The sequence below is a fragment of the Pseudomonas sp. FDAARGOS_380 genome (genome assembly GCF_002591235.1).
Classification (GTDB): domain Bacteria; phylum Pseudomonadota; class Gammaproteobacteria; order Pseudomonadales; family Pseudomonadaceae; genus Aquipseudomonas; species Aquipseudomonas salmasensis.
The window spans coordinates 5,489,722-5,605,064 of sequence record NZ_CP023969.1 but is presented as its reverse complement, the minus strand read 5'-3'; the positions used below and the strand labels follow the sequence as shown (position 1 = coordinate 5,605,064).

General features: G+C 61.2%; 82 protein-coding genes (2 of these 82 only partly in view). 35 read left to right on the top strand and 47 right to left on the bottom strand.

Features of this window, described 5'->3' with window-relative positions; genetic code table 11:
- The 4 genes from CRN80_RS26010 to CRN80_RS25985 form a co-directional block, all read right to left on the bottom strand.
- Positions 1-172, bottom strand: the start of a protein-coding gene (locus CRN80_RS26010) for an alpha/beta fold hydrolase (RefSeq protein WP_098951889.1). Its footprint begins 647 nt before the window's first position; the window shows 172 of its 819 coding nt (coding positions 1-172); the start codon lies at positions 170-172; its stop codon lies off the left edge, out of view.
- 93 nt (positions 173-265) lie between these two features.
- The gene (locus tag CRN80_RS26005; protein WP_098951887.1) at positions 266-1,657 is read right to left on the bottom strand and encodes an alginate export family protein; all 1,392 of its coding nucleotides are present in this window, start codon (positions 1,655-1,657) and stop codon (positions 266-268) included.
- Positions 1,654-2,550, bottom strand: coding sequence for a VOC family protein (locus CRN80_RS26000; protein WP_098951886.1), 897 nt, complete (start codon positions 2,548-2,550; stop codon positions 1,654-1,656). Before CRN80_RS26000 ends, CRN80_RS26005 begins: the two co-directional genes overlap by 4 nt.
- Before the next feature lie 754 nt (positions 2,551-3,304).
- Entirely contained in the window at positions 3,305-3,877 is a 573-nt protein-coding gene (locus CRN80_RS25985; RefSeq protein WP_003190613.1) for a LuxR C-terminal-related transcriptional regulator, read from the bottom strand.
- Between the two features lie 130 nt (positions 3,878-4,007).
- Here CRN80_RS25985 and CRN80_RS25980 point away from each other — a divergent pair, with 130 nt between their 5' ends.
- From CRN80_RS25980 to CRN80_RS25955, 6 genes are all read left to right on the top strand, one after another.
- The gene (locus CRN80_RS25980) at positions 4,008-5,186 is read left to right on the top strand and encodes an acetyl-CoA acetyltransferase (protein WP_032892263.1); all 1,179 of its coding nucleotides are present in this window, start codon (positions 4,008-4,010) and stop codon (positions 5,184-5,186) included.
- A gap of 3 nt (positions 5,187-5,189) precedes the next feature.
- On the top strand, positions 5,190-6,719 hold the full coding sequence (locus CRN80_RS25975) for a class I adenylate-forming enzyme family protein (RefSeq protein WP_098951884.1): 1,530 nt from the start codon (positions 5,190-5,192) through the stop codon (positions 6,717-6,719).
- Positions 6,720-6,752: 33 nt separating this feature from the next.
- Positions 6,753-8,072, top strand: coding sequence for an MFS transporter (locus tag CRN80_RS25970; RefSeq protein ID WP_098951882.1), 1,320 nt, complete (start codon positions 6,753-6,755; stop codon positions 8,070-8,072).
- A gap of 151 nt (positions 8,073-8,223) precedes the next feature.
- Complete coding sequence (locus CRN80_RS25965) at positions 8,224-8,778, top strand: histidine phosphatase family protein (RefSeq protein WP_098951880.1); 555 nt, start codon at positions 8,224-8,226, stop codon at positions 8,776-8,778.
- A 45-nt stretch (positions 8,779-8,823) separates the two neighbouring features.
- Positions 8,824-9,579, top strand: coding sequence for a precorrin-6A synthase (deacetylating) (cobF, locus tag CRN80_RS25960; protein ID WP_098951879.1), 756 nt, complete (start codon positions 8,824-8,826; stop codon positions 9,577-9,579).
- 10 nt (positions 9,580-9,589) lie between these two features.
- On the top strand, positions 9,590-10,306 hold the full coding sequence (locus tag CRN80_RS25955) for an alpha/beta hydrolase (RefSeq protein ID WP_098951877.1): 717 nt from the start codon (positions 9,590-9,592) through the stop codon (positions 10,304-10,306).
- Between the two features lie 554 nt (positions 10,307-10,860).
- Here the strand turns inward: CRN80_RS25955 and CRN80_RS25945 are convergent.
- Positions 10,861-11,415, bottom strand: a complete 555-nt coding sequence (locus CRN80_RS25945) for a hypothetical protein (RefSeq protein WP_098951875.1) — start codon at positions 11,413-11,415, stop codon at positions 10,861-10,863.
- A 72-nt stretch (positions 11,416-11,487) separates the two neighbouring features.
- Positions 11,488-13,299: a monovalent cation:proton antiporter-2 (CPA2) family protein gene (locus CRN80_RS25940; protein WP_032897482.1), complete on the bottom strand. Its 1,812-nt coding sequence runs from the start codon at positions 13,297-13,299 to the stop codon at positions 11,488-11,490.
- 412 nt (positions 13,300-13,711) lie between these two features.
- Here CRN80_RS25940 and CRN80_RS25935 point away from each other — a divergent pair, with 412 nt between their 5' ends.
- Positions 13,712-25,099 carry an autotransporter-associated beta strand repeat-containing protein gene (locus CRN80_RS25935; RefSeq protein WP_098951873.1) on the top strand — a complete coding sequence of 3,796 codons (11,388 nt, stop codon included), beginning with the start codon at positions 13,712-13,714 and terminating at the stop codon, positions 25,097-25,099.
- Positions 25,100-25,213: 114 nt separating this feature from the next.
- Here CRN80_RS25935 and CRN80_RS25930 read toward each other — a convergent pair whose 3' ends face one another.
- Together CRN80_RS25930 and CRN80_RS25925 are read right to left on the bottom strand one after the other, a co-directional pair.
- A complete protein-coding gene (locus CRN80_RS25930) occupies positions 25,214-25,885 on the bottom strand; it encodes a helix-turn-helix transcriptional regulator (protein ID WP_169918634.1) in 672 nt (223 codons plus the stop codon).
- Between the two features lie 229 nt (positions 25,886-26,114).
- Complete coding sequence (locus tag CRN80_RS25925) at positions 26,115-27,359, bottom strand: methionine gamma-lyase (protein WP_098951870.1); 1,245 nt, start codon at positions 27,357-27,359, stop codon at positions 26,115-26,117.
- A gap of 123 nt (positions 27,360-27,482) precedes the next feature.
- On the opposite strand from CRN80_RS25925, the gene CRN80_RS25920 reads away from it, so the two are divergent.
- A complete protein-coding gene (locus tag CRN80_RS25920; protein WP_014718112.1) occupies positions 27,483-27,953 on the top strand; it encodes an Lrp/AsnC family transcriptional regulator in 471 nt (156 codons plus the stop codon).
- 506 nt (positions 27,954-28,459) lie between these two features.
- On the opposite strand, the gene CRN80_RS25915 is transcribed toward CRN80_RS25920, so the two are convergent.
- Complete coding sequence (locus CRN80_RS25915) at positions 28,460-29,896, bottom strand: PLP-dependent aminotransferase family protein (protein WP_098951868.1); 1,437 nt, start codon at positions 29,894-29,896, stop codon at positions 28,460-28,462.
- A 158-nt stretch (positions 29,897-30,054) separates the two neighbouring features.
- Here CRN80_RS25915 and CRN80_RS25910 point away from each other — a divergent pair, with 158 nt between their 5' ends.
- From CRN80_RS25910 to CRN80_RS25890, 5 genes are all read left to right on the top strand, one after another.
- On the top strand, positions 30,055-30,237 hold the full coding sequence (locus CRN80_RS25910; protein ID WP_032892249.1) for a rubredoxin: 183 nt from the start codon (positions 30,055-30,057) through the stop codon (positions 30,235-30,237).
- 27 nt (positions 30,238-30,264) lie between these two features.
- On the top strand, positions 30,265-31,134 hold the full coding sequence (locus CRN80_RS25905; protein ID WP_032892248.1) for a sugar phosphate isomerase/epimerase: 870 nt from the start codon (positions 30,265-30,267) through the stop codon (positions 31,132-31,134).
- Positions 31,135-31,203: 69 nt separating this feature from the next.
- Positions 31,204-31,836 carry a LysE family translocator gene (locus CRN80_RS25900; protein ID WP_032892247.1) on the top strand — a complete coding sequence of 211 codons (633 nt, stop codon included), beginning with the start codon at positions 31,204-31,206 and terminating at the stop codon, positions 31,834-31,836.
- A gap of 79 nt (positions 31,837-31,915) precedes the next feature.
- Entirely contained in the window at positions 31,916-32,974 is a 1,059-nt protein-coding gene (locus tag CRN80_RS25895; RefSeq protein ID WP_044273551.1) for a diguanylate cyclase, read from the top strand.
- 48 nt (positions 32,975-33,022) lie between these two features.
- Entirely contained in the window at positions 33,023-34,252 is a 1,230-nt protein-coding gene (locus CRN80_RS25890; RefSeq protein ID WP_098951866.1) for a M20/M25/M40 family metallo-hydrolase, read from the top strand.
- A gap of 197 nt (positions 34,253-34,449) precedes the next feature.
- On the opposite strand, the gene CRN80_RS25885 is transcribed toward CRN80_RS25890, so the two are convergent.
- The 4 genes from CRN80_RS25885 to CRN80_RS25870 all read right to left on the bottom strand — a co-directional run bounded on the left by CRN80_RS25885 (position 34,450) and on the right by CRN80_RS25870 (position 43,863).
- The gene (locus tag CRN80_RS25885) at positions 34,450-34,809 is read right to left on the bottom strand and encodes a hypothetical protein (protein WP_098951864.1); all 360 of its coding nucleotides are present in this window, start codon (positions 34,807-34,809) and stop codon (positions 34,450-34,452) included.
- Complete coding sequence (locus tag CRN80_RS25880) at positions 34,806-39,554, bottom strand: RHS repeat-associated core domain-containing protein (RefSeq protein WP_098951862.1); 4,749 nt, start codon at positions 39,552-39,554, stop codon at positions 34,806-34,808. The genes CRN80_RS25885 and CRN80_RS25880 overlap by 4 nt, the downstream gene beginning before the upstream one ends.
- A 128-nt stretch (positions 39,555-39,682) precedes the next feature.
- Positions 39,683-42,757 (bottom strand): efflux RND transporter permease subunit, encoded by a 3,075-nt coding sequence (locus tag CRN80_RS25875; protein WP_098951860.1) that lies wholly within the window; start codon positions 42,755-42,757, stop codon positions 39,683-39,685.
- Between the two features lie 2 nt (positions 42,758-42,759).
- A complete protein-coding gene (locus CRN80_RS25870) occupies positions 42,760-43,863 on the bottom strand; it encodes an efflux RND transporter periplasmic adaptor subunit (protein ID WP_098951858.1) in 1,104 nt (367 codons plus the stop codon).
- 748 nt (positions 43,864-44,611) lie between these two features.
- On the opposite strand from CRN80_RS25870, the gene CRN80_RS25860 reads away from it, so the two are divergent.
- The 3 genes from CRN80_RS25860 (at position 44,612) to CRN80_RS25850 (ending at position 47,634) form a co-directional block, all read left to right on the top strand.
- Positions 44,612-45,478 carry a pirin family protein gene (locus CRN80_RS25860; protein WP_098951854.1) on the top strand — a complete coding sequence of 289 codons (867 nt, stop codon included), beginning with the start codon at positions 44,612-44,614 and terminating at the stop codon, positions 45,476-45,478.
- A gap of 179 nt (positions 45,479-45,657) precedes the next feature.
- Complete coding sequence (locus CRN80_RS25855) at positions 45,658-47,103, top strand: mechanosensitive ion channel family protein (RefSeq protein ID WP_098951852.1); 1,446 nt, start codon at positions 45,658-45,660, stop codon at positions 47,101-47,103.
- A gap of 93 nt (positions 47,104-47,196) precedes the next feature.
- A complete protein-coding gene (locus tag CRN80_RS25850; RefSeq protein ID WP_003190655.1) occupies positions 47,197-47,634 on the top strand; it encodes a carboxymuconolactone decarboxylase family protein in 438 nt (145 codons plus the stop codon).
- Positions 47,635-47,639: 5 nt separating this feature from the next.
- Here the strand turns inward: CRN80_RS25850 and CRN80_RS25845 are convergent, their stop codons facing one another.
- Entirely contained in the window at positions 47,640-48,410 is a 771-nt protein-coding gene (locus CRN80_RS25845; protein WP_098951850.1) for a helix-turn-helix domain-containing protein, read from the bottom strand.
- Positions 48,411-48,508: 98 nt separating this feature from the next.
- Between CRN80_RS25845 and CRN80_RS25840 the strand changes: the two genes are divergently transcribed.
- Entirely contained in the window at positions 48,509-49,639 is a 1,131-nt protein-coding gene (locus tag CRN80_RS25840; RefSeq protein WP_032892236.1) for an MFS transporter, read from the top strand.
- On the opposite strand, the gene CRN80_RS25835 is transcribed toward CRN80_RS25840, so the two are convergent.
- Positions 49,629-51,791: a TonB-dependent siderophore receptor gene (locus tag CRN80_RS25835; protein WP_098951848.1), complete on the bottom strand. Its 2,163-nt coding sequence runs from the start codon at positions 51,789-51,791 to the stop codon at positions 49,629-49,631. The genes CRN80_RS25840 and CRN80_RS25835 overlap by 11 nt on opposite strands.
- A gap of 602 nt (positions 51,792-52,393) precedes the next feature.
- Positions 52,394-53,290 carry a helix-turn-helix domain-containing protein gene (locus tag CRN80_RS25830; protein WP_098951846.1) on the bottom strand — a complete coding sequence of 299 codons (897 nt, stop codon included), beginning with the start codon at positions 53,288-53,290 and terminating at the stop codon, positions 52,394-52,396.
- A gap of 138 nt (positions 53,291-53,428) precedes the next feature.
- Here CRN80_RS25830 and CRN80_RS25825 point away from each other — a divergent pair, with 138 nt between their 5' ends.
- Genes CRN80_RS25825 through CRN80_RS25815 form a run of 3 tightly spaced genes read left to right on the top strand, consistent with a single transcriptional unit; the run spans position 53,429 to position 57,190 of the window.
- Positions 53,429-54,787: a glutamine synthetase family protein gene (locus tag CRN80_RS25825; RefSeq protein ID WP_098952694.1), complete on the top strand. Its 1,359-nt coding sequence runs from the start codon at positions 53,429-53,431 to the stop codon at positions 54,785-54,787.
- 25 nt (positions 54,788-54,812) lie between these two features.
- Entirely contained in the window at positions 54,813-55,901 is a 1,089-nt protein-coding gene (locus CRN80_RS25820) for a polyamine ABC transporter substrate-binding protein (protein WP_098951844.1), read from the top strand.
- A complete protein-coding gene (locus CRN80_RS25815) occupies positions 55,898-57,190 on the top strand; it encodes an FAD-binding oxidoreductase (protein WP_098951841.1) in 1,293 nt (430 codons plus the stop codon). Before CRN80_RS25820 ends, CRN80_RS25815 begins: the two co-directional genes overlap by 4 nt.
- Positions 57,191-57,320: 130 nt before the next feature.
- Here CRN80_RS25815 and CRN80_RS25810 read toward each other — a convergent pair whose 3' ends face one another.
- The gene (locus CRN80_RS25810) at positions 57,321-58,205 is read right to left on the bottom strand and encodes a LysR substrate-binding domain-containing protein (protein WP_056784376.1); all 885 of its coding nucleotides are present in this window, start codon (positions 58,203-58,205) and stop codon (positions 57,321-57,323) included.
- A 112-nt stretch (positions 58,206-58,317) separates the two neighbouring features.
- Here CRN80_RS25810 and CRN80_RS25805 point away from each other — a divergent pair, with 112 nt between their 5' ends.
- From CRN80_RS25805 to CRN80_RS25795, 3 genes are read left to right on the top strand one after another with little or no spacing between them, the layout of a single operon-like run.
- Entirely contained in the window at positions 58,318-59,328 is a 1,011-nt protein-coding gene (locus CRN80_RS25805; protein WP_098951840.1) for an aldo/keto reductase, read from the top strand.
- 11 nt (positions 59,329-59,339) lie between these two features.
- Entirely contained in the window at positions 59,340-60,137 is a 798-nt protein-coding gene (locus CRN80_RS25800) for an SDR family NAD(P)-dependent oxidoreductase (protein WP_089042545.1), read from the top strand.
- Positions 60,138-60,162: 25 nt separating this feature from the next.
- Positions 60,163-60,573 carry an SRPBCC family protein gene (locus CRN80_RS25795; protein ID WP_032892228.1) on the top strand — a complete coding sequence of 137 codons (411 nt, stop codon included), beginning with the start codon at positions 60,163-60,165 and terminating at the stop codon, positions 60,571-60,573.
- 45 nt (positions 60,574-60,618) lie between these two features.
- Here the strand turns inward: CRN80_RS25795 and CRN80_RS25790 are convergent, their stop codons facing one another.
- Positions 60,619-61,116, bottom strand: coding sequence for an AAA family ATPase (locus CRN80_RS25790; protein WP_032897475.1), 498 nt, complete (start codon positions 61,114-61,116; stop codon positions 60,619-60,621).
- Positions 61,117-61,275: 159 nt separating this feature from the next.
- On the opposite strand from CRN80_RS25790, the gene dapF reads away from it, so the two are divergent.
- The gene (dapF, locus tag CRN80_RS25785) at positions 61,276-62,079 is read left to right on the top strand and encodes a diaminopimelate epimerase (RefSeq protein WP_098951838.1); all 804 of its coding nucleotides are present in this window, start codon (positions 61,276-61,278) and stop codon (positions 62,077-62,079) included.
- On the opposite strand, the gene CRN80_RS25780 is transcribed toward dapF, so the two are convergent.
- Complete coding sequence (locus CRN80_RS25780) at positions 62,076-63,212, bottom strand: PAS domain-containing sensor histidine kinase (protein WP_098951836.1); 1,137 nt, start codon at positions 63,210-63,212, stop codon at positions 62,076-62,078. The two genes, dapF and CRN80_RS25780, sit on opposite strands and share 4 nt — an antisense overlap.
- Positions 63,202-64,017: an alpha/beta fold hydrolase gene (locus CRN80_RS25775; protein ID WP_032892225.1), complete on the bottom strand. Its 816-nt coding sequence runs from the start codon at positions 64,015-64,017 to the stop codon at positions 63,202-63,204. Before CRN80_RS25775 ends, CRN80_RS25780 begins: the two co-directional genes overlap by 11 nt.
- A gap of 131 nt (positions 64,018-64,148) precedes the next feature.
- Here CRN80_RS25775 and CRN80_RS25770 point away from each other — a divergent pair, with 131 nt between their 5' ends.
- Positions 64,149-65,342 (top strand): YgcG family protein, encoded by a 1,194-nt coding sequence (locus tag CRN80_RS25770; protein WP_098951835.1) that lies wholly within the window; start codon positions 64,149-64,151, stop codon positions 65,340-65,342.
- 122 nt (positions 65,343-65,464) lie between these two features.
- On the opposite strand, the gene CRN80_RS25765 is transcribed toward CRN80_RS25770, so the two are convergent.
- Positions 65,465-65,863 (bottom strand): hypothetical protein, encoded by a 399-nt coding sequence (locus CRN80_RS25765; protein WP_032892223.1) that lies wholly within the window; start codon positions 65,861-65,863, stop codon positions 65,465-65,467.
- Between the two features lie 329 nt (positions 65,864-66,192).
- Complete coding sequence (locus CRN80_RS25760; protein ID WP_098951833.1) at positions 66,193-66,684, bottom strand: GNAT family N-acetyltransferase; 492 nt, start codon at positions 66,682-66,684, stop codon at positions 66,193-66,195.
- A gap of 762 nt (positions 66,685-67,446) precedes the next feature.
- On the opposite strand from CRN80_RS25760, the gene CRN80_RS25750 reads away from it, so the two are divergent.
- On the top strand, positions 67,447-68,034 hold the full coding sequence (locus CRN80_RS25750; protein ID WP_056784402.1) for a LysE family translocator: 588 nt from the start codon (positions 67,447-67,449) through the stop codon (positions 68,032-68,034).
- On the opposite strand, the gene CRN80_RS25745 is transcribed toward CRN80_RS25750, so the two are convergent.
- The 8 genes from CRN80_RS25745 to gloB form a co-directional block, all read right to left on the bottom strand.
- Positions 67,976-68,869 (bottom strand): AraC family transcriptional regulator, encoded by an 894-nt coding sequence (locus CRN80_RS25745; RefSeq protein WP_032892220.1) that lies wholly within the window; start codon positions 68,867-68,869, stop codon positions 67,976-67,978. The genes CRN80_RS25750 and CRN80_RS25745 overlap by 59 nt on opposite strands.
- Before the next feature lie 35 nt (positions 68,870-68,904).
- Complete coding sequence (locus tag CRN80_RS25740; protein ID WP_098951830.1) at positions 68,905-70,506, bottom strand: ABC transporter ATP-binding protein; 1,602 nt, start codon at positions 70,504-70,506, stop codon at positions 68,905-68,907.
- Between the two features lies 1 nt (position 70,507).
- On the bottom strand, positions 70,508-71,527 hold the full coding sequence (locus CRN80_RS25735) for an ABC transporter permease (protein ID WP_003190688.1): 1,020 nt from the start codon (positions 71,525-71,527) through the stop codon (positions 70,508-70,510).
- 1 nt (position 71,528) lies between these two features.
- On the bottom strand, positions 71,529-72,602 hold the full coding sequence (locus CRN80_RS25730; RefSeq protein WP_032892218.1) for a microcin C ABC transporter permease YejB: 1,074 nt from the start codon (positions 72,600-72,602) through the stop codon (positions 71,529-71,531).
- The gene (locus CRN80_RS25725; protein ID WP_032892217.1) at positions 72,603-74,441 is read right to left on the bottom strand and encodes an extracellular solute-binding protein; all 1,839 of its coding nucleotides are present in this window, start codon (positions 74,439-74,441) and stop codon (positions 72,603-72,605) included.
- The gene (locus CRN80_RS25720) at positions 74,438-76,267 is read right to left on the bottom strand and encodes an extracellular solute-binding protein (protein ID WP_098951828.1); all 1,830 of its coding nucleotides are present in this window, start codon (positions 76,265-76,267) and stop codon (positions 74,438-74,440) included. The genes CRN80_RS25725 and CRN80_RS25720 overlap by 4 nt, the downstream gene beginning before the upstream one ends.
- 556 nt (positions 76,268-76,823) lie before the next feature.
- Positions 76,824-78,224, bottom strand: a complete 1,401-nt coding sequence (locus CRN80_RS25710; protein WP_020301567.1) for a transglycosylase SLT domain-containing protein — start codon at positions 78,222-78,224, stop codon at positions 76,824-76,826.
- A 98-nt stretch (positions 78,225-78,322) separates the two neighbouring features.
- Positions 78,323-79,090 (bottom strand): hydroxyacylglutathione hydrolase, encoded by a 768-nt coding sequence (gloB, locus tag CRN80_RS25705; RefSeq protein ID WP_098951827.1) that lies wholly within the window; start codon positions 79,088-79,090, stop codon positions 78,323-78,325.
- Between the two features lie 65 nt (positions 79,091-79,155).
- Here gloB and CRN80_RS25700 point away from each other — a divergent pair, with 65 nt between their 5' ends.
- The 5 genes from CRN80_RS25700 (at position 79,156) to CRN80_RS25675 (ending at position 84,832) form a co-directional block, all read left to right on the top strand.
- A complete protein-coding gene (locus CRN80_RS25700; protein WP_003190694.1) occupies positions 79,156-79,914 on the top strand; it encodes a class I SAM-dependent methyltransferase in 759 nt (252 codons plus the stop codon).
- 31 nt (positions 79,915-79,945) lie between these two features.
- On the top strand, positions 79,946-80,398 hold the full coding sequence (gene rnhA / locus CRN80_RS25695) for a ribonuclease HI (RefSeq protein WP_003173571.1): 453 nt from the start codon (positions 79,946-79,948) through the stop codon (positions 80,396-80,398).
- 145 nt (positions 80,399-80,543) lie between these two features.
- Positions 80,544-81,284 carry a DNA polymerase III subunit epsilon gene (gene dnaQ, locus CRN80_RS25690; RefSeq protein WP_164692278.1) on the top strand — a complete coding sequence of 247 codons (741 nt, stop codon included), beginning with the start codon at positions 80,544-80,546 and terminating at the stop codon, positions 81,282-81,284.
- A gap of 702 nt (positions 81,285-81,986) precedes the next feature.
- Entirely contained in the window at positions 81,987-84,242 is a 2,256-nt protein-coding gene (locus CRN80_RS25680; protein WP_047710655.1) for an Orn/Lys/Arg decarboxylase N-terminal domain-containing protein, read from the top strand.
- Positions 84,243-84,250: 8 nt separating this feature from the next.
- Positions 84,251-84,832, top strand: a complete 582-nt coding sequence (locus tag CRN80_RS25675; protein ID WP_081089351.1) for a GNAT family N-acetyltransferase — start codon at positions 84,251-84,253, stop codon at positions 84,830-84,832.
- 70 nt (positions 84,833-84,902) lie between these two features.
- Here CRN80_RS25675 and CRN80_RS25670 read toward each other — a convergent pair whose 3' ends face one another.
- A complete protein-coding gene (locus tag CRN80_RS25670; RefSeq protein ID WP_098951825.1) occupies positions 84,903-89,123 on the bottom strand; it encodes a TcdA/TcdB catalytic glycosyltransferase domain-containing protein in 4,221 nt (1,406 codons plus the stop codon).
- 142 nt (positions 89,124-89,265) lie between these two features.
- Entirely contained in the window at positions 89,266-90,171 is a 906-nt protein-coding gene (locus CRN80_RS25665) for a LysR substrate-binding domain-containing protein (RefSeq protein WP_098951824.1), read from the bottom strand.
- A 183-nt stretch (positions 90,172-90,354) separates the two neighbouring features.
- Between CRN80_RS25665 and CRN80_RS25660 the strand changes: the two genes are divergently transcribed.
- A complete protein-coding gene (locus CRN80_RS25660) occupies positions 90,355-90,693 on the top strand; it encodes a hypothetical protein (RefSeq protein ID WP_098951822.1) in 339 nt (112 codons plus the stop codon).
- 49 nt (positions 90,694-90,742) lie between these two features.
- On the opposite strand, the gene CRN80_RS25655 is transcribed toward CRN80_RS25660, so the two are convergent.
- On the bottom strand, positions 90,743-90,979 hold the full coding sequence (locus tag CRN80_RS25655; RefSeq protein ID WP_032892208.1) for a hypothetical protein: 237 nt from the start codon (positions 90,977-90,979) through the stop codon (positions 90,743-90,745).
- Between the two features lie 227 nt (positions 90,980-91,206).
- Here CRN80_RS25655 and CRN80_RS25650 point away from each other — a divergent pair, with 227 nt between their 5' ends.
- On the top strand, positions 91,207-91,764 hold the full coding sequence (locus CRN80_RS25650) for an NADPH-dependent FMN reductase (protein WP_078467420.1): 558 nt from the start codon (positions 91,207-91,209) through the stop codon (positions 91,762-91,764).
- Between the two features lie 122 nt (positions 91,765-91,886).
- Here CRN80_RS25650 and poxB read toward each other — a convergent pair whose 3' ends face one another.
- The 12 genes from poxB to CRN80_RS25590 all read right to left on the bottom strand — a co-directional run bounded on the left by poxB (position 91,887) and on the right by CRN80_RS25590 (position 107,577).
- On the bottom strand, positions 91,887-93,611 hold the full coding sequence (poxB, locus tag CRN80_RS25645) for a ubiquinone-dependent pyruvate dehydrogenase (RefSeq protein WP_098951820.1): 1,725 nt from the start codon (positions 93,609-93,611) through the stop codon (positions 91,887-91,889).
- A 136-nt stretch (positions 93,612-93,747) separates the two neighbouring features.
- On the bottom strand, positions 93,748-94,881 hold the full coding sequence (locus CRN80_RS25640) for a type VI immunity family protein (RefSeq protein ID WP_256588564.1): 1,134 nt from the start codon (positions 94,879-94,881) through the stop codon (positions 93,748-93,750).
- Positions 94,826-95,704, bottom strand: a complete 879-nt coding sequence (locus CRN80_RS25635; protein WP_098951816.1) for a VRR-NUC domain protein — start codon at positions 95,702-95,704, stop codon at positions 94,826-94,828. The genes CRN80_RS25640 and CRN80_RS25635 overlap by 56 nt, the downstream gene beginning before the upstream one ends.
- Before the next feature lie 10 nt (positions 95,705-95,714).
- Positions 95,715-97,271: a type VI immunity family protein gene (locus tag CRN80_RS25630; protein WP_098951814.1), complete on the bottom strand. Its 1,557-nt coding sequence runs from the start codon at positions 97,269-97,271 to the stop codon at positions 95,715-95,717.
- Positions 97,272-97,273: 2 nt separating this feature from the next.
- On the bottom strand, positions 97,274-98,152 hold the full coding sequence (locus tag CRN80_RS25625; protein ID WP_098951812.1) for a VRR-NUC domain protein: 879 nt from the start codon (positions 98,150-98,152) through the stop codon (positions 97,274-97,276).
- Positions 98,153-98,162: 10 nt separating this feature from the next.
- Positions 98,163-99,719 carry a type VI immunity family protein gene (locus CRN80_RS25620; RefSeq protein ID WP_032892198.1) on the bottom strand — a complete coding sequence of 519 codons (1,557 nt, stop codon included), beginning with the start codon at positions 99,717-99,719 and terminating at the stop codon, positions 98,163-98,165.
- Positions 99,720-99,721: 2 nt separating this feature from the next.
- A complete protein-coding gene (locus CRN80_RS25615; protein WP_098951810.1) occupies positions 99,722-100,600 on the bottom strand; it encodes a VRR-NUC domain protein in 879 nt (292 codons plus the stop codon).
- A complete protein-coding gene (locus CRN80_RS25610) occupies positions 100,600-102,966 on the bottom strand; it encodes a type VI secretion system Vgr family protein (RefSeq protein ID WP_098951809.1) in 2,367 nt (788 codons plus the stop codon). Before CRN80_RS25610 ends, CRN80_RS25615 begins: the two co-directional genes overlap by 1 nt.
- 36 nt (positions 102,967-103,002) lie before the next feature.
- Complete coding sequence (icmH, locus tag CRN80_RS25605; RefSeq protein WP_032892195.1) at positions 103,003-103,692, bottom strand: type IVB secretion system protein IcmH/DotU; 690 nt, start codon at positions 103,690-103,692, stop codon at positions 103,003-103,005.
- A 319-nt stretch (positions 103,693-104,011) separates the two neighbouring features.
- The gene (locus CRN80_RS25600) at positions 104,012-105,235 is read right to left on the bottom strand and encodes an NADH:flavin oxidoreductase/NADH oxidase family protein (RefSeq protein ID WP_098951807.1); all 1,224 of its coding nucleotides are present in this window, start codon (positions 105,233-105,235) and stop codon (positions 104,012-104,014) included.
- Between the two features lie 205 nt (positions 105,236-105,440).
- A complete protein-coding gene (locus CRN80_RS25595; RefSeq protein WP_044273390.1) occupies positions 105,441-105,935 on the bottom strand; it encodes a DUF934 domain-containing protein in 495 nt (164 codons plus the stop codon).
- Positions 105,919-107,577 (bottom strand): nitrite/sulfite reductase, encoded by a 1,659-nt coding sequence (locus CRN80_RS25590; RefSeq protein ID WP_003190712.1) that lies wholly within the window; start codon positions 107,575-107,577, stop codon positions 105,919-105,921. Before CRN80_RS25590 ends, CRN80_RS25595 begins: the two co-directional genes overlap by 17 nt.
- A 426-nt stretch (positions 107,578-108,003) precedes the next feature.
- Here CRN80_RS25590 and CRN80_RS25585 point away from each other — a divergent pair, with 426 nt between their 5' ends.
- Positions 108,004-109,071 (top strand): ABC transporter substrate-binding protein, encoded by a 1,068-nt coding sequence (locus CRN80_RS25585; protein WP_098951806.1) that lies wholly within the window; start codon positions 108,004-108,006, stop codon positions 109,069-109,071.
- On the opposite strand, the gene CRN80_RS25580 is transcribed toward CRN80_RS25585, so the two are convergent.
- The gene (locus tag CRN80_RS25580; RefSeq protein WP_032892193.1) at positions 109,068-109,286 is read right to left on the bottom strand and encodes a DUF2970 domain-containing protein; all 219 of its coding nucleotides are present in this window, start codon (positions 109,284-109,286) and stop codon (positions 109,068-109,070) included. The two genes, CRN80_RS25585 and CRN80_RS25580, sit on opposite strands and share 4 nt — an antisense overlap.
- A 68-nt stretch (positions 109,287-109,354) precedes the next feature.
- On the bottom strand, positions 109,355-114,181 hold the full coding sequence (locus tag CRN80_RS25575) for a dermonecrotic toxin domain-containing protein (protein ID WP_098951805.1): 4,827 nt from the start codon (positions 114,179-114,181) through the stop codon (positions 109,355-109,357).
- Between the two features lie 199 nt (positions 114,182-114,380).
- On the opposite strand from CRN80_RS25575, the gene CRN80_RS25570 reads away from it, so the two are divergent.
- Positions 114,381-115,343 carry the beginning of an NEL-type E3 ubiquitin ligase domain-containing protein gene (locus tag CRN80_RS25570; RefSeq protein ID WP_098951804.1) on the top strand. 6,210 nt of this gene lie beyond the right edge of the window, so the window shows 963 of its 7,173 coding nt (coding positions 1-963); it begins with the start codon at positions 114,381-114,383; its stop codon lies off the right edge, out of view.

Sequence of the window (115,343 nt, the reverse complement as noted above, 5' to 3'; positions counted from 1 at the left end):
AGCCACGACGGTCGAACGCGATGGTGCGAAAGCCACGGCTGCTCAGGTATTCCATCTGGTATTCCCACATGTCCGCATCCAGCGGCCAGCCGTGGCTGAACAGCACGGGCTTACCGCTGCCCCAGTCCTTGAAGTAGATCTGGGTACCGTCTTTGGCAATGAATGTGCTCATCTGAAACTCCTTGCAGGGCTGAAAAAGGGCGGTGAAAAAACCGCCTCACTATTGCCGTAAACCTGGGCCCAGGCTTGTATGGGTGTGCTTGTCTCACCAACTGAACTTGAGCTCCATGCCCAGGTAGTTGCTGTCGTGCCCACCGGCATCACGCAGGGTCTGGCCGACCGCGTAGTGCACCGCCTCGACCGCACCGCTGAGGTTGGGGGTAAAGGCGTAGTCAGTGCGCAGTTGCCCATAGGCGCCGGTCCAGCGCTCACCTTGGCCCGCGGTGCCAGCCACGGCCAGGTTGGGCTGGGTGTAGACGGCGTCTGCGGTGGTCTGCCGCCACAGCAGGCCGACAGCGGTTTGCACGCTGAGCTTGGCAATGGGCTTGACGGTGATCGACGGCTTGACGTGGATCAGGTTGCTGTAGCCGGTATAACCCGCCAGGGAAAAGTAATAGCCATTGGGGAACAGCGGATTGAAGGTGCCGACCCGGCCGTCACCGGCCTTGCGGTCACCGGAGGCGATATCCAGTTGCAGGCCGATACGCGGCTTCCACGCCAGCGTGTCAAAGGTGTAGCCGGTGCGGCTGCCACCGGCCCAGGCGCGAATCGTCTTGCTGCCCACCGAGCCGCGTTGCAGCATGGCTTCGACGTCCCAGTCGAACCCCTGGGCTGCGCCGCCGAGGCGGGCGTCCAGCAACTGGCGGGTTTCGTCGCCGTCGGCGTCCAGGTAATGGGCGGCGCTGCGCTCGTACACGCCGTAATAGGCCGACAGCTCATTGGTGCCGCCCACCAGCCGCTCGACCCGCAGCATGTGGAAGCGCGCATCGCTGTTGGACTTGTCGTCGAAATGCCGACCATCCTGGTACTGCACCGGTTGGCTGGCGATCCCGATAAAGCGCCATTGCGGCGTTTCCCAGTCCGCCCACAACGCATCGAAGGACTGCCGCACATTCGGGCCGTCCCGTGACGAGATGAAACGCTGCAAGTCGAAAGCGAAATCCTGGCGGCCAGCCCGTGCCTTGAAGGTGCCGGCGTTGAAGGTCTTCACGTATTCGGCAAAGGCCAGGCGCAGGTCGACGCGGTTCTGGTCGGCACCGCCAATCGTGGTCTTGTCATAGGCCCGCACATCTTCCAACTGGGTGAACAGCCGCCAGTGTTCGTTCAGGTGCAAGTCGGCGTGCACCTGAAAACGCTGGATCAGGTAGCGGTCACGCGGTACATCGCGCACGCCGAACCCGCTGGCGTCGTTCATCTCGAAGCGTTCACGCAAGGTGGCGCCCAACGACAGGTAGGTAAACGGGTTGGCCGCGGACAACGGGATGTACTTGAGGTTGTCCAGCGGTTGCGTGCGCAAGGCCGGATCCTTGAGCACGGACCAGTCTTCCTGCCAGCGGTTGGCCTTGATCGCCGGGCGTACCGGCTGGTCGTCGGCCTGCACGCTGCCAGCAAGCAACGGCCACAGCACAGCCAGGCTCCAGCCTGCGTGACGCATCATTTTGCCGCGCTGAGTTGGTGGATTTCTGCGACATAACCGCCTGGGAACTCCACCAAGGCACTGCGCCGACCTTTGCTGTCGAACGCCGGCACCAGCACTTTTGCGCCAGACCCGGTGGCCTTGCCCAGGGTGGCGGCCAGGTCGTTGACCTGATAACCGGTGGTGTCGTGGCCGAACGGGTAGGGCAGTTGGCCGTTGGTGACCAGCACCGCCATGCGCCCGAACGGCGATTCAATCTCGACGCGGCGGTAGTGGCCGCCGGCTTGGCCGACATCAACCCCTGGGGCGTGCTTGTCGTCGCTCAACACCTTGCCGTGGGAGAACCCCAGGAACGCCTTGATAAACCGCTCGGCGCTGTCGTTGGACACATACACACGGTTTTCCGGCACGGTCTCGAAGGCGGCGTAATCCGGGGTCTTGGTGTGCCAGTAGAGCTGCATGTTCACACCGCCCGGCCATTGCACCACGGCGTCACGGCCGATGGGGTCGGGGAAATCGCTGACGATCACGTCGGCGCCATTTTCCCGTGCGGCCTTGAGGGCCACGTCCATGTCCTTGACCAGATAGCCGTTGCGTTCCTGGCCGAAGGGGTGAGGCACGGGGGTGGTAAAGCCGAACAACGACACGGTGCCCGCCGGGGTCTGCAGCAGTTGCGAGGTGGTGCTGCTCGGCACTGGCAGCACGTTGACCACGACCTGGGGCGTGCTTTTGCCGCCGAAGGTGGCGAGGAAACTCTGGGCAAAACGGTCCACATCGGCCGGTGCCACATACACATGGCTGGTGTCGTACTGCGGCGCCACGGCCACGCTTGGGGTGGCGGCGAACGCGCTGTTCATCATCGAACTTGCCAGCAGCGTCAATGCCAGCGATACCTTGGTTGTTGTGTTGCCCATGCCCGTTCTCCAGCGCTTATGAGGGTTTGAAAGCGGTGAGGTTAGGGGGGCAGGGCGGTGGGGAATTGTATGGACGTGCTCGGTTGAACGTTTCAGCTACGCTGCCCAGGCAGCCTGCGCCGATCTACCTGACACCCCCGAGATCAACCTGTGGGAGCTGGCTTGCCTGCGATGACGGCCTGGCAGTCAACACAGCTGGATTGTGTACATATCCATTGCTGCGGTAACGGCCACTTAGGGTTCCGCCCTGACGGCGGCTCACTTTTGAACAGCGCAAAAGTAAGCAAAACGCTCTTGCCCCACCACTTGGCACCTCGCTTAGGCTCGGTGTGCCCTCACTCCGGCTTGAATCCGTGGGCCGCCGTCATGGGCCATCCTTGGCCCAGGACGGCTAACCCGGCGTCCTGCCGGGTTACCCACGAATTCAAGCCTGCGTTCGGCCAGCGTGGTTTAACGGGGCGCCTAAGATCAAAAGCAGATCAAGAGCGGCTCGCTTCGCATCGTGGTTACCGTGGAGTGTGCAACGTGCAAGTTGTGCATCTACTGCACTAACGTTTTCGCAGGAAAGCCATAATGCCAGTCAGTTAAGCTTTTTTGTAGGGGCGAGCTTGCTCGCGAAAAACTTACAGGCGCCGCGTTCATTCAGCAAACACGCGTTATTGTTGACGTTTTTCGCGAGCAAGCTCGCTCCTACAGAAATTGGGGATGCCCGCACATTTGGATCGCGGGGCATCAGCTAAACAGCCGTTATCTGTTACGCCACCATAATGATCTTCGACACCAATTCCACCACCGTCTTGGCCTGCAGTTTCTTCATCAGCCGCGCCCGGTGCACTTCCACGGTGCGGTGGGAGATTGCCAGGCGCAGGGCGATTTCCTTGGATTTGAAGCCGTTGACGATGTGCATGGCGATTTCCCGCTCACGGGGCGTGAGGTCGCCGGTGCCCTGGTGCATGCGGTCCAGGCGTTCGAAGTGCCAGATCATCAGTTTGAACGGGTCTTTGGGGGTGAGGGTGTAGCCGTGGGACTTGGCCCAGAACACTTCGCCGTTGTGGTGCTGCATGAAGCGTTCATCGGAATAAAAGCCGTTGTCGCTGTCGAGCAGCCAGTCATGGCTGCGCTTGCCGATGGCGTGGTAGTCGGCCTGGGACGGGTAGATCAGCAGGGTCAGCTGGTTGACCAGCGCGTCGCGGGTATAGCCGAACAGCTTCAGGAAAGCGTCGTTGCAGTCGAGTATCACGCGGTCGCTGGTGACGATTTGCGGGGCAGGGGACAGCTTGAACGCCAGGCGTTCGAGGTCGGGGAATTGCTGGGCTAGCGCGGTCATGGGGCATCCTGCCTCGTTGTTCAATGCCCTGGGGCGCTACTTACCCGTGTAAGTAGTTACACGAATTGGCGCACGATCAGGGGTGGGTCATTGTAAGTAAAGTCCGAATCAAGAACAGAAGAAATTGATTATGCCTGCTGATTGCGTCTCCATTGTTGCCGCTGGTCACTCCCGTTTTGGTCGCCTGGAAGGCACGACGCTCGAAGACCTGATCGTCCAGGTTACCCAGGAAGCCTTGAGCGACGCTGAGATTGACGCGTCGCAAATCGATGCGTTGTTCCTCGGCCATTTCAACTCGGGGCTGGTGCCCGACGGGTTTGCCGCCTCATTGCTATTGCAAGCCGACCCCGGGCTGCGCTTCAAACCCGCCACCCGCTGTGAAAACGCCTGTGCGTCCGGCTCAGCGGCGATTCAGGCGGGGGTCAATGCGATTCTCTCCGGCAGCGCCGAGCTGGTATTGGTGGTGGGCGCCGAGAAGATGACCCACACCAGCACCGCCGCAGTCACCCAAGCCTTGGCCGGGGCCGGCTACCAGAACGACCCAGCCGAAGCCGGCCTGAGTTTCCCGCAGTTGTTCGGCCGCGCTGCGCGCCAATACGCCGAGCGTTACCACTGCCCGCTGGGCTCGATGGCGGCCATCGCCACCAAAAACCACTCCAACGCCATGGCCAACCCGCTGGCGCAGATGCATCGGGAGATGAATTTCGAGCACTGCAACAACGTGTCCCAAAGCAATCCGTTCGTGGCCGACTCCTTGCGCCTGACCGATTGCTCGCTGATCAGCGACGGCGCCGCTGCGATCATCCTCGCTTCGCCCAAACGTGCGCGGGCGTTTCGTCGTGAGGTGCAAATCCGCGCGATGACCCAGGTCAACGACACCTTGCCCATCGCCCAGCGCGACATCCTGGCCTTTGAAGGCCCGCAACGCGCGATCCACGCAGCGCTGCGCGGGGCGAATGTGACCCTGGCTGATCTGAGTTTCGCCGAGGTGCACGACTGCTTCACCATTGCCGAGTTGCTGATCTACGAAGCCATGGGCCTGGCGCCCAAGGGCGAAGGGCATCGCGTGCTCGACAGCGGCGTGGTGCGCGCCGGCGGGCGCTTGCCGGTCAACCTTTCCGGCGGGCTCAAGGCCAAGGGGCACCCCGTCGGCGCCACGGGGGTGTCCATGCATGCCCTGGCGTTCCGGCAATTGACCGGCGAGCCGATTGGCCTGGCGGTGCCCAACCCGGAGTTCGGCCTGGTGTTCAACATGGGCGGCATGGCGGTGGCCAACTACGCCTCGGTCCTGCAGGCACGCCGGAGCTGAGCCATGAACATTGCCAACTGGTTGCACGACACCCAGCGCCGGGCCCCGCAACGCCCGGCTTTGTTCGACGGCAGCGTGCTAGTGGCCGACTACGCCACCTTCGCCGCCCACGTGCGCCAACGCGCCGCGCAGCTGGTGGAGCAGCATGGCCTGGTGCCGGGGGATGCGGTGGCGCTGCTGATGAAAAACAGCTGCGACTACCTGGAACTGCTCTACGCCATCTGGTGGATGGGCGGGGTGGCAGTGCCGATCAACGCCAAGCTGCACCCCAGCGAAGCGGCGTGGATTGCCGATAACGCCGAGGCGCGGTTGATCTTTACCGACGGCGGCCAGGTGTTTTCTTCGCGGGATCTGCCCGCGCGTTGCACGGAACTGGACGGCCACCCGCTGCCGCCCAGTCATGGTTGGCCGACCCTGGAACAGCCGGTGCCCCGTCAGGATCACGACCTCGCCTGGCTGTTCTACACCTCCGGTACCACCGGGCGCTCCAAGGGTGTGATGCTGTCCCACGGCAACCTGATCGCCATGTCGCTGTGCTACGCCACCGATGTCGACGCGGTGAGTGCCGACGATGCGGCGCTGTATGCCGCGCCCATGTCCCACGGCGCCGGCCTGTACAACTTCATCCATGTGCGCTGCGGCGCCCGCCATGTGGTGCCGGCCTCCCATGGCTTTGATGCCGCCGAGCTGTTCGGGCTGGCCGAGCAGATGGGCGATGTGTCGCTGTTTGCCGCGCCGACCATGGTCAAGCGCATGGTGGAGCAGGCGCGGCGCCAGGATTATCACGGCGCCGGCATCAAGACCATCGTTTACGGCGGCGGCCCCATGTACCTGGCCGACCTGCGCGAAGCGGTCGACACCTTCGGCCCGCGCCTGGTGCAGATCTACGGCCAGGGCGAGAGCCCAATGACCATCAGCGTCTTGCCCCGCGCCTTGATCGCCGAGCGCCAGCGTCCCGACTGGGCCACTTTGGCCGCGTCGGTGGGCCACGCGCAAGCCTGTGTGGAAATCCGCATTCTCGATGCCGAACGCCAGCCACTGCCCACCGGCCAGCGTGGCGAAATCGCGGTGCGTGGTGCCACGGTGATGCAGGGCTACTGGCGCAACCCCCAGGCCACGCGCCAGACGCTGGTGGACGGTTGGTTGCTGACTGGTGACATCGGCTACCTCGACCCGGCCGGCTACCTGACGCTCACGGACCGCTCCAAGGACGTGATCATCAGTGGCGGCAGCAACGTGTACCCCCGTGAAGTCGAGGAAGTGCTGGCCCAGCATCCCGAGGTGTTCGAAGTGTGCGTGGTGGGCGAGCCGGACGCGCAATGGGGTGAGTCGGTGGTGGCCTTCGTGGTGACCCGCAGCGGCCAGCCCCTGGACGAAGGCGAACTCACCGCGTGGTTCCTGGCGCGCATGGCCTCGTTCAAAAAGCCGAAAAAATATGTGTGGCGCAGCGACTTGCCCAAGAACAGCTACGGCAAGATTCTCAAGACCGACTTGCGGCATTGGCTGCAAACCGCGAGTATCGCCGCGCTTTAACATGGATCGATAATCAGACAAGGAGTCCCCACGATGGGCAATCCCGCACAAGACACCGTCCGCAAGCGCCGCCGTGCGTTTCTCGGTGCCACCTCCGGCCATTTGATCGAGTGGTACGACTACGGCGTGTATGGCTTTCTCGCGGTCTATATCGGCCAGGCGTTCTTCGTCTCCGATGACCCCACCACCAGCCTGTTGGCCAGCTTTGCCGCGTTTGCGCTGAGCTTCTTTATCCGCCCCTTGGGTGGGCTGTTCTTCGGCCCGCTGGCAGACAAGATCGGCCGGCGCAAAACCCTGATCATGGCGCTGGTGATGATGACCGGCTCCACGGTGATGCTGGGCCTGTTGCCGACCTACGCCAGCCTGGGCATCGCCGCACCGATCCTGTTGATTCTGGTGCGCTGCGTGCAGGGCTTCTCGGCGGGCGGTGAAATCGGCACCGTCACCAGCTTCATCTCCGAATACGCCGGCCCCGGTCGCCGCGGTTTTGCCACTTGCTGGCTGATGGTCACCGCCGTGCTCGGCCTGCTGCTCGGTGGCGCCGTGGCCAATGGCATGACCTGGGTGCTGGGCGCCGAGGTCATGCAAGAATGGGCCTGGCGCATACCGTTCCTGATCGCCGCGCCCCTGGGCTTTATCTCCATGTACATCCGCCTCAAGCTCGAAGACAGCCCCGAGTTCCTCGCCCTGCAACGCGCCGGGCAAACCTCCCGCGCGCCGCTGCGCGAGGTCTGGCAGTGGAAGCGTGCAATTGCCCTGGTGTTCTTTATCATCACCTTGCACAGCTCGATCTTCTACCTGGTGCTGACCTTCGCCTCCACCTACATGGCCAAGATCCTCAAGTTCGACAGCGGCACCACCTTGCTGTACGTGTTCGTCGCCAGCTTCTCGGCGGCTTTTGTGATGCCGTTTGGCGGGGCCTTTACCGATAAATACGGGCGCAAGCCGTTCCTGATGGTGATCGGCACATTGGCGACCCTGGCGATGTTCTGGCTGTTCAAATCCGCCCCGACCGCCACCCCGGCGACCTTCTTCGCGCCGTTGATGGCGGTGGCGATTTTGTTCGGGCTGTATGCGTCGTCGACCTATGCGCTGATGAGTGAACTGCTGCCCACGCGCATTCGTTCCACCGGGATTGCGGTGGCCTATAACGTGCCGGTGGCGGTGTTTGGCGGCAGTGCGCCGTTGATTTCCACCTGGTTGATCAAGGTGACGGGAGACATTACCTCGCCGTGGTATTTCTACGTGGCGACCGGGGTGGTGTCGTTGCTGGCGTTGGTGGTGTTGCGCAAGGAAGATTTTGTCGCCAGCGCTCACTCGACAGCCGTGCCTGCCAATACTGCGTTGGCCTGATTCACGAACACCCTGTGGAACGGAACTTGCCCCAACTCCCTGTAGGAGCGAGCTTGCTCGCGAAAAACTCAAAGGCGCCGCGTTTACTCAGGCAACACGCGTTATCGTTGACGTTCTTCGCGAGCAAGCTCGCTCCTACAAGAGAATCGCCATGCCGGCCACCCGCTTGACCCTGATCTGCCACGCCCTCACGCCCCTGCAAAAGCAAGGGCGATTTCCGGATGACGAGTCCGTCACGATGGACTGGCAGGGCGCGGCCTTGTCCCTGGCTGGCCGCTACAAACAACCGGCACGGCTAGTGTGCGGCCCTGAAGTGAGAGCCCGTCAAACCGCGGGCTTGTTCGGCGATAACGCCCAGGTCGACCCCGCCTTATGCGACCTTGATGTGGGTGCATGGAAAGGCCAGCGCATCGGCCAACTCGACAGCGAAACCTTGAACACCTGGGCCACCGACAGCACCAGCGCAGCCCACGGCGGCGAGTCGGTGGATCAGTTGTGCAGGCGGGTTGGCCAATGGCTCAAATCCCTCGAAACCCACCCCGGCCATGTCATCGCCGTGACCCACCCGTTCGTCATCCGTGCGGCGATGCTGTACGTCATGCAGTTGCCGATCTCGATGTTCTACCGGATCGACGTCGAACCCCTCTCGGCCACCGAGCTACGCTTCAACGGTGTATGGCGCCTGCGCCTGGAAACTTCCGCCTGATTCCCGGAACATGGCAAAATCGACGCCCCGTACTGAGAGCACCCCATGAAACGCATCCTGATCATCGGCATTGGCGCCGGCAACCCTGACTACATCACGATGCAGGCCGTGAAGGCGCTGAACCGTACCGACGTGTTCTTCCTGATGGACAAGGGCCAGAGCAAGGACAAGCTGATCGACCTGCGCCGGGAAATCTGCGACACCTACATCACCGAGCCTGGCTACCGTTTTGTCGAGGCCGACTGCCCGGAGCGGGTGCGCGGTGAAGTCGACTACACCACCGCCGTGCAAGACCTCAACCGCGACAAGCAGCAGACCTTCGAGCGCATGATCAACGAAGAAATGGCCGACGGCGAAGTGGGGGCGTTTTTGGCCTGGGGCGATCCGGCGCTGTACGACAGCACCATTCGCATCTTGCAGGCGATTCTTGCCAGTGGCCGTTGTGTCTTCGAATTTGAAGTGATCCCCGGCATCACCAGTGTGCAGGCCCTGGCGGCGCAGCATAAGGTGCCGCTCAACCGTATCGGCAAGTCGATCGAAATCACTACTGGGCGCCGGTTGGCGGCAGGTCAGGCGAGTGATGCCGATACCCTGGTGGTGATGCTCGACGCCGAAGACTCCTACCGCAGCGTGGCGGATCAGGACCTGGATATTTACTGGGGCGCTTACCTGGGCACGCCGGACGAGATCCTGATCAGCGGTAAAGTGGCGCAGGTGGCAGAAGAGATCGAACGGGTGCGCAAGGCGGCGCGCCTGGAAAACGGCTGGATCATGGACACCTATTTGTTGCGTAAACCCTGAGGTAAACCCGATGCTCAAACAGCTTGCCTTCGCCCTGGCCCTGGTGGCCAGCGCCGCTCATGCCGATAGCGGCTTGCACACAGACTTGCCGTTGTCCTACCTGGAACAGACCCAGGGCGATGCGCGCAACCAGCCACTGGTGATCTTCCTGCATGGTTTTGGCAGCAACGAGCAAGACCTGTTTGATATCAAAGACGCGTTGCCGTCCACCTGGACTTATCTTTCGGTGCGTGCGCCGCTGCCGGTGGAACCGCAGGGTTATCGCTGGTTTACCAAGACCGATGAGCCTGAGTACAACGGCGAGACCGACGAACTGTTCAGCAGCGCCCGGCTGATCAAGGACTTTGTGCTCAAGGCCACCGCCAAGTACCACACCCAAAGTGATCGGGTGTTCTTGGTGGGGTTCAGCCAGGGCGCGATCATGTCTTACGAGGTGGCCTTGCGTGAACCCGAGTTGGTACGCGGTATCGCTGCGCTCAGTGGCAGCGTGCTACCGGTGCTCAGGTCTGCGCTGAAACCGGATGCGGCGATGGGCAAGCTGGCGATCTTTATTGGCCATGGCACTTTGGATCAGGCGTTGCCCTTTAGCTCGGCCACGCAGGCGAACGAGGTGCTGGCGGGGTTGGGGCTCAAGCCGGAGTTTCATGAGTACCCGGGGATGAATCACACCATCAGCGCGGCGGAAATCCAGGACTTGAAAGCCTGGCTAGAGAAAAGCCTGAAGTGAAATGCGGTTAAAAATGTGGGAGCTGGCTTGCCTGCGATGGCGGCCTCCCAGCCTACGGCTATCTACCTGACACCCCGCGATCAAACTGTGGGAGCGGGCTTGCTCGCGAAGGCGGCCTGGCAGCTAACACAGTTGGATCGGGTATATATCCGTTATTTAGGTAACGGCTACTTAGGGTTCCGCTCTGACAGCGGGTCACTTTTGGAAGGACCCAAAAGTAACCAAAAGGTCCTCGCCCCACCACTTGGCACCTCGCCTAGGCTCGGTGTGCCCGTAATCCGCCAGAGATTTGGGGGGCCGCCGCCACGCGCCATCCATGGCGCGGGGCGGCTAAACCGGCATCCCTGCCGGTTTACCCCCCAAATCCCTGTCGAATTCCGGCCAGCGTGGTTTGACGGGGCGCCTGAGATCAAAAGCAGATCAAGATCAAGAGCGGCTCGCTTCGCATCGTGGTTACCGGTGGCTGCGGCGAACTGCACAGTTGTGTAGATACCTATGGCCATCGCGGGCAAGCCCGCTCCCACATGGGTTTTGTGTTGGCGGGAAGAGGGGGGTTACTTGCCGCCTGTAATCTGCTTCACCAACTGTGCATGCCCCTTCACATCATCCGCCCGCGAAATCGCCTGAATCACCAGCAGATGGTTGCCTGAACCACCCAGGAATGTGGAGTTCAAGGTCTTGCCACCACCTTGGGTAGCGCTGCTGTCCACTTGGCGCAGGCCCAAACCCTTGTAGGTGAGTTTCTTCTCGCCCAGTTTCTTGAAGTCGGGCAGGGCAGCGCTCTGGTCCTTGACGAAATCGGCCACGGCGCCGTCGAGGAACTGCGGGTCGTTATCCTGGATCTTTGCCCCATCGTTGCGCACGGTTTCGGCGACGATCACCACACTTTTCGTCGTTGAGTTGGCGTACAAGGTGCCTTGGGTGTCAGCGGTGCCGTCTTGCGCGGTGCCGGAGGGCAGGGTGTCGGCGCTGTAGGCCTTGGGCAGTTTGAAGGTGAACTTGCCACCCAAGGTGGAGATGGTCTGGGTGGTGGGCTTGACAGCAGCGAATACGCTGCCGGCGGTGAGCGCGAGGGCCAGCAGCATTGCGGTCTTGGTGAACGTGGCCATGAAGCACTCCGGGGATGAACGAAATTGCGGCGTATTCTGTCAGAAAATTCGCAATCTCGTTCATCGGCCCCGTCACACTTTGTCGGAAGATTCTTCCTCAAGCCTGTCCATTTCAAACAGGCGCGCCAGTTCCGCACGGGCTTCCTGGGCGGTTTGCATGACCTTGGCCGCGTCGTCGTATACCGCGTGTTGGGCGGCGAGTACCTGCTGGTCGTGGGTCTTGAAGCGGTTGATGCGCGCATCGGCCTGGGCCTGGCTCAAACCGAGGCCGACCAAGGTACGGCGGCTCATTTCCAGGCTGGAGTAGAAGGTTTCGCGTACCGGTGAAGCGTCCAGGTCCACCAGGCGGTGTACGTGCTGGCGGTTACGTGCACGGGCGATGATCTTCATGTGCGGGTAGAGGTTGCGCACCAACTCGGCGGTCTTGATGTTGATCTCCGGGTCGTCCATAGCGATGACGAAGAATTCCGCCTGATCGACTTTGGCCGCGTGGAGGATTTCCGGGCGTTGGGGGTCGCCGTAGAACACCGGCATGCCGCCGAAACTGCGGGTCAGCTCGATGGTTTCCACCGAGGTATCGAGGGCGATGAACGAGATGTTCTGGGCGCGCAGGATACGCGCCACGATCTGGCCCATCCGGCCCATGCCGGCGATGACCACGCGGGGCGCATCGCTTTCGATGGCGCGGTATTCCTCGGGTACTTCCACCGGCTTGACCTTGGGCTTGAACAGCTTCGGGCACACCAGCAACAGCAGCGGGGTCACGGCCATGGACAGGGTGATAGTCAGCACCAGCACGTCGTACAGCTGCGGTTCGAACAGGCCCTGGTCGCGGCCGATCTTGAACACCACGAAGGCAAATTCACCCCCCGCCGCCAGCACCACGCCCAGGCGTAAAGCGCTTTCGCGATTGAGGTCGCCCACCATCCGCCCAACGGCGTACAGCAGTGGCAGCTTCAAGCCGATCAGCAGCAGGGTCAGGCCGATCACCACCAGCGGCGTGCTGAGCAGCAAACTGAGGTTGGCGCCCATGCCCACGCTGATGAAAAACAGGCCCAGCAGCAAGCCTTTGAACGGCTCGATCTGGGATTCCAGTTCGTGGCGGTATTCCGAGTCTGCCAGCAGCAGGCCGGCGAGGAACGCGCCCAGCGCCATGGACACGCCCACCAATTCCATCAGCCAGGCGGTGCCGATCACCACCAGCAGCGCGGTGGCGGTGGACACTTCGCGCAGGCCGGTCTTGGCCACGATGCGAAACACCGGGCGCAACAGGTAGCGCCCGCCGATGATCACCACGGCGATGCTGCCCAGGATCTGCAACACGTGTTGCACGCCCTGAGCCTCGGTGGTCGGGTGATCGCTGCCGGCCAGCAACGGCACCATGGCGATCAGCGGGATGGCGGCAATGTCCTGGAACAGCAGGATGGCAAAGGCCAGGCGCCCGTGGGGTTGGTTGAGCTCCTTGCGTTCGGCCAGGCTTTGCAGGCCAAACGCCGTGGAGGACAACGCCAGGCCCAGGCCCAGCACGATGGCGCTGTTCCACGACTGGCCAAACAGCCACAGCGCGACCGCACCCATCACCACGCCGGTGAGCAGGACCTGGGCCAGGCCGACGCCGAACACTGCCTTGCGCATCACCCATAAGCGTTTGGGTGACAGCTCCAGGCCGATGATGAACAGCAACAGCACCACGCCCAGTTCAGAAAACTGCGCCACGCTTTGCGGGTTGCCGATCAGGCCAAGCACCGACGGGCCGATGATCACACCGGCGAACAGATAGCCCAGCACCGCACCCAATTGCAGGCGCTTGGCCAGGGGCACGGTCAGCACGGCGGCGAACAGGAACACCACGGCTGCTTGTAACAGGTTGCCTTCATGGGGCATCACGAACTCCAGCATTTGCATCGATCAACGGTAGGAGCGAGCGTGCTCGCGAAAAACGCAAGGGCACCGCACTGTGTCTGGTTTGTCGCGTCATCGTTGAGGATTTTCGCGAGCAAGCTCGCGCCTACGGTGGGGGAGGATAGGGCGCTATTAGAGCGCTTTTTCACATTTGGAAACTTGTATTTTTGTCGCGACAGTCAATGGGTGTTGGCTCTCATCCCATTCTTACGCCGGTCTTACGAAAGTATTAATACCATTTAATTCAATGGCTTTCGCGCAGGTCTACTAACGTTTCGAAAAACTGGATCAGTAGTCACCACGGTCAGGTGTTTCGAATTCGATGCGTGTGGATCGTTGAAACAAGGCTTACACGCAGTCACGGATGAAAGGCTTGGACCACAAGGAGTAGAACGTGGATAGAAGACTTGCGACTGCCGCTTTACCTCGTATTTCTGCGCTTTCTCTTGCGATCCGCCTGGGAGTGGCCGGGTTGGTGATGGGGCTGGCGAGCCCGGATGTGTTCGCCGCCTGTAGCCCGGCGAGTCCCACCGCTGGAGCGACGGTGACCTGTACGGGTGTGCCGTCATTGCCGCTGTTACTCAATACCTTCAGCAGTGCAGTCAACAGCCTGACGGTCAACGTCAACGCGGGGGCGCAGCTCAATGCGACGTTGGGCGGTAAAGCACTGACCCTGAGCGGCAACAACACGACGTTGAACAACGCCGGCACCATTGACCCGGCACTCCTCGGATTGGTTTCGGTGCTGAGCGGTGGTGTGGTGATCGGCAACACGGCAGCCAGCGTGTTGAATATCACCAACAGCGCCACCGGCATCATGCGCGGGACTGGCGCGTTGCTGGGGCTGAACCTGGCCTCGCTGGACGGCATGGCCCTGAACGCCACTAACGGCGCAGGCGGCACCACCACGATCGTTAACAACGGTGTCATTGGTTCTTCCTCTTTGCTCGGCCTGACGCTGTTCGCCTCCGATACCCCGGTGGTGGCGGTCCAGGGTGGCGGCCAGGTCAATATGACGAATAATGGCACCCTGACCGGGCGCGTGGCGCTCGAGAGCTCCACTACAGGGAACACGTTCCGCAACACCGGCACCATCTCTGGCGGCGTGTCGATGGGGACCGCCAGTACCAACACCTTTACGGCAGTCACGGGGTCGCAAGTGACCAACGGCGGCGGCATTGGCGTAAGCCTGGGCGGACTGATCGGAGTGAACCTCACCTTTGCGCCCACCGGCCAGGTGGACGGCGGGGCAGGCGGCAGCAACTCACTGATCCTTGAAAACACGACGGGTGTCGGTGGTGGCAGTACGGGTACCGGCACGGCCTCAAGCGCCAACTATGTCAACTTCAACAACCTGGCCATCAACAGCGGCACCTGGACCTTGCTAGGGCCGCTGGTCAGCGGTAGCACCACGCTCAATGGCGGCGTGGCGCAATTCAATAACAACGCGACATTCGGCAGCGGTGTGCTCACGTCCAACGGCGGCGCTATCGAAGCCACCACTAACAACCTGACACTGGCTAACCTGATGACCCTCGGAACCGGTGGCCTGACGGTGCAGGGGGCTGCTACCGGGCTGACCTTGAACGGCCTGATCTCGGGCAGCACTGGCTTGACCAAAGTCGGTACGGGCGAATTGATCCTCAGCGGCGCCAACACCTTCCAGGGTGGTACCACCTTGAACGCCGGCACGCTTACATTGGGCAATGCCGCAGCGCTAGGTACCGGTGCCTTGACCGTGGCGGGTGCGGGTACTTTGCAGAGCAATGCTGCGCTGACAACCAGCAATGCGATTACCTTGAACGCCAATCTGACCGTCGATGGCGTGAACCCGCTGACCCTTGGCGGGGTTGTCAGCGGTGGTTCCGGGTTGATCAAGGAGGGCGTATCGAGCCTGGCGCTTACGGGCAACAATACTTACACCGGCGCCACGGCCCTCAACGCCGGTTCGCTGGTGGTTGGCTCCAATACTGCGCTCGGCGCCAGTGTGTTGAACGCCTCGGCGGGTACCACGTTGGATGCCAGTGCAGCAGTGAGCCTGGGCAATAACCTCAACCTGAGCGGTAACCTGACCCTTGGCGGCAGCAACGCGCTGACCCTTGGCGGCGTGGTGGCGGGCCTTGGCGGGTTGATCAAGAACGGCCCGGCGGATCTGATCCTCAATCAAGCGAACACTTACCTGGGCAACACGGCACTCAACAGCGGCAAGCTGGTGATTGGCGCTACCGATGCCTTGGGTGCGGGTACGTTGAATGCAGCCGCAGGCACGACCCTGGACGCCAGCACCACTGCCACGCTGACTAACGCGATCAACCTGGCCGGTAACCTTGGAATCGGTGGCAGCGCCAACCTGACCCTGGGCGGCACAGTCAACGGTGCAGGCAGCCTGACCAAAAACGGCACGGCCGGCCTGACACTCAGCGGCAACAATAACTTCCTGGGTGGCACCACCCTGAATGCGGGCAGCCTGACCGTCGGCAGCAACACCGCGCTTGGCCTGGGCAACTTGACTGTCGGCGGCGCCGCCACCCTGGACAGCACCTCGGCGGTGGCGCTGGGCAATAACATTGCCCTCAACGCCGGGCTGACCGTCGGCGGCGCCAATGCGCTGACCCTGGGCGGTGTAGTCAGCGGCGCGGGTGCGCTGATCAAGGATGGCCTGGCCAACCTGACCCTCAACGGCACCAACACCTTCAGCGGTGGCACCAGCCTCAACGCTGGCTCGCTGACCTTGGGCGCGGCAGGCGCATTGGGCGCAGGCCCCTTGACGGTCGGCGGTGCGGCAACCCTGGATACCAGCGCGACCTTCACCCTGGACAACGGGATTGCCTTGAATGGCGACCTGACGCTCGCGGGTAACAATGACCTCAACCTCAGCGGCGTGATCAGCGGCGCCAGTGCACTGATCAAAAATGGCTTGGCTGACCTGACCTTGAGCGGCAATAACACCTTTACCGGGCCATTGAATATTGTCTCTGGCAGCGTCACCACCGGCAGCGCCGGTGCATTGGGTAGCACCTCTGGCGTTGATGTCAGCGCTGGCGCTGCGCTGAACCTGGGCGTCGATTCCAGCCTGGCCGGCCTCAGCGGTGCAGGTAGCGTGGCAGTCGGCAGCGGTTTGAATTTCACCGTGGGTGGTGTGAACACCAGCAGTACTTTTGACGGAGACCTGAGCGGTGCGGGCAGCTTGATCAAGGTGGGCACCGGCACGCTCACGCTCAACGCAATCAATGGCATCACCGGTAACACGACGATCAACGCGGGCACCCTGGATGTCGATGGTTCCCTGGGCAGCGCGTTGGTCAACGTGAATAGCGGCGGCACCCTCACTGGCAGTGGCTCGCTATTGGGTACGGCGAATATCAATAGTGGCGGGCACTTGGCGCTGGGCAGTGGCACGACCTTGTCGGCCGCTGGCCTGAACATGAGTGCCGGGGCCAGTCTGGATGTGGCCCTCGGCGCGCCGTCGTTGACGTCGCTGATGAATGTCGGTGGCAATGTGAACCTGGCCGGCGACCTTAATGTGAGCGATGCCGGTGGCTTTGGCGCTGGTGTGTATCGCTTGATCAACTACACCGGCGGCTTGACCGGTGCGTTGAACGTCAACATGGTGCCGCTGGGTTATGGCCTGGGTGATCTGCTGGTACAGACTTCAGTGGGCAGTCAGGTCAACCTGGTGGTAGCGGCGCCGAATATTCGTTTCTGGGACGGCAGCAACACCATCGCAAACGGCAGTGTTGACGGTGGCAACGGCACGTGGACCGCGGGCGGCACCAACTGGACCTCGGCCGACGGCCTTTCCAACCAGACCTGGGGCGGCGGCTTTGCGGTGTTCCAAGGCGCGGCGGGTACCGTCAGCGTAGACGGCGTGCAAACCCTCACGGGCATGCAATTCGCCACCGATGGCTACAGCCTGGTCAATGGCACCGGTGGGCAGTTGAGTACCGGCAGTGGCAACTTCGCCGTGCGCGTCGACCCACTGGCGACGGCCACCCTCGGCGTGGAGATCACCGGCGCGGGCGTTCTGAACAAACTCGATACCGGCACGCTGGTGCTCAATAGCGCCAACAGCTACACCGGCGGCACCTTGCTCAATGGCGGCACGTTGGTGGTCGGCAGCAACACCGCGCTGGGCACTGGCACGTTGACCGCTGCGGCGGGCACCACGCTGGACAGCAACGCCTCCGTAACCCTGGGCAATGATGCGGTACTCAGCGCCAGCCTGACGCTCGGCGGCAGCAACGCACTGGCGCTCAATGGCGCCATCAGCGGCATCGGTGGCCTGGTCAAGAACGGCACGGCAGACCTGACACTCGGCGGCACCAATACCTTCCTGGGCCCCGTGGCCTTGAACGCAGGCGGGCTGATCCTGGCCAGCAATACGGCGCTGGGCGCGGGCGTGTTGAACGCCGCAGGCGGTACCACCTTGGACGCCAGCACGGCGGTCACCACCACTAACGCGATCAACCTGGCGGGCAACCTGGGCATCGGCGGCACCGCTGACCTGACCCTCGGCGGCGCAATCAACGGTGCAGGCAGCCTGACCAAGGAGGGCACGGCCAATCTGATCCTCAGCGGCGCCAACGCCTACCTGGGTGGCACCACCCTGAACGCCGGTACGCTGACCTTGGGCAGCGCCACTGCCCTTGGCCTGGGCAACCTCACTGTAGGCGGCGCGGCGACCCTGGATAGCACGGCGGCGCTGACAGTGGGCAATGGCCTCGTGCTTGACGCCAACCTTGCCGTCGCCGGCAGTAACGATCTGACCCTGGGTGGCCTGGTGACCGGCACGGCGGGCCTGACTAAAGACGGCGCAGCCAACCTGACCCTCAATGGCGTCAACACCTTCCAAGGCGGCACCACCCTCAACGCCGGCACGCTGACCCTGGGCACGGCAGCGGCCCTGGGTACCGGCGCCTTGAACGTAAACGGTGCCGCTACTCTGGCCAACAGCACACCGCTGGTATTGGCCAATGCGGTCAACCTCAATGCTGGCCTGACCGTGGGCGGTCTCAGCAATAACCTGACCCTGGCCGGCATGCTGGCCGGCAGCGGTAGCCTGGTGAAAACCGGCACGGCGGATGTGAGCCTGACCGGCACGAACACCTTCAACGGCCTGTTCGATGTGCAATCGGGTAGCCTCACCACCTTGGGCAATGCTGCACTGGGTGTCGGCGCTGGGGTCAACCTGGCGAGCGGTACTTCCCTGAACCTGGGCGGCAGCGCCAGCCTGGGCGCCCTCACGGGTACCGGGATTGCAACCGTAGGCGCCGGCAGCACCTTGAGCGTCGGCAACAATAATCTGGACAGCACCTTCGACGGGATCGTGGCAGGCCTCGGCGACCTGGCCAAAGACGGCACGGGCGCCTTGACCCTCGGTGGCCTCAGCGTGGTGACCGGCGATGCCCAGGTCAACGCCGGCAGCTTGCTCGTCAATGGCTCCCTGGCCAGCGCCAATGTGGCGGTGGGCAGTGGCGCCACCCTCGGCGGTACCGGCACCTTGCTGGGCAATGTGAGCATCGCCGATGGCGGCCACCTGGCCGTCAACTCCGGCGCGACCCTGACCACCGGTTCGCTGCTGCTCAATGCCAACTCCAACCTGGATGCGGGCCTCGGCGCGCCCGCCACTGGCGGCACGGCGCTGGTTCAGGTCAACGGCAACCTGACCCTGGACGGCACCCTCAACGTCACCGATATAGGCGGCTTCGGTGCGGGCATCTACCGCCTGATCGACTACACCGGTGGCCTGACCAACAACGGCCTGCAACTGGGCAGCCTGCCGGTGAACATCCCGGCCAGCGACCTGGACCTGCAAACTGCGATCGGCAACCAGATCAACCTGCTGGTCAACGGCAGTACCAATGTGCAGTTCTGGGACGGCAGCCAAACCACGGGTAACGGCACCATCGAAGGCGGCAGCGGCACCTGGAGTGCAGGCGGCAGCCAATGGACCGGCGTCAACGGCGCATTCAATACCGCCTGGACGCCCAACAGCTTTGCCGTGTTCCAAGGCACGGCGGGCACCGTCACGGTTGACGGCGCGCAAGCCGTCACCGGTTTGCAGTTCGTCACCGATGGCTACAACCTGGCCGGCGGCGCAGCGGGCGCCTTGACCCTGTTCAATGGCGTGGGTGGCAACACCGCCGTACGTGTCGATCCCGGCGTCACTGCCACCCTGGGCGTCGCGCTCAACGGCGGCGGCACCCTGGCCAAGCTCGACACCGGCACCCTGGTGCTCAACGGCGTCAACAGCTACACCGGCGGCACCGCCCTGGATGGCGGCACCTTGGTGGTCGGCAATGACAGCGCCCTGGGCAGCGGCGTCTTGACCACCGCCAATGGCACCACCCTGGACAGCAACACCGCGGTCAGCCTGGCCAATGCACTCAACGTCAACGGCAGCCTCACCCTCGGCGGCAGCAATGCCTTGACCCTGGCCGGCACCGTGGCGGGTACGGGCAGCCTGATCAAGAATGGTATCGCCAACCTGACCCTCAGTGGCAACAACACCTATGCCGGCCCAACCGCACTCAACGCAGGCGGCCTGATCCTGGCCTCCAACAGTGCCCTGGGCAGTGGCGCCCTGAACGCGGCCGCTGGCACCACCCTCGACAGCAGCACAGCGGTCGCCCTGGCCAACACGGTCAATCTGGCCGGCAACCTGGGCATTCTGGGCACCGCCGACCTGAGCTTGAACGGCCTGGTCAGCGGTAGCGGTGGGCTGACCAAAACCGGCGCGGGCAACCTGACGCTCAACGGTGCCAATGCCTACCTGGGCGGCACGCAATTGAATGCCGGTTCCTTGACTCTGGGCAATGCGTCGGCACTGGGCAGCGGTGCCTTGGCGGTCAATGGGGCAACCACCCTGGACACCAACACGGCGTTGGCCCTGGCCAATAACACCAGCCTGAATGCAGCGCTCACGGTCGGCGGTAGCAACGACCTGAGCCTCAACGGTGTGGTGGACGGCACGGGTTCGTTGACCAAGGCCGGTGGCGCCAACCTGACCCTCAACGGCGCCAACACCTACAGCGGCGGCACGGCGCTCAATGCCGGCACGCTGACCCTCGGCAGCACCACAGCCCTGGGCTCGGGCGCGTTGACCGTCGGCGCTGCGGCGACCCTGGCCAACAGCACGCCGCTGGTGCTGGCCAATGCGGTCAATCTTAATGGCGACCTCACTGTCGCTGGCAGCAACAACCTGACCCTGGCCGGTGTACTCGCTGGCAACGCAGCGCTGATCAAAAATGGCGCGGCGGACCTGCTGCTGACCGGCAACAACAGCTTCAGCGGCCCACTCACTGTGGCGGCGGGCAGCGTGACCACGACGGGTAATGGTGCGCTGGGCACCACCTCCGGCGTCACTGTCGGCAGCGGCGCGAGCCTCAACCTGGGTGGCGATGCCAACCTCAACAGCCTGGCCGGCAACGGCACGGTGCAGGTGGCTGGCGGCGCTACGCTGGCGGTGGGTGGCAGCAACCTGGATAACAGTTTTGGCGGTGCGCTCAACGGCGCCGGCAACCTGGATAAAAACGGCAGCGGGGTGCTCAACCTGAGCGGCACCAATGCCCTCAGCGGCGCGGCCACCGTCAACGGCGGCACCTTGAATGTCACAGGCTCACTGGCCAGCGGCACGGTGGCAGTCAACAGCGGCGCGACCCTGGCCGGCAGCGGTTCATTGGCCGGCGCGGTGACTGTGGCCGACGGTGGGCACATCGGCCTGGCCACCGGCAGCACGCTGTCGGTGGGCTCGTTGGTGCTGGGGGGCAACTCGAACCTGGATGTCGGCCTCGGCACTCCGGTGCTGGGTGGCGGCACAGGCCTGCTGAATGTCGGCGGTGACCTGACCCTGGACGGCAACCTCAATGTCACCGATATCGGCGGCTTTGGCAGCGGCGTCTACAACCTCATCAACTACACCGGAGCCTTGACCGATAACGGCCTGGCCCTCGGCACACTGCCAGGCAGCGTGGTGCCGGGCGACCTGCAAGTGCAGACCGCGGTCACCAACAAGGTCAACCTGCTGGTGACCGCGCCCAACACCACCGTGCAGTTCTGGGATGGCAACAGCCTGATCGGCAACGGTGCGATTGACGGCGGCACCGGCACCTGGAACGCGGGCAATACCAACTGGACCAATGTCGACGGCACCCTCAACCAGGGCTGGGTCAACAGCTTCGCGGTGTTCCAAGGCGCGGCGGGCAACGTGACGGTGGACGGCACGCAGAACATCACCGGCATGCAGTTCGTCACCGATGGCTACACCCTGGGCGCTGGCACGGCGGGCGTGCTCAACCTGGTCAATGGCGGCACCGGCAACACCGCGGTGCGCGTCGACCCGAACGCCACCGCCACCCTGGGCGTGACCCTCAACGGCGCCGGCACCCTGGCCAAACTCGACAGCGGTACCCTGGTGCTCAACGGCAGCAATGGCTACACCGGCGGTACCGCGCTAAACGGCGGCACCCTGGTGGTGGGCAATAACAGTGCCCTGGGCACTGGCGCTCTGACGGCGGCAGGCGGCACCACCCTGGACAGCAACGCGGCGGTCAGCCTGGCCAATGCGGCCGTGCTCAACGGTGCCTTGGCGGTGGGTGGCAGCAACGCACTGACCCTCGACGGGGTTATCAGCGGCAGCGGCAGCCTGGTGAAAAACGGTGCGGCCGCGCTGACGCTCAATGGCGTCAACAGCTACAGCGGCGGCACGGGCCTGAACGCCGGCCAATTGATCCTCGGCAATAATGCTGCCCTGGGCAGTGGCGCTTTAACGGTCGGCGGCGCGGCGCAACTGGATGGCAGCACCGACCTGCAACTGGCCAACACCCTCAACCTGGGCGGCCCGCTGACCCTGGCCGGCAGCCACGACCTGGCGCTCAACGGCGTGATCAGCGGCAGCGGCAGCCTGGTGAAAAATGGCAGCGGCGCGTTGTTGCTGACCGCTGCCAACACCTACAGCGGCGGTACCACGCTCAACGGCGGCAGCACCACCGGCAACACCACCAGCCTGCAAGGCGCTATCGCCAACAACGCGGCGTTGACCTTTGAGCAAGCCAGCGACGGCACCTACACCGGCAACCTCACCGGTACCGGCGTGTTGAACAAAACCGGCACCGGCGCGTTGCTGCTCAGCGGCAACAACACCTTTACCGGTAACACCAACGTCAATGCCGGCAGCCTGCTGGTCAACGGCACCTTGAACAGCGCCGCGGTGCAAGTCGCCAGCGGCGCGACCCTCGGCGGCAGCGGCACCCTGGGCGGTGCGGTGAACATGGCCGACGGCTCGGTGCTCAAGGCTGGTGCCGCGACGCCACTGTCGGTGGGTTCGCTGGCCTTGTCGTCGGGCACCACCCTGGACTTCGCCCTCGGTGCGCCGGGTGCCTCCAGTACAGCGGTGAACGTGGCGGGCAACCTGACCCTGGACGGCACGCTCAACGTCAGCGATACGGGCGGCTTCGGCGTCGGTGTGTACCAACTGTTCCGCTACGGCGGCAGCTTGACCGATAACGGCCTCACCTTTGGCACCTTGCCGGTGGCACTGGGCAACCTGAGCCTGCAAACGGCGCTGGCCAACCAGCTCAACCTGGTGGTGCAAACCACCCCAGGGCAGATCCAGTTCTGGAACGGCGGCACCACCAACCCCGATGGCAGCATCAGCGGCGGCAGCGGTACCTGGGGCCCAGGCACCAACTGGACCGACCCCACCGGCACCCAAGGGCAGGCGTCCACCAACCAGTTCGCCGTATTTGGCGGGCAGGGCGGCACCGTGACCGTGGTCGGCAACCAAGGCTTCACTGGCCTGCAAGTGCTGGACGCCGGCTACACGCTGGTCGCCGGCGAGGGCGGCAGCTTGAGCCCCACCAATGCGGCGGATGGCAGCCTGGCGCCGGTGCGGGTCAATTCCGGCGTGACCGCTCAGATTGATGCACCGCTGGTGGGAACCGGCGGCATCAACAAGCTGGATGCCGGCACCTTGCTGCTGACCGGCGCCAATACCTACACCGGCGGCACCACCGTCAGTGGCGGTACGCTGGCGGGCACCACCACCAGCCTGCGTGGCAGGATCCTCAACAACGCGCGGTTGTTGTTTACCCAGCGCACCAATGGCCAGTTCAGCGGCACCTTGAGCGGCACCGGTGCGCTGATCAAGCAAGGCGCAGGCGCGCTGTTGCTGACCGGCAACCAGCCGTTCAGCGGCACCGTGGCAGTGGAAGAGGGCGTGTTGCAAGTGGGTAACGCGGCCAACCCAGGCGCGGTACTTGGCGGCCAGGTCACCGTGGCCAACGGTGCAGGGCTGACCGGTAACGGCAGTGTCGGTTCGCTGGTCAACAACGGCTCGGTGACACCCGACGGCGGCAAGCTGACCGTGGCCGGTAACTTCACCAACGCCAGCACCGGTGCGCTGAACCTGGTGATCACCCCATCCACCACCGGCTCTTTGGCCGTGGGCGGCACCGCCAACCTGGGCGGCACCTTGAATGTGGTCAACCTGGCACCCTATGCCGGCGCCACCACCTACACCCTGCTGACAGCCGGCGCGGTCAACGGCACCTTCGCCACCACCAACCTGGAGAACCTGGCATTCCTCACTACCGCGTTGAACTACAGCCCAACCCAAGTGGCCCTGGCGGTCAGCCGCAACGACGTCAGCTATGCCAGCGTGGCGGCCACCGGTAACCAGCGCGGCGTGGCGGCGGCGTTGGGTACAGGTACCGCAGTCGGTGGCGCAGCGGTGCAAAACGCACTGCTTAACGGTGATGCAGCGGCGGCACGCGCGGCCTTTGACAGCTTGTCCGGCGAAATCCACGCCAGCACCGCCAGCGCCATGCTTGAAGACTCGCGTTACGTACGTGACGCGGTCAACGAGCGCCTGCGCCAACCCGGTTGCTACCGCGAGGACGACCCGCGCAATGCTCTGGCACCTAGCGAGAACCACCTGAGCAGCGCCGGTTGCCACGGCGAGATGGTCGGTTGGATGCGGGTGCTCGGTACCTGGGGCCATATGGGCGGTGACAGCAACAGCGCCAAGCTGGACCGTAACCTCAGCGGCTTCCTGCTCGGTACCGATAAGCAGGTGGACGACGCCTGGCGCGTGGGCGTGGCCGCCGGCTACACCCGCAGCGACCTGGACGCCAAGCGCCGCAACTCCAGTGCCGATGTGGACAGCTACCACCTGATGGCCTACACCGCCTACCAGCAAGAAGCCTTCGCCGCACGCATGGGCGTGGCGTACAGCTGGCATGACATCGAAAGCAAACGCAACGTGGCCGTCGGCGGCGAGGGCCAACGCCTCAAGGCCGACTACAAGGCACGCAGTGCGCAGGTGTTCGGTGAAGTCGGCTACACCATTCAAACCCCTACCGTGGCCCTGGAACCGTTCGCCGGCCTGGCCTACGTCAACTACGACAGCGACACCATTAAGGAGAAAGGCGGCTCGGCAGCCCTGCGCGGCGATGCCGACCAAGACATCACCTACTCGACCTTGGGCGTGCGCATTGGCCAGACCATCACCCTGGGCAACGGCTCGAAAATCACCCCACGGGGCAGCATCGGCTGGCGCCATGCCTTCGGTGACACCAAGCCCGACGCCGACCTGAGCTTTATCAATGGCGGTGGCTCGTTCAGCACCCAGGGCGTGCCGATTGCCAAAGACAGCGCGGTGGTGGAAGCGGGCCTGGACTACCAGATCAGCCAGAACGGCAGACTGGGCCTGGGCTATTCGGGCCAACTCTCGCGCAACGACAAGGACCACGCCGTGACGGTAAGTTTCTCCCTCGGTTTCTGATCAAGGCCGAGTTTTCTTGAACCGCCCGCAAGGGCGGTTTTTTTGCTGAAAGCTGGGCTTGCCCGACTACCCGTGTAGGAGCGAGCGTGCTCCCACAGTTTGATTGGCGTCAGCTCAGAAACGGGTGCCGTCTTCGGTCGAGTACATCCACCGCAACAACGAATGCCGCCCGCTGATCCCCAACTTGATCGCCGCACGCTTGAGGTAGCTCTCGATGGTGTTGACCTTCAACGCCAGTTGCTCGGCCAGCTCCGGCGCGGTGCGCCCGGCCAGCAGGCCCACGCACACTTCCAGTTCACGGTTGGACAAGGTCAGCCCCGATTGCACCAGGCGCTCCTGAATGCGTCGGCGCAAGGTGTCGATGCCCTGGTGTTGCGGCACTGCCGACGGGCTGTCCGGGAGCGATGGCTGCAGCGCAGTGATGTGTTTTTCCACCATGGGCAGCAACAGCGTAGAGAAGTCCTGGAGCATGCTGCGTTCTTGCGCAGAAAAACTCTCGGACGGGTGCGAGCGATACACCGACAGTACGTAGCGCACATCGTCCTTGCGGCGCGTGAGGTGCAGTTGTGCGGCGAGTTGCTCGCTGCCCAGGGCCGCCACCGAATCGGTGTACACCGGGCTGATTTTGCGGCGGCCAAGGCCTTCGCGGCTGACGTGCAATTGGGTGATATGGGTGGCGTCCACTGCCAGTTGGGTAAGGATCAGGTCATGCAGCATGCGTGGGAAATGGCGGCTGCCGGTGCTGGCGATGACCTTGCCTATCTGTGGGAACAGGTGTGAGTTCATCAATTCGTCCATGAGTTTCGTGCAGGTATTGGGCCTTATAGTGACGGGGATTAAGAAGGTAACTAATGTGAATAACCTGCAGTGATAGTGCGTCCCGCCGCTGACATGCTAGTACAGGCTGGCTGAAGGAGGGGGATCCAATCTGCGAAAAAAAACATTAAGCAGGCATAGCGGCAGTCGGATCCTTCCGACCGCCGCCCGGGCACCGCAAAACGCGTGGGTTTGGGCGCTATTTCATCGCGTACGCCGCTGTCGTGGTGGGCCGCAGGTTGGCACCGTTGCACTTGGCCAGGGCTTGTTGGATATCGGCCAGCAGGTCGGCAACGTCTTCAAGCCCCACCGACAACCGCACCAGGCCCTCGCTGATACCGTGCTGCGCCCGTTGCTCGGGGGTGTAGGTGGAGTGGGTCATGCTCGCCGGGTGTTGGGCCAGCGATTCGGCATCCCCCAGGCTGACCGCGCGGGTGAACAGTTGCAGCGCGTTCATGAAGCGCTGGCCGGTCTCGATGCCACCCTTGAGTTCAAAGGCGATCATGCCGCCGGGCAGTTTCATTTGTCGGTTTGCCAGTTCGTATTGTGGGAAAGAACGTAGCCCCGGGTAGGTCACCCACTGCACGGCCGGGTGTGCCTGCAACGCCTCGGCCACCGCTTGGGCGTTGCTGCAATGGCGGTCCATGCGCAGGCCCAGGGTCTTGAGGCCGCGCATCAACAACGCGGCGTCCTGGGGCGACATCACCGCGCCGGTCAGGTCCTTGAGCCCTTGCAGGCGAATGCGCTGGGCCAGGGCCTGGTTGCTCACTGCGATGCCCGCGGTGATGTCGCCGTGGCCGCTGAGGTATTTGGTGGCCGAGTGCACCACCACATCGGCGCCCAGTTCCAGGGGGCGCTGCAGGTAGGGGGTGCAGTAAGTGTTATCGACCACCACGGTGACATTCGGCTGTTGATGGGCCAGTTCGGCCACGGCGGCGATGTCGATCAGGCGCAGGTTGGGGTTGGCCGGAGTCTCGCAGTAGAGCATGCGGGTGGCCGGGGAGAAGGCTGCTTGCAGGGCGTCCAGGTCGGTCAGGTCGACATGCCGCACCTTGATGCCGAATTCGCCCAGGCCATGGTGCAACAGGGCGAAGGTACAACCATAAAGCGTCTGGCTGACGATGATCTCGTCGCCTGGGCGCAACAGGGTCCAGAACGTCGCGGCAATCGCGCCCATGCCGGAGCTGAACGCTACGGCGGCCTCGCCGTTTTCCAGGCTGGCCATGCGTGACTCCAGCAGGGCCAGGGTCGGGTTGGAAATGCGCGTATAGAAGTGGCCGCTGGCTTCGCCGGCAAAGCAGGCGGCGCCGTATTCGACGGTGGGGAAGGCGAAGGTGGCAGACAGGTAGATGGGCGGGACGAGGGCGCCGTGGTGGTCAACGGGGTCATAGCCGTGGTGGATGGCACGGGTAGAAAAGCCGAAGCTGGTGTGTTTAGTGTGCATGTCGGGCGCTCCTTATTTCCTACAATGCTATGCTCATAACCACGCATGAACCTTGCAAAAAAGCCCGGGAAAACCTGCGTTTGTGGATCAAACATCGATGAAAATAATGATTAGAGGCACGTTATGCCCATCAAGCTGGACCGTACGGATAAAGCCCTTTTAAACGCGTTGCAAGGCAATGCCCGCCTGACCGTGGCCGAGTTGGCCGAGCGGGTGGCCCTCACCACGTCACCCTGCTGGCGCCGGGTGCGCACCCTGGAGGAGAGCGGGGTGATCAGTGGCTATCAGGCGATCCTTTCTCCCAAGGCGTTGGGTTATGGGGTGACTGCGTTTGTCAGCATCATGATGGAGAGCCACACCCAGGAAATCGCCCGGGCGTTCGAGCAGCGGCTGTTGGCGATTCCGGAGATTGTGGCGTGCCATAACGTTTCGGGGCGCTATGACTTTTTGCTGGAGGTGGTGGCCAAGGATTTGGAGTCGTTTGGTGAGTTTGCGCGGGAGGTTTTGCAGACGTTGCCCTGCGTCAAGGAGATTTATTCGAGTTTTTCGTACAAGTCGGTGCGGCCGTTGCGGGTGATTCCGTTGCCGGGTTGACGGGGGGCTTACGGCGTCTTACCTACTGACACCCCCGCGATCCAACTGTGGGAGCTGGCTTGCCTGCGATGGCGGCCTGACAGCCGGGCCATATCTACCTGACACCCTACTATCCAACTGTGGGAGCGGGCTTGCTCGCGAAGGCGGCCTGGCAGGCGACACAGTTGGATTGTGTACATATCCATTGCTGCGGTAACGGCTACTTAGGGTTCCGCCCTGACGGCGGCTCACTTTTGAAAAGCCGGAATGCCGGCCCAGTCAAAAGTAAGCAAAACGCTCTTGCCCCACCACTCGGCACCTCGCCTAGGCTCGGTGTGCCCGTAATCCGCCAGTGATTTGGGGGGCCGCCGCCACGCGCCATCCATGGCGCGGGGCGGCTAAACCGGCATCCCTGCCGGTTTACCCCCCAAATCCCTGTCGAATTCCGGCCAGCGTGGTTTAACGGGGCGCCTAAGATCAAGATCACAAGCAGATCAAGATCAAGAGCGGCTCGCTTCGCATCGTGGTTAGGTTGGGGTTGGGGGGCTTTTGCTTTTTTGGGCGACACCGTGCAGCAGCAGCGCCTCGAACACTCGCTGCACGCGTGGTTCGTCGCTGTGTGCCACATTGAAGCGCATTGAGTCGCGGTGGGCCGGGTCGTAGCCAAACAGGGCGCCGGGGGCCAGTACCATGCTGCGTTTCAGGGCTTCCTGGGCCAGGAGTTCGCCGTTTACGCCGGGCGGCAGGCGTGCCCAGATGAACATCCCGCCTTCATACGCCATGGGCAGTTCGCACCCGCAGCGTTTGAGCCATTGTTCGACGCGCCCACCGGCTTCCATCAGGCGCTGCACCATGCGTTTGCGATGCTTGGCGTAGCTGCCTTCGCTGAGCATGCGGTAGACGATCTGTTCGAACAGTTCGGAGGTGACGCCGCCGCTCATCAATTTCATGTTGGTCAGGTTGGCGGCCAGTTGCGGGGCGGCCACCACGTAGCTGACGCGGGTGTTGGCACTCAGGATCTTCGAGAAACCCGACAGGTAGGTGACCTGGTCCAGCCCGGCGACGGCGGCCAGGCGTGGGGGTGGGTTGGGGTGCAGGTCGCCGTAGAGGTCGTCCTCGACGATATGGCAGTGGTAGTGCTGGGTCAGTTGCAACAGGCGGAACGCCTGGCTGGGGCTGAAGGAGTGGCCGGTGGGGTTGTGCAACACGCTGGTGGTCAGGTACAGGCTGGGGCGGTGTTCGGCCAGCAGTTGTTCGAGGGCGGTGAAGTCAAAGCCGTCGGGGCGGCGGGCAATGGTGATGACCTTGACGCCGTGCAGCGCCAGGTTGGCGTGGAAGTTGAAGTAGCACGGTGCGTCGAGCAGCACCGTGTCGCCGGGGCGGGCGAGCAGGCGCATGAGCATGTCCAGGCCCTGCACGGTATTGGGTGTGGTGATGATTTGTTCCACCGGCACCGACAAGCCTTCGCCGTGCAGTTTCTGTTGCAGCGCCTGGCGCAACGGCAACAGCCCCGCCGGTGTGCCCAGCCCGGCGATGCGCAGTGACGGCGCACGCACTACGCTGCGCATCGCCTGGCGGATCGCTTCGCCATTGAGCCAGTCCTCCGGCAAGTGCCCGCCACCGGGGCGCAGTTCGCCACTGGCGGTGGCCAACGGGCGGCGCAATACGCTGAGCAGGTCTTGGGGCAACAGGTCCACCCAGGTCGCCGAGGCCGGGCGGGTGCTGTCCATCGCCACGAAGTAGCCGCGGCCCTGGCTCGAGGTCAGCAGGTGGCGACCGCGCAGGCGGTCCAGTGCCTCGTTGAGGGTGAACTTGCTGACGCCGAGGATCTGGGTCAGTTCGCGCACGGATGGCAGTTTGCTGCCCGGTGCCCATTCGCCCTTTTCGATGGCGTGGCTGAACGCCTCGACGATCTGCTGGACCTTGGGCGTGCCTTCTACAAAAGCGATGGCGGATACAAACATGACGCGTCCTTGTGTTTGCCGGTGCTTTTACCGGTGAAGTTAGGCCGGATTAGGCATCACTTTACCTGCCTTGCGCAATGCCACTCCCCTAGACTGCGCGGCATCTCGCCAGGAGATGGCGAAATTTCCTACACCTAAGCAATGGATTTTGCATTTCCATGAAGACTTATATGTGCGCACCCTGCGGTTTTATGTACGTAGAAGAACTGGGCATTCCGGAGGACGGAATTCCCGCAGGCACCCCTTGGGAAGAGGTGCCTGAAGACTGGGCATGCCCGGATTGCGGCGTGACCAAGGCCGATTTCATGGCCATCAACCTCCCTGAACTTCAAGAAGCCTGACACACCATCAACGAAAGGAATCGTCCCATGCACAGCAAACTGATCAACGCCACCGTCCCGTTCTGCACCGGTGTGGCCCACCAGAAATACCTGGGCGCCGAAAAGGGCCTGCAAACCGCCATCGAAGGTGACTGCACCCACTGGTACATCGATGGCAGCCTGTTCGGCGAAATGGTCGATGACTGGACCGATGCACGTATCGAAAGCCTGCAGGCGCAAATCGCGGCCACGGGCGTCAAGCCGGTTTTCCACGGCAACTTCAAGGCGCCGTTGGGCAGTGATGTCGAGGCCTTCCGTAGCGCGGCCGTGGAGTACGTGAAGAAGGAAATCGACATCGCCAGCCGCCTGGGCGCGCCGTTGATCATTCATGGTGGTTGCATCGTCGAGCCGAAAATGGTGCTGATGGCCAAGAAGGTTGCCCTGGAGCATTACCTCAAGTCGGTGCAGGAACTGGCGTTGTACGCCGAGGCCAAGGGCACGGATATCTACCTGGAAAACCTGTCCAACTACGTCAACTATCGGCCATTCCATTACATCTTCACCCACGAAGCGGAATACGCCTTTGTGTTCGAGCGCCTGCAAGCCCACAGCAATGTGTACTTCTTCCTCGATGCCGGCCACGCCAACATCGAGAACGGCCTGCCGGCAGAAGTGGTGCGCAAGTACCACCACCTGATCAAGGGCATTTCCTTCAGCAACAACAACGGCGTGCAAGACCAGCACTTCGGCATCCATGACGGCAACTGCGATTACGCCGATGTGCTGCAGGCCATTGTCGAGACCAACTGGAAGGGCCTGGTTGCGTTTGAAACCCGCAACCAGACCGCCAAGGCCGCCCTGGCTGACCTGGCGGTGATGTACCGCGACTCCCTGACCACCGAAATCGCCGTCGCCTGATCGGCCTGGGGCGAGCGCCGGCTGCGTTCGCCCCGTTGCTGCTGTTTCTCTTTATTCAAGGTGCTGGCCATGACAAGTGCGTTAACCCTGTCTTCATTTCTCTACTTCCTGTTGTTCTGCGCCACCATGACCTTCAGCCCGGGCCCCATGACCCTGCTGTTGCTCAGCCTGGGCTTGAAGGATGGCCTGCGCAGTTCGATCCCGGCGCAGGTCGGCGCCAGTGTGTCGTACCTGATTTCGATCCTGATCTTTGCCGTGGGCTTTTCGGAACTGATCAAGGGCAACCTCGCCATTACCCAGACCATCCAGTTTGTCGGGGTGGCCTACATTCTTTACCTGGCCTACAAGCAGTGGACCAGCAGTGGCGTGTCGATCAACAACGCCGGCACGGTTGAGGGCGCGCGCAGCCTGTTCGGCAAAGGGCTGTTGACCGGGTTTTCCAACCCCAAGACCATCATCATGTTCAGCGCCGTGTTCCCGCAGTTTGCCGGCGCCGGTGAACACAGCTCGGCGGCGGATATCGCCATCCTTGGCCTGACGTTCCTGCTGCTGCAATTTGCCAGCGGCTGCCTGTATTGCTATTTCGGCCAGCGCATCAAGCATGTACTGGAAAACCCCAAGCGGCGCGTGCTGTTGCAGCGGATCACAGCCGTGTTGCTGCTGGGCGTGGCCTTGATGCTGGCGCGTGGGTTTTCGCACTGAAGTATTAGCCAATAAGCGGTAGTGGCGATTTGACGTTGCCCTGTTAGACTCCAGGCAATCACCCAGGATCGCCCCCACCATGCCAGCCGTCGGAGGAAAAGGACTTCCGCTCGCTTTGCGCTTGTACAAATCCCGCCTGTTGGGGCTGACGCTCGGCTTTGTGTGCGTGGCGTTCGGCATGTATCCGTTGAACCCGCCCCTGTGGGTGTGGGCCTGGATGCTGATCAACGCCTTCGCGTGGCCGCATCTGGCTTTTCAATGCTCGTTGCGTTCGGCCAATACCTTGCGCAGCGAACGCCGCAGCCTGCTGTTCGATTCCTTTTGCGGTGGGTTCTGGGTTGGCGCAATGCACTTCAACCCGCTGCCCAGCGTCACCACCCTGTCGATGATGAGCATGAACAACGTCGCCATCGGCGGGCCACGCTTCCTGTTTGCGGGTTGGGCGGCACAGGCGCTAGGGCTGGGCACCGCGCTGCTGCTGTTCACGCCTGGGTTTATCGCCGTGACCACCCAGGCCCAGCTGTATGCCTGCCTGCCGATCCTGATGCTGTATCCCCTGGCCCTGGGCTGGATCTGCTACCGCCAGGCCGTCACCTTGGCCCGCCACAAGCGTGAGCTGCTGGCCTTGAGCCGCACCGACAGCCTGTCGGGCCTGCTCAACCACGGCGCCTGGAAGGACCACCTGGACCTCGAGTTTCAACGTTGCCGCCAAGGCCCCGCCGGTGCCGCCATCGCATTGATCGACATCGACCACTTCAAGACCATCAACGACACCTACGGCCATGTGACCGGCGATATCGTCCTGCGCCAACTGAGCAAGGTGCTGCGCCAGAACCTGCGCACCACCGACCTGGCCGGGCGTTATGGCGGCGATGAGTTCTGCGTGATCCTGCCAGACATGCCCCTCAACCGTGCCACCGAGGTGATGGAGGCCTTGCGCGGTCGCTTCAACGCCTTGGCCTACGCTCAGGACCCGACACTGCGTGTGAGCCTGAGCATCGGCCTGGCGCCTTACCAGCCGAGCCATGCCGACTCCATCAGTTGGCTAAACGATGCCGACCAGGCGCTGTACGAGGCCAAGAGCAGCGGGCGCAACCGGGTCAGTTCAGTACAGGGCAGTTGGTTGCGGTCGGTTTAGTGGGGTAGGGTGGCCGGGCACCCTCCAACAAAAAACAAGGATCGGTCCATGTTCTTCTCCTTCCCGCAAACCCTGTTGGCCGCTACCCTGGCCTTGTCTTTCAGCCTGCCGGCCTACAGCGCCGAGCCTCATAAACAGATCCAGCAACAGGCCGAACAATACAAGGCCGAAGCCTTGAAACTGCTGGAGCGCCTGGTGAATATCGACTCCGGCTCAGGCTACGAGCCGGGCCTGACCCAAGTGCGCGATATCGCCGTGGATGAATTGAAACAGTTGGGTTTCACCATCGAACGGGTGCCGGACAAAGCCGCCAACAACAGCCATGTGATTGCCACCCTCAAAGGCACCGGCAAGGCCAAGATCCTGCTGATGGCCCATATGGACACGGTATTCAAGGAAGGCTCGGCTGCCGAGCGCCCCTTCCACATCAAGGACGGCCGCGCCTACGGCCCCGGTGTGATGGATGACAAGGGCGGTATCGTGGCCGGCATCTACGCGCTCAAAGTCCTCAAAAGCCAGGGCTTCAAGGACTACGCGCAGATCACCTTCCTGCTCGACGCCAGCGAAGAAACCGGGTCCGACGCCGCCTCCGAACTGATCCGCAACACTGCCAAGGGCCACGACGTGACCCTGAACCTGGAACCCGGTCGCCCCGCCGACGGGCTGGTGGTGTGGCGCAAAGGCAGCGCCACCGCCGTGGTCGAAGTCAAAGGCAAAGCCGCCCACGCCGGCGTCGCCCCGGAGCTGGGACGCAACGCCGCCATGGAAGCCGCGCACCAGATCCTGCAACTGGGCAAACTTGGTGATGAAGACAAGAAAACCACCATCAACTTCACCGTGCTCAAGGCTGGCGACCGCACCAACGTCATCCCTGACCAGGCCACCGCCAAGGCCGACGTGCGTGCGGCCTTGCCGGAAGAGTTCGACCGGATCGAGAAAGACCTGGCCCGGGTTTCAGCCAACAAATTGATCCCGGAAACCGAAGTAAAAACCAGCCTGCAGCGTGGCCTGCCACCGATGCCGCAGACGGCCGAGTCGGATAAGTTGGTAGCGATTGCCCAAGGGATTTACGGCGAACTGGGACGCAAGTTGACCATCGAAGGCAGTGGCGGCGCGGCAGATGCCAGCTTGTCCGCCGGAGTAGGCACGCCGACGTTGGATGGGTTTGGGATAGTGGGGGGCAATATTCATACGCCGGAGGAATATGCCGAGGTGGAAAGTGTGGCGCCGCGGGTTTATTTGTTGAGTCGGATGATTATGGAGCTTTCCAAGCGCTGATCAGATCGAACGAAGCGGGTTTGAATGTGGGAGGAATGCCCGTCAGGCAAACGCAGATCCCCTGTGGAGCGGGCTTGCTCGCGAAGGCGGTGTGTCAGTCGCTGCATGTGTTACTGCACTACCGCTTTCGCAGGCAAGCCAGCTCCCACATTTGGGCTTTGTTGATTTGAGCGTTGTGTTCGCTTGGTTTTGTCGGATTACTTATCTGTTTTCGCTTCAGCGTGATAACGAATTAGACATTCAAGCAATGTTTTCATAAAGGCTCTGTTGTCGATGATTTCATCTTCGAAGTAAGTGTCAAATAGATAAAATACGGACTCAAAATTCTCGTCCGTGCTGAGAAAATGCTGGAGTGTGTTGATGTGCCATTCTCTTTCATCTTGCTTATATTTGATGAATTCAGGCTTAGTTAGCGTGTTGAATAACCATGTGAGTTCCTCGTGATGGTTCACGTTTATAGAGGTAATTAGCTCTTCTCGGTCCACACTTCTGGTGTTTTCGATGCAGTATGTAAAAAGCAGACCTTGGATTATGGAGAGGTTTGGCTTGAGTTTCATTCGAGATCCGTAAATGCTGTGATAGGTTGTCCATCTTCGTTTAAGAAAACCCTAGCCTTCTTCGTTTGGCGGTATTCGTATCCATCTCGTTTATACCCTTCTCCAACTATTTTTCCCATGTGCATAGGTTGTTTGGATGCCGACAAGTTGAGCGATTTGAAAATGAGCTGAGCACGGTAAATAGCATTCAACTGGTCTCTGTGGCTTAGAAAGTGAGTCGCCGCGCTTGGCGGTCTTGGCTCTCCTTGGCGTGGCCCTCTTAGGTGTCGCTCAATTTCCCCTGTGGTTGGGTTCCTCGCTGTTATTACCCGCTCTAGTTGAGACTCTAACGACGTCTGCGCACCGTGTTTTTCTAAGAAGTGTGCCCCTGGAATTGACGCTTCAAGCTCTGATAATCGCCGATGAGCATTTGATTCTGCTAGTTCATCAATTTTCGCCTGCCGCTGCGTGCGGGTCAGTTGCGGTAAGGCAGGCTCTCCGTGGTTAACACTCTGCGCAGGGTTTGGAGCACTGGTGCTGGGTTTACATCCGTCAGCACCAGGGCATGTATTCAAGCCTAGGGGGTCGACCCAACCCGTTGGATTGGGCACATACCTGTACCCATTGATTCCTCCCGCCAACTTCACCGGGTCCGGTGTCAGGTAGCGACCAATATCCGGATTGTAGTAGCGATGGCGGTTGTAGTGCAGCCCGCTTTCCGCATCGAAGTATTGCCCTTGAAACCGCAGTGGGTTGTCGATTTTGCCTACGTCGAGTCGGGCGATCTGGCCGTAGGCGCGGTAGTGGGCGGACCAGACGATTTCGCCCTCGGGGCTGGTCAGTTCCTGCGGGGTGCCGAGGTGGTCGAGTTGGTAGTGGTAGGGCGTTGTGGCGTGTGGGCCGAAGCCTTCTAGCAGCGCCAGTGGTCGGAAGCTGTCGGGCTCGTACAGGTAGCTGCGATGGCGTTCTGCATGGTGTTCGGCAATCAGCTTGTCGCCTTGCCAGAAAAATTCAGTGGTCTTGCCGTCCACGGTCTTGCTGATGCGCCGCCCAAACGGGTCATAGCGATAGCTTGCGGTTTCGCCGTTCGGCTTTGTGATGCTGATTAACCGATGCTGGCAGTCGTAGCGGTATTCGGTGATGAGTTGCTGGCCCTTGCCGCGCCGCTCACGAATCAAGTTGCCGAAGGCGTCGTAGTCGTAATGGCGATCGCCCTGGATTATCAGGCGATTGGCCGCGACGATGTCCGGGCCGGGGCGGTCTTGCATCAGCAGGTTGCCCGCCGGGTTGTGGCCGAAGCGTTCCTGTACGTCTTGCGAGTGGTCGGCGCGGGTCAGGCGGTTTAGCGGGTCGTAGCGGTAAAGGTGTTCGCCTTTGCGGGTGTCGAGCAGGCGGGTGAGGTTGCCTGCTTTGTCGTAGTCGTATTGGCGTTGGTAGAGGTGGTTTTGTTGCTGCGTCACCGCGTGAGCGTGCAGGCGGTGTTGGTCGTCGTAGTGGTAATGGCTGAGCAGTTGGCCTTGCTGGCGCTGGTGTTCGCGGCCGCTGTTGAATAGATGTGAGGTGAGCACGTCACCATTGAGTTCGACGGTGGCGAGGTGGCCGCCTTTGTCGTGGTTGAAAGTGACGCGGTTGTTGTCTGGCAGGCACAGGTTTTTCAGCTGGCCGCAGGCGTCGTAGCCGTAGCGCAGGGTGCCCCAGCCTTGGTGCTCGGCGGTGAGGCGGTTTTGGCGGTCGTACTCGTAGGCCAACGCCCAGTGACCGTCTTCGACGCTGAGGAGGTTGCCTTGGCGGTCGTAGGCATAGTCGACAACGCTGGCATCGGGCAGGGTTTTTCGTACGAGGCGCCCGGCGTGGTCACGTTGGTAGCGGGTAATGAGCTGACTGCCATCGTCGCCGTATTCGGTTTTCTCCAGCAGGTTGCCGTTGAGGTCGTAGGCATACGCGGTGCGCTGGCCGTCGAAGCCGGTTTCCTGGCGGATCAGGCCGTTGGGGTGGTAGTCGAGTTGGTAGGTTTCGCCGGCTTCGTTTTCGATCTCGGTGAGCAGCAGCCGGGCGTTGTCGTAGCGGTACTTGACCTGGGTGCCGTCGGCGTTGAGACGGCGGCTGATCAGGTGCAGGCCGTCGGCGTATTCGTAGCGGGTGACGTGGCCCAGTTCGTCGCGTTCGGCGATGATTTTTCCGTAGGGGTTGTAGCTGAATTCGCGTGTGGCACCGCCTGGCAAGACGAGGCGAATCAGCCGACCGACGCTGTCCCATTCATAAACGGTCTGTGCGCCGTGTTCATCCTCTCGGGCGATTTGCCTTCCGAGATCGTCATAGCGATAACGCCTGATCCCACCATGGGGCAATTGCTCTTCAAGCAACTGCCCACGCTCGTTCCACACCAGCCGATGGCAACTGCTGTCGGGGTACCAAACCCCGGTCAGTTGCCCCTGTTTGTTGTAGCTGTAGTCAGTCGAATGGCCATCGGGGTCAGTCTTGCGAATGACATCGCCCTGGTCATTACGCTCATATTTCCAGACTGCCTCCCCACGGCGCACAACCCGTACGAACCCATTGTCATGCTCGTAGGCTGTCGGCTCATCATTCCCGGGAAACAGCGCCACCAAACGTCCAGCGTCGTCATATTGATAGGCCGTCACCGCGCCCATCGGGTCTTGCTCGACGGTCAGCCGGCCTTTGTCATCGTAAGATTTGTAATGCTGAGCGCCGTCCGGATCGATGCGCTGCACCAACCGCGCCCGCTGGTCATGGACATACACCTCCTGGCTACCATCGGCGTTATGCACGGTGACACGCCCGTCATCCCCCCAGGCATAACGCGTGTCCATCTGCGAAAAACTCGCCCAATGCCGCACACAGCGCGCCGCCTTGCCAGCGCCTTCCCACTCCCAAAAGAAACTCGCCCCACCGGCCAGTTGGCGTTCAAGAATGACGTGCTGATCGTCGTACCGATAGCGCTCGCTTTCACCGACAGCATTGGTCGCGCAAACCAGTCGGCCGTGTTCGTCATAGGCGTAGGAAACAACGTTCTGCTCGGTCTCCCACACGTAGGGCTCACGCCCTTTGGCGCGATGCACCTGATAGTCCACCGCGACGATGCGACCCAACTCATAACGCAACAGCAACGAGCGACCCGCACCGTTATCCAGCCGCTCAATCCGCCCTGAACGGTCCCGGCAAAGGCGCAGCCGGTTGTCATACGCATCGCTGATGGTTGTCAGCACGCCATCGCGAAAGTGATAGAAGCGCGAGGCCTGGGCCAGCACCAACTCGTCAGGCGCCGGACCCAAATAGATCGCCGCTTCCGCCAGGCTATTGGTGATCGCGGGCCGAGAGTCGGTGGGCAAGGGCAGGGCAGTCGAGCGATTCTCATGGTCAGTCCACACCACCGAATCGCCCGACACCACCAGCCGATGGGCCAGCGCATGGCTCCAACCAAACCCCAACCCACAATCGACTTCCACCGCGCTGGTGCGATACAGCCGCGTCCACTCAAATGGCAAGATCCCGTCCAACGCACCATCGGTGAGGGTCAGCAATTCCTCGCCGGTGACCATCGACACCGGGCAACCTTGGGTAACGGTCTTGTCCGCTGGTGCCGCCGCATCCCCCTTCGGATTTGAAGCCACCGCCGGCACATCATCCACACGCTCTTTCTGCGTCAGCACCGCGTTCTGCCGCGCCCGCCAGCGCATCTGCATCGTGCCTTGCTTCAGCCCACCTACCACCCCGCGAACCGCCACCGCTTTGTAGCGGTCCACCGCCTGCATGAACTTCGTGAGGATCGTCAGCACACCGGTCACGAAACCCACGGCCGACTGAAGCACCCGCGCACCGTACTTGACCAGGCGCATACTCAAATACGCCACGCCCGCCGCCGGCAGCGCGATGGTCAGCACCGCGCCAATCACCAGGTCAATCAGCAGCGACACCATAAAACCAGCGGCTGCTTGCGCGACTTCACTGGGCGGTAACGCCTCCAGCCAGATCATGGCAGTGCGCAGTAACAGGTACAGCGCGGCCTCATCACTGGCCAGCAACATCGCCCGTTCCATGACCCTGGGCGCATCGGTGGCGATTTGCGCCAACCTGGCCGCCTCGCTACCCAGTTGCTCGACGTACTTGAGCGGGTCTTCAAGCATCGCCTGCACCTGCTTGACGCTGTCCCACGCGTCACGGATCGCCGCCCAACTGCCGGCCAGCACGCCGCTGCCAATTGCGCTGGCGGGGGATTGCTGCCAATGCGGTTTGAAGCCTTGCCACTGTTCGCGCAGCCATTGCTCCAGATCCGCTGTCAGCCCCGCATAGGACGCAAACAAGGCGTCGACTTGCTGCGCTGAAACACCGCCTTGAACCCTCACCTGATAACGCCCGCCGGCGGCGCAGTCGTGGGAACCCTCGCCGTGCTCGTCGAGCAGGATGACCTTGGAACTGCCGTCATCCAGCCCGATCACCTCAACCGGGATATTGCCGATCGGCACGTCGTACGCTGACTCGAACCTGCTCTGGATCTTCAGCACACCTCCTGCCGGACAGCGGGCCACGGTGGCAAAGTCCGCATCGCCAAGACTCACCGACTGCTGCGCATCCCCAGCCCGTAATACCCGGTCCATACCCAGCAATGACGGCATGTCCGCTGCATGACTGACCGTATCCAGCGCACGCGAATACCAGGCGCCCATCTGCTGGCGGTACTCCACCAGGCTCTGATGGAAACCATCCAGCTCGTGTTCGATAAAGGTAACTTGGGCTGCTTGGGTCATCCGCGACGGCTCCCCACGGGGGGCGGCCAGGTAACCAAGGCACTCACAGGAAAAACCATCTGCAATCCCTCGCACTGTTTAATCAGGCGAGGGACTTTGCAGCGGTTGAAAGAGGAGGGGAGTAGAGCTTATCCGACCGTTACGTGGGACATTTCAGCAACCTTGTCGCGCAGCACCAGGCTGCACAGCGCCGGCAAAAACAACAGCGTCAACACCGTGCCCACCAGCACCCCGCCAATCAGCACATAGGCCAGGGACGACCAGAACACCGACAACGTCAACGGAATAAACGCCAGCGCCGCTGCCAGTGCCGTAAGGATCACTGGCCGCGCACGCCGCACCGTGGCTTCGATGATGGCCTCGCGAATCGCCATGCCGTAGTCCTGGTTCTGGCGGATCTGGTCGGTGAAAATCAGCGTGTTGCGCATCAGGATGCCGCCGATGCCAATCAGGCCCAAGATCGCGTTAAAGCCGAACGGCTGGTTGAACAACAACAAGGTCGGCACTGCACCAATCAGGCCCAAAGGCGCGGTGGCGAAGACCATGAACATCACGCCGAACGAGCGCACCTGGAACATGATCACCGTGAGGGTCAGCAGGATCATGATCGGGAACAGCGCCGCCAGGGCGACGTTGGCCTTGGCGCTTTCCTCAACCGGGCCGCCGATGTCGATTTTGTAACCGCTGGGCAACTTCGCGATCAGCGGTTGCAGGTCTTTGTACACGGCCATTTCCACGTCGGGCGGTTGTACGCCGTCGATGATGTCGGCGCGTACCTCCACGGTGGTGGCGCGGTCGCGGCGCTTGAGGATCGGCTCTTCCATTACCGCCTGGAAATGCCCGACCTGGGCCAATGGCACCGAGGTGCCGGCGCTGTTGGTCAGGGTCATGTTGTTGAGGTTGCCCAGGTCTTCACGCTGGCTGCCCTGGGCACGGGCCACCACCGACACGGTGCGGTTGCCTTCGCGCACTTCGGTGATCGGGTTGCCGCTGAGCAAAGCGTTGAGCTGGGACTTGACCTCGTCCGGCGTGAACCCCAGCAGGCGCAAGCGATCCTGATCCAGCACCAGGCGATAACCGCTGGCACGTTCGCCCCATTCGAGGAAGGTGTCTCTGGTCAGCTTGTTGCCGGCCACCACCTGACGCACGTCTTCAGACAGCCCGCGCAGCACATTCAGGTCCGGCCCGGAAACGCGGAACACCACCGGGAACGGCACTGGCGGGCCGAAGACGAGCTGTGTGACCCGAACCCGCGCCGAAGGGAATTCGCCTGCCGCAATGCGCTCACGCATCCGCAGTTTCAGCGCATCGCGGGCATGGGAGTCTGGAGTTTGCACGATCAACTTGGCAAACGCCGGGTCCGGCATTTCGGGGTTTAACGACAGGAAAAACCGTGGTGCGCCGCCGCCCACATAGGTGTCGACCATGCTCGTTTGGGGTTCCTGTAACAGGGCCTTCTCCACCTGCGCCGCCACCGCCTCGGTGCTTTTGAACGCGCTGCCGGGCGGCATATACACTTCCAGAATCAGCTCGGAGCGGTCGGAGTCCGGGAAGAACTGTTTCTTCACCACCGCCATACCCAGACCACACAGCACAAACGCGGCCACCACCAGCCCAGTTACCAGCCAGCGCCCACGCACGCAGGCCTCCACCAGGCGGCGCAGCTTCTGGTAGTAGCGTCCGGCATAAATCGCATCATGCCCGCCGGGCACTGGCTTGATCTGCGGTAGCATCTTTACGCCCAGGTAAGGCGTGAACACCACCGCGACCAGCCACGACGAAATCAACGCAAACCCGACAATCCAGAAGATATTGCCGGCGTACTCGCCGGCACCGGAGCGCGCAAACCCCACCGGCAAAAAGCCAATGATGGTCACCAGCGTACCGGTGAGCATGGGCGCGGCGGTGGAGCTCCAGGCATAGGTCGCCGCGTGAATGCGGTCAAAGCCTTCTTCGAGTTTGACCACCATCATCTCGATGGCAATGATCGCGTCGTCCACCAACAGGCCCAGGGAGATGATCAGCGCGCCGAGGGTGACCCGGTCGAATTCCCGGCCCGTGACCAGCATGATCACGAACACGATCGACAGGGTCAGCGGCACGGCGGCCGCCACCACCAGCCCCACGCGAAAGCCCAGGGCCAACAGGCTGATCAGCATCACCACCGCCAGGGCGACGAAGAATTTGAGCATGAATTCATTGACTGCCAGGCTGATGTTTTTCGCCTGGTCGGAGACCTTGGCGAAGTTCACGCCCAGGGGCAGGTCGGCCTGGATCCGCGCTTCTTCGGCTTGCAGACTCTTGTCTAGTTCAAGGCCGTTCCAGTGCTTCTCCATGATCACGCCCAGCATCAGCGCCGGGTCGCCCTGGTGGCGGATGCGGTAACTGGGCGGGTCTTCATAACCCCGGCTCACGGTGGCCACATCGGCGATGCGCAATACGCGGCCATTGACTTGCAGGGGCACATTCTCGATCAAGGCCAGGCTGTCGAACGCGCCGTCGATGCGGATATAGGCGCGGGCGCCCGCGGTTTCGACGAAGCCGGAGGGCGCCACGGCGTTTTGTGCGGCGAGGGCGGCGAAGATCTGTTCGGGCTTGATGCCCAGGGTTGCCAGACGCTCATAGGAAAACTCGACAAACACGCGCTGGGCCTGTTCGCCGAGGATATTGACCTTCTTCACCCCGGGCAGGTTGAGCAGGCTCTGGCGCAATTGTTCGGCCATTTGCACTTGCTGGCGGTGGGGCAGGTGTTCGGCTTCCAGGGCGTACAACGCAAAGTACACATCGGAATATTCATCATTGAAAAACGGCCCGATCACGCCCTTGGGCAATTGCGCGGCTTCGTCGCTGAGCTTTTTGCGCGTCTGGTAGAACAGCGCCTGGATCTCGCTCGGGCGGGTGGACTCGAGGAAGGTCATGCGCATCGACACAAAGCCCGGCTGGGCAATGGTCTCGACGCGGTCGTAGTAGTCCAGTTCCTGCAGGCGCTTTTCCAGGCGGTCGGCCACTTGCTCCTGCATCTCCTGGGCGGTAGCGCCGGGCCAGGCAGCGGTGATGGTCATCACCTTGACGGTAAACGAAGGGTCTTCGGCGCGGCCCAGCTTGCCAAAGGCGAAGACCCCGGCGACGAGGATCGCAATCAGCAAAAACAGGGTGACGGCGCGGTGTTTGACGGCCAGTTCGGAGAGGTTGATCCCGCGCATACTCATTGATCCTGCTGACGGTTGAGGGCCAGCGCCTGGGCGGGCAGCAAGCGCACCGTGTCGCCGCTGTGCAGCAGGTGGGCGCCAAGGGCGACGATGGTTTGGCCGGGTGTTACGCCGCTGTCGAGCAAGGCGTCTTCCTGGCCGAGGCTGGCGACTTTCACCGGGGCGAAGCTGATCTTTTGGTCATCGCCAATCAGCCAGACGCCCGTGCCTTGCCCTGCATCCTGCAAGGCGCCAATGGGCACGCGGGTTTGCAGGGGCTGGCCGTTGCCTTGCAGGCGCACGGTGATGGTGGAGCCGAGGGCGAAACGCTCGACCGAACCCTGCAGCACATAACGTGCGCGGTAAGTGCGGGTGACCGGGTCGGCGCTGGCGGACAGCTCGCGCAGGGTGGCGGTCACGGCCTGGTCGGGTGCGCCGAAGGGGAATGCCAAGGCTTTTTGCGCGGCCAGGTCACGCCGGTTCTCCGGCAGGTTGACGATGGCTTCACGGGCACCGTCATGGGCCAGGCGCGCGACGATTTGCCCTTCGGCCACCACCTGTCCGCGATCGGCCAGCACATCGGTGATGATGCCGTCGCCATCGGCCTTGAGCACCGAATACGTGCGACGGTTTTCGATCTGGCTGGCGTCCGATTGCGCCGCGGCCAGTTCGGCCTGGGCGACGCGCAGGTTGGTGGCCGACTGGTCGAAGATCTGCCGCGACACCGCGCCGGTACTGGCCAGGCGCTGGTAACGGTTTTCATCGTCACGGCGCTGGCGCAGTTGCGCCTCGGCGGCGTTGACGCGGTTCTTGGCCGAACGCAGCGCCAGTTCGAAGTCGCCGATGTCCAGTACCAACAGGGTGTCGCCACGGGAGACATGCTGGCCGGGGTCGACCTTGCGCTCGATCACCTTGCCACTGACCCGAAAGCCCAGGTTGCTTTCAGTGCGTGCTGCCACCACGCCGGTGTAGGCACTTTGCTGGGTGCCGGCGGCTTCGACTTTGGCGGCAAGTACCGGACGTGAAACGGGCGCCTCGGCGGTATCGGCCTTGCTGTTGCAGCCATTAAGAATCATCAGCAGAGCCAGGGGCGTGAGAAGGCGCAGGGGGAGAGGGGGCATGGCGAACTCCGGAAACCATTGTGCAAAAAATTACGGGCGTAATTTTCTGCTTATATTATGGTTGAAATATAAATTAATCCAGCCCCCGATAATCCCAGTCAGCTATGCGCAGATCTCCTGTGGGCTTGTTCCGAAAACGGAGTGTCAGTCACTGATGAGTCAACCGAACCATCTACACATTCTTGTAGGTTGTAGCAGCCAACGCTAACCACGATGCGAAGCGAGCCGCCCTTGATCTTGATCTGCTTTTGATCTCAAGCGCCCCGTTAAACCACGCTGGCCGGAATTCGACAGGGATTTGGGGGGTAAACCGGCAGGGATGCCGGTTTAGCCGCCCCGCGCCATGGATGGCGCGTGGCGGCGGCCCCCCAAATCACTGGCGGATTACGGGCACACCGAGCCTAAGCGAGGTGCCGAGTGGTGGGGCAAGAGCCTTTTGCTTACTTTTGGGCTCTTCAAAAGTGAGCCGCCGTCAGGGCGGAACCCTAAGCGGCCGTTACCGCAGCAATGGATATGTACACAATCCAACTGTGTCGCCTGCCAGGCCGCCTTCGCGAGCAAGCCCGCTCCCACAGTTTGGACCGCGGGGTGTCAGGTAGATAGATATCGACTGGCAGGCCGTCATCGCAGGCAAGCCAGCTCCCACAGGTTAAAGCATTGTTCTATATGTAGAACGATCAGGGCCAATTTTGCCGTCTAGTACTCAGGCGTGAGGCGAATTAAGCTGTACTCACTTTGGAGGTACACCATGAAAAAGCTGATTGGTATCTACACCAGCCCCCGCGCCCACTGGGTCGGCGACGGCTTCCCGGTACGCACGTTGTTTTCCTACGACACCATGGGCCAGCACATCAGCCCATTCCTGTTGCTGGATCACGCCGGCCCCGCCGAATTCACCCCCACCGAACAGCGCCGTGGCGTCGGCCAACACCCGCACCGCGGCTTTGAAACCGTGACCATCGTCTACGACGGCGAAGTCGAACACCGCGATTCCACCGGTGCCGGCGGCAAGATCGGCCCAGGCGATGTGCAATGGATGACCGCAGCCAAGGGCATTCTTCACGAGGAGTTCCACTCCCAAGACTTCGCCCGTCGCGGCGGCGCACTGGAGATGGTGCAACTGTGGGTCAACCTGCCGGCCAAGGACAAAATGGCGGATGCCGGTTACCAGACCATCGTCGATGGCGACATTCCGGTGCTGCCATTGGCGAACGACGCCGGCCACCTGCGCCTGATCGCCGGGGAATTTGCCGGTACGCAAGGCCCGGCCCGCACCTTCACGCCTATAGACGTGTGGGACTTGCGCCTCAACGCCGGTAAAGCAGTCACGCTGGACCTGCACGCCGGGCGTAATACCGCCTTGGTGGTGCTCAGCGGCACGTTGTTGATCAATGGCGAAGAGGTCGCACGCCAGGGGCAATTGGCGCTGTTCGAGCGCGACGGCAAGCAACTGACCCTGGAGTCCAACGACGACGCCAAGGTGCTGCTGCTCAGCGGCGAACCCATCGACGAGCCCATCGTCGGCCACGGCCCTTTCGTGATGAACACCGAGCAGGAGATTCACCAGGCATTTGCCGACTTCCAGTCGGGCAAATTCGGGCAGATGCACGCCTGACGATTCACCGCAAACCCCTGTAGGAGCGAGCTTGCTCGCGAAGAACTGCAACATACCGCGTTCAATCAGACAGCACGCGTCATCGTTGTGGTTTTTCGCGAGCAAGCTCGCTCCTACATTTTGTTTCCAGGGTTCTGATTTCATGCGATCTTCTCGGCATTCGCCCTGGAGTCGCCTGGATGCCCTCATTTATCGCTGATCACCCGATGCTGTGCGCCGTGGCGTTGATCCTGATCGACATCGCCGTGTGGCGCCTTATTTCCCCCAACCTGGCCAACTGGAAACTCGCAGCGCGGCTGGTGATTTTCGCGGTGTTCAGTGCCGTGCTGTTCAACGACGGCATGAACCCCATGCAAGCGGCGCCCTATGCCGATGACACCACGTTGCACCTGGCCGCCACGGCATTGCAGATCGGCTGGTGGCTGTTTGCGGCGCGCACCCTCACGGTATTGCTCGGCGCAGTGATGATGCAGCGGGTCGGCCATACCGGGCGCTTGTTGCAGGACCTGCTGGGCGCCGTGATTTTCCTCATCGCGATCATCGCCGCCATGGCCTACGTGCTCGACCTGCCGGTCAAAGGCGTATTGGCCACCTCCGGCGCCGTGGCGATCATCGTCGGCCTGGCCTTGCAAAGCACTTTGAGCGACGTGTTTTCCGGGATCGTCCTCAATACCACCAAGCCTTACCAGATCGATGACTGGATCTCCATCGATGGCACCGAAGGCCGTGTTACGGATATCGACTGGCGTGCCACACGCCTGCAAACCTCCCAGGGCAGCCTGGCGGTGATCCCTAACTCCCTGGCGGCCAAGGCCAAGATCATCAACTTCTCGCGCCCGGCAGACATGTTCGGCCTGGCGGTCAGCCTGCAAGTCAGCCCCCATGCACGCCCGCAAACCGTGATCGAAGCGCTGGAGCGTGCGATGCAGGGCTGTCGGCCGTTGCTGGCCCAGCCGGCGCCCAGCGTGGCGTTCAAGGCATCCACTGGCAGTGGCGTGGAATATGAAATCAGCGGCTTTGTGCCGGCCATGGGCCTTAAGCGCGAAACCCGCAACCAGCTTTACGACCTGGCCTACCGGCATTTGCAGGCGGCGGGTGTGGGGCTGTTGTCCGCCACCGAAGGCAGTACGCCGCCTGCGGTGTCTGGCGCCCGCGCCTTGCTGGAGCGCTCGTCGATCTTCTCCACCTTGCGTCAGGAAGAAAAAGACACCTTCAGCCAGAACATGACCCTGCACACCTACCGCGCCGGTGAGATGATCCTGGCCGCGGGGGAGGTCAGCGATCACCTGTTCATCATCGAGTCCGGCGTGGTCTCGGTGCTGTTGGTCAAGGACGGGCACAAGTTCGAGGCCGGGCGCATGGGCCCGGGGGAGGTGATCGGTGAGTCCGGCATTCTCTCCGACCAGGCGGCGCTGGCGGATTTCTCGGCCAAGACCTACTGCACGCTCTACCGCATCGAAAATGAATACCTCAAGCCGTGCCTGGACGCCCGGCATGATATCGGCGAAGCCATGAAGGCGCTGCTGGACTTCCGCCGCCATGCCGCCCAGGCCCTGACCGAAGACGCACCCGTGGTGCCGGTGAAGAAGGGCTTCATCCAGTGGCTGAGGAACCGTGGCCTGTAGATTGGTCACCTGTTCTTCGCCCGGATTGGCTATTTCTCCAGGACGCCGGGGTGACTAACCTGCTCACCAATCCCACTGTCCTGGAGCAACGCCATGCAAACCCGTACCGATTTCTACACCGCTTCCCCAGACGCCATGAAAGCCATGCTCGCCCTGGAAGCGGCGGTCGGCAAACTCTCCATCGAACTGCCACTGCTGGAACTGGTGCGCCTGCGCGTCTCGCAGATCAATGGCTGCGCGTTCTGCCTGGACATGCACACCGCCGATGCCCGCAAGGGCGGCGAAACCGAGCGCCGCCTGTACACCGTGTCGGCCTGGCGTGAAACCCCGTTCTTCACCCCGCGCGAGCGCGCTGCCCTGGCCTGGGCCGAAAGCCTGACCCTGCTCAGCCAGACCCACGCCCCGGATGAAGACTTCGACGCACTGGCCGCCCAATTCAGCCCCCAGGAACAAGTAGACCTGAGCGTCGCCATCGCCACCATCAACAGCTGGAACCGCCTGGCGGTGGGCTTTCGCAAGATGCCCAAGTAAGCCCGTCAGTTGGCTTTGAAATAGTTTCGCGGCGTGGTGCCGGTCATGCCTTTGAAAAAGGCGATCAGTGCACTGTCGCTGGCAAAGCCCAGTTCAAAGGCGCAGTAGCCCAGGCTGCGCCCGATGGCAAGCAGTTCGATCATGCGCATCAGACGCCACTGTTGGCGCCATTGCTGATACCCCAGGCCGGTTTCCTTGAGGAAAATCCGGCCGATGGTCTTGGTGCTGGCGCCAATGTGCTGTTCCAGGTCCTGCAGCGTGGGGGGCAAGCGGTCAAGCTGGGCCAGCAGCGGCGCCAGGCGCTTGTCCCGTGGCAACGGCAACAGCATGGGTTGCGCCGCCGCGTGGCGGATTTCATCCAGGCACAGTCCGAGCAAATGGGCATAGCGACCTGCCTGCCAGTCGGTCTCGAACGGCGCCAGGGCCATGGGTTCCAGCACTGCCCTGAGCAAGGCACTCACTTGGATCACCCGCACCTGGGCCGGCAATTGCTCGGCCAGGGCCGCACTCACATACACCGACCGATAATCCACCGCCTGCTGCATCACCGCACGATGGGGCAGGCCGCCGGGGATCCAGGCTGCGCGGCTAGGTGGCAACAGGCACAGTTGATTGTCCAGGGTGATGCGCGTGCAACCTTGCTGGGTGAACAACAGTTGCCCGCGCTGGTGCACATGCAGGCCCGAATCGTGATTGCCCAGCACCGCCGCGATGCCGATCACGGGCGCTGCGAAGGCATCGGGGTTGAAAGACGCGGTAGCGGCAAGCCAGGCCATGGGTTGTCCGATTTGATGGATAAAGTGTCGAAGTTCGGATAATAGCCCAGCTGGCGCGCCCTAGAATCCGTCCGTTGTGTTTATGGATGGATCGTGTGATGACATTTAAAAAGTTGCTGCCGCTGACCATGGCCCTGCTGATGTTCCCGCAGTTGGCCCAAACCCTGTACAGCCCGGCCCTGGGCGATATCGGCCGCGCCTTTGACGTCGCGCCGGAACGCGCAGGGCAGACCTTGTCGGTGTATTTCCTCGCCTTCGCCCTGGGCGTGGTGGTGTGGGGCCGGCTGAGTGATCGTCTGGGGCGGCGGCCGGTGATGCTGATGGGGCTGGCAATCTATGTGGGCGCTTCGGCGCTGGCCTTGACGGTGACGACATTCAACGCCTTGCTGCTGGCCCAGGCCTGTGCTGCCTTTGGCGCGGCGGTGGGGTCGGTGGTCACGCAGACGGTGTTGCGTGACCGTTTCCACGGTGCCGACCTGGCCCAGGTGTTTTCCGTGATGGGTATTGCGCTGGCCGCCAGTCCTGCTATCGGCCTGTTCAGCGGCGCGAGCCTGGTGGAATTTTTCGGTTACCGCGGCGTGCTCTGCGCGTTGTTGCTGCTCGCGGCGGTGTTATGGGGCTGGTGTTGGTGGGCCTTGCCGGAAACCCGCCCGGCCTCCTTGCCCACCGCCGCCCTTGGCCAGACGCTCGGTCTGATGCTCAAGGATGCCGGAGTATGGTGCTCGGTCGGGTTGGTCGCGGCGTTCAATATCGCGCTGTTCAGCTATTACAGCGTGGGGCCGTTTATCTTCGCGCAGCAAGGGCGTTCCACCGCCGAGTTCGGCTACAGCGGCGTGCTGCTCGCGCTGGGTTCCGGGTTGGGGGCATGGCTGAACAAAGCCTTGCTCAAGCGTGGGTTGAGCGGCGAGCGGTTGGTGGTTGTCGCCGCAGCGGTGGCCGTGGTGGGGAGCCTGTTGGTGTTGGCCCTGCAGCACAGCTGGCTGTTGGTGTGGCCGATGCTGTTGGTGGTGCTGGCCTTCGGCATGGCGATTCCCAACGTGCTGGGGGCGGCCCTGGTCGATTACCGAGACCGCCTTGGCACCGCCGCCGCCTTGTTTGGCTTGCTGTACTACCTGGTGATTGGCGGCGGGCTGGCCTTGGTGACCTGGTCTCAGGATCTTGGCTGGAGCCTGTTGGTGTGTGGCTTGGCAGCGTTGTGGCTGGCTACGTCGCGGCTACTCAGAAGTTGACCGACGCACTCAAGCGCGCCGTCAACGGCGCGCCCTGGAACAGGTAGTCATCGCCCATGTATTCGCCGGCGTCGCGCCAGTAGCGCTTGTCGAACAGGTTGTCGACGCTCAGGCGAAACACCGTTTCGTAGCCATCGACCTTAGTGGTGTAGCGGCTCCCGACGTTGACCACCGCGTAGTCGCCCACTTCCACATTGCCGGTGCGATTGGCGGACTTCTTGGCGCTGTATTGCACGCCACCCAATACCGCCAGGCCATTGACCCAGGGCAGGGCGTAGTCGGCGTACATACTGGCGCGCAGCTTGGGCACGTTGATCGCCTGATGGCCTTCGTACTCCGGCGTGCCGCTGCCGCTCACCCGCGCTCGGATCGCGGCCACGCTGGTGGCGATCTGCAGACGGTCGGTGGCCCAGCCGTTGGCGGACAATTCAATCCCGGTGTTTTTCTGCTGGCCCTGCTGCACGTAGTTGAACGTGACACCTTCGGGCTTGGCGTATTGGTAAGCCTGGCGCGTCTGGAACACGGCGGCGGCGAAGCTGATACGGCGCCAGTCGTATTTCACCCCGGCTTCGAGCTGGCGTGAGACGGTGGGGGCGAGGGTTTCATCTGCATTGTCTGCGAACCACGGCGCGGTGCCACCCAGGGACAGGCCCTTGCTGTAGCTGGTGTACAACGAAACGTTGTCCACCGGCTTGTAGATCAACGAGGCCTGGGGCAGGAACACGTACTGTTGGGTGTGGCGCGTCTGGTTGCCGGTGACACTGTCGAAGGCTTTTTCGTCCAGGCGCACTTCGCGGCCGCCGAGAATGGTTTGCCATTGCTCGTTGAAGCGGATGCGGTCGGTGACGAACAGGCCGTACTGGCGGCTGTCGAGGTTGCGATGGCTGTCGTTCAGCGGCTTATCGGTCGGGGGAAAGCTCGGTACTTCTTGGTCGATATTGGCGGTGCCGATGAATTCGTTGACCGACTTGCGTTTGTCGATCACCCGGCGAAACGCGCTGGTGCCAAAGGTCAGTTCATGGCCGATGCCGGCGGTGTCGAAGAGGCCGGTCATGGCCGCCTGGATCTCGTCGTCGCGGCGGGTGTCGTCGGGGCTGCGGTAGTCGTAGACGTCGTAATTGCCTTCGGGGCTGAAGTAGTTCGGCACGCTTGTAGAACTGCAACTGTCTGAACCATAGCAACCCCAGGCAAACGAACTGTAGTCATCAATCACCACCTTGCTACGCGCCGCGCTGACACTGCCTATCCACTGATCGCTGAAACGGTACTCGAACTTGCCGTTGAGGTTCAGCGAATCAATCCCGACCTGCTTGCCGCCCGTCTGGTGCCCCAGCAGCTTTTTCGGCGACGCATCATGGGGCACTTCGGTGCCGCCCAGCAGTTGATAACCGGGTACTGAGCGCTGTTGTTTGTTCTGGTATTCGGCATCCAGTTGCAGCACGGCGTCGGGGCTGATGTTCCAGTCAAAGGCCAGGGACACAAAGTCGCGCTGGCCGTTGGCGTGTTCCACATAGGAATTGAGGTCTTCATGGGCGACGTTGGCGCGCAGGCCGAACTGCTGCTCGCTGCCAAACCAGCCGCCGACATCGGTGGCGATGTAGCCACTGCCACGATCATCGGTGGACACCGTTACCGAACGCACATCCTGCGGGCGCTTGGTCACGTAGTTGATCACCCCGCTGGGCTCGGAAATGCCGCTCTGCAAACCCGCCAGGCCCTTGAGCACTTCCACTTGCTGCTTGTTTTCCAGGGCGACGTTCTGCTCGCCGGTGATGGTGCGCCCATTGATCTTGTAACTGCTGGCCGCGTTCAACGAAAAGCCACGCACCACGAAATTTTCGTAATAGCCAATGGGCGCGTAACTGTCGCCCACCGAGGCATCGTTGCGCAGCACTTCACTGAGCAAGCGTGCCTGCTGGTCCTTGATCAGCGCGGCGTTGATCACCGTGATCGAAGCGGGGGTGTCCAACAGCGGCGCTTCGTCAAAGCCGCCCACCGACGCGGTTTCGTTGCGGTAACCCGACTCATCCTGGCCCTGGACTTTTACGGTCGGCAGCTCGATCTCTGCGGCCAGGCTGCTGCCGATGCCGCCACTAAGCAACAGGCCGAGGGCGAAACGTGAGGTGACGACGGGGCGGAAACGCAAAACCATGGGGCAAGGCCTTAAAGCGCTGGGCGGGGGGCGCATAAGCTAGGCATAACGGCGGGATTTTACAAGTTATGCAGAGGGGCTCTGCGACACCGCTGATCGAATGTGGGAGCTGGCTTGCCTGCGATGGCGGCCTGACAGCCGCCGCCAATCTAGCTGACACCCCACGATCCAACTGTGGGAGCGGGCTTGCTCGCGAAGGCGGCCTGGCAGTCAACACAGTTGGATGGTGTACATATCCATTGCTGCGGTAACGGCTACTTAGGGTTCCGCCCTGACGGCGGCTCACTTTTGAAAAGCGCAAAAGTAAGCAAAACGCTCTTGCCCCACCACTCGGCACCTCGCCTAGGCTCGGTGTGCCCGGAACCCGACAGTGATTTGGGGGGCCGCCGCCACGCGCCATCCATGGCGCGGGGCGGCTAAACCGGCATCCCTGCCGGTTTACCCCCCAAATCCCTGTCGAATTCCGGCCAGCGTGGTTTAACGGGGCGCCTGAGATCAAAAGCAGATCAAGATCAAGAGCGGCTCGCTTCGCATCGTGGTTACCGTCTGCTGCTACAGCTCAGAAAGTTGTGTAGAAGCCAGCTCCCACAGGGGATAGCGTCTCAACCAAAGCGTCTCAGGGTCTCGCTGGGCAGCTCCCGGAACAAAGCCCGATAGCTGTTGGAAAACCGCCCCAAATGCCAGAATGACCAATTCATCGCCACCTCGGCCACGGTGGTATCCGCGCCACTCAATAGCTCACGCCGCGCCCCATTCAACCGACGCAACCTTAACCACTGCGCCGGGCTCATCCCTGTGTAGGTCTTGAAGCCTTGCTGCAATTGGCGCAACGGCACACCCGCAATCTGCGCCAGTTCCAGCAGGTTGACGGTTTCATCCGGCGCATCCGCCGCCCATTCGCCGATGCGCGCCATCAAGCGGCGTTCTTCGCTGCGCTTTTGCAGCGAACTGCGGTCCAGACACACGCAGGCGTTATCGAGGATAAACAGGCAGTCATCGAGCAATTGTTGGGTGAGGGCATCGCGGCTGATGGGGTCGGTGAGGGCGGACAAGCGCGTGAGCGTGCCGCTGAGCCAGCGGGTGAACAGCGCGTTTTGTTGGCAGGTCAGCGGTGCCATGAACAGGCCTTCGAGTCTGGCCATGTCCAGGCCCTGGCGCTGGACGAACTGTGGGCCGAACACCACCGCCACTTCGCGGTAGTTGACCGGGGTGATCCAGGTGTTGCGGCTGTCGCCATTGAGCAGGTACAGCGCGTTGTCGCTGCCGTCGAAACAGAACGTCAGGGCGCCGGTGGGGGCGTTGAAATGCTGCTCCACGCGGGTGTTCATGCACTCTTCGTAAACCTGCACACCTTGCAGGTCGAGGTAGCGCACCTGCCCGGCAAAATGCCCCGGGGACATCTGCTGGTACTGCTGCACCCAGCCGGGTGTCGCACTGCATTGGGCGGCCACATCGCCGGTGGCGAAGGCCTGTACGCGCAAAGCGGTTGCCTGTGTCATGGGTGATCCGTGCGCACTCTATTGGTGCGTTGTGCTGCGTGCAAAGTGGATAGATGCCGTTTCAAGGCTGGCCCAAGATAGACCTCAATGCGCTGGGAGTACAAGCCGGCGCCGCATCCCACCCAAGACGAGGTCCTTATGAACGCCCCCTTCGATCAGCTGTCCGCCTGGCTGAAAGAACACAAGATTACCGAAGTCGAATGCGTGATCAGTGACTTGACTGGCATCGCACGCGGCAAGATTGCGCCCACCAACAAGTTCCTGCATGAGCGAGGCATGCGCCTGCCGGAAAGTGTGTTGCTGCAAACGGTAACCGGGGACTTTGTCGACGACGATATCTATTACGACCTGCTGGACCCGGCCGATATCGACATGATCTGCCGCCCGGCAGCCAACGCCACTTACGTAGTGCCGTGGGCCATCGAACCCACGGCCATCGTGATCCACGACACCTTCGACAAGCAGGGCAACCCCATCGAGCTGTCGCCGCGCAATGTGTTGAAGAAAGTCCTGCAGCTCTACACCGACCAAGGCTGGCAGCCGATCGTGGCGCCGGAAATGGAGTTCTACCTGACCCAGCGTTGCGAAGACCCGGACCTGCCACTGAAAACCCCGATTGGCCGCTCCGGCCGTGCCGAAACCGGCCGCCAGTCGTTCTCCATCGACGCGGCCAACGAATTCGACCCGCTGTTCGAAGATGTCTATGACTGGTGCGAAGCCCAGGGCCTGGACCTCGACACCCTGATCCACGAAGACGGCCCGGCGCAGATGGAAATCAACTTCCGTCACGGCGACGCCCTGGACCTGGCCGACCAGATCACGGTGTTCAAGCGCACCTTGCGTGAGGCCGCCCTCAAGCACAACGTCGCCGCCACCTTCATGGCCAAGCCGGTGGCCGATGAGCCGGGCAGCGCCATGCATTTGCACCAGAGCGTGGTGGAGATTGCCACCGGCAAACCGGTGTTCGTCGATGCCGATGGCGCCATGAGCCCGCTGTTTTTGCATCACATCGGCGGCTTGCAGAAGTACATCCCCATGCTGTTGCCGATGTTCGCGCCCAATGTGAACTCGTTCCGCCGCTTCCTGCCGGACACCTCGGCGCCGGTCAACGTCGAGTGGGGCGAAGAGAACCGCACCGTCGGGTTGCGCGTGCCTACCTCCAGCCCGGAGGCGATGCGCGTGGAAAACCGCCTGCCGGGGGCTGATGCCAACCCTTACCTGGCGATTGCCGCGAGCCTGTTGTGTGGCTATCTGGGGATGATCGAGCACGTCGAACCCAGTGCCCCGGTGGAAGGCCGCGCCTATGAACGCCGCAACCTGCGCCTGCCGTTCACCCTCGAAGACGCATTGGCGCGCATGGAGGAGTGCGACACGGTCAAGCAGTACCTGGGCGAGAAATTCGTGCGTGGCTATGTCGCGGTCAAGCGCGCCGAGCATGAAAACTTCAAGCGAGTGATCAGTTCCTGGGAGCGTGAGTTCCTGCTGTTGAGCGTCTAAAAACAAGCATAAAAGGGGTGACGATATGCGTCTTGTGAACAAGCTTCTCCCATTGGCCCTGGCCGCGGCGTTCAGCAGTGCCGGCCAGGCGGCACCGACGGTGAGTGTCTACAACTGGACCGATTACATTGGCGAGACCACCTTGGCGGACTTCCAGGCCAAGACCGGCATCAAGGTGATCTACGATGTGTTCGACTCCAACGAGACCCTGGAGGGCAAGTTGCTGGCCGGGCGCACCGGGTATGACGTGGTGGTGCCGTCCAACCACTTCCTGGCGCGCCAGGTGAAGGCCGGTGCGTTCCTCAAGCTCGACCGCGCGCAGTTGCCCAACTTCAAGAATCTGGACCCCAAGCTGCTCAAGTTGCTGGAGCAGAACGACCCCGGTAATACGCATTCGGTGCCGTACCTGTGGGGCACCAATGGCATTGGCTATAACGTTGACAAGGTCAAGCAGGTGCTGGGTGTCGACCGCATCGATTCGTGGGCCGTGCTGTTCGAACCGGAAAATATCAAGAAGCTGCATGAATGCGGTGTGGCCTTCCTCGATTCGGCGGATGAGCTGTTCCCGGCGATCCTCAACTACATGGGTAAGGACCCACGCAGTGAGAATGCCGAGGACTACAAGCAGGCCGAAGCCAAGCTGCTGACGCTGCGGCCGTACATCACCTATTTCCACTCATCCAAGTACATCTCAGACCTGGCCAACGGCAATATCTGCGTGGCTTTCGGTTATTCCGGCGATGTGTTCCAGGCCGCCAACCGCGCCAAGGAAGCCAAGAACGGGGTGAACATTGCGTACTCGATCCCCAAGGAAGGCGCCAACCTGTGGTTCGACCTGTTGGCGATTCCGGCCGACGCGAGCAACCCTAAAGAAGCCCATGCGTTTATCAACTACCTGCTTGAGCCCGAGGTGATTGCCAAGGTCAGCGCCTCGGTGGGCTATGCCAACGCCAACCCGGCCGCCAAGCCGTTCATGGCCCCGGAACTGGCGAACAACCCTGAGGTGTACCCGCCCCAGGAGGTACTCGACAAACTCTATATTTCCACCACGCCCACGCCGGCGACCATGCGCGTGATGACCCGCGCCTGGAGCAAAGTGAAGTCCAACCGATGATGCAGTCCAATGAACATGCCCCGTCCTATTACCGCGCTTCGGCGAATGCCATGGCGCAGCGGCCCGCACTTGAGGCAGACCTGAGCGCCGATGTGTGTGTGATCGGCGGTGGTTTTACCGGCGTCAACACCGCCATCGAACTGGCCCAGCGCGGGCTCTCGGTGGTGCTGCTGGAGGCGCGCCGCATTGGCTGGGGCGCCAGCGGGCGCAACGGTGGGCAATTGATCCGCGGCATTGGCCATGATGTCTGCGGGTTTGCCAAATACGTGGGCGAGGAGGGCGTGCGCTATATGGAGCGGGCCGGTATCGACTCGGTGGCCCTGGTGGGCCAGCGCATTTCCGAGCACGGTATCGACTGCGACCTGCGCTGGGGCTTCTGCGAACTGGCCAATACCCCGGCGCAGTTCGCGGCGTTCAAGGGCGAACAGGCGCACCTGGCGGCCATGGGGTATGCCCATGAAACGCGGCTGGTCGGCCCGCACGACATGGCGCAGGTGGTGGGCTCGACCGTGTATGCCGGCGGCCTGGTCGACATGGGCTCCGGGCATCTGCACCCGCTCAACCTGGTGCTGGGTGAAGCGCAGGCGGCCGAGGCCCTTGGGGTGCGTATCTTTGAGCACAGCCCGGTGCTGGAGCTGATTCATGGCGATACCGTGCAGGTGCGTTGCGCGGGCGGCAGCGTGCGCGCGGCCAACCTGGTGCTGGCATGCAATGCTCATCTTGAGGAGCTGGAGCCGCGCTTGAGCGGCAAGGTTCTGCCAGCGGGCAGCTACATCATCGCCACCGAGCCACTGCCAGAGCCTGTGGCCCGGCAGTTGATCCCACAGAACCTGGCGCTGTGCGACCAGAAAGTCGGCCTGGATTACTACCGGCTGACCGCCGACCGGCGCCTGTTGTTCGGCGGTGCCTGCCATTACTCGGGGCGCGATCCTCAGGACATCGCCGCGTACATGCGTCCGAAAATGCTCAAGGTGTTCCCGCAGTTGGCCAACGCCGCCATCGAGTTCCAGTGGGGCGGCAAGATCGGCATCACCGCCAACCGTTTTCCCCAGGTCGGGCGGCTCAAGCAGTACCCGAATGTGTTCTATGCCCAAGGCTATTCCGGCCACGGCTTGAACGTGACGCACTGGTGCGCACGGTTGCTGGCCGAAGGGATACACGCGGGTGCAAGCCAGGGCCTGGATATCTTCAGCCAGGTGCCGCACATGACCTTTCCCGGTGGCAAGGCACTGCGCTCGCCGTTGCTGGCGTTGGGGATGTTGTGGTATCGCTTGCGCGAAGCGCTCTGATTGATCGTTCCGACGCTCTGCGTGGGAACGCCGCCGCGGACGCTCCGCGTCCCGCCGTTTAGTGACGCGGAGCGTCATGGGATGCATTCCCACGCGGAGCGTGGGAACGATCAGCGGAGCGTGGGAACGATCAGTCGGTCAGCACCTTGCGAAAGGTTTCCACCAACGGCCTCAAGTTGACGCGATGCCAGGCCGCCCACAGCGGTGTGGTGTAGGCCAGCCACGGCAGCTCGCGCAACACCACGCCGGGCGGTGCGTTGCGGCTCAGGCCTTTTTGCACCATCGCCACCCCCAGCCCGGACGCTACCAAGCCCAATGCAGTAAAGGGCTCGCTGGCCTCCATGGGGATCTGCGGGGTGAAACCGGCGCGGATACAGGCGGCGACGAAATCGTCAGCCGGGTGGGCGCCAGGTTTGCGCTGCACGCCGATCCATTGTTGGTCGGCCAGGTGTTCGGGCAACAGTTCGCGTTGTCGAGCCAGCGGATGCTGTTCGGGCAGGGCCAACAGCATCGGGTCGTCGAGCACTTGCCAGGCGGTCAGGTCCGGGTCATCGGCGGCGGGTGGTTCGCTCACCAGGGCGATGTCCAGGCTGCGTTGGCGCAAACCTTCGAGTTGTTCCAGGGAGGGCAGGTTATACAGCTTGATATGCACGGCGGGCCGGTCGTCGCGCAGTATGCGCAAGGCGTTGGGCAAGACACCGGCGTGCATGGCGTTCTCGATATAACCGATGCACAAACCGCCTTCTTCACCACGGCCCAGGCGCTTGCCCAGTGACTCCAGGCGGTTGGCGTGGGTCAGCAATGCCTTGGTCTCGGCCAGGAAGGTCTGGCCGTCGCGGGTCAGGCGGATGCGCTGCTGGCTGCGTTCGAACAGGGTCAGGCCCAGGCGTTCCTCAAGCTGGGCGATCTGCCGGCTCAAGGGCGATTGGGAAATGTGCAAGCGCTCGGCGGCGCGGCCAACGTGTTCTTCTTCAGCCACCACTTCGAAGTAGCGCAACTGGCGTAGATCAATCATGTAAGACCTGCAAGGACTCAAGTTGGTCGCAGTATGTCTTGGACGGTCTGATCAGCGCAATCTAGCATCTGCTCAACGGTCACCGCGACCTCGCACTCATTGAGGAACCACCATGAGCTTGAAAGACACACTGCCCGGCGTACTGGGCTTTGGCACCGCCCCCTTGGGCAATATGTTTCGCGCTATCCCCGAAGAAGAAGCCCAGGCCACCGTCGACGCCGCCTGGAGCCAGGGCGTGCGTTACTTCGATACCGCGCCGTTCTACGGCTCGGGCCTGTCGGAAATGCGCTTGGGCCAAGCGCTGTCCAACTACCACCGCGACGACTACGTGCTCAGCACCAAGGTCGGCCGGGTGATTCTCGATGAAGTCGAAGAAACCGCCCGTGACCTTGGCGAAAAAAGCGGCGTATTCGAACACGGGCGCCCCAATAAAATAATCAATGACTACAGCGCCGACGCCACCCTGCGCTCCATTGAAGACAGCCTGACACGCCTGCAAACCGATCGCCTGGACATCGTGTGGGTGCATGACATCGCCCAGGATTTTTACGGCGACCAATGGCTGGAATACTTCAACCAGGCCCGCACCGGCGCCTTCAAAGTACTCACCCGTTTGCGCGAGCAAGGGGTGATCAAGGCCTGGGGCCTTGGCGTCAACCGCGTCGAACCTTGCGAGTTGACCCTGGACCTGGCCGAAGCCCAGCCCGACGGCTTTCTGCTGGCGGGGCGCTATACGCTGTTGGACCACGACCGCGCGTTGCAGCGCCTGATGGACGCGGCCCACGCCCAGCAGGTCGAGATCGTCGTCGGTGGCCCGTACAGCTCCGGCATCCTCGCTGGCGGTGCGCACTTTGAATACCAGCAAGCCAGCCCGGCGATCATGGCCAAGGTCGAGCAGATCAAGGCGATTGCCCAGGCGTTTGGCGTCAGTATCAAGGCCGCTGCGCTACAGTTCTCACTGGCCCATCCGGCGGTGGCGGCGGTGATTCCCGGTGCCAGTCGTCCGGGGCGGATTGCCGAAGACGTTGCGGCGTTGTCTGAACAGATTCCAGCCGCCTTCTGGCAGGCGTTGCGCGAGGCCCGCTTGATCTCGGACGGTGCACCTTTGCCTCTCTCACGTTAAGGAGCTTGAGCATGAAAATTGATGTAAGTGGCAAAGTGGCTATTGTCAGCGGCAGCACCGCCGGTATCGGCCTGGGCATCAGCCAGGCCCTGGCGCAATCGGGTGCCACGGTGGTGGTGATCGGGCGGGATGCAGGCAAGGTGGACGATGCCTTGGCGAGCATTCGCCAGGCGGTTCCCGCTGCCCAACTGCGTGGAGTGGTGGCCGACCTCGGGACCGTTGAAGGCGCACAGAAACTCTTCGCCGCCGAACCCCGCGCCGACATTCTGGTCAACAACCTGGGCATCTTCGATGCGGTGGATTTCTTCGACGCGCCGGACAGTGAGTGGGCGCGCTTCTATGAGGTCAATGTGATCTCCGGCGTGCGCCTGGCGCGGCATTATGTGCCGGGCATGGTCGAGCAGGGTTGGGGCCGGGTGATCTTCGTGTCGTCGGAGTCCGGGGTGGCGACGCCGGCTGACATGATCAACTACGGGGTGACCAAAAGCGCCAACCTGGCGGTGTCCCACGGCCTGGCCAAGCGCCTGGCGGGTACCGGGGTGACGGTGAATGCGATCTTGCCGGGGCCGACCTTTACCGATGGCCTGGAACACATGCTCAAGGACGCCACGGCCGAATCCGGGCGCAGTGCCCGAGACGAAGCGGATGTGTTTGTGCGCCATGCGCGGCCCACCTCGATCATCCAGCGTGCGGCCAATGTGGATGAAGTGGCGAACCTGGTGGCGTACATTGCTTCACCGCTGTCTTCGGCGACAACCGGTGCTGCGCTGCGGGTCGACGGTGGCGTGGTCGACAGCATGGCAATCTGATTTTTTCCTGACTGGAGTATTGATCGTGGCAACAGCGTCTTCTGTGATTGAAATTGCGGTGTCGGCCGACCAGGTCTGGCAACTGATTGGCGGCTTCAACAGCCTACCTGACTGGCTGCCTTTTATTGCCAAGAGCGAGCCGAGCGAGGGTGGCCGTGTGCGTCACCTGACCGCCGCTGACGGCGGCACGATTGTCGAGCGCTTGCAGACTTTCGACAACGTAGCGCGCACCTACAGCTACACCATTGAAACGTCGCCGTTTCCGGTGAGTGCCTACCTGTCGACCTTGCAGGTTGAAGCGTTGACGGACACCTCGGCGAAAGTGACCTGGTCCGGCGTGTTCACGCCGGCAGCGGGTACCACCGAGGCGCAGGCAGAGGAGTTGTTTACCGGTGTCTACGAGGGCGGGCTTGAGGCGCTGCGCAGTAACTTCTAAGGATTGTGGCGAGGGAGCAAGCTCCCTCGCCACAGGGTGGATTTTTTAGCCTAGATGGAGCAAGGCTGCCGCGACAGCCTCTGCCGGCGTCAACTGCGCCGTGTCCAGCCTGAACGGCGGCGCTTCCCAGGGTTCATACTCATGCACCTGCACCGATTGCCAGGTCGGCGGCACCAGCCCCGGAATATCGCCCACACGGCCTTCGACTCGAAGCCGATGCGCCTGCTGATCGGAACACACCACCTCGATATTGATCAGCGCCACGCCGGCGGCTGTCGCCACCGCTTGCCAGGCATCACGGCTTTCCTTCACCGGGTTCACGCAATCGGCGATCACCCGCTGCCCCAGGCGCAGGTTACTCAGCGCCAGCGCATTCGCCACAGCGTAGCCACTGGCCCCCACATCGCCCGCCAACACCCCAGCCTCGCGCAACGCCTGCTCAATCACATCGATACGCAGGTAAACCGCGCCCAACTGACGTGCCAGTTCCCTGGCAATCGTGGTCTTGCCACTGCCGGGCAAACCGCTGAATACAATAAGCATGACCATCAACCCCCCTGTAGGAGCGAGCTTGCTCGCGAAAAACGCCAACAATAACGCGTACTAACTGAATAAACGCGGCGCCCCTGAGTTTTTCGCGAGCAAGCTCGCTCCTACAGTGGTATTAGAACCGCTCGGCTCATTTCACTCACAGGAGCGCCCATGACCCTGCCGTTCGTGAAGATGCACGCCCACGGCGACGACTTCATCATCGTCGACCGCCGTGGCGAGGACAACCCCATTACTGCGCAGATTGCCCGCTACCTGGGTAACCGCCGCTTCGGCATCGGTTTCAATCAACTGGCGGTGGTGCTCGACTGTGAGGAGGCCGCCGCGCGCGTTCAGTTCTGGAACCCGGACGGGACACGCCTGCACACCTGCGGCAGCGCGACGCGTGGCGTGGCTGATCGCCTGATGCATGAGGCTGGCACTGACACCATCGTGCTGCGCAGCGACCGTGGCTTGCTGAGATGCACACGTGCTGATGGGCAGCGGGTGTCGGTGGACATGGGCCCACCCTCCTTGGACTGGGCGTCGGTGCCCCTGGACAGGGCGATGGACACCTGTGTGTTGCCTATCGACGGCCAGCCGGCGGCGTGCAGCATGGGCAACCCGCATTGCACGTTTTTTGTGGAGGATGTGACGGCGCTCGATATTGAGGCCATGGGCCCGACCCTGGAAGTTCACCCGCTGTTTCCGGCCAGGACCAATGTGCATTTCGTGCAAGTGCTGGACCGCAGCCATATCCGCCTGCGTATCTGGGAGCGTGGCGGCGGTGTGCCGCAGGGGTCCGGTTCCTGCTGTTGCGCGGCGGTCGTCAACGGCATCCGGCGAGGGCTGCTCGATGAGCGTGTAGAGGTCCAGTGCGACGGCGGCGCGGTCACGGTGCAATGGGACGGGCAGGGCGGGGTGATATTGACCGGCCACGTCGAGCCGATCATGCAGGGCACCGCGTACCTGTACTAGAACTTCACGGTAAACGTGGTGCCGGCGCTCGCACAGGAACTCACCGCCACATCGCCGCCATGCACCCTGGCCAGTTCGCGCACGATATACAGGCCCAGGCCCACGCTGCGCACGTCGCTGCCCTGGTCGGTGCCGCGGGTCATGGGTTCGAACAACCCGGCCAGCAAGGCTTGGGGGATCGCGGGGCCGTGGTTGTGCACCGCAACCTCGCAGGTGTTGTCGCCCAGGCGCGAGGTGATGGTGATCGGCTGCAGCAAGTCGCCATAGGCCACGCTGTTGGCCACCAGGTTACCGACCATCTGTTGCACGCGGTCGGCGTCCAGGCAGGCGTCGCCCTGGCCCTCGGCGTGATGCACCAGCGTGGCCTTGGGGAAGGCCACTCGCAGTTCGTCGACGCTGCTATGAATCACGCTGTGCAGGTCCAGCGGTTGCGGCTTGATGATAATGCCCTGGCCAACCCGGGCCTGGGTGAAGTCCAGCAGGTCGGCGATCATGCGGTGGGCGCGTTCGGACGACTGGCCGATGTGCCCCAACAACTGGCGCTCCTTGGCCGTGCGCTCGCCACGCTGGAGAAAGTCGGACGCCATGCGGATCGCCGTGAGAGGGTTTTTCAGGTCATGGCTGACAATCGCCACCATCTGTTCGGCAAACAACGCCCGGCGCTGGGCAATGGCATAGGCTTCGCTCAGTTCGGCCTGGGCCTGTTGCAGGGCCAGTTCCGTAGCCGTTTTTTCCTGCAGCAGGGCTTCGGCCTGCTTGTGGGCATTGAGCAGTTCGCGCTCGTACTTGTCACGGTCGGTGGTGCCGAACAGCGCCAGGTCATACACCACGCCGTCGGGCTGCTGGCGCCGGTTGGCATTGAGCAATACGGTGACCTTGTGCCCGTCGCAATGGCGGATGTCGAGCTTCACCTCGGTGACGCTGCCGTGCATGCGCAGCATCGGCGCCAGGTGCGTCTGGTAGAAAATCCGCCCGCCCATGGCCAGCAGGTCCTGGAAACGCCGGCCCAGCAGTTGGGCGGCGGTAAAGCCCAGCCAATCGCACAAGCGCGGGTTGACGTGCAGGATCGTGCCGTCTTCCTGGGTCACCGCCAGGGCGCAGGCCGCGCTGTCAAACAGTGAATCAGCGGGCATCGGCAGCCGCCCAAGGGGCGAGGAAGCGGTCCATCGCTGTTGCGCACGCCTGGGGGGCGCTCATGTGTGGGCAATGGCCGACATTCTCGACCAGGCAATAGGTGCTGTTAGGTAATACGGCGTGCAGGTATTCGCCCACGGCCACGGGAGCGATCAGGTCTTCGGTCGATTGCAGGATCAGCACCGGGGTAGTCAGGCCGAACACATCCTGGCGGTTATCCGACAGGAAGGTCACGCGGGCGAACTGCTTGGCGATGTCCGGCTCGGTGCGGCAAAAGCTGTCGGTGAGCGCCTCGCTCAAGTGGGGTTGCGTCGGCGCGCCCATGATCACCGGGGCCATGGCGCTGGACCAGCCCAGGTAGTTGCTGTCGAGGGTGTCGAGCAGGTCTTCGATGTCGTCGTGCTGGAAACCGCCGACATACTCATCGGTATCGATATAGCGCGGCGATGGGCCAATCATCACGTGCGCGGCAATGCGGCCAGGGATGAAACGGTCGGCGAGGGTGCCGATCATCGCGCTGACCGAATGGCCCACCAGAATCACCGGGCCTTGGGCGTAGGCGTCGATAATCTCGTTCAGGTCATGGGCGTAGCCATCCAGGCGGCTGTATTTGGCTTTGTCGAACGCACTCAAGTCCGACAGGCCGGCGCCGACCAGGTCATACAGCACCACGCGAAAGCGTTCGAGAAAGTGCGGTGCCAGGGCATTCCACATGGCCTGGTTGCAACCAAAGCCGTGGGAAAACACCAGGGTCGAGGGACCGTTGCCCATCACATGTACATTGTTGCGGTGACTTAGGTCCATGGGCGTCTCGTTGATGGCTTATTGCTATATAGCTTGGCGGCAGTTTAGATAGTCGCAGGCCCTGGGTCACGCGTTTGCGTGCAGATAAGGTAAAGTCGGCGCCTTCAGGGAGAAACTTCAGGTAACCATACATGATCGTGCTTGTGCGGCAATCGGTGTTCAGCCTACTGGCCCTGGTATTTTCCAGCCTGTTGATCGCCGCGCAGGCGGACACCTCGCCCATTGGGGTTGCCCTTGATCAACGGGTCATTGACCTGACCAACACTCTCGACTCGGGCACCGCCGAGCGCCTCAAGCAACAACTCGCCGACCTTGAACAACGCAAAGGCGCGCAGGTTGCTGTATTGCTGGTGCCGACCACCGGCAGCGCCGGCATCGAAGACTACGCCAACCAACTGTTTCGCGCCTGGAAACTGGGACGCCAGGACGTCAACGACGGCCTCCTGCTGGTGGTGGCCAAGAACGACCGCAAGGTGCGCATCGAAGTGGGCTACGGCCTGGAAGGCATCGTCACCGACCTGCTGGCCCATCGCATCATTGAAGAACGGATCACGCCGGCGTTTCGTCAGGGCGACTTTGCCGGTGGCATCGAGCAAGGCGTGAACGCGCTGGTCGTCTTGGTGGACGGCGGCGACTTGCCTGAAAGGGCCGGGCCGGGTCTCACCCCCCAATTTATCGCGATATTGGCGGCGTTTATCCTGGGGGCGCTCACAGGTGTACTGATCGCTGCCGGTAAGTTGCACTGGCGCAGGGCCTTGATCATCGCAGTAGCGGCCACACTGTTGTTGGCGCTGCTGGCAGGTGGTCGGGATTGGCCGATGTTTCTGTTTGTAGTGCCGCTGACGTTGTTGATTGGCGGCGCGATATTCGGCGCGTTGTGGCAGGTACGTACGCTGTTTTACGGCGTGATCGGGCTGCTGGCTTATATCCTCGGGTTGGTGGTGGCAAACCAGTACGTGGACGTCAGTTTCACCCATTGGCTGCTGTGGCCATTGGGCGTCTTGATAGTACTGGGCTTGTACCTGGTGCTGCTGCTGATCATGAGGGAGACCTGGCGCACCAGCCGCGCAGGTTTTGCCGTACGACTGCTGGCGGTGATGGCCGTGTACGGGGTGGCGGGGCGGGTGATGGACGGTGATCGCGACGCCTGGTTGCTGGCGTTTCCTATCGCATCGTTTGTTGCGCTGATTATCTTTGGCAAGGTCGGCGAAGGTTCTGGCTCCGGCGGCGGGTCCAGTTCAGGCTCCAGCGGCTCAAGCTCCAGCAGCAGTTCGTCGGGCGGTGGCGGTTCCAGCGGTGGCGGGGGGGCTTCCGGCAGTTGGTAGATGACTCGGCGGCTGTCCCACAGCGGAACAACCGCCAACCATACCAGTTGAAGCCAATGGGTATGGGGTGTTCGGCAAAGCCCTGGGTACTACGGCGGCTTAGCTCAAAAGCAGAGGAGTTGTCACGCCTTGGTCCAACCGCCGATGCCGTCAGGTTTTATTTCGAAGTCGATCGGTTCACGATGGATATTGGACGGGGAGTCGTCTAAGGCCTTGTAATCCGAAGTTGAGAAGGCGGGCAGGGTGCCGCTGCCGTGATATTGGATATGGGTATTGACCCTGGAGTCATCGACGATCTTTTTGTCCGAAGGCAAGAAGTTGCGATCCAACCGAGTGCGGTTGGCGTGGTCGCGCGTCGCATTGCCAATGCTCTTCCAGCCGCCCTTGCCATTGGACACTTCGGCATCTTCTCCCGCCTGTTTGTCCAGAGGGTTTGTCCTGGGTACATCGTTATCGATAGGGTGTTTGCCAGCGGGCTGGTACGCGGGTACGAATGGGATGGAGTCACTGATTGAAGACATGATTGCACCTCTCTGATCGCTAGGAAATTGACCCTGTCAGGAGGGGATCCTGACAGGGCGTTTCGCAGGCTACAGCGCCAGAGGCAGGCGCTCAACGAGGTCTGTTTTGGCTGGGTGTAACAACGTAAAACCGCATCGGGCGTGGGTTTTCGAGTGAGTGAAAAGGCTATAGGTGCAGTCCGGCCCACGCGCCGAAAAGTCAGCCTGGTTGTCAGATAGCGCAGCGCAGTGCCAGGTTTTCACTCACTGAAACACACTGTGTCGTTGCAGGTTTTTTGGCGGCTTCACGCTTGGAAACACTTTTGCAATTACTCGTGCAACGGCTTGCATTAAAGCATTCTCACCATCTCATGCCACGCCATACCCCCATGATCCGACGGCGAAGGGCGCACATAGGTGTAGCCCATTGTTCTGTACAACGGCACATGCTGCTCCTTGCACATCAGGTGGATGCTGCGCTTGCCCATTGCTTGCATGCGTTGCACGAACTCGGCCATCAGCCTTTTCGCATAGCCCTTGCCTTGATGGGCCGGGTCGACCACCACCGACATGATCACCACATTCGACGCCTCGGCCACATGGCCCACCAACTCCTTGAAGGCCTCGTCCGACATCACCACTTCATGGGCGCACCCTGAGTTGATGAAACCCACCACTGCGCCATCTTCCTCCAGGATCAAAAAGCCCTCGGGGTACTGTGCGATGCGCGTGGTGATCTTTTCAAGCGTTGCGGCTTCGTCGCCCTCGTAGGCGGTGGTTTCGATTTCAAAGCAGCGTGCGGCGTCGGTGGGCAGGGCGTTGCGCAAGGTGAGGGTGGGCATGGGCGGTTCCAGGGATGTTCAGTCAAAGGCCACATCATAGAGAAACGTTGTTCCTTTGGCACCGTAAGGTCACTGGTGCTGAAGGCTCAAGCGGGAGGTTCAACGTTGGTGCCCCGCAATCAAACTGTGGGAGCTGGCTTGCCTGCGATGGCGGCTTGACAGCCGACACCTATCTACCTGATACCTCCGCAATCCAACTGTGGGAGCTGGCTTGCCTGCGATGGCGGCCTGCCAGCCGACACTTATCTACCTGACACCCCACCATCCAACTGTGGGGCTTGCTCGCGAAGGCGGCCTGACAGGCGACACAGTTGGATTGTGTACATATCCATTGCTGCGGTAACGGCCCCTTAGGGTTCCGCCCTGACGGCGGCTCACTTTCGAAAAGCGCGAAAGTAAGCAAAGCGCTCTTGCCCCACCACTCGGCACCTCGCTTGGGCTCGGTGTGCCCGTAATCCGCCAGTGATTTGGGGGGCCGCCGCCACGCGCCATCCATGGCGCGGGGCGGCTAAACCGGCATCCCTGCCGGTTTACCCCCCAAATCCCTGTCGAATTCCGGCCAGCGTGGTTTGACGGGGCGCTTAAGATCAAGATCAAAAGCAGATCAAGAGCAAGAGCGGCTCGCTTCGCATCGTGGTTAGCGGTGGGGCGTAAATCAACAGCGCTCGTTCTGAAAGATAAAGGGGCATTTTCTTCAATACCTCTCGTCTTTGTGCGCGTTACCGTGATCTCAACATCGTTGGCATCACACAAGGAACTGTAATGAGCTTGATTCTCTCCATGGCCGCTTTTGCCCTGGCCACGTCCATCACCCCGGGCCCCGTTAATGTGGTCGCTTTAAGTGCCGGTGCGCGTTTCGGTTTTGTCGCCAGCCAGAAACATGTGTTGGGCGCCGCCGTAGGTTTCACCTTGTTGTTGGTGCTGATTGGCCTGGGGCTGCATGAAGTGCTGGTGCGCTGGCCGATCCTGATCCGATTGATCCGCTGGGGCGGAGTCGCGTTCTTGTTGTATATGGCGTGGAAGCTGGCGGTGGATGATGGCCGGTTGGACGCTGATGGTGCACAGACCGCGCCGTCGATGCTGTACGGCGCGATCATGCAGTGGCTCAACCCGAAAGCCTGGCTGGCGTGTGTGGCCGGTATGGGGTTGTTTGTGGCCGATGGCGATGCGGCGCAGGTGTGGTTGTTTGCCGCGCTTTACCTGGTGATCTGCTACCTATCGGTGGCGTGCTGGGCGTATGCGGGGACGTTTTTGCGCCGCTATTTGCACAACCCGAAGGGGGTGCGCTTGTTCAACCGCTCAATGGCCGCGTTGCTGGTGGCCAGTGTGGGTTATTTGCTGATGGCTTGAGGTTTTCGCGGTATTGCCCCGGCGTGGCCGCGAAGTGTTGTTTGAAGGTGCGCTGGAAGTGTGCCTGGTCGGCAAAGCCCGCGGCCAGGGCGACGTCGGCAATCAGTGCGCCATTGCGCAGTTGGCTGCGGGCAAACTGGATGCGTCGGTTGACCATGAAGGCGTGGGGCGTCAAGCCGTAATACTGTTTGAACGCGCGGATCAGGTAAGACGGCGACAAGTCGGCGGCCTGGCAGATGTCTTCGAGTTTCAAGGCCTGCGTGCAGTGGGCACGAATGTAGTCGGCGGCGCGTTCCAGTTTGTGGTTGACCTCGCGCACCGGCGCCAACGAAGGGTTCAGGCGCTGTTGTACCTCGGTGAAGTAACTCACCAGCGCGCTCTGTTTTTGCAGCAGATCGGCCTGTTCATCCACCAGTGTGCGGTACAGGTCGAGCAAGCCGTGGTACAGCGCGGTGTCGCGGGTATGGGGCGTGTCGAAGGGCCGGTAGCCCTGGTCGGTACTGAACCCCAACTGGTATTGCAGGTCGGTCAGCCACGGCGTGTCGAGGTACAGCATGTGGTAGGACCAGGGCTGGTCATGGATGGGGTTGCATGCATGCACATCGCCGGGGTTCATCAGCACCACGGTGCCGGCGCTGATGTCGAAGGTTTGCGCGCCGTAGTGGTAATAGCTACAGCCCGTGGTAATCGCACCGATGGAAAAATGCTCATGGGCGTGCCGGGTGTAGGTAACCTTGCGCCCGTCGGCGATGGTGCGCGCTTCGATGAACGGCAGGCGTTCGTCGCGCCAGAAGCGCGGTGCATCTGCGGGGCGGGCGGTAGGGCTCGGCGACATAGCGTTAGTTCTCCTGCATTTGCACCCGCGTTACGTCAGGCCGGTACCAAAAAAGCCGCCTTGAGCAACTGCCGGGTATAGGCATGCTGCGGGTCGGCAAAAATAGCCCGGGCGTCGCCTTGCTCCACCACCTGGCCTTGCTTGACCACCATCAATTGGTGACTCAGCGCCTTCACCACCGCCAGGTCATGGCTGATAAACAGGTAGGTCAGGTTGTACTTGGCCTGCAAGCCGCGCAGCAACTCTACCACTTGGCGTTGTACTGTGCGGTCCAGGGCCGAGGTGGGTTCGTCCAACAGGATCAGGCGCGGCTTGAGCACCAGCGCTCGGGCAATGGCGATGCGCTGGCGCTGGCCGCCGGAGAATTCATGGGGGTAGCGATGCCGGGATTCGGGATCCAGGCCCACCTCCTTGAGCGCCGCGATAATCGCCGCTTCCTGTTCGGCGGGCGTGCCCATCTTGTGGATGCGCAGGCCTTCGCCAACGATCTCGCTGACGCACATGCGCGGGCTCAGGCTGCCGAAAGGGTCCTGGAACACCACCTGCATTTCCCGGCGCAACGGGCGCACCTGCTGTTGGCTGAGGCGGTCCAGTTGCTGGCCTTCGAAGCGAATCCCGCCCTGGCTGCCGATCAGGCGCAAAATTGCCAGGCCCAGGGTGGATTTGCCCGAGCCACTTTCGCCCACGATGCCTAGGGTTTGCCCTTGGGGCAGGCTGAAGTTGATGCCGTCCACGGCCTTGACGTAATCCACGGTGTTACGCAAAAAGCCTTTCTTGATCGGAAACCAGACTTTCAGGTCGTCCACCTCCAGTAGCGGTGGGCCGACCTCATTATTGGCCGGACCGCCACTGGGCTCCGCCGCGAGCAGTTCCTGGGTGTAGGGATGCTGGGGCGACTGGAACAGCGTCTCGCAATCGGCCTGTTCCACGATGCAACCTTGCTGCATCACACACACGCGGTGGGCGATGCGCCGTACCAGGTTGAGGTCGTGGCTGATCAGCAACAGCGCCATGCCCAGCCGCGCCTGCAACTCCTTGAGCAATTCCAGAATCTTCAACTGTACGGTGACGTCGAGGGCGGTGGTCGGCTCGTCGGCGATCAACAACTCCGGCTCGTTGGCCAAGGCCATGGCGATCATTACCCGTTGGCGCTGGCCGCCGGACAGCTCATGGGGCAACGCCTTGAGGCGTTTGTGCGGTTCGGGAATACCCACCAGTTCCAGCAACTCCAACGTGCGCTGGGTGGCGACCTTGCCGGTCAGGCCCTTGTGCAGGCCGAGCACTTCGTTGATCTGTTTTTCGATGGAGTGCAGCGGGTTTAACGAGGTCATCGGCTCCTGGAAGATCATCGCAATACGATTGCCGCGTATATGCCGCAGGGTCTTCTCTTTGAGCGTCAGCAGGTTTTGTCCTGAATATTCGATGGTGCCCGACGGATGCCTGGCCAACGGGTAGGGCAGCAGGCGCAGGATCGAATGGGCGGTGACCGATTTACCCGAACCGCTTTCGCCCACCAGCGCCAGGGTTTCGCCGCGCTTGATGTCGAAACTGACGTGGTTGACCACGCGGTGATGATGCTCGCCGGTGACGAACTCGACACTGAGGTCGCGGATTTCGATCAGATTGTCCGGATTCATCTCATTTCCTCGGGTCGAACGCATCGCGAGCGGACTCGCCGATAAACACCAACAAGCTCAACATGATCGCCAGCACCGCAAAGGCACTCATGCCCAGCCACGGCGCTTGCAGGTTGGATTTGCCCTGGGCCACCAGCTCACCCAGCGACGGCGAACCTGCCGGCAGCCCGAAGCCGAGAAAGTCCAGGGCGGTGAGGGTGCCAATGGCGCCGGTGAGGATGAAGGGCAGGAAGGTCATGGTCGAGACCATCGCATTGGGCAGGATGTGGCGAAACATGATCGCGCCGTTCTGCATGCCCAGCGCCCGCGCCGCTCGCACGTATTCCAGGTTGCGCCCACGCAGGAACTCGGCGCGCACCACATCCACCAGGCTCATCCACGAAAACAGCAACATGATCCCCAGCAGCCACCAGAAGTTGGGCTGCACGAAGCTGGCCAGGATGATCAGCAGGTAGAGCACCGGCAAGCCGGACCAGATTTCCAGGAAACGCTGCCCGGCCAGGTCGACCCAGCCGCCATAAAAGCCCTGCAAGGCGCCGGCAATCACGCCGATGATCGAGCTGAGGATGGTCAGCGTCAGGGCGAAGAGCACTGACACGCGAAAGCCGTAGATCACCCGCGCCAGCACATCGCGCCCCTGGTCATCGGTGCCCAGCAGGTTGACCGAGGACGGCGGCGCCGGGGCCGGCACTTTCAGGTCGTAATTGATGCTCTGGTAGCTGAACGGAATCGGCGCCCACAAGGTCCAGGCGTCCTTGGCCTTGAGCAGTTCCTGGATGTACGGGCTCTTGTAGTTGGCTTCCAACGGGAATTCACCGCCGAAGGTGGTCTCCGGGTAGCGCTTGAGCGCCGGAAAGTACCAGCCGCCGTCGAAGTGCACTGCCAGGGGCTTGTCGTTGGCGATTAACTCGGCGCCCAGGCTCAGCACGAACAGCACCAGGAACAGCCATAGCGACCACCAGCCACGTTTGTTGGCCTTGAACCGCTCGAACCGGCGGCGATTGAGGGGGGACAGGTTCATCTCAATGCTCCCGGCTGGCAAAGTCGATACGCGGATCGACCAGGGTGTAAGTGAGGTCGCCGATCAGTTTCACGATCAGCCCCAGCAGGGTGAAGATAAACAGCGTGCCGAACACCACCGGGTAGTCACGGTTGATCGCCGCTTCAAAGCTCATCAGCCCCAGGCCGTCGAGGGAGAAGATCACCTCCACCAGCAACGAGCCGGTAAAGAAGATGCCAATGAAGGCCGAAGGGAAACCGGCGATCACCAGCAGCATGGCGTTGCGGAACACGTGGCCATACAGCACGCGCCTGTTGGTCAGGCCCTTGGCCTTGGCGGTGACCACGTACTGTTTGTTGATCTCGTCGAGAAAGCTGTTCTTGGTCAGCAGAGTCATGGTCGCGAAGTTGCCGATCACCAGGGCGGTGACGGGCAGCGCCAGGTGCCAGAAGTAGTCGAGGATCTTGCCGCCCCAGCTCAACTCGTCGAAGTTGTTGGACGTGAGCCCGCGCAAGGGGAACCAGTCGAAATAACTGCCACCGGCAAACACCACGATCAGCAAGATCGCGAACAGGAACGCCGGTATCGCATAGCCGACGATGATCGCCGAGCTGGTCCACACATCGAAATGGCTGCCGTGGCGCGTGGCCTTGGCGATCCCCAGGGGGATGGACACCAGGTACATGATCAGGGTGCTCCATAACCCGAGGGAAATGGACACCGGCATCTTTTCCTTGATCAGGTCGATGACCTTGGCGTCGCGGAAAAAGCTGTCACCGAAGTCCAGCCGGGCGTAGTTCTTGACCATGATCCACAAGCGTTCCGGCGCCGACTTGTCGAAGCCGTACATCTTTTCGATTTCCTTGATCAGCGCCGGGTCCAGGCCTTGGGCGCCACGGTAGCTGGAACCGGCCACCGCGACTTCGGCCCCACCGCCGGCAATGCGGCTGGTGGCACCGTCGAAGCCTTCGAGCTTGGCGATCATCTGCTCTACCGGGCCGCCGGGTGCGGCCTGGATGATGACGAAGTTGATCAGCAGGATCCCGAACAGCGTGGGGATGATCAGTAACAGGCGGCGAGCAATATAGGCCAGCATTCAATTGCCTCCGCTCGCCGCATCGGCGTTCTGCGTGGTGTCGAGGGATACCGCCGGTTTGACGTCGGGTTTAGCCCACCAGGTGGCGGTGCCGACGTCGTAGCGTGGCGAGACCTTGGGGTGGCCCAGGTGGTCCCAGTACGCAACACGGAAGGTCTTGATGTGCCAGTTGGGGATCACGTAGTAACCGAACTGCAGCACACGATCCAGCGCCCGGGCGTGGGCGATCAGGCTCTGGCGCGAACCGGCGTCGATCAACTCTTCCACCAACTGGTCGACGGCGGGATCCTTGAGGCCCATGTAGTTGCGGCTGCCGGGCTTGTCGGCGCTGGAGGATTTCCAGAACTCGCGCTGCTCGTTACCCGGCGAGGTGGATTGCGGGAAGCTGCCCACCAGCATGTCGAAGTCGCGCGAGCGCAGGCGGTTGATGAACTGCGAGACGTCCACGCGACGAATCACCAGGTCGATGCCCAGGTCTGCCAGGTTGCGCTTGAACGGCAGCAGGATGCGCTCGAACTCGGTCTGGGCCAGCAGGAACTCGATGGTCACGGGCTTGCCGGTGCTGTCGACCATTTTGTCGTCGACAATCTTCCAGCCTGCCTCTTGCAGCAGTTGGTAGGCCTCGCGCTGTTGGGTGCGGATCATGCCGCTGCCGTCGGTGTGGGACGGTTCGAAGGCCTGGGTGAAGACTTCGCCAGGGATCTTGTCACGCAGCGGTTCAAGGATCGCCAGTTCATCCGGGCCGGGTAGGCCGGTAGCGGCCATTTCCGAGTTTTCGAAATAGCTGCGGGTGCGGGTGTAGGCACCGTTGAACAACTGCTTGTTGCTCCATTCGAAATCCAACAACAGGCTGATGGCCTTGCGCACGCGCACATCCTGGAACATCGGCTTGCGCATGTTGAACACAAAACCCTGCATGCCGGTGGGGTTGCCGTTGGGGATTTCTTCCTTGATCAAGCGGCCTTCTTTCACCGCTGGAATGTTGTAGGCATTGGCCCAGTTCTTGGCGCTGAACTCCAGCCAGTAGTCGAACTGCCCGGCCTTCAAGGCTTCCAGGGACACCGTGCTGTCGCGGTAGTAATCGGTGATGCGCGTATCGAAGTTATAGAAGCCCTTATTGACCGGCAGGTCCTTGGCCCAATAATCCTTGACCCGCTCGTAGCGAATCATGCGGCCCGGCTTGACCTCCGCCACCTGGTAAGGCCCGCTGCCCAGGGGGATTTCCAGGTTGCCCTTGGAAAAATCCCGGGTCGCCCACCAATGCTTGGGCAGCACCGGCAACTGCCCAAGGATCAACGGCAATTCGCGGTTGTTGGTGCGCTTGAACTTGAACAGCACGCGCAACGGGTCTTCGGCCACTACTTCATCGACGTCGGCGTAGTAGTTGCGGTACAGCGGGTTGCCTTCCTTGATCAGGGTCTGGAAGGTGAACACCACGTCTTCGGCGCGGATCGGGTGGCCGTCATGGAAGCGCGCTTCGGGGCGCAGGTAGAAGCGCACCCAGCTGTTGTCCGGGGCTTTTTCGATCTTGCCGGCCACCAGGCCGTATTCGGTGATGGGTTCGTCCAGGCTCTGCGTGGCCAGGGTGTCGTAGATCAGCGGCAGGTTGTCCGCTGGCACGCCCTTGCTGATGTAGGGGTTGAGGCTGTCGAAACCGCCCATGGCCGATTCGCGGAAGGTGCCGCCCTTGGGGGCGTCGGGGTTTACGTAGTCAAAATGCTTGAAGTCGGCGGGGTACTTGGGGGGCTCGTTGTAGAGGGTCAGCGCATGTTGTGGCGCGGCGTGCGCCGCGGTGCACAGCAACAGGCTGGCGAGCAGGGTAGTACGCAAGGACATCATTGGGCTTTCTCCGAAGCTTTCAGCCACCATGCGCTCAGGCCCAGGCTATAGGGCGGCGTGGTGACGAAGGCGAACCGGTTGCGGTACGCCAGGCGATGATAGTTGAGGTACCAGTTGGGAATGCTGTAGTGCTGCCACAGCAGCACCCGGTCCAGGGCGCGGCCGGCGGCCAGTTGTTCTTCGCGGGTCTGCGCCGCCAGCAGTTGGTCGAGCAGGTGGTCGACCACCGGGTTGGCGATACCGGCGTAATTCTTGCTGCCCTTGATTGCGGCCTGGCTGGAGTGGAAGTACTGCCACTGCTCAAGGCCGGGGCTCAAGGTCTGGCTGAGGGTCATCAGAATCATGTCGAAATCGAATTGATCGAGGCGCTGTTTGTACTGTGCGCGGTCAACGGTGCGCAAGCGGGCGTCGACGCCGATGCGGGTCAGATTTTCGACATAAGGTTGCAGGATGCGCTCAAGGTTCGGGTTGACCAGCAGGATTTCCAGGCGCAGCGGTTGCCCGTTCTTGTCCAGCAGGCGCTGCCCCGACAGTTTCCAGCCGGCCTCGCTGAGCAGGGCCAGGGCCTGGCGCAGGGTTTCGCGGGGGATGCCGCGGCCGTCGGTGTGTGGCAGGTTGAACGGCTGGGTAAACAGCGCGGCCGGCAGTTGGTCGCGGTAGGGCGAGAGCATCAACCACTCATGGCCCACCGGCAGGCCGGTGGCCGAGAATTCACTGTTGGGGTAATAGCTCACCGAGCGCTTATAGGCGCTGCTGAACAGCGTACGGTTGGTCCATTCAAAATCGAACATCAACCCCAGGGCTTCGCGCACCTTGGCCTGGCTGAACGCCGGCCGCCGGGTATTCATGAACAGGCCCTGGCTCTGGGTGGGGATCTGATGGGCGATCTGCGCCTTGATCACATCGCCGCGGTTGACCGCCGGAAAGTTGTAGCCCGTGGCCCAGTTCTTGGCCTGATGCTCTATATAAATATCGAATTCACCGGCCTTGAAGGCTTCAAAGGCCACGTCGCTGTCGCGATAGAACTCCACTTCGACCTTGTCGTAGTTATAGAAACCCTGGTTGACCGGCAGGTCTTTGCCCCAGTAATCCTTGACCCGTTCAAACACCAGTTGCCGCCCAGGCGCCACCTTGGTGATGCGGTAAGGCCCACTGCCCAGGGGTGGCTCGAAGGTGGTGGCCTTGAAGTCACGGTTTTTCCAGTAGTGCTGGGGCAGCACCGGCAACTCGCCCAGGCGCAGGATCAGCAAGGGGTTGCCGGCGCGCTTGAACACAAAGCGGATACGGTGAGGGTTGAGGATGTCGACCCGAGCCACTTCCTGCAGGTTGGTGCGGTACTGCGGGTGGCCTTCGGTCAGCAGGGTGCGATAGGAGAACGCCACGTCATCGGCGGTAATCGGCTTGCCGTCGTGAAAGCGCGCTTCGGGGCGCAGGTTGAACACCACCCAACTGCGGTCCTCGCTGTATTCCACCGATTGGGCAATCAGGCCATAGCTGGAGGTGGGTTCATCGCCGGACGGCGCGTATTGCCCAGTGCCCACCATCAAGGGTTCATTGAGCTCGTTGACGCCGTACTGCAGGAAATTGGCGGTGGAAACCGGGCTTGAACCCTTGAAGGTATAGGGGTTGAGCGTATCGAAGGTGCCAAATGCCATCACCCGCAATGTCCCGCCTTTAGGCGCTGCAGGGTTTACCCAATCGTAATGGGTGAATTTGGCTGGGTACTTGAGTGTGCCGAACTGCGCATAACCGTGGCTCTCGGTGATCGTCGCGTTCGCCGCAAAGCTCAAGGCCAGGCTTATTAGTAGAAGGAGGGGACGCTTCAAGTCAGAGATCCGATCCGGGCGGCTTGGGCTTTATGATCGGTACAGTAACAGCTTGTTCCGGTTGGAAAAAGCATCTTGAAATTGGCTATAGGCCCATGTGCATCGGTCTCTACACAACGCTGTAATGCTCAACGCTAACCACTATGCGAAGCGAGCCGCTCTTGCTCTTGATCTGCTTGTGATCTTGATCTCAGGCGCCCCGTTAAACCACGCTGGCCGAACGCAGGCTTGAATTCGTGGGTAACCCGGCAGGACGCCGGGTTAGCCGCCCCGCGCCATGGATGGCGCGTGGCGGCGGCCCACGGATTCAAGCCTGCGTTCGGGCACACCGAGCCCAAGCGAGGTGCCGAGTGGTGGGGCAAGAGCGTTTTGCTTACTTTGGCCTGGGCCGGCATTCCGGCTTTTGCAAAGTGAGCCGCCGTCAGGGCGGAACCCTAAGTGGCCGTTACCTAAATAACGGATATATACCCGGTCAGACCCAACGTTCTGGTCGGCTGTCAGGCTGCCTTCGCGGGCAAGCCCGCTCCCACATGGGTTCCCCACAATGCCTGAGGCCTTAGCGCGGCCCGGAAACCACCAGCATCTGGCCTGGCTTCAATGCCTGGCCGGTACGCGGGTTCCAACGCTTGAGGTGTTGCATCTCAACGTTAAAGCGCTTGGCCACCATGTACAGCGAGTCACCTTTCTTGACCTTGTACTGCACCGGTTTTTTCGCCGCAACTTTGCGCGTGTCCTGCATCACCAAGGTCTGGCCGACCTTGAGGGCCTGGCCGTTGAGCTTGTTCCAGCGCTGCAGGTCATGCACATCGACCTTGTTGGCCTTGGCAATAAGCGTGAGGTTGTCGCCACTGCGTACCTTGTAGCTGCGAGTGCGCCCGGCAACGGCCTTGGTCTCGACTTCGTCGAACACCGGCTTTTTCGGGCGCATGCTCAGCAATTCTTCCGGCTTCATCGTCGAAAGGGTGCTGGTCAGCAGTTGGGCCTTGGAGGTCGGCACCAGCAGATGCTGGGGGCCGTCCAGGGTGGTGCGTTGCTTCAACGCCGGGTTGAGCTGGAACAGTTCGTCTTCGTCGATCTCGGCCAGCGCGGCAACCCGTGACAGGTCCATGCTTTGCTTGACTTCAACCACTTCGAAGTACGGCGTGTTGGCAATCGGGTTCAGGTTGACGCCGTAGGCTTCGGGCGCCAATACCACCTGGGACAAGGCCAGGAACTTGGGCACGTAGTCCTTGGTTTCCTGAGGCAGGGGCAGGTTCCAGTAGTCGGTGGGCAGGCCGAGTTTTTCGTTGCGCTCGATTGCCCGGCTGACCGTGCCTTCGCCGGCGTTATAAGCCGCCAGGGCCAGCAGCCAGTCGCCGTTGAACATGTCATGCAGACGCGTCAGATAGTCCAGGGCGGCCGTGGTGGACGCGGTGATGTCGCGGCGGCCGTCGTAGGCGCGGGTCTGGCGCAGGTTGAAGTAGCGCCCGGTGGAGGGAATGAACTGCCACAAGCCGACCGCATCGCTGCGCGAATAGGCCATTGGGTTGTAGGCACTTTCAATCACTGGCAGGAGCGCCAGCTCCAGGGGCATGTTGCGTTCTTCAAGGCGTTCGACGATGTAATGAATGTAGAGGCTGCCGCGTTCGCCGGCATTCTCCAGAAAGGAGGGGTTGCTGGCGAACCACAGGCGCTGTTGCTCGATGCGCGGGTTGACGCCGACACCGTCCTGCAATTGAAAGCCCCGACGCATGCGTTCCCAGACATCCTGGGGCACTTCGGGGCTAGGCTTCTCTGATAGCCAAATAGGTTTTTGCTTGATCTTGGCAGCAAGATTCGGTTTGGGTTGCACGGTGGATTGTGCAGCGTAATTGGTCGATTGGCAGCCCGCCAGAGTTGCGGAAACGGCCACCGCCACGGCTTGAGCCAGGCGGGTCAATGCGTCTGAAGAAATGGATTTACGAATAGATGACGACATTGGCTGGAAGTAAGTTCCGGGCAAAAATGTCGGGCGATTCTAGAAAGCGCTGTGGTTCCGGTCAACCATTCAGAAATTACGTATCAGATTGCATCTGGTTAGAACTTATCTTTCCAAGCCCTCAAGCTAGCAAACACCTCGGCCCCAGAGCGGTTGTCGCGGCCGTTCCGTTCGTCCGCTTTTTGTTTAACGGATGTTTCAGCGGTGCGCAAAAATGGGTTAGTAAGTTTTTCCAAGGCCAGGTTGGATGGCAGCGTCATCTCGCCACGGGCGCGGAGTTGGGCGACATTTTCCACGCGTTCGGTGATGTCGGCGTTGTGCGGCTCCACGGCTTGGGCAAACTTGAGGTTACTTTGTGTGTACTCGTGGGTGCAGTACACCTGCGTATCGGCGGGCAGCGCGGCCAGGCGTTCCAGGGAGCTGTACATCTGTTCGGGCGTGCCCTCGAAGAGGCGACCGCAGCCGGCGGCGAACAAGGTATCGCCACACAGCAGTACGCCTTGGTGGTAAAAGGCGATGTGGCCCAGGGTATGGCCTGGCACGGCGTACACGTCGAAGTCCCAGCCCAGCACGTTGATACGGTCGTTATCGTGCAAGGCCACATCCCGCGCCGGGATCTTTTCGTTGGCCGGGCCGTAGACCTTGGCGCCGGTGGCATTTTTCAGTTGCTCGACACCGCCTACATGATCATGGTGATGGTGGGTGACCAGGATGTCGCTGAGGGTCCACGCCGCATTCTGCTTGAGCCAGGCCAGCACTGGCGCGGCATCGCCGGGGTCGACCACGGCGCAGCGCTGGGTGGCGGGGTCTTGTAACAACCAGATGTAGTTGTCGGTGAAGGCGGGTAGGGCACTGATCTGTATCATTCTTCGATTCGCCAAGCTGAACACATTGGTGCATCTTAGAACGTCTAGGCGAGTTGGAGAATGCAATGACTGATAAAGCGTTCGCCCAGGCCGATCCTGAGTGGCTGGCCCTGATCAGCGCGGCCCGCGAATGGTTGTCCGGGCCGATTGGGCAGTTTTTGCTGGAAGAAGAGCGGCGCATGCTCGAAGACGAGCTGGGCCGGTTCTTTGGTGGCTACCTAGTGCACTACGGCCCGTCGGCCGACACGCCGCCCTCGGCGCCGCAGGTGCAACGCAATGTGCGCCTGGGCGCGCCGTTGCCGGGGGTGGAAATCGTCTGCGAGGAACAGGCCTGGCCCTTGAGCGAACACGCCGCCGATGTGGTGGTGTTGCAGCATGGCCTGGATTTCTGCCTGTCGCCCCACGGTTTGTTGCGCGAAGCGGCGAGCAGCGTGCGCCCTGGTGGCCATTTGCTGATTGTCGGCATCAACCCCTGGAGCAGTTGGGGCCTGCGCCGGGTGTTCGCCCATGATGGACTGCGCCAGGCGCGTTGCATCGCGCCCTCACGGGTGGGCGACTGGCTCAACCTGCTGGGCTTCGCGCTGGAGAAACGCCGCTTCGGGTGCTATCGTCCGCCGCTTGCGACCGCCAAGTGGCAGGGCCGCCTGGCCGGTTGGGAACGCCGCGCAGGGGCCTGGCAGCTGTCGGGTGGCGGCTTCTATTTGCTGGTTGCACGCAAGATCGTGGTCGGGCTGCGACCGGTGCAGCAAGTGCGCCGCGAGCCGATCGGCAAGCTCGTGCCGATGCCGTTGGCCAAGGTCAACCGCGAACAACGCGAACCGTAAAACCTCTTTTTGATTTCAGGCCGAATAACCGATGACCGATAGCGTAGAACTCTTCACCGATGGCGCCTGCAAGGGCAACCCGGGCCCAGGTGGCTGGGGCGCCTTGCTGGTGTGCAAGGGCGTGGAGAAGGAACTGTGGGGCGGCGAAGCCAATACCACCAATAACCGCATGGAACTGATGGGCGCCATTCGCGGCCTCGAAGAACTCAAGCGGCGCTGCAACGTACTGCTGGTGACCGACTCGCAATATGTGATGAAGGGCATCAACGAGTGGATGGTCAACTGGAAAAAACGCGGCTGGAAGACGGCGGCCAAGGAGCCGGTCAAGAACGCCGACCTGTGGCAATTGCTCGATGAGCAGTGCAACCGTCACGACATCACCTGGAAATGGGTACGCGGGCACATTGGCCACCCTGGCAACGAGCGCGCCGACCAGTTGGCCAACCGTGGCGTGGATGAAGTGCGCGGCTACAAGCAGAGCTGAATCAGCAGCAAGTTTGCTAAACCTTGTAAAAAACTGTTGGGTGTTCACCGGTGGCTGGGTGCCATGGGGCGCTTCGTTTACAGAGCGTGCTAATATCCCGCCCCTTGAACTGTACCGAACCGTTGAGAGCTGAACCCTGATGGCCATCCGATCTGTTGTACTCGATACCGAAACCACCGGCATGCCGGTGACCGATGGTCACCGGATCATCGAAATCGGCTGTGTCGAACTGATGGGGCGCCGCCTGACCGGCCGCCACTTCCACGTCTATCTGCAACCGGACCGTGACAGTGACGAAGGGGCGATTGGCGTCCACGGCATCACCGATGAATTCCTCAAGGGCAAGCCCCGCTTTGCCGAAGTGGCCGATGAGTTCTTCGAGTTCATCAACGGCGCCCAGTTGATCATCCATAACGCGGCGTTCGACATCGGTTTCATCAACAACGAATTTGCCCTGATGGGGCAGACCGACCGTGCGGACATCTCCCAGCACTGCACGATCCTCGATACCTTGATGATGGCCCGCGAGCGTCACCCGGGCCAACGCAACAGCCTCGATGCCTTGTGCAAGCGTTATGGCGTCGACAACTCCGGCCGTGAACTCCACGGCGCCTTGCTCGACTCCGAGATCCTCGCCGACGTTTACCTGACCATGACCGGTGGGCAGACCAGCTTGTCCCTGGCCGGTAATGCGTCCGATGGCAGCGGTTCGGCGGAGGGCTCGGGCAACCGCCCTTCGGAAATCCGCCGCTTGCCGGCTGATCGCAAGCCGACGCCGATCATCCGCGCCAGCGAGCAGGACCTGGCCGAGCATGCGGCGCGGCTGGAGGCGATTGCCAAGGCGGCGGGTGCGCCGGCGTTGTGGACGCAACTCACCCAGCAATAACAGCGTTCACCTATCTATCTGACGCCCCGCGATCCAAATGTGGGAGCTGGCTTGCCTGCGATGACTGCCTGACAGCCGACGGTAACCACGATGCGAAGCGAGCCGCTCTTGATCTGCTTTTGATCTTGATCTCAAGCGCCCCGTCAAACCACGCTGGCCGGAATTCGACAGGGATTTGGGGGGTAAACCGGCAGGGATGCCGGTTTAGCCGCCCCGCGCCATGGATGGCGCGTGGCGGCGGCCCCCCAAATCACTGGCGGATTACGGGCACACCGAGCCTAAGCGAGGTGCCGAGTGGTGGGGCAAGAGCCCTTTTGGTTACTTTTGGGGCTCTTTTCCAAAAGTGACCCGCTGTCAGAGCGGAACCCTAAGTAGCCGTTACCGCAGCAATGGATATGTACACAATCCCACTGTGTCGCCTGTCAGGCCGCCTTCGCGAGCAAGCCCGCTCCCACATTTGGATTGTGGGGTATCAGGTAGATAGGTGTCGGCTGGGAGGCCGTCATCGCAGGCAAGCCAGCTCCCACAGTTTGATTGCGGTATGGCCGGCAGGCAGGCCGTCACGGGAGCAAACTCCCTCGCCACAGGTTCAGCCCCGTACCGAAGTTATGTAGATACCTCTCGACCACCTGTGAAATCTTCATTCGCCACTTTTGCTTCCAGCTTCTACCCTTGTGCAAAGCCTCCGGAGTAAGAGTGCTCATGTATAAAGACCTGAAGTTCCCCGTTCTGATCGTGCACCGTGACATCAAGGCCGACACCGTTGCCGGTGACCGGGTTCGAGGCATCGCCAGGGAGTTGGAACAGGAGGGCTTCAGTATTTTTTCTGCGGTGGACTACGCCGAGGGGCGGCTGGTGGCCGCTACCCATCACGGTCTGGCCTGCATGTTGATCGCCGCCGAAGGCGCCGGGGAAAACACCCATCTGTTGCAAAACATGGTAGAGCTGATTCGCCTGGCGCGGCTGCGCGCACCCAACCTGCCGATCTTTGCGCTGGGCGAGCAAGTCACCCTGGAAAACGCCCCTGCCGATGCCATGAGCGAGCTCAACCAACTGCGCGGCATCCTTTACCTGTTCGAAGACACCGTGCCGTTTCTGGCGCGCCAAGTCGCCCGCGCCGCACGCACTTACCTGGATGGCCTGTTACCGCCGTTCTTCAAGGCTTTGGTGCAACACACCGCCGACTCCAATTATTCCTGGCACACCCCCGGCCATGGCGGTGGCGTGGCCTATCGAAAAAGCCCGGTGGGGCAGGCGTTTCATCAGTTCTTTGGGGAGAACACCCTGCGCTCGGACTTGTCGGTATCGGTGCCCGAACTGGGCTCGCTGCTCGATCACACCGGGCCTTTGGCCGAAGCCGAGGCCCGCGCTGCGCGTAACTTCGGCGCCGACCATACGTTCTTCGTGATCAACGGCACGTCCACTGCCAACAAGATCGTCTGGCATTCCATGGTGGGGCGCGATGACCTGGTGCTGGTGGACCGCAATTGCCACAAGTCGGTGCTGCATTCGATCATCATGACCGGCGCGATCCCTCTCTACCTGTGCCCGGAGCGCAACGAGCTGGGGATCATCGGCCCGATCCCCCTGAGCGAATTCAGCCCTGAGTCGATCCGCGCCAAGATCGACGCCAGCCCCTTGACCCGTGGGCGACCACCGAAAGTGAAATTGGCGGTGGTGACCAACTCCACCTACGACGGCCTGTGCTACAACGCCGAACTGATCAAGCAGCAGTTGGGCAGCAGTGTCGAGGTGCTGCACTTCGATGAGGCCTGGTACGCCTACGCCGCCTTTCACGAGTTCTTCGCCGGGCGCTATGGCATGGGCACCTCGCGCACGCCGGACAGCCCCTTGGTGTTCACCACCCACAGTACGCATAAATTGCTGGCCGCCTTCAGCCAGGCGTCGATGATCCACGTGCAGGACGGTGGCGCACGGCAACTGGACCGTGACCGCTTCAACGAAGCCTTCATGATGCATATCTCCACCTCGCCGCAATACAGCATCATCGCGTCGCTGGATGTGGCCTCGGCGATGATGGAAGGCCCGGCCGGGCGCTCGCTGCTTCAGGAAATGTTCGACGAGGCCTTAAGTTTTCGTCGCGCCCTGGCTAACTTGCGCCAACATATCGCGGCCGAGGACTGGTGGTTTTCCATCTGGCAACCACCCTCGGTCGCAGGCATCGACCGGGTCGCCACGGCGGATTGGCTGTTGCATCCTGGGGATGAATGGCATGGCTTTGGCGATGTGGTCGAAGACTACGTGCTGCTGGACCCGATCAAAGTCACGCTGGTGATGCCTGGCCTCAACGCAGGCGGGGCCTTGAGCGAGTGCGGGATTCCCGCCGCAGTGGTCAGCAAGTTCCTCTGGGAGCGCGGGTTGGTGGTGGAGAAAACTGGGCTGTATTCGTTCCTCGTGCTGTTTTCCATGGGCATTACCAAAGGCAAATGGAGCACCTTGCTCACCGAGCTGCTGGAGTTCAAGCGTAGCTACGATGCCAATGTCAGCCTGGCCAGTTGCTTGCCGTCGGTGTATGCCCAAGGCCCGGCGCGTTATCAAGGCCTGGGGCTGCGCGACCTTTGCGACCAGTTGCACAGCTGTTACCGTAGCAATGCCACGGCCAGGCACCTCAAGCGTATGTATACGGTATTGCCGCAAATCGCGATGAAACCTGCCGACGCCTACGATCAGTTGGTCAGGGGCGAGGTGGAGGCGGTCTCTATCGATGCCTTGGCCGGACGCATCGCCGCCGTGATGCTGGTGCCTTACCCGCCGGGCATTCCACTGATCATGCCTGGCGAACGCTTCACCGAGTCAACGCGTTCGATCATCGATTACCTGGCATTTGCCCGCACGTTCGATAGCAGTTTCCCCGGTTTTGTCGCGGATGTGCATGGGCTGCAACACGAAGATGACGGCAGTGGCCGTCGTTATACCGTCGACTGCATCAAGGGTTAAGGAAGGTTATGCAAGCTGTAATGAACCCGAAGTATCCAGGACTCAGTGTGCGAGTCGCCGACGAAGGTTTTGACGCCTATGTGTGGGGCAATGATTTCAGCTTTGAAGTCAGCGCCTATGGGGTGCCGCAAATGGGCCAGCGCGTTGACCAATGGCCAGTGGAGCGCGTGCTGCCGTACCGCAAGTGCTATGGCATCGACCCGGAGGAGTTCGCCAGTTTCCGTGACGCCGCCGACAGCTCGATCTTCATGGCGTACCTGGACGACTGTGCCGTGGGGCATATCGTGGTCAGCACCAACTGGAACGGCTTTGCCCACGTTGACGAGCTGGCCGTGGCGTTGCCGGCGCGCCGACATGGCGTGGCCAAGTCACTGCTGGACGTGGCGCAATTCTGGGCCCGCAAGAAAAACCTGCCGGGCATGATGCTCGAGACCCAGAACAACAACCTCGGCGCCTGTCGCCTGTATGAGCGCTGTGGCTATGTGATGGGCGGTATCGATCAGTTGCGTTATCGCGGGATCGACCCGCACACCCGCGAGGTCGCGATTTTCTGGTATCGGTTGTTCAAATCGGAGCGCGAGGCGGTATGAACGGCTGACGATGTTGACCCTGGCGGGGACCAGGCGGCATTTATGCCGGCCCGTCCCGCTACCTCAATGCTCAGGTGTACATCCAAGAGTGTTCGTTGCCGGTTTTGATTTTAAAATCCAAGGCGAACGGAAAGTAATGGGTTTTTACCGCGTTCATTTTGTCTCGCGTATCGCTCGGTGGGACGATGCCTTGCGCTTTATACTGCTCGTGTATGACCGCTTCTATGTTGATAGCCGGCCCGTTGCGCACCGGTTTATTATCAACCAGTGTGACTTCTTTTAATCTATCAAAACCAAGGTCATACATGTCAGGCCTGCGCGACTTCAGTATGTCGTTAAACATATCGGGGCCAACCGTCTCAAAAATTTTACGCTCGTACTCGTAGAACTCAGCATTGGGTGTCTCGCCTTGTTGAACGGTGGGACGGTGTGCGGTGAAGTAGTCTTTGTTATTAGCGAAGCGGGTGCGCATCTCACTGATAATGGTGTCGATGACAGGGTTGTCAGGTTGTGTGGCGAAGTTGCTGGTGTTGTAGAAATTTTTGTAGTCAGTGAATTCAATGGCGACGGGGCTGTTTAACAGAATGTCGTTGGGCGCCGCGCGCAATTCGGTGTCTTTGACGGTGGCGACAATGCTGTCGTCAGTGTCAAGGTAAATGCCGCCGTATTTCTTCATGATCGGATAGCGCGCCACATCCGAGGCTGCAGCAAGGTTGGTTCCCTGGCCTTGGCGGAAATAGGCATACATGTCGGATGACTTTAACTGTTGGAAAACGTCGTCTTTATGAAGGTTTCTGACCTCAATGCCTGACTTGTTGGCCTCCAGTTGATTTTTGAGTTTGACAAACGTCCTCTGGTCGTTCGCATCAACATGAACGATAGATTTATAGCCAGGCGCGCTGACCGCATTGATCCTTATGTTGTCCTGCAAGTGAGGATTCATATGGCCGCCGGCCCAGAAGTAGTGAATCTCTTTGGGAATTGGCTTGGCGTTAGGCGGGACCGTCAGAGAAATAGACGGCGCGTTAACAAAGATATGTTTGTGGGTTTTGATTTTTTTGGCGTGATTGAACTCATCGACACTACCCAGCCTCCATTTCCCCTTGCCGGTCCGCCAAAAATACATGGCGCCTGTGTTCGCCTGGCTGCCGGGACCGTGAGTATTCGACATCTCGCTTTTCCATGCGCCGACCTGCGTATCAAACGTCACCGTATGATCGCGGCCTTTGTAGTGGACGGCGTAGGGGGAAGCCCCTGTACGCGTTATCTTTACATCATCAAGGGGGACGACGAACGTGTCGTCGGATAATCGCCAATGGGTTGTAGTGGGGGCGCCTCCGGGCAAACGGTGACCGCGTGAAATCGGTTCCCAACCTGCAACGCCCACATCCTTGATTGGAAGGTCGACGCCGGTTCCAGACGGATGCCTTATAAAGCGCTGGCCCTCTTTCAGGTTGGACTCATACAGCGTGCCGTCAACCTTTACATATTCTTTATTGTTCGGGCCTATGTAGACGTTGCCTTGCAAGCCTTTGACCTGCAGCAGGTCTGCAGAGACCGTGGCCTCGTAACCCTGCAGCGACGGTGTATTGAGCACCTTGAGCTCGCCGTTGGCAGCCACCACCGAGGGTTGGAAATGCTGGAGTGGCGGCCCATAGGGCAAGCCCTTTGCTGCATCAAAGGCGTGCCAGTTGCCACCTTGGAACACCGCCCCCATTTCAAGGTCATGCCCGGCAACCCTGGCGGTACCTGTGGAAACCAGGCCATGCTGGGTACTGGCGGCTTTGAGCAGGTCGTAGCTGCCGGTGGCGCCTCTGAGCGTATTGAAGGCTTTCGTGCCCTTGGACCAGGCCCAGCGGCTGATGCCCTTGAGCAAATCGCCTGCGCCTCCCAGTGGGTTAAGCGCCTCGAGCGCGACGGTGCCGACGAACCGTGCAGTTCTGGCGACGCCTTTGACCCCAAACACGCCCTTGCTCAGCACTTTGCCGGCCTGGGCGGCTTTGCCGGCGCCCAGTGTCACCAGCCCGATCACATCCAGGCCGAGGTCCATCAAGCCGTCGCCGATATTGCCCTGCATGAAATTAACAATCGCCGACCTGAAAGGAATCATGTTGAGAAAAAACTCGCCGATGGCCTGGTTGGCGGCGCTGGTTTTATCGTATGAAGTGGTTCCGCGGGCGTGCTGGAGCAGGTCATCGCCGTGCAGGTCCAGACGTTGGGTGAGCACTTTGGCGATGTAGCGGGTGCGCTCGGAGTCGAACACCTGCGGTGTTTCAACGCGTGCCGGTGTTTCCTTGGATCGTTGGGCGTGCTCGTCTGCGAACGGGTTGAAGCGCACGGTCCTGTGCAAGGTGTTTGCGTCGCGCATATCGAGCCGGGAATAGGGCGGCGAATAAATATGCGCGAGGTAATTGTGTTTTGTAATGTTCCCGGCGCGGGTGTCGATCCGATAAATATTGACCTGCCCGTTGCGGGTGATTTTCACATCCAGCGTATGGCCTTTCTTGATCAGGGTTTTGCTCGAAAAATCGGCTTCTATGAAGTAGTCGTTGGTATGGAAAAATTCGAGCTGGCCATATTCGAAATTTTCCCGATCTTGCGGTGGTAACGTCGATATCAGGTGCTGGGTCATTCCCGCATGACCTTTTTCCAGTGCCTCCATTGCAGGTTTGTAGTGCTGGTCAAAGGCGTCTGCGACCGACAGTACGCCGCTATCGGAAAGCGCGCAGAACGCCATGATGGGGATGCGCTTGTCCTGGGTGGTCCAATGCTCGCTGTCACTGTTGTCGACCTTGGCACCCTGCATGACCACATCCAGCATCGAGTGGGTACCGGGGAAGCGCCCCGGCCGCCCTGGAACCAGTCGGGCCTTGGTCAGGTGCTTTGCCTTGAAGACGTCGTCCGGCACACCGGGAAATTTTTCCCGCAGCAATTGCATGCCCATCTCCTCACGCATCGGAATGGGGGTTGCCAGTGCCTGAGCGGTGGCCTGCAACGATTGTTGCTGAGTTCTGAAGGCGGTTTGTGTGGCGCGCATCTGCGTATCGCTGGGGGAGGTGTCCGCTTTCACGTAACCGTTGACGATTCCCCAGTTGTGCAAGGCTTCGCGATGGATCGTCTGCGTCAGCGCTGCGCCGGCATCGGTGGTCTCGGCGGCTATCAGTACCTCGCTGTAGGTCATGGTGAGTGCACGTCCCGGCGACTCGACCTCCAGCTTGGCCACGGCGATCTCCAATTGAGTCCAGGCCACGCTGGCGTAGGTCACGTTGGGCGGTATGTCCTTGACCAGATACTGCGGTGCGGTACGTGCCAGCAACAGGCGCGCTGCCAGGTCGGCCGATGCCTTGGACGCTCGACCTTCCTTGACCAGATGGCGGCTCAAGCCCTCGATCGCCACGTTGGGCGGCTGGTTCCAGAGCGCCCGTTGGCCGAGATCAAAGCCACTCACGCTGTTGCGGGCCGGTGTTCCCAGGGATTGCGGGTCCAGCCCCAGTGCAATGGCTGCCAGCAAGTAGTCATTGACGCTGGTGTTGGTTGCGATGCCGCCCAGTTGCGCTTGAAGGAACTGGCCCAGTGCTTGCGCCTTGGCCGATCCCAGCAGCATTTCCATGGCGCTGGCCGGGAATTTGAAGTCGTTGCTCGACAGGTGAGTGACAGAGCACAGGTAGCCCAGCACACCCTGTTTATCGGTCAGTGGCAGTTCCGGCAACGCGGGGTCTGGTGTGTTCAACAGGTCAATGAGGGCTTGTTGGTCGTGCGCCGACAGCGGGATCGGCCACGACAGGGCGCCACCGTAATTGCCCAGGGGAAACGTCTGCACCTGCTTGGTCGCCACTTGATAAAGCGCCAGCAACGCCTCAAGGGTCTTGGGTGCGGGCACGCCGCTGCCGCTGAGGAATGTACCTAGCTTGACCCGGCTGTTGGGCGCCAGGTTGTGTTGCCGCCAGTACCGTGAGCCCTCGCACACCGGTAGCGTGGAGGTTGCCAGATGCGTGGCGAGCCGGGCTTCGAGCGCGCCTCGTTGGCGGTCCGACACCTCGCCAGGGAAGGCGTCGTTGAGTTCCTTGAGGAGTTCGCCCAGGTTGTCTGCCAGTAGCTGCCAGTTACAGCGCTCACTGAAGGCTTGTTTAAGGGCTGCCGGGTTGTCGAGCTCGTCAGGGGCCACATCGTTGGTGGAGCCCGCCACCGGCAAGGACTGCGTCGTGGGCGCAGGCTGCAGGGGCGGTGCTTGAGTCAGGGCAGCAGGGTGCAGCAGCGGCAAGTGCGCCAGTGCATTGGGAAGTGGGAGCATGGGTATCAATCCTTGGTTGCGCTGTTCATCCGTTAGAAAGCTTGTGCTTTGTGCTGGATGAGTGCCCTGCGCACAGGATGGGGTTCCTGTCTTTTCTTTAAGGCCGTGTGTCGTGCCAGGAAGGCAAGGGCGCGGAGCCCCGTTACGGTGCTGGCGAGCCCGCCAGCAGGGCTTGGGCTTTTTGCGCGACGATTTCCAACAGCGCATTCAGCGCGGGTGTGGACGCGGCATTCTTCAACGTCAGTGCGTACAGGCTGACCGGAATGGGCGGTGATAACGGGCAGGTATCCAGCCCGGACTCCTGCGCACCGAAGGCGGTGAACGGGTCGACAATCGCCAGGCCTTCTCCGGCTTCCACCAGGCCGCGCATCATCGGGTAGGTTTGCACCCGCGTCTGCACCACGGGCAATGGTCGCAGGGCTTGCAGCTTGGCATCCAGCGAGCGGCTGAGCGGGTCATGGCCTTCCAGGCCGATCAGCGACTGGCCGGCCAAGTCCTGCAACGCAATGTATTTTTGCTTGGGCTTGAGCCAGCCATGGGGGGCCAGCAGCTGCAATTTGCCTTGGGCCAGCACCGTGCTTTGGATCTGTAGATGCTCAGGGTCATGCAGGCTCAGGCCTACATCGGCTTCATGCAACAGCAGGCTGTTGATGATCTGCCCAGTGGGTTGGCTCGACAGGTTGCACGGCATGTCCTGGAAGCGTCGACGCAGCGCGGCAATGCTCTGGGGCAGCAGTTGGTTGGCCAGCGGCGGCGTGCAGAGGGCGCGCAAGGGCGGCGCGTGGTGGTGTTTCAAACGGCTGGCAAGGCGTTGCAGCGGCTCCAGGGCTTCGTACAGAGCAGTGATTTGCGCCTGCAACTCCAAGGTTTCCCGGGTGGCTTGCAAGCGCCCGCGCACGCTGGCGAACAGCATAAAGCCCAGTTGCTGCTCCGCGTCTTTGAGGGTGGCGTCTACTTCGCCCACGGGGAGTTGCAACCACTCGGCGGCGGTGCCGAGGTGGCCGGTTTGCAAGATGGCCTGAATCACTTCGATATGACGTAAACGCATGGCCGGAGTCTATGTGCAGTGCGCAGGGGATTCAATGGCGCAGGCCTTCGTGCGTAAAAAAGACTGCCGGGGTCGTCCCAGGCTATGGCGTTCAGCCACGACCCCACTAGAATGACGAGTCTGATCAGCAACGACCCCTGCCGGTTTGCCGGTACTTAAAATAAAAAACAGGTCTGGTCTCATATGCCTCTGCCCTCGACGTTCTTCGGGGTAACGGCCAAGCAACTCCTGGTCCTGGTGACCGTGGGAGGCCTGGCGGCTTACTTCTTCAATTATCAGGATGAACCGACCCAGGACAGCCTCGCACTGGAAGCCTTTATCCGCACCCAGCAACAGGTGGACGAGCAGGTGGGCGCAGTAGTGGGGATTACCCTGGTCAGGGAGGTTGAGGCTTACCCCGCGTACAACGCGGCGGGTTACAAGCGCTCGATGTATACGGTGCAAGGGGAGCGCGGCCAGTTGCTGGTGACGCTCAAGCAAGACGAGCAGGGCATAGAGGTAACGCAGATCCGCCGCCCATGAGCGTTCCCAGCCCAGTCGCCAGGACTGAGCAGGTGAACAAGGCAAGCGTTTACGATGCCAGAGTGGTTTCGGACTCGCGCACGAGAATGGTGCCCGACTGGATCAGTTTGAATTCATCACCTTCCAGCTTTTCTACACGGTCGCCAATGGCCAGCTTGTAGGTCACGGTGGGCGTCGATCCCGCCAGGTCGCCTTGCGCCGGGTTGGATTCCTGGAACTCATGCACCGAATACACGCGGCCTTCCGCGTCTCTGGCATGAAACTGTCCAACAAGTACTGCAGCCATCTGTTTAGAACCTCTGGAGATAAACACTCGATTTGCGGTTCTGTAGACCGTCAGGGAGCGGGGTAGTTTACCTATAAGAAAAAAATACTATTCGCTGATATTTTCAGACGCTTCCTACGCAAACGCTTGCAAGGAAAACGTCGAGGGAATCCGCATAACCCTCTGGTGAACGCGCCGCGAAGCCTCTATAACTACAAGCTCCTTTATTCAGAAGTCGGGAAACCTCAATGAGCAAGGTCTACACGATTGCCGTCCTGGTGGGCAGCTTGAGAAAAGAGTCGATCAACCGCAAGGTCGCGCTGGCCCTGGCCGAACTGGCCCCTGCCAATCTCAAGTTGAACATTGTTGAAATCGGCGACTTGCCGCTCTACAACGAGGACATCGACGGTGCAACACCGCCAGCAGCCTACAGCACTTTCCGCAAACAAGTGAGTTCATCCGACGCGGTGCTGTTCGTCACCCCCGAATACAACCGCTCTGTGCCAGCTGCCTTGAAAAACGCCATCGACGTGGGCTCGCGCCCATACGGGCAAAGCGCCTGGAGCGGCAAGCCCGGGGCCATCATCAGCGTCTCGCCGGGTGCCATCGGCGGCTTTGGCGCCAACCACCATTTGCGCCAGTCCCTGGTGTTCCTGGATGTGTGGTGCATGCAGCAGCCGGAAGCCTACCTGGGCGGGGCGGGCAATGTGTTCGATGAGGCGGGGAAGGTGTCGGACAAAACCAAGCCGTTCCTGCAGGCGTTCATCGATGCCTACGGCAAGTGGGTAGAAAAACAGAAGGCTTGAAATTAGCCCGGCCCCTGTAGGAGCGAGCTTGCTCGCGAAAAACTCGAGGACAACGCGCTCATTCAGGATGTCAGCGTTGTCGTTACGATCTTCGCGAGCAAGCTCGCTCCTACAGTTGGGGGTTATCGCAGCCAGTTGGTGCGTGCCAGTTCGATAACCTCATCCCCGCGCCCGCTCATCACCGCCTTGAGCATATACAGGCTGAACCCCTTGGCCTGTTCCAGCTTGATGCTCGGCGGCATCACCAGTTCCAGAGTGGCGGTCACCACATCCACCAGTACCGGGCCATCATGGGCCAGCGCACGACGCAGGGCCGGCTCAAGGTCTTCGGATTGCTCCACCCGAATGCCCAAGATCCCCATGGCATTGGACATGGCCGCGAAGTCCGGGTTTTTCAGCTCGGTGCCAGTGTCCAGGTAACCCGCCGCCTTCATCTCCATGGCAACAAAGCCCAGGGACGAATTGTTGAACACCACCAGTTTGACCGGCAATTGCAACTGCGCCAGGGAAATGAAATCCCCCATCAACATAGTGAAACCACCGTCCCCAGACATAGAGATCACCTGCCGCCCAGGGAATGCCGCCTGCGCACCGATAGCCTGAGGCATGGCGTTGGCCATCGAGCCATGGTTGAACGAGCCGATCAGCCGGCGCTTGCCGTTCATCTTCAGATAACGCGCCGCCCACACGGTGGGTGAGCCGACATCGGCGGTGAAGATCGCATCATCATCGGCCAGCTCGCTGAGCAAGCGCGCCACGTACTGGGGATGGATCGGCCGACCAGCCTTGGACGGTTGCGCCAGGTCATCCAGGCCTTGGCGGGCTTTTTCGTAGTGCTTCAAGGAGGTTTCAAGGAAGCTGCGATCGGTCTTGCGGGTCAAACGTGGCAGCAGCGCGGCGATGGTTTCACTGACGTCGGCGGCGATGCCCAGGTCCAAGGTCGCACGGCGCCCCAGGGCTTGTGGGTTGCGGTCCACCTGGATGATCTTGGCGTCGGTGGGGTAGAACTGGCGATAGGGGAAGTCAGTGCCGAGCATGATCAAGGTGTCGCAATCGAGCATGGCGTGGTAACCGGAGCTGAAACCGATCAGGCCGGTCATGCCGACGTCGAACGGGTTATCCCACTCCACGTGCTCCTTGCCCCGCAGTGCATGCACCACCGGCGCGCCGAGGGCGTCGGCCAGCGCCACTACCTGATCGTGGGCACCGGCACAGCCGCTGCCACACAGCAGGGTAACTTTCTCGCTGCTCTGGAGCATGTCGGTGAGGCGCTGCAAGTCCTGCTCAACCGGCACGGTGCGCGGTGCGTGCAAGGCTGGCCACGGCTTGAGCTTATCTTCCACTTCCAACAGCGACACATCCCCTGGTATCACCACCACCGCCACGCCTCGGTTGAGGATCGCCGAACGCATGGCACGGTGCAGCACCTGAGGCATCTGCTCGGGGTTGCTCACCAGTTCGATAAAGTGGCTGCACTCCTTGAACAGTTCCTGGGGATGGGTTTCCTGAAAGTAATTCAGGCCCACCTCCGAGGATGGAATCTGCGCGGCAATCGCCAGCACCGGCACATGGTTGCGATGGCAGTCGAACAACCCATTGATCAAATGCAGGTTACCCGGCCCGCAACTGCCAGCGCACACCGTCAACTCGCCAGTGGCCGCCGCTTCGGCACCGGCAGCGAAGGCGGCAACCTCTTCGTGGCGCACATGCATCCACTCGATGCTGTCCATGCTGCGCAAGGCGTCGGTCAGGCCATTGAGGCTATCGCCGGTCAGCCCCCAGATACGCTTGATGCCTGCCTGTTCCAGGGTGGTCGCCAACTGCTGCGCCAAGTTGATTTTCGCCATGAGGAACTCCAATCGTCAGTGAGGTTGAAAAACTGCTGATCAGTAGGGGACAGTTCAATCACGGCGAATGCTCCGCCTTTAATGTGAAGATTGCGTCATGCTTGCACTCAGTGATGCATACCTGCATCAGCCCTGGTCAGCGGCGCAAAGATTTACGCGGGAGCTGGTGCTTGGCTGTGAGCAATCGCGATGCTGGCGTGGGCCAGTCGCTGTCGGTATCGAAACGTGCCATCCAGCGGCGGCTGTCGGCGTCGGTAAAGCGCTCGTTAGGGTCACCGTCCCATTGGCCGAAGCCCAGTAATCCCAAGTCGTCGTAACGGATGGGCTTGAGCAGCCTGTTCAAAAGCATGGGCAGTTCCGGCACGCCGAGTTCGACAGGGTACAATTCGGGCTGTTCGCCCAGCTCGATCCACTGGCCGCTGTGCAGTTCGGTGATGCTGATGCGGGGGTGAGCGATTGCGTTGCGTACCTGTTCGCGGGTCAGGTCGAGCTTTTCTCGCCAGTGATCGGAGAGCAGGAAGGCCCAAGTGGGCGGGCGGATGCCATTAGGCAATTCGTCGTCCATGCCATAGGCATACTCAATATCAAGTCCGTAGAAAGCTGGCATAAGCGCTCGCTCCCAGGTAGTCACTTCCGCCCGGGTGCCATATTCCATCGGATTGGCCATGGCGAAACCGCTATAGACCTGATGGGCCTTGAGCAGGTCAATGGTCTTGAAGACGAATTGTCGCCAGGCATCGCGATTGTCCTGCCACCATTGCCAGCGGTAATAGAAAACAACCCAGGAGTAAGCCGATTTTTTCCCGGTACCTTCGTGCCTGCTACGCCAGAAATGGCCCGATGTTGTGGGTGAACTGGCATGGTTTGCTTCGTCGGTAAACCAGAATTCGAAGTAATCGTTTGCATCGACATCCATCGCTTGCATGCGAAGGTCGAACTCCTCCTCGGGGTAAGGGTGCGGACGATCTGTGTCTTCGTGCATGGTCATGGTGTAAGGATGACCAAGCAGGCGTTCGAAGGCTTCGTGAATATCAACCATCAGCAGGGCGATATCGACTTGGTTGTCGGAGTTGGGGGGGAAGTAAAAGCTGATGAAGGGACTGACGCTGTGCGATGCGAGCTCTGTTCCGGATTCAGAGTTTGGCCACTCTTTTAATAACTCGATAAACAGATCTCTTTCTTCAACGGTAAACAGTTCATGTGTTGTGGTCATATTATTTCTTTTTCCTTGCTTGTTCATTGGGAGTGGATTTTTTTTGATCTGCTTCAAAACCCACGCAGTCTTCCGGAACCCTAAGCAACGCCACTTTTTCCTTGCCAATTTTCGCCGGATTTATTCCCGTCTCAGGTGTCATGAGGGTCACATACCTTTTCATTTGTTTTGAAACTGCCCAATCGCCCGGAAACTTGATCTCCACCGCCGCAAACACATTCTCGGTTTCAAACGGCTCTTGCCGGTACTCAACCACCACCAGATCGGTCGCCAGCAAACCCTTCGGCCGTGGCCAAAAAGGCTGCACGGCACTGCCAAACCGTTTGGGCCGCGTAATGGGCTCGCCCAGCAACGCCTTCTTGCTGTTGCCGTTGTAGTTGGGTTCGGCCTTGAGCGGGCTGCGCCACTCCAGTGCCTCGTCCACGGCTTCAAAAAACAACGAGGCGGTAAATTGCTTGAGGGCGATCTCGATGGTGGTCGGTACCGTATCGCCGGCAATTTTCTTGCGAATACGGCGCGGTACCTTGATCGGCATCTCCAGCGCGACGGTGCAGACTTGGCTGATCGCCGGGCGAAAAGGCACCATGCGTTCGATGTACTCCTTGAACGTGACGTTCTCCTGGCCTCGCCGAGAAACCGTGCTATTACCGCCGCGATCCACCACGGAAAAGGTTGAGCTCTTGACTTCAATTTCATGGGTCATTGCTTCGATAGTGGCGCGAAGGGTGTCCTTGATCTGCTTCCTGCGCTCGGCAATTTCCACCGCGAGTTGGGCCAGTTCGGCGGCGGTTCTGCTGTTTTCAAAAGCCTGGTTTGCCCGATAGGCGCGATAGGCACCGTCGATGATCCGTGCGACAGCTGGAGCTAGTGGGCCTGGCATCAGTCGACACTCATCTCTGCACCAGCCCTAACCAGCGCCAGACAACTTTTTCACCGTCCACGTGCGGCATCAGGGCGGCGTAATCGAATAGCCGCTCGGTACCGGGTTTGTAGTCACATACCCATTTCCCCGGATATGGGCAGGTTTCCCCGCTACGGGCGCGCATGCCGCTGACAGTCCATAACCAGCGTACTTTTTGGCCCTGATGTAACGGCAGCCGTTCGTTCAGCCGGACGGTGCACTCCACGCAGCGATCCGCCTCCATTTCCCAGCGACCGGCGCGGGGGGCGGCTTCGTGGCTGCAAGCGTGCCGGGCTGGCTCTGGGGGTGTCTGATCGGGATCGCGTTGCCACATTGCCAAGCTGCCACTGGACTGCTGGGGGAGCGTTGGCAGCATTTCCCCTTGCTTGAATTCGCGGCGCGAACCAGCAACGCCGGGCACAAGCCACCAGCCAGCTTTAGTGCACGTCATGCCTGCAACCACGCTAAGCGGTTGAGAGGTTTGGGCGGGGGTGGGCGGCTTTGGCTTGATCAATCGCGATGCTGGCGTGGGCCAGTCGCTGTCGGCATCGAAACGTGTCATCCAGCGGCGGCTGTCGACGTCGGTAAAGCGCTCGTTAGGGTCACCGTCCCATTGGCCGAAGCCGAGTAATCCGAGATCGTCGTAGCGAATGGGCTTCAGTAACTTGTTCAGGAGCATGGGCAGTTCGGGTACGCCGTGTTCGACGGGATAAAGCTCCGGCTGCTCACCCAGTTCGATCCATTGACCGCTGTGCAATTCGGTGATGCTGATGCGAGGATGGGCGAGTGCTTCGCGTACCTGTTCACGGGTCAGGTCGAGTTTTACGCGCCAGTGTTCGGCTAGCAGGAAGGCCCAGGTGGGCGGACGGATGCCGTTGAGTAACTCGTCACGCATCGAAAACTCGTAGTCGATATCGAGCCCGTAGAAAGCGGGCGTCAAGGCTCTTTCCCATGTGGTAATTTCTGCTCGCGTGCCATATTCCATTGGGTTAGCCATGGCTAAACCACTGTAGACCTGATGAGCCTTGAGCAGATCAATGGTCTTGAGTACGAACTGGCGCCAGGCACCGCGGTTGTCCAGCCACCATTGCCAGCGGTAATAGAATACGATTGAGGAATATTCTGTTCGCGACCCGTCGGTTCGATACCAAGTACGCCAGAAATCGCCCGATGTTGTAGGTGAGCTGGCATGGTTTGTTTCGTCGGTAAACCAGAATACGAAGTACTCGTGTGGATGGGCTTCCATGGCCTGCCTGCGAAGATCAGGCTCTTCTTGCGGATAAGCATGAGGACGATCTGTGTCTTCGTGCATGGTCATGGTGAAAGGGAAGCCAAGCAGTTTTTCGAAAGCTTCGTGGATATCCACCATCAATAGAGCTACATCGCGATGGTTATCAGGAGTAGGGGGGAAGTAGAAGCTGATGAACGGGCTGACACTATGGCGGGCGACTTCATCTTTACCCCAATCCGTGTTGGGCCATTCCTTCAGTTCTGCAATAAACTCGTCACGTTCTTCGTCGTCAAAAAGTCTATGAGTCGTGCTCATGCTTACCTCCTGTTTTTTTGGCCTTTGGACGTTGAATTGTTCTTTTCATCTATTTCAAAACAGGTGCAATCTTCCGGCACCCGCAACAGCGCAACTTTCTCTCTTCCGATTTTGTCCGGGTTGACGCCCGTTGAGGGCTTCATCAGGTTCACGTAGTCCGTTATTTGTTTTTTTACTACCCAATCTCCCGGAAACTTGATCTCCACCGCCGCGAACACATTCTCGGTTTCAAACGGCTCTTGCCGGTACTCAACCACCACCAGACCGGGCGCCAGCAAACCCTTCGGCCGTGGCCAAAAAGGCTGCACGGCACTGCCAAACCGTTTGGGCCGCGTAATGGGCTCGCCCAGCAACGCCTTCTTGCTGTTGCCGTTGTAGTTGGGTTCGGCCTTGAGCGGGCTGCGCCACTCCAGTGCCTCGTCCACGGCTTCAAAAAACAACGAGGCGGTAAATTGCTTGAGGGCGATCTCGATGGTGGTCTGTACCGTATCGCCGGCAATTTTCTTGCGGATGCGGCGCGGTACCTTGATGGGCATCTGCAGCGCAACGGTGCAGACTTGGCTGATCGCCGGGCGAAAGGGCACCTTGCGTTCGATGTATTCCTTGAACGTGATGTTCTCCTGGCCTCGCCGAGAAACCGTGCTATTACCGCCGCGATCCACCACGGCAAAGGTAGAACTCTTGACCTCGATTTCGCGGGTCATTGCTTCAATGGTGGCGCGAAGGGTGTCCTTGATCTGCTTCCTGCGTTCGGCAATTTCCACAGCAAGTTGGGCCAGTTCGGCGGCGGTTTGGGCGTTCTCAAAAGCCTGATTTGCCCGATAGGCGCGATAGGCACCGTCGATGATTCGCGCGACGGCAGGGGCTATAGGACCTGGCATCAGTCGACACTCATCTTTGCACCAGCCCTAACCAGCGCCAGACAACTTTTTCACCGTCCACGTCCGGCATCAGGGCGGCGTAATCGAATAGCCGCTCGGTACCGGGTTTGTAGTCACATACCCATTTCCCCGGATATGGGCAGGTTTCCCCGCTACGGGCGCGCATGCCGCTGACAGTCCATAACCAGCGTACTTTTTGGCCCTGATGTAACGGCAGCCGTTCGTTCAGCCGGACGGTGCACTCCACGCAGCGATCCGCCTCCATTTCCCAGCGACCGGCGCGGGGTGCGGCTTCGTGGCTGCAAGCGTGCCGGGCGGGTTCCGGGGGCGTTTGGTCGGAGTCGCGTTGCCAAAGCGTCAACCTTTCACTGGGTTGCGAGATGAGCGCGGGCAGGACTTCGCCTTGCTTGAATTCGCGACGTGAATCAGCGACCCCCGGGACAAGCCACCAGCCGGCTTGGGTGCATGGCATGCCCGCAATGATGCTCAGCGGCGCAGAGTTTTGTGCGGGAGCCGTCGGCTTGGGTGTGCCCAATCGCGATGCTGGTGTGGGCCAGTCGCTGTCGGCATCGAAGCGTGCCATCCAGCGGCGGCTGTCGGCATCGGTAAAACGTTCGTTTGGGTCACCGTCCCATTGGCCGAAGCCGAGTAATCCGAGGTCGTCGTAGCGAATGGGCTTGAGCAACTTGTTCAAGAGCATGGGCAGTTCCGGCACGCCGTGTTCGACTGGGTACAACTCGGGCTGTTCGCCCAGCTCGATCCACTGGCCGCTGTGCAGTTCGATGACGTTGATGCGGGGGTGAGCGAGTGCGCTGCGTACCTGTTCGCGGGTCAGGTCGAGCTTTTCTCGCCAGTGATCGGCGAGCAGGAAGGCCCAGGTCGGCGGTCGGATACCGCTAGGCAGTTCGTCGCGCATGCCAAAGGGGTACTCAATATCAAGCCCGTAGAAAGCCGGCGTGAGCGCTCGCTCCCAAGTGGTGACTTCCGCCCGGGTGCCATATTCCATTGGATTGGCCATGGCGAAACCGCTGTAGACCTGGTGAGCCTTGAGCAGGTCAATGGTCTTGAGGACGAACTGGCGCCAGGCATCGCGGTTGTCCAGCCACCATTGCCAGCGGTAATAGAATGAGATGGAGGAGTAATTGATTCGAGCTCCGTCAGCCTGGAACCGCCTGCGCCAGAAATGGCCTGCGGTCGTAGGGGAGGACGCATGATTCGGTTCGTCGGTGAACCAGAAAACGAAGGTCTCGCTTGGGTGAGACTCCAGGGCCTGCCTGCGAAGATCAGGCTCTTCTTCCGGATAAGCATGAGGGCGCTCTGCCTCCGGGTGTATCGTCATGGTGTAAGGGTAGCCAAGCAGTTGCTCGAAGGCTTCGTGGATATCCACCATCAGCAGGGCGATATCTCGATGGTTGTCAGGGGTAGGGGGGAAGTAGAAGCTGATGAAGGGGCTGACGCTGTGGCGGGCCACCTCATCTGTCCCCCAGTCTGTGTTGGGCCATTCTTTGAGCTCTGCAATAAACTCATCGCGTTCCTGTTCGTTAAACAGTCTATGACTCGTGCTCACGCTTACCTCCTATTTTTGTTGCCTATTGGTTTTGAATTTCTCTTTTCATCCGATTCGAACCCAGTGCAATCCTCCGGCACCCTTAAAAGCGCAACCTTCTCCTTGCCAACCTTGTTCGGATTGATGCCTGTTTGCGGAGTCATGAGCAGCACGTAATGATCGAGTTGTTCTTCTCTCACCCAATCCCCCGGAAACTTGATCTCCACCGCCGCAAACACATTCTCGGTTTCAAACGGCTCTTGCCGGTACTCAACCACCACCAGATCGGGCGCCAGCAAACCCTTCGGCCGTGGCCAAAAAGGCTGCACGGCACTGCCGAACCGTTTGGGCCGCGTAACCGGCTCCCCCAACAAGGCCTTCTTGCTGTTGCCGTTGTAGTTGGGTTCGGCCTTGAGCGGGCTGCGCCACTCCAGTGCCTCGTCCACGGCTTCAAAAAACAACGAGGCGGTAAATTGCTTGAGGGCGATCTCGATGGTGGTCTGTACCGTATCGCCGGCAATTTTCTTGCGGATGCGGCGCGGTACCTTGATGGGCATCTGCAGCGCAACGGTGCAGACTTGGCTGATCGCCGGGCGAAAGGGCACCTTGCGTTCGATGTATTCCTTGAACGTGATGTTCTCCTGGCCTCGCCGAGAAACCGTGCTATTACCGCCGCGATCCACCACGGCAAAGGTAGAACTCTTGACCTCGATTTCGCGGGTCATTGCTTCAATGGTGGCGCGAAGGGTGTCCTTGATCTGCTTCCTGCGTTCGGCAATTTCCACAGCAAGTTGGGCCAGTTCGGCGGCGGTTTGGGCGTTCTCAAAAGCCTGATTTGCCCGATAGGCGCGATAGGCTCCGTCGATGATTCGCGCGACGGCAGGGGCTATAGGACCTGGCATCAGTCGAGGTCTCCACTGTGTTGATCCAGAAAGTCGTCGGGGAAAATCGCCTTGGCCTCAACGGGGGGGCCTTGATCATCAAGGGCCATCAGGTAGGGGGCCCAGGTTTCGGTGATTTGTTGATCGTCGCGCATGATTGCCTTATGGGCCTGCACGGGTTTGGCTGCCGGCGTCACCGTCCACTCAGTGCCGCCCAAAGGGCAGGTGCGGCCTTCGGCAAGCAGCGCCGTGCCATCGGTGATGCGATACCGATAGCCTGCGAAGGCACGTTGATCGTTCTTGAGCAACGTGTAGCGCCCCAGGAACGGTCCTGGCGGTACGGCAGGCAGTTGTGGAGTGCCGAGTGGGTTACCCGTTCCGATCGGATCTGTGGTCACAGGGCCTTTGATTCTGATGGCCAGTCCATCGAGCGTGATGCCATTGCCATCAATCGTGATGCTGCCGCCGGGCGCTCGCAGAATAAGGCGCTCGTTCGATGCAACATCGAATACTCGGGTTTTTTGCTCAATGCGCTGTCCTGTGTAGAGGCGGTAATGGTTGCGTACTGATTGTTCAGCATTGCCACCGATCTGCACCTGGTGATCAGCGGCGATCCTGTCATGTCGATTGTTGGCAATTTCTTCGACGCGGTCTCCACCGATGTCGATGTGGTGGTTGCGCCCTACTGTGTGTATTCGATCACGGCCCACTTGCAGATGCTGGTCTTGAGCGACAGCAATGTGTTCATCGTTGCCCACTCGTTCGCTGCGGTCATGACCGATTTCGATGTGCTCGTCATGCCCGACTTGTTCGCTTCGGTCGTTTCCTACGAAGGTAGTGTTGTTGTGCTTGATGTGGACGTTCTTGTCCTTTTCGGCATGGATGAACACCTCCTGATGGCCCAACTCATCCTCAAAGCGCAGCTCGTTGAAACCTGAACCCTTATGGGTTTGGCTCTTGATGGTCATCCGCGTCTTGTGCTTGGGCAACTGGTACGGCGGCAGATTGGTCTCGCGGTAGGTACGGCCCGTGGCGATGGGCTGGTCAGGATCGCCATCCAAATAGCCAATAATCAGTTCCTGACCGATTCGCGGCACGGCCATGGCGCCCCAGGTCGCACCGGCCCAACCCTGCGCCACACGAATCCAGCACGAGCTCTGATCGTTGTTTTTGTCCGCACGATCCCACGGGAATTGCACTTTCACCCGGCCCCATTCATCGCAATAGATCTCCTCGCCTGGAGGGCCGACCACCGTGGCAATCTGCGGGCCGTCGATGCAGGGTTTGTCGCGCAGCGGGGCTTTCCAGTCGGAGGTCCAGCGGATGGCGCTGGCGGTCATTTCATAAGAGGTGCCGTGGCCGCTGCCGAACGCCTCTTCCTGCAAGCTGGTGTGCTGTTTGCCTTCGTGGGTGATGGCGATGGTGCGCCAGCGGTCGTTGAAGTCTTCGCGGGGATGCTCGTTGAGGTCGAACGCCAGCCCCGGTTGCAGGCGCGCGTCGTCACCGGCCAGGTGCGCCAGTTTGGCGTCATTGCGCAGGGCGGTCAGCCGAGTCTTGGTGAAGGGTTTGCCGGCGATGTCGCGTTTGTAGCGGCCGGGGTAGTCGTAGCGTTCGTAGTCCTTGTGCTGGTTTTTCAGGTCCTGGTCGCCAGTGGCGGTGTGCTGTTGGTCGTAGCGCGGGTGGGTGAAGGTGTAGTCGCGTTGTACCTGGCGGGCGGTGCGTACTTGTTCGGTGTAGTGAAAACGGGTCAAGGCCGGTTCCGTGGCATCGCCGCCGGCCATGGGTTGGTAGATCACGGGGCAATGTTTGTGCGTGCCGATGGTACCCAGCCCGCCGACGCGGTCGGTGAGGACGAGGGTGTGGCCGTCGTCGCGGTGGTCGAAGGTGTAGAGCAGGCCCTCTTCGGCCGCGAGGCGGGCGATGAAGTCGAGGTCGGTTTCGCCGGCCTGTACGCAGTATTCGCGGGGTTGGTGCTCGAAGCAGATTTCGCGGCGCAGGTCGGTCAGTTTTTGCTCGGCCAACACGTTGGTGATGATGTCGGGCACGGTCTGGCCCTGGAAGATGCGCCAGTTGGAGCGCAGGTCGAAACGCGCCAGGGTCGGTTCGATGACGGCGGTGTAGCGGGTGCGACGAAAGCCGGTGTCGCCCTGGGTGAACAGGCTGACCAGGCCGTGCACATAGCGCACTGGGGTTTCGCCGTGCCAGATGGTGAACAGCCCCGTCAGGTCGAGCACGTTATTGAAGTCGATGGCCGCGTTGTGGCTGGCCAGTTCCAATTGCAGTTTGAAGGGCTGGGACAGGCCTTCTTCAAGCCTGAATGAAACCACATCGAAGGCATCGCCTTTCAAGGGCTCGAACGTGAAACGCAGGTCGCTTTGACGGGGCATGGCGTCCTTCCTGATCGGCTATTGATGAGTTGGGCGCTATAGCGCGAGGATCTTGTTCAGTGATACCAGCACTTCCTGAGTGAGAGCGTTCAGGCGCAGGGAATAGAACGTGTAGGCGACTATCAGCACCACGGCGGCCATGGCCCACGGCGTCCACAACGGCCAGACCCGTTTGATCCGATAGTTGCGCGGCGCGATGTTGGTCAGCGGGTCGGTCAGGCGCTTGGGTGTTTCGCCGCGCAGCGGGCGCAACAGGCCGTGCAACTGGTCGATGATTTTCTGGATTTCATCATCGCCTTTGGGATGGGCGCCGTATTTGCCTTTAAGGCCTGAGATCAGGCACTGGTACATGAACTCCAACACATGCTGGTACCTGGCTGCTTCGGGAATCATGTTGTTCATCACGATGAAGAATCGCTCCCCGCCCCAGGTTTCCTGGTGAAAGGCGTTTAGCAGCGAGTCTTGGCTCCATTCTGATGACCTCCCCCATGGCGTGCCCATCACCACCTCATCCACCAACAAGCAAAGGCTGTAGGAGTAAGCCTTGAGCATGCCGGCGTCGTAGTCGAGTTGGCTGACTTCCTCCATGATTGCAGTGATGTGGTTACGTACGGCTTGGTACAGCGCAGGTACATCATCATGCTGGGTCACACGGCGTATACGAATGACCAGGCCGATCAGCGGCGTGGCGGCATCGCACAGCGGGTTCCAGGCCACGCCGCGCATGTCGAATTCGGGATCCGATAACTGCGAGAGGACGTCAACCAAGGCCGGAGTCTCCGGCCTGGTTACTTGTGTGGGGGGAGTAAGAGGCTGTGGGGCTTGGGGATTTTGTGTGTATGACATTGGGCAAACCCTGTTCTAAAAGTACTGCTATTAGAAACTTCGGGGTTATGCGATGTCATGTCGGACGGGTTCGCTACGTTTCGTGGTTCTTGGATGTAAGAAATATCTCTTTTTCAATGCGCTTAATCGGATTTTCTTTGAATGAAACTATCCACGATGGCGCTCGGATAGTCAGGCAGCGCAAGATTTCGTTCGCAGCCTAAGACTTCATGCTTGCGCGATACTGCCGCGTACGCCGGGCTATAAACCACTGGTCACACACCAGTGCCAGCCAGGGCGCGACGTTGGGGTTGGGCAGGCGGCCGCGGCTCAGGCGGCGCATCTGGTTGCGCACCACGGCGAGGGTGGCGAGGGCGGCCAGGGGTTTGCGCTTCCATTCCATGGGCTTGAGTTGTGGGTTGAGGTCGCGACCTTCACGCCACTGCTTGATCAGCTGCGGCTCCAGGGTCAGGGCGGTGGCGATGCCGGCCATGGCGATGCCGCTGTCGAGTACCTGCTGGACCACCGGCAAGCGGCGAATACCTCCGGTCACCATCAGTGGCATGGTGGCGATGCTCGCCATTTGTGTGGCGAAATCCAGAAAGTAGGCTTCACGGGCCAAGGTGCGGCCGTCCCGCGCCTCACCTTGCATGGCCGGCGCTTCGTAGCTGCCGCCGGACAATTCAAGCAAATCAATCGGCAGTGTATTGAGCATCTCCACCACCGCGCGCGCATCGGTTTCATCGAAGCCGCCACGCTGAAAGTCTGCCGAGTTGAGCTTTACCGACACACAAAATGAAGGGCTGACGCTGGCCCGTACGGCACGGATGACCTCCAGCAGCAGGCGGGCACGGTTTTCCAAGGAGCCGCCCCAACGGTCGGTGCGATGGTTGCTCAAGGGTGAGAGGAACTGGCTCAACAAATAGCCATGGGCGCCGTGGATCTGCACCCCGGTGAACCCGGCTTGCTCGGCCAGGCGGGCGCTGGTGGCGAAGCGCTTGATGACGTCCTGGATATCGTCTTCGGTCATGGCCTTGGGTGTGGCGAACATCTTGGAAAAACCGCCCATATCCAGCGCGATGGCGGACGGTGCCAACGCTTGCTGGCCCAGGTTGGCCATGGTCTGGCGGCCCGGGTGGCTGAGCTGTACCCAGAAGTGCACACCCTTGGCCCGGGCTACGTCGGCCCATTCACGAAAACTGGCCAGGTGTTGATCGTTTTCCAGCGCGACACCGCCAGGGCCGGTCATGGCGCGGCGGTCGATCATCACGTTACCGGTGAGCAGCAAGCCGGGCTCGCCGTCGGCCCAGGTCTTGTACAACTGCTTCAATGCTTGGGACGGCGCCTGATGCAGGTCCGCCATGTTCTCTTCCATCGCGGCCTTGGCGATGCGGTTGGCGATGACTTGGCCGTTAGGCAGTTGCAGCGGTTCGAACGGTGACATGGGTTAACTCCTGAGCAGGGGAGGCCTCAGGCTAAGCTTAAAGTTAACTTTAATGTCAAGGGGGAGTCGATCTCGCAGGATTGACGGGCGGAACTGTAGGAGCGAGCTTGCTCGCGAAGAACGCGAGGACAACGCGTTCATTCAGGATGTCAGCGTTATCGTTCAGGTTTTTCGCGAGCAAGCTCGCTCCTACAGGGACAGGGTGTCAGCGGCGGCGGAACAGTGGCAGCGGTTCATCGGTGGCCGCTTGATAGGTCACCGAGAAATCCTTGAGACTTTCCAGCGCTTCATACGGGTCTTTGTCCGCGCGCAAGGCGAAGGCATCGAACCCGCAGCGGCGCAGGTAGAACAGCTGGTCACGCAGCACATCGCCAATGGCACGCAGCTCACCCTTGTAACCATAACGGTCACGCAGCAGGCGGGCGTTGGAGTAGTTGCGCCCGTCGGTGAAGGCCGGGAAGTTCAGGGCGATGACCTGGAAGTGCTGCACGTCATCACCGATTTCTTCGGCTTCTTCATCGGCGTCCAACCACACACCCAAACCGCCGTCGCGGGCCTTGAGGGCGTGGCCGTGCTCGCGCCACAGGGCCAGCGGCACGATCAGGTCGTCGCAGTTGGAAATGCCGTCGAAGCTCGCGTCCTTGGGCAGCAAGTGCCAGGTTTCGTCGACGACTGCGTTGTTCTTAATGATTCGCTGCATAGACGCGCTCCTTGAACAGGTCGATGCCGATGCGCTGGTAGGTGTCGATGAAACGCTCATCTTCGGTACGCTGTTCGATGTATACGTCGATCAGCTTGCCGATCACCTCCGGCATGGCTTCCTGGGCGAAGGATGGGCCGAGGATCTTGCCCAGGCTCGCATCGCGGCTGGCGCTGCCACCCAGGGACACTTGGTAGAATTCTTCGCCTTTTTTGTCCACGCCCAGGATGCCGATGTGACCGACGTGGTGGTGACCACAGGCGTTCATGCATCCGGAGATGTTCAGGTCCAGCTCGCCGATGTCGAACAGGTAGTCCAGGTCGTCGAAACGGCGCTGGATCGACTCGGCAATCGGGATTGACTTGGCGTTGGCCAGCGAGCAGAAATCGCCGCCCGGGCAGCAGATGATGTCGGTCAAAAGGCCGATGTTCGGCGTAGCAAACCCGCCTTCGCGCAGTTCGCCCCACAGGGTGAACAGTTGGCTCTGCTCAACGTCCGCGAGGATGATGTTCTGCTCGTGGGAGGTGCGCAGTTGGCCGAAGCTGTAACGCTCGGCCAGGTCGGCGACCGCGTCCAGTTGCTTGTCGGTGATGTCGCCTGGCGCTACGCCGGTGGGCTTGAGCGACAGGGTTACTGCCACATAGCCCGGCTTCTTGTGCGCCAGGGTGTTGCGGGTGCGCCAGCGGGCGAAGCCTGGGTGTTGCTGGTCGAGTGCGGCCAGCTCGGCGTCCTGATTGCTCAGGGCCTTGTACTCAGGGTCGACGAAGTGCTTGGCGACGCGGTGTACTTCGGCTTCGGTCAGGGTGGTCTGGCCGCCGCGCAGGTGTTCCATTTCGGCATCGACTTTCTGGGCAAACACCTCAGGGGTCAGCGCCTTGACCAGGATCTTGATCCGGGCCTTGTACTTGTTGTCGCGACGGCCGTAACGGTTGTAGACCCGCAGGATGGCGTCGAGGTAGCTCAACAGGTCCTGCCACGGCAGGAACTCGTTGATGAACGCGCCGACCACCGGGGTACGGCCCAGGCCACCGCCGACCAATACGCGAAAGCCCAGCTCACCCGCGGCGTTGTACACCGGCTCCAGGCCGATGTCGTGCACTTCGATGGCCGCACGGTCCGAGGTCGAGCCATTGATGGCGATCTTGAACTTGCGCGGCAGGTAGGCGAATTCGGGGTGGAAGGTGGTCCACTGGCGCACGATCTCGCACCATGGCCGTGGGTCGATCAGCTCATCGGCGGCGACGCCGGCAAATTGGTCGGTGGTCACGTTGCGCAGGCAGTTACCGCTGGTCTGAATGGCGTGCATCTGCACAGTGGCCAGTTCAGCCAGGATATCCGGCACATCTTCAAGAGCCGGCCAGTTGAACTGCACGTTCTGGCGGGTGCTGATGTGGGCATAGCCCTTGTCGAAGTCGCGGGCAATCTTGGCCATCATGCGCGTCTGGCGCGACGTCAGTTGGCCATAGGGCACGGCCACCCGCAGCATCGGCGCAAAGCGCTGCACATAAAGGCCATTTTGCAGGCGCAGAGGGCGGAACTCTTCTTCGCTCAGTTCACCTGCTAAGTAGCGTCGGGTCTGATCACGGAACTGCTTGACGCGGTCCTCGATGATGCGCTGATCGTATTCGTCGTATACGTACATATAGGTCCTGTTCTCGGCAAATCTGCGCGCACGGCCGCGCACTCCCAACGGAGCCGGCGCACGATAACAGTTTGCGTATATGCGCAAAAGTGATGTTTGGGTATATGTAAATAACCAAACTGACTAATGAGAACCGTTATCGTCATACCCACATTTGTCATAGGGACAAGTGTGGTCTTTACTGTGATCGAGTCTGAGTGCAGTCACCTATAAAACCGACAAGAGGCGATGCGATGAGTAATTCCACCAAAGCCCGCAAACCCGACAGTACCGTGGACGCCTGGGCAATCTTGTTCCTGATTATCCTGGTGGTTGGAACCGCGGTGTTCTGGGTCAGCCACCAGTAAAAGCAGCACGTGGATTGAGCCTCGATTGAATATCTAATTGCCACTATCATGGCGATCAATATTCAAGGTTCAGGCAACCATGTTGAAGGTTCTGATGGCGTGTGTGTGGTTGCTGGGGTCGGCGTACGGGGCAATCGCCCAGGCTGCGTCGGTGGTGTTTCTCAACCCTGGCCTGTCTTCGGAAACCTTTTGGGTCAGTTACGCGCAATTCATGCAGGCCGGTGCCAAGGACCTCGGCCTGGATTTGCGCGTGCGCTATTCCGAGCGCGACAACCAAACCACCCTGGCCCATGCGCGGGAGGCACTGCTGGGCACTGAACGGCCCGATTACCTGGTGCTGGTCAATGAGCAGTACGTCGCCCCGCAGATCATGCGCATGGCCCAGGGCAGCGGAGTGAAGTTACTGATCGTCAGCAACGCGCTGACGCCCAACCAGGTGCAGCTACTGGACGCCTACAACAACACCGGCTTGATCGGCACGATGGTTGCCGACGACGAGCAGGCGGGCTACCTGATGCTCACCGACTTGTTGCGCCAGCACGGCCCGGTCGCTGCGGGCACCACACTTGACCTGCTGGCGTTTTCCGGCGCCAAGACCACGCCGGTCGCGCAGTTGCGCGTACAGGGCATGCAGCGTGCCCTGGCCGAGCACCCCGAAGTGCGCCTGCGCCAGTTGGTCTACGGTGAGTGGAGCCGCCAACGCGCATTCGAGCAGGCCACCCAACTGTTCAAGCGCTACCCGCAAACCGCACTGGTCTGGTCGGCCAACGACGAAATGGCGCTGGGTGCTATGCAGGCCTTGCAAGACAGTGGCCGCGTACCAGGCAAAGACGTGTTGTTCAGTGCCGCCAACAGCTCACCGCAGATCCTCGCAGCACGCCTTGATGGGCGCCTGAGTACCCTGGTGGCGGGGCATTTCACCCTGGGCGGTTGGGCCATGGTGTTGATTCATGATGAGGCCAAGGGGGTCGATATCGGCGCCCGTGGCGGTCGCAACCGCCAGCAAGCGTTGTTTCAGTTGATCGACGCCGCCCAGGCACGCCGGCTATCGGGCCCCCTGCCATCAGTGAATTTCCGCGCATTATCAGCGGTGGGCAAGCCTGCGTCCTATCGTTACCCGTTCAGCCTGCAACTGCTGTTGCGTTAAACCCCGGCCAAGTGCAGCACCAGCTTGACGATGCCAAACAGGGTCAAGGCAAACACCGCCGTGAACAGGATGCCCAGCAGCACAAAGTGGCTGGGCTTGCCGTGGGTGAAGTCACGCGCACGGTTCTTGCCGCTCTGCACGCCAAAGGCTGCGGCCATGACGCTGTGCAGCATTTGCCAGAAGGTCGGCGGTTTATTGTCGATTGGGTCGTCCATGCTTGCCTCGCGAGCCGGGTCATCCTACAGAGAATAGTTCAACCCTATCGGAACGTGCCTCGCACCGTTCACACTTCCAGGCCAAGGAACAGTTTCTGATCCAGCGGCGCCTCTACCAACGCTTTCTCCAGATTGATCACAGAGCGGTTATTGGCTCTGGCTTGCTCCATCAGTTCCTTGCGCGTGAATAGACGTTCCGCTGGGGTCTTCAAGTGCCCGAAATCAGGCTTTGAAACGGGCTGTTCGACGGAGGAGTAGTGAAAATGCGCGTACCACAGGTCCGCGTCTTCCTGCCTCATTCCGGCCTTGATTTTACGTTTGTCACGTATGGCATATTCGGTCAGGTAGTCACCGGCCTTCAATGGCACACGTTTTTTGACCAGGTTGATGTCGACAAAACCGTGGGTCCACAGATAGTCGATTTTGGCGGCTTTGGGGCGCTGTAACAGGTAGCCTTCTGCGCAGCGTTGACGAGCCTGTTCAGTGGCCGCTATTGCCTCGTCATCGTAACTTTTACGCAGGGCAATGGCGCTTTCGTCAGTCGCGTTTTTGAGCTCCTCGGCAAGCGCTTTGAATTTTGCCGCATGCTGACTCAGCATCACGTCCCAATCATAGGGGTTCACGACCTCCCGCTGCTCAGGGTCGCGCAGTTTTCGTTGCTGGTAGCGAATACGTTCATCAATACCTTGCCGCTCGTCTTTGATGGCTTGTGCGTGCGCCCTAATTCTTTTCAAGGATCGAACCACAGGCGCGGGCGTTTTAGTCGGCACGCTGGCGGGCTCGACGATTTTCCACACGCCTTCGCTGGCATGTTCGTGGTAAGAGGCAATGATTGTGTTGGTGAGCGGGTCCGTGATATCGACATAATTGCCCGGTTCATCGGGCTGTTGCGCACGCACGTCACCCACCAGGCTTTTCTTGTCTGCGGTTTTGATAACCCGTCGGGTTGCGGCTTTTTGGCGTTTGGCTTTGTCGAGCGCAGGTTGCGGGGCAATCTTTTCTTGCGCCAGGATCAAGTTGGCCAGTTGCGCCTCCAGGCTCGAACGTGCCTCGTTCAGATGTGCCAAGTACGAAACACGGTAACCCTCCCTTACAAAGCCGGAGCGCATGTCGTGCAACGAGGTGACCGCGTTCTCCAACTGCTCATAGCGCTCTAGGACGCCTTTGAGCACAGCGATTTGTTCCGCCGTCGAATAGCCTGCGGTAGTGCGCATCTCGGTATGTGCAAGCACGAGGCTGGCGATTTGGGCGTCAGTGAGTACACGGATGAAAGGAAACTCCATCACCCTCACAGGGCGATGGGTGCGATTGAACACCAGATCGGTGAACACCAGCATGACATGTTGCTTGATGGCCACTGAAGAGATGTGTTGATCGGAAGGATTATGCTCCAGCAACAGCCGGCGCTGCCCAGGATCAGCCTGCTTGAGAAGGGTTTCGATGTGTTCAGCCGGTTCAATCATTTGATTGAGCGCCGCTACTTGCTGCTTTTTAGTGTCAATGTATTCGTCGTAGGCATGGGTGATGTTTTCAGCAAGTTCACGATTGGCGCGCTCACCGAGTTCGCTGGCGTTTTCGCCGGTGTCGCTTGCCAGGGTGTCGGCCATTTTTTGCGCCAGGCATTCAAAGACCGAACTCCAGTAGCTATAGATGATTCTTGTGGCTTTATCTCGTGCGGGTTTGTGTGCGGGGTTGGTGCGATCGGTTTGCATCAGTTCATCGGCCTTGGCTTCGATTCGCTGCATCAAGGGGATCAATGCCCGGCCGTTTTGCTGGTAGTTATCGAGTGCCGTTTCCCATTGGGCCCTGGCGTGCGCCGTACTGACGCGCCTGGCCGCATGCCGTTGGGTTACCCTGAGGTGCAGTTGCGGGATGCCGGTTGAGGTGCCGAGCAGTAGCCAGTCATCCCTCAGGCGCTTTGCCTGGTCGACCAGATTGGCGCGGGCGGTATTCAAGGCCGATTCAAACCCGGTGGTAACGGTCACTGACGCGTTCATTTCCACGAGGAGCGCGGCGAATTCTTGCGTTAACGACTGTATTCGTTGCTCACGTGCAGACAGCCATTTATTGAGACTTTCTCTGGGCATCCCTCCCTTCAACCTGGCTCGTCGGTCCAGCCGCCAATGCCCCTGGCCATCGCTGGTCAACCTGAAGCCCGGACGCTGTGGGTGCTGCGGATGGACCAGGTAAACCTCGCCAAACCCCGGCACCACACTCACCTGAAACAACATCCCGCCGACGCTGGCGTGCCAGGCTCCGTCGATGCGGTAAAGCCCTTTCAACGCACCGCTTGGCTGCGCAGCGGGTAAGATCGCGGGCCAGGGCACATGCACCTCGACCAGCGCCTTGAGTAACGTTGCGCTGGCCATGGGGCTGGCGAGCGAACGACTGAAGTCCAGGGCGGTATGGCCGCTGGCCGGTGGCTCGCCGGGGAGTGCGACCGGGCCATGATGCACCACCGCGGTGCTCTGAACGCGTGGCAGGCCGACCGGGCGGCGCCAGGTTTGCAGATGCAGGGCGTGGTCTTGTGCGCCAGGTTCTGCCAACGGCCGCGCCGAGGGCGACGCAGCGTGCAACAGCACCATCGCGGTGTTGAGCAGTAGATCGATCAATGCCACCTCACGGGTGGTTGGGTCATCGCTGTCCAGGCCCGCCAGGTCCTGCGCCAGGCTACCGACCAGTACCATCAACCAACCCGCCAGCATCGCCGGCCCTCGCACCAGCGGCAGTAGCAGGCTATTGAACAGCAACCAGGCGCCTTCCATCACAAGGGCCCAGCGGCTTTCACTGTTGGACACTGACTCGCGGTCCGCCAAGTCCACCAGCGCTCGCGCCGTGCTGCCGAACAGGTGGTTGAGCAGTTGCCCGTTGACCTGCGATTGCAGCCATTCACCCGCGCCCTCATCGACCGCCAGGGTAGCGGGCTCGGGTTTTTCAAGCACGCTGAGCTCGTCGCCAGGCAGGAAGCGAATCAGGTGGGGTTCGCGGATACCGCCGTGATCGTAGATCGGACGCGCCTTGTCGCTCAGCCAGGTCAATACGCTGTCTTGCAAGGCGCCGGGGCTGGCGAGGGCATCCAGCAGCGCCTGGCGGGTCGGGTACTCATGCAGCGCATCGGCGTACAGCGGTTGGTACAGCAGGTGCGGGCCAATGTTGGCATCGCGCGGTTCGATGATAAACGCATTGCTGACTTCATCGGGTGAGGCCCCGGGCTTGCGGCACAGAGCCAGAGGGCGCAGGACGATCTCCTGGCCGTCAACGAAACGTTCCAACGGGCTTTCACCCATCAACGCCTTTACGTAGCGATAACCCGCGATGCTGACGCCGTGCTGTCGACGGATCTTGAGTTCGAGCGCCTGCATCGGCAACCTGACCTTCAGCGCGCGGGTAAACAGCGCTTCTCGCCGGCGCGCATCGGCGGTGTCGGACAACAGCGTGTCCTTGATGTTCTGCGGATAGGCCGTGCCGATATCCACGCGCTGGATCAATCCCGAGGCCCCCAGCACATAGTCCTCTGTCAGCCAGGACGGCAAGGCCTGGGCGCCCTTGGCCAGTAGTTCCAGCGTGCCGCTGGGCTTGCCGGCCAGGTTCTTTACCGCCAGCTCGGTCAGTGACAGGCGCACATGCTCGACAATACCGGCACCGCCTGGGTAGCCGGCACCGATCGTGAAGTCCAGCATCGCGTCGTCGGGGTCGTAGTCGCCATGATCAGCTTGCATCTGTTTGCGCAAGGCGGCGCGGCTGAAGCTATGCAAGTCTTCGATGCCCTGGTTGAAGGATTGCCCCTCGCTCTGTTGCAGCACCAGTGCCATGTCCTGCAGGTGGCGATGGTAGGCAAAACGGTCAGCGTTGTCGGCCTGGCTGAGCCAACCCGGCAATTGGGCGCTCAGCTGGTGAAGAAATGGAGCGGGGGGGACGGGCACGGGGGTAAAGAAAATCGCCGGGTCGGTGAGGGTTTCCAGGCGCCGGCCCAGGGTTATTTCGTCTTGCCCCTGGAGCGTCAGCGTTGCGAGGTCTTGCAGCTGCTGGTTGAGGATCAGGCCCGCTTGTTGGTCGAATACATTGCCGTTCGGTTCGTTGCGTCGCCAGGTCATGCTGTCGAACGTAAAGCGCGCTTGCATCCGCGTCGCCCAGGATTGGCTGAACGCATCGATGCAATCGAAGGTCTCGATGTGCCCGGCCAGGCTGTACAGCAGCACCTGCTTATCACGCACCAACAGCAGGTCGGGTGTCAGCAGAAGCGCTTCTTGGCCGGCGCGGTTGAAGGTGTTTTCGATGAAGTACACATAGGTGGCAGGTGTGGAGCGCGGCAGGCGCTCTGCCAACACCGGCCAGGCAGCGACGACCGCCAGCATGTCGCGCTGGGTTTCGTCCAGATGTGATGAGCGTGCGGCGGTGGCGGTCATCTGACCGTGGAGAAAGTCGCTCAGCCATTGCCAGCGACTGCGGCCATGGCTGTCGACGCTGCTCCAGTAGTCCGCCAGGTCGTGCTGCCAGTGCAGGTACAGCGACTCGGGCAGCTCATCGAGGAGGCGCGCGATGACCTGCATGTCGATGAGGGCCGGCGCCCGTGGCTTGAGTATCTTGGGGGGCTGCTGGGTCAGGTAGTACGGCAGCTCGCGCTGCGGATGCAGGTCCATCAACTGTGGTTTCAGCACATGCGCGATCGCAAACTCCATCAACGAGGGGTAGGTGTAGTGCCCCTCGGCATGGGGGGTGGCGAGCTTGACCGAGCGCAGATCCAGTTGCAGCGTTGGATAGTGCTCCAGAATCCCCCTGCGCAGGGCGTTGAATACCACCGAGTACAAGGCTGGACGCGATGCGAAACGGGTGTGGACCGCCTGGGCAGGCAGTTGCTCAAAAACGGTTGGAGGGGGCGGGGCGGGGTTGGGCATGACGAAATCCATTGTCTGTTTGAATTCGAGGGTGGTTGGCACCGTTCTGCGGGCCAGCCATAGCAAATCCAATTTCGTCACCGCACAGACGGTATAGGGATACCGCCGACGGCGCTTGAGCCGCCGGGCGCCATATATGCACCGCTTGGCGCGGCAGCCAGCATGGTGTTCTGGCACTCCATATCAAAGGAGTGACCCGATGGCTGATGTAACCCAACCTTCCTCGCCTGCCGCGACGCAGAGCTTGCACGGCGACTTCCTCGAACGCGCCAGCCCCTCCTGGCTGATCGAGGCCATACCTGCGCGCAAGCAAGCGCTCAAGGACGCCGCCACGCCGCAGCCTGCCTGGCTCGAAAAAGCCTCGCCCGAGCAACGCAAGGCATTGGCGGCCAGCTTCCTGGCGAGCTTTACCGCACAGACCCAGCTGGACAAAACCATGGCCAGCTTCCAGGACATCGACGCCTTCGCCAGGCCCTTGTTGCTCAAGGCGTTGAAAGACCAATACCAGGTGGAGGTGGACGTCGATAAAACCTTGCTGTGCCTGCGCCGGCCGCTGGCGGTGGGAATTCTCGAAGTCGAGGTGTCGGACTTCCAGTTCCTGAAGCTGTCGATGCTGGAGGCGGCCCTGCATAACTTCGAAGCTTATGAGTGCAAGGAAGGGGCGTACCACAAGACCTCGGGGTTCATGGAGGCGACCAGCACCCCCGGCACCTACCATTCGGTGACGCTCAACCTCAAGGTCAGCCAGTTCCTCAGCCTGTGCCGCAGCCTGGACATCGGCGCCAAATACCAAGCGTATCTGCAGTCGTTTTTTTACCCTGAGGAGGGCGCTGCACACGTCACCCTGCGTGAGCACTTCATTGCCAGCCAGAAGGCTGCATTGAAGGCCGCCGCCGAGCAGGCCGTGTTGACTGGAGACATCCAGCCCGCCGACCAGCGCATGATTCTCTCGGTGATCGAGGGTGAAATTCACCCGTGGATGGGCGACAAGCAAGTGTGGTTCAGGACCCTGGGCCTGATGAAGCTCAGGATGACCGGCTGCATGGTGTTCTTGATCTGCAAGAAATACACCTACCCCAATGAGCTGATCATCTACATCCCCCAGGACCCGGTGCATCCGCTCAAGCGCTATACCTGGGCGCAAATGGAAAAAGAGTTCAAG

What these genes read in the sequence shown, in the direction of transcription:
- CRN80_RS25580 (WP_032892193.1), bottom strand. Translation starts at nt 109,286, where the DNA reads ATGGACGACCCAATCGACAATAAACCGCCGACCTTCTGGCAAATGCTG.
- CRN80_RS25780 (WP_098951836.1), bottom strand. Translation starts at nt 63,212, where the DNA reads ATGCCCGCTGATTCACTGTTTGACAGCGCGGCCTGCGCCCTGGCGGTG.
- CRN80_RS25650 (WP_078467420.1), top strand. Translation starts at nt 91,207, where the DNA reads ATGAGCAAGGTCTACACGATTGCCGTCCTGGTGGGCAGCTTGAGAAAA.
- CRN80_RS25745 (WP_032892220.1), bottom strand. Translation starts at nt 68,869, where the DNA reads ATGTCGCCGAGCCCTACCGCCCGCCCCGCAGATGCACCGCGCTTCTGG.
- CRN80_RS25925 (WP_098951870.1), bottom strand. Translation starts at nt 27,359, where the DNA reads ATGCACACTAAACACACCAGCTTCGGCTTTTCTACCCGTGCCATCCAC.
- poxB (WP_098951820.1), bottom strand. Translation starts at nt 93,611, where the DNA reads ATGGCGAAAATCAACTTGGCGCAGCAGTTGGCGACCACCCTGGAACAG.
- CRN80_RS25965 (WP_098951880.1), top strand. Translation starts at nt 8,224, where the DNA reads ATGCCGGCCACCCGCTTGACCCTGATCTGCCACGCCCTCACGCCCCTG.
- CRN80_RS25765 (WP_032892223.1), bottom strand. Translation starts at nt 65,863, where the DNA reads ATGTCTTCAATCAGTGACTCCATCCCATTCGTACCCGCGTACCAGCCC.
- CRN80_RS25655 (WP_032892208.1), bottom strand. Translation starts at nt 90,979, where the DNA reads ATGGCTGCAGTACTTGTTGGACAGTTTCATGCCAGAGACGCGGAAGGC.
- CRN80_RS25810 (WP_056784376.1), bottom strand. Translation starts at nt 58,205, where the DNA reads ATGATTGATCTACGCCAGTTGCGCTACTTCGAAGTGGTGGCTGAAGAA.
- CRN80_RS25970 (WP_098951882.1), top strand. Translation starts at nt 6,753, where the DNA reads ATGGGCAATCCCGCACAAGACACCGTCCGCAAGCGCCGCCGTGCGTTT.
- icmH (WP_032892195.1), bottom strand. Translation starts at nt 103,692, where the DNA reads ATGCGCGGCGTGGCCTGGAACCCGCTGTGCGATGCCGCCACGCCGCTG.
- CRN80_RS25815 (WP_098951841.1), top strand. Translation starts at nt 55,898, where the DNA reads ATGATGCAGTCCAATGAACATGCCCCGTCCTATTACCGCGCTTCGGCG.
- CRN80_RS25895 (WP_044273551.1), top strand. Translation starts at nt 31,916, where the DNA reads ATGCCAGCCGTCGGAGGAAAAGGACTTCCGCTCGCTTTGCGCTTGTAC.
- CRN80_RS25615 (WP_098951810.1), bottom strand. Translation starts at nt 100,600, where the DNA reads ATGCCAGGTCCTATAGCCCCTGCCGTCGCGCGAATCATCGACGGAGCC.
- CRN80_RS25870 (WP_098951858.1), bottom strand. Translation starts at nt 43,863, where the DNA reads ATGCCCCCTCTCCCCCTGCGCCTTCTCACGCCCCTGGCTCTGCTGATG.
- CRN80_RS25975 (WP_098951884.1), top strand. Translation starts at nt 5,190, where the DNA reads ATGAACATTGCCAACTGGTTGCACGACACCCAGCGCCGGGCCCCGCAA.
- CRN80_RS25900 (WP_032892247.1), top strand. Translation starts at nt 31,204, where the DNA reads ATGACAAGTGCGTTAACCCTGTCTTCATTTCTCTACTTCCTGTTGTTC.
- CRN80_RS25660 (WP_098951822.1), top strand. Translation starts at nt 90,355, where the DNA reads ATGCCTCTGCCCTCGACGTTCTTCGGGGTAACGGCCAAGCAACTCCTG.
- CRN80_RS25625 (WP_098951812.1), bottom strand. Translation starts at nt 98,152, where the DNA reads ATGCCAGGTCCTATAGCCCCTGCCGTCGCGCGAATCATCGACGGTGCC.
- CRN80_RS25760 (WP_098951833.1), bottom strand. Translation starts at nt 66,684, where the DNA reads ATGCCCACCCTCACCTTGCGCAACGCCCTGCCCACCGACGCCGCACGC.
- CRN80_RS25735 (WP_003190688.1), bottom strand. Translation starts at nt 71,527, where the DNA reads ATGAACCTGTCCCCCCTCAATCGCCGCCGGTTCGAGCGGTTCAAGGCC.
- CRN80_RS25670 (WP_098951825.1), bottom strand. Translation starts at nt 89,123, where the DNA reads ATGCTCCCACTTCCCAATGCACTGGCGCACTTGCCGCTGCTGCACCCT.
- CRN80_RS25850 (WP_003190655.1), top strand. Translation starts at nt 47,197, where the DNA reads ATGCAAACCCGTACCGATTTCTACACCGCTTCCCCAGACGCCATGAAA.
- CRN80_RS26000 (WP_098951886.1), bottom strand. Translation starts at nt 2,550, where the DNA reads ATGGGCAACACAACAACCAAGGTATCGCTGGCATTGACGCTGCTGGCA.
- CRN80_RS25630 (WP_098951814.1), bottom strand. Translation starts at nt 97,271, where the DNA reads ATGAGCACGACTCATAGACTTTTTGACGACGAAGAACGTGACGAGTTT.
- CRN80_RS25915 (WP_098951868.1), bottom strand. Translation starts at nt 29,896, where the DNA reads ATGTTTGTATCCGCCATCGCTTTTGTAGAAGGCACGCCCAAGGTCCAG.
- CRN80_RS25710 (WP_020301567.1), bottom strand. Translation starts at nt 78,224, where the DNA reads ATGTCGTCATCTATTCGTAAATCCATTTCTTCAGACGCATTGACCCGC.
- gloB (WP_098951827.1), bottom strand. Translation starts at nt 79,090, where the DNA reads ATGATACAGATCAGTGCCCTACCCGCCTTCACCGACAACTACATCTGG.
- dapF (WP_098951838.1), top strand. Translation starts at nt 61,276, where the DNA reads ATGACCCTGCCGTTCGTGAAGATGCACGCCCACGGCGACGACTTCATC.
- CRN80_RS25890 (WP_098951866.1), top strand. Translation starts at nt 33,023, where the DNA reads ATGTTCTTCTCCTTCCCGCAAACCCTGTTGGCCGCTACCCTGGCCTTG.
- CRN80_RS25875 (WP_098951860.1), bottom strand. Translation starts at nt 42,757, where the DNA reads ATGCGCGGGATCAACCTCTCCGAACTGGCCGTCAAACACCGCGCCGTC.
- rnhA (WP_003173571.1), top strand. Translation starts at nt 79,946, where the DNA reads ATGACCGATAGCGTAGAACTCTTCACCGATGGCGCCTGCAAGGGCAAC.
- CRN80_RS25880 (WP_098951862.1), bottom strand. Translation starts at nt 39,554, where the DNA reads ATGACCCAAGCAGCCCAAGTTACCTTTATCGAACACGAGCTGGATGGT.
- CRN80_RS25985 (WP_003190613.1), bottom strand. Translation starts at nt 3,877, where the DNA reads ATGACCGCGCTAGCCCAGCAATTCCCCGACCTCGAACGCCTGGCGTTC.
- CRN80_RS25845 (WP_098951850.1), bottom strand. Translation starts at nt 48,410, where the DNA reads ATGGCCTGGCTTGCCGCTACCGCGTCTTTCAACCCCGATGCCTTCGCA.
- CRN80_RS26005 (WP_098951887.1), bottom strand. Translation starts at nt 1,657, where the DNA reads ATGATGCGTCACGCAGGCTGGAGCCTGGCTGTGCTGTGGCCGTTGCTT.
- CRN80_RS25600 (WP_098951807.1), bottom strand. Translation starts at nt 105,235, where the DNA reads ATGTCACCGTTCGAACCGCTGCAACTGCCTAACGGCCAAGTCATCGCC.
- CRN80_RS25860 (WP_098951854.1), top strand. Translation starts at nt 44,612, where the DNA reads ATGAAAAAGCTGATTGGTATCTACACCAGCCCCCGCGCCCACTGGGTC.
- cobF (WP_098951879.1), top strand. Translation starts at nt 8,824, where the DNA reads ATGAAACGCATCCTGATCATCGGCATTGGCGCCGGCAACCCTGACTAC.
- CRN80_RS25750 (WP_056784402.1), top strand. Translation starts at nt 67,447, where the DNA reads ATGAGCTTGATTCTCTCCATGGCCGCTTTTGCCCTGGCCACGTCCATC.
- CRN80_RS25610 (WP_098951809.1), bottom strand. Translation starts at nt 102,966, where the DNA reads ATGCCCCGTCAAAGCGACCTGCGTTTCACGTTCGAGCCCTTGAAAGGC.
- CRN80_RS25905 (WP_032892248.1), top strand. Translation starts at nt 30,265, where the DNA reads ATGCACAGCAAACTGATCAACGCCACCGTCCCGTTCTGCACCGGTGTG.
- CRN80_RS25830 (WP_098951846.1), bottom strand. Translation starts at nt 53,290, where the DNA reads ATGACACAGGCAACCGCTTTGCGCGTACAGGCCTTCGCCACCGGCGAT.
- CRN80_RS25635 (WP_098951816.1), bottom strand. Translation starts at nt 95,704, where the DNA reads ATGCCAGGCCCACTAGCTCCAGCTGTCGCACGGATCATCGACGGTGCC.
- CRN80_RS25920 (WP_014718112.1), top strand. Translation starts at nt 27,483, where the DNA reads ATGCCCATCAAGCTGGACCGTACGGATAAAGCCCTTTTAAACGCGTTG.
- CRN80_RS25980 (WP_032892263.1), top strand. Translation starts at nt 4,008, where the DNA reads ATGCCTGCTGATTGCGTCTCCATTGTTGCCGCTGGTCACTCCCGTTTT.
- CRN80_RS25820 (WP_098951844.1), top strand. Translation starts at nt 54,813, where the DNA reads ATGCGTCTTGTGAACAAGCTTCTCCCATTGGCCCTGGCCGCGGCGTTC.
- CRN80_RS25885 (WP_098951864.1), bottom strand. Translation starts at nt 34,809, where the DNA reads ATGAAACTCAAGCCAAACCTCTCCATAATCCAAGGTCTGCTTTTTACA.
- CRN80_RS25825 (WP_098952694.1), top strand. Translation starts at nt 53,429, where the DNA reads ATGAACGCCCCCTTCGATCAGCTGTCCGCCTGGCTGAAAGAACACAAG.
- CRN80_RS25590 (WP_003190712.1), bottom strand. Translation starts at nt 107,577, where the DNA reads ATGTACGTATACGACGAATACGATCAGCGCATCATCGAGGACCGCGTC.
- CRN80_RS25585 (WP_098951806.1), top strand. Translation starts at nt 108,004, where the DNA reads ATGTTGAAGGTTCTGATGGCGTGTGTGTGGTTGCTGGGGTCGGCGTAC.
- CRN80_RS25855 (WP_098951852.1), top strand. Translation starts at nt 45,658, where the DNA reads ATGCCCTCATTTATCGCTGATCACCCGATGCTGTGCGCCGTGGCGTTG.
- CRN80_RS25725 (WP_032892217.1), bottom strand. Translation starts at nt 74,441, where the DNA reads ATGATGTCCTTGCGTACTACCCTGCTCGCCAGCCTGTTGCTGTGCACC.
- CRN80_RS25700 (WP_003190694.1), top strand. Translation starts at nt 79,156, where the DNA reads ATGACTGATAAAGCGTTCGCCCAGGCCGATCCTGAGTGGCTGGCCCTG.
- CRN80_RS25790 (WP_032897475.1), bottom strand. Translation starts at nt 61,116, where the DNA reads ATGCTTATTGTATTCAGCGGTTTGCCCGGCAGTGGCAAGACCACGATT.
- CRN80_RS25675 (WP_081089351.1), top strand. Translation starts at nt 84,251, where the DNA reads ATGCAAGCTGTAATGAACCCGAAGTATCCAGGACTCAGTGTGCGAGTC.
- CRN80_RS25740 (WP_098951830.1), bottom strand. Translation starts at nt 70,506, where the DNA reads ATGAATCCGGACAATCTGATCGAAATCCGCGACCTCAGTGTCGAGTTC.
- CRN80_RS25775 (WP_032892225.1), bottom strand. Translation starts at nt 64,017, where the DNA reads ATGGACCTAAGTCACCGCAACAATGTACATGTGATGGGCAACGGTCCC.
- CRN80_RS25835 (WP_098951848.1), bottom strand. Translation starts at nt 51,791, where the DNA reads ATGGTTTTGCGTTTCCGCCCCGTCGTCACCTCACGTTTCGCCCTCGGC.
- CRN80_RS25945 (WP_098951875.1), bottom strand. Translation starts at nt 11,415, where the DNA reads ATGGCCACGTTCACCAAGACCGCAATGCTGCTGGCCCTCGCGCTCACC.
- CRN80_RS25805 (WP_098951840.1), top strand. Translation starts at nt 58,318, where the DNA reads ATGAGCTTGAAAGACACACTGCCCGGCGTACTGGGCTTTGGCACCGCC.
- CRN80_RS25770 (WP_098951835.1), top strand. Translation starts at nt 64,149, where the DNA reads ATGATCGTGCTTGTGCGGCAATCGGTGTTCAGCCTACTGGCCCTGGTA.
- CRN80_RS25730 (WP_032892218.1), bottom strand. Translation starts at nt 72,602, where the DNA reads ATGCTGGCCTATATTGCTCGCCGCCTGTTACTGATCATCCCCACGCTG.
- CRN80_RS25680 (WP_047710655.1), top strand. Translation starts at nt 81,987, where the DNA reads ATGTATAAAGACCTGAAGTTCCCCGTTCTGATCGTGCACCGTGACATC.
- CRN80_RS25840 (WP_032892236.1), top strand. Translation starts at nt 48,509, where the DNA reads ATGACATTTAAAAAGTTGCTGCCGCTGACCATGGCCCTGCTGATGTTC.
- CRN80_RS25955 (WP_098951877.1), top strand. Translation starts at nt 9,590, where the DNA reads ATGCTCAAACAGCTTGCCTTCGCCCTGGCCCTGGTGGCCAGCGCCGCT.
- CRN80_RS25910 (WP_032892249.1), top strand. Translation starts at nt 30,055, where the DNA reads ATGAAGACTTATATGTGCGCACCCTGCGGTTTTATGTACGTAGAAGAA.
- CRN80_RS25930 (WP_169918634.1), bottom strand. Translation starts at nt 25,885, where the DNA reads ATGAACTCACACCTGTTCCCACAGATAGGCAAGGTCATCGCCAGCACC.
- CRN80_RS25575 (WP_098951805.1), bottom strand. Translation starts at nt 114,181, where the DNA reads ATGCCCAACCCCGCCCCGCCCCCTCCAACCGTTTTTGAGCAACTGCCT.
- CRN80_RS25800 (WP_089042545.1), top strand. Translation starts at nt 59,340, where the DNA reads ATGAAAATTGATGTAAGTGGCAAAGTGGCTATTGTCAGCGGCAGCACC.
- CRN80_RS25665 (WP_098951824.1), bottom strand. Translation starts at nt 90,171, where the DNA reads ATGCGTTTACGTCATATCGAAGTGATTCAGGCCATCTTGCAAACCGGC.
- CRN80_RS25595 (WP_044273390.1), bottom strand. Translation starts at nt 105,935, where the DNA reads ATGCAGCGAATCATTAAGAACAACGCAGTCGTCGACGAAACCTGGCAC.
- CRN80_RS25940 (WP_032897482.1), bottom strand. Translation starts at nt 13,299, where the DNA reads ATGCCCCATGAAGGCAACCTGTTACAAGCAGCCGTGGTGTTCCTGTTC.